Below are 112,630 nucleotides of genomic sequence, written 5' to 3'. Positions count from 1 at the left end.
GCAGGGCCTCGTGGCTGGAGTAGAACTCCACCCCGTGGAACTCGTCGGGGTTGGCTCCGCACGCCTTCATGAACGTCAGCGCCCGGTCGATCTCGCCCGCCAGCTGCTCGTAGCGGCGGCCCGCAGGGCTCTGCGCCACGAAGTCCTGGTTCCAGGCGTGCACCTGGCGCAGGTCGGCGTAGCCGCCCTTGGTGAACGCCCGGCACAGGTTCAGGGTCACCGCCGAGCAGTGGTAGGCCTTCAGCAGGCGGTGCGGGTCGTTGCGCCGCGAGGCGGCGTCGAAGTCGAACCCGTTCACCGCGTCGCCCCGGTAGGCGGGGAGCTCCAGGCCGCCGCGGACCTCCACGGGCTTGGAGCGCGGCTTGGCGTACTGGCCCGCCATCCGGCCGATCTTCACGACGGGAACGCTCGCCGCGTAGGTGAGGACGACCGCCATCTGCAGCAGCGTCTTCAGCTTGTTCTTCACCGCGTCGGCGGTCGACCCCTCGAACGTCTCGGCGCAGTCTCCGCCCTGAAGGACGAAGGCCTCACCGCGGGCCACATCGGCGAGTTGAGCCTTCAACTGGTCGCATTCGCCGGCGAAGACGAGCGGCGGCTGCGTCGCCAGCTCGGCGGCGACCGCGCGCACCTCGGCCGGGTCGTCCCAATCGGGCTGCTGGAGAGCGGGGAGGGCGCGCCACGCGTCGAGGTCCCCGATGACGGCGGAATTGCTCACCCTGAAAGGCTATGGCACCGCCCGCCCTCCGTGAACGGGAAGCCCGGGACGCCCGGGGTTCATAGCCCCGGAGACACTGCCGGGCGGCCCCTTTGCGGGGCCGCCCGGCAGTGTCGGTGCGTGGGGGAGAGGGCTCCGGACGCCCTCAGGCCGCCCGGCTCCCGGCGGCGGCAGGTTCCCGCGCCGTGTCGGAGTCGCCGGCCGGCGCCCTGCGGCCGCTCAGGTCGGTCTCGGTCGCCAGCTGCCGCAGCCGCCGCAGCGAGCGGTCGGTGATCTGGCGGACCCGGTTGTGGCTGAGCCCGTACCGTGCGCCGATCTGCGCGTACGACAGCGGCTGCCCGTTGTCCATCCCGAACCGGGCCCGCAGGATCGCGGACTCGCGCTCGGGAAGCCGGTCGAGCAGCCGCGCGAGGCCCTCGATGTCGTCCAGCGCGAGGATCTCGGTCTCCGGGGTGACGGCGTCCGGGTCCTCCAGCAGGTCGCCCATCGGCGTCTCGCCGGCGTCGTCGACGGTCGCGTCCAGGCTCGCCGGGTCGCGGCGCCATCGCAGCAGCTCGTCGACGTGCTCGGCGTCGGAGCCGAGGGTGCCCGCGAGCTCCTCGCGGGTCGGCTCCCTGCCGAGCTCGCGACCGAGCTGGCGCTCCGCGCGCCGCAGCCGCGACAGCTCCTCCTCCACGTGGACGGGCAGCCTGATCGTGCGGGCGGTGTGGCTGAGCCCGCGGCCGATGGCCTGCCGGATCCACCAGGTCGCGTATGTGGAGAACTTGAAGCCGCGGCGGTAGTCGAACTTCTCCACCGCGCGCATCAGCCCCAGGTTCCCCTCCTGGATGAGGTCTATGAGAGGCAACGAGTCGGTCGGGTACTTCCGGGCGATCGAGACCACCAGCCGCAGGTTGGCCTCGACGAAGCGCTGCTTCGCGCGCAGCCCCGCCGCGGCCAGCTCCTCCAGCTCCTCGCGGGACGCGCCCTCGGGCGCCCTGTCCTCTTCGAGCAGCTGTTCGGCGTACAGGCCCCCTTCGATCGCCTTGGCCAGATCGACCTCCTCCTGCGCGTCGAGCAGAGGGGTACGGCCGATCCGGTCGAGGTACGCCCCGACTAGATCCTTGTCGGGGACTTCGACCCTGTCGCCCTTGGTACGGGTTCCAGCCATCCTGACCCTTCTCCGGTGCGATCTCCCTACGAGGAGAACGCTAATTACCGCTCTGTGATTCCCGGGTGGGGAATACTGCGAGGCTGTAAGCCGCTCTACGTCGTGATACCCCGACTGAGGAGAAACCGACATGGCGACGGTCACACTGACCGCTGAGAACTTCGACGAGGTCGCTCAGGCCGACGGCATCGTGCTGGTCGACTTCTGGGCCGAGTGGTGCGGGCCGTGCAAGAGGTTCGCACCCGTGTTCGAGCGGTCGGCGGGCAAGCACGAGGACATCGTCTTCGGCAAGGTGGACACCGACGCCGAGGCCGAGCTGTCGGAGCGCTTCGGGATCAGGTCGATTCCCACGCTGATGGCGATCCGCGACGGCATGATCGTGTTCGCGGAGCCGGGAGCGCTGCCCGAGTCGGTGCTGGAGAACGTGATCGAGCAGGTCCGCGGCCTGGACATGGAGGACGTCCGCAAGCGGGCGGAGGCCTGACCCGCCGCCCGCCAGGTTGCGCCCACGAGGCGCGCAGCGGGCGCCCGGACGGCGCGAGGGCAAAGAAGCGGACGGCGCCGCCCCTTGGCCGGCGCGCATGGTCGATGATGGACGGATGCTCGCCGATGTCGTCCGATACCTGGTGTGCCCCGTGTGCGGAGCCGACCTCGAACTGGTCGGCCGCGGACTGCGCTGCCCGGACGGGCATGCCTTCGACATCGCGCGACAGGGATATGCCAACCTCCTTCCGGGCAACGCCCGCCCGGGAACGGCGGACACGCCCGAGATGGTCCGCGCGAGGGACGAGTTCCTCTCGGCCGGCCACTTCGCGGTCGTCTCGGAGCGGCTCGCTTGGAACGTTTCGTCTTCCCGACCGGGCTTCGTCCTGGACGCGGGCGCTGGGACAGGGCACTACCTGAGCCGCGTCCTCGACCGGACGCCCGAGGCCGTCGGCCTCGCATTGGACATCTCCAAGCACGCGGCCCGGCGCGCCGCGAAGGCGCACCCGCGCTGCGGGGCCGTCGTCGCGGACCTCTGGCGCCCGTTCCCGCTCCGCGACGGCGCCGTCGACACCGTGATGAACGTCTTCGCCCCGCGCAACGCCGCCGAGTTCCACCGGGTGCTCCGCGACGACGGGCTGCTGTTCACGGTGACGCCGTCACCCCGCCACCTCGGCACCCTCGTGGAACCTCTCGGCCTCCTCTCGATCGACAAGCGCAAGACCGAGCGGATGGACGCCGCACTCGCCGGCTACTTCAAGCTGGACTCGCGCCAGGAGATCGAGACCGAGGCCGTCCTGACGCGCGACGAGGTCATCACACTCGTCGGCATGGGACCGAGCGCGCACCATGTTCCGGCAGAGCGGCTCAGAGAACGACTGGAGCGGCTGCCGGACCCGCTCCCCGCGCCCCTCTCGTTCGTCCTGTCCGGCTACCGGCGGCTCGAGTAGACGCGGTCCCGGCCTGTGCGATCTCCAGCAGCACCTGCGGGGTCTCGCCCGGCTCGGTCACCTCCTCCACCCCCGGCGCGTCGAGGGCCTCGTAGACGAACGACGTGCGGAGCGAGCGAGCGGTGGCGCTCAGAAGGAGACGCTGCAGAGCCTGGCCCGCGCGGAGCCACTCGGCGGGGGAGTCCCCGCGGGTGGTGAGCACGGCCCGCTGCCGCGCCCGATCGACGACGGGGGTAAGCCGATGGAGCATCGCCCCCTCGAGCCTCGCCTCCCCGGCCAGATCATCGATGACGTGGCGAGGCGGGCAGCCGCCCGAGACGGAGCGGCTGGTGCGGGACGGCCGGAGCGTGGCCGCATACAGGAGCCGCTCCTCCCGCGAGACGCGGTGGCGGCCGGCCAGGCGCACGGAGGCGAGGACGGTCGGACGTCCGGGGTCCGGGAGCAACCGAACGACGGCCTCGTGACCGAGCTGGGCGGCGGCCAGGCGCAGATTCACCAGCGCGGCGCCGCTGCTGAGGTGCAGGCTCCGTCCCGCCGGATCGTGCCTAGGCCGGAGCCTCTCCGGATCGGCGTGCACCTCGATCAGGCCGGAGACGACCTTGAACCGCCAGGCGTGCACGTCGTGGACCGTGGGCCCCATCGTCGCGGCGACCACCAGACGCTCGGCCGACGTGCGGGCGGTGACGGACGCATTCACCAGATCTCCTCCTGGCCTCGGGCGAGCGGGGCGCGCCGGGAGCCACCGCCCGTCCCACGGCCGGAACGCCACGGGTAGGCGGTCAGGGCACGGTACCCCACTGTGACCGGAAGCACGTAGTGCCTGAAAGACGAGGTCAGCGCCTTTCGTAGTGCGCTCGTATGACAAGGGGCGCGGGTTCGTGCGCCTCTTGGTTTGACGGTCCCCGCGGGGCGCCTTAATGTTTCTCTCGCCCCAAGGGGACGCGGACGCCGAGAGGCGGTCGGCCCTGGGGAGCCAAGCCACCGAAAATGGTTCGAGCGCCGCTCGGACTGTTGTAGGATGGCTGGACAGCCCACAACGGGATGCAGGACGCCGCGAGGTGGCCGGCCCGCAGGGCGCCTCCTACGAAACGATCTTTTCCAGGTCTTCGGCCTGGGGCTGTGTCGTCGCGTGGGGGACGGGCACACCTCCGACTCGTCGAAAAGATCTTCCGAGATCCGCTTGACAACAGAGATGCGCCTGGTAAGTTAAGAGGGTTGCCCCGGAGCCGGGGCCCGCGGGAGCGGGGTTCGGCGCGGTGGGTGTCCGTTTCTTGAGAACTCAACAGCGTGTTAAAAGCCAGTGCCTTTATCGGCTCGGCCAGTTTTCTGGTCGGGTCGCCCCGTGCCGCTCCATCTGATGGAGTGGTGGGGATTTCTTTGAGGCAATGTCATCCTTTCGAGGATGGCGATGCCGGGATTGTTTCCGAGGTTTGGCGGGTCGGGGTTCGCCCCCTGGTCTGTCGTTTGGACCTTAATGGAGAGTTTGATCCTGGCTCAGGACGAACGCTGGCGGCGTGCTTAACACATGCAAGTCGAGCGGAAAGGCCCCTTCGGGGGTACTCGAGCGGCGAACGGGTGAGTAACACGTGAGCAACCTGCCCCTGACTCTGGGATAAGCCCGGGAAACTGGGTCTAATACCGGATATGACCACTGGTCGCATGGCGTGGTGGTGGAAAGTTTTTCGGTTGGGGATGGGCTCGCGGCCTATCAGCTTGTTGGTGGGGTGATGGCCTACCAAGGCGACGACGGGTAACCGGCCTGAGAGGGCGACCGGTCACACTGGGACTGAGACACGGCCCAGACTCCTACGGGAGGCAGCAGTGGGGAATATTGCGCAATGGGCGGAAGCCTGACGCAGCGACGCCGCGTGAGGGATGACGGCCTTCGGGTTGTAAACCTCTTTCAGCAGGGACGAAGCTAACGTGACGGTACCTGCAGAAGAAGCGCCGGCTAACTACGTGCCAGCAGCCGCGGTAATACGTAGGGCGCAAGCGTTGTCCGGAATTATTGGGCGTAAAGAGCTCGTAGGCGGTTTGTCGCGTCTGTCGTGAAAGCCCACGGCTTAACCGTGGGTCTGCGGTGGATACGGGCAGACTAGAGGCAGGTAGGGGAGAATGGAATTCCCGGTGTAGCGGTGAAATGCGCAGATATCGGGAGGAACACCGGTGGCGAAGGCGGTTCTCTGGGCCTGTACTGACGCTGAGGAGCGAAAGCGTGGGGAGCGAACAGGATTAGATACCCTGGTAGTCCACGCCGTAAACGTTGGGCGCTAGGTGTGGGGTCCTTCCACGGATTCCGCGCCGCAGCTAACGCATTAAGCGCCCCGCCTGGGGAGTACGGCCGCAAGGCTAAAACTCAAAGGAATTGACGGGGGCCCGCACAAGCGGCGGAGCATGTTGCTTAATTCGACGCAACGCGAAGAACCTTACCAAGGCTTGACATCGCCGGAAAACCATCAGAGATGGTGGGTCCTTTTTGGGCCGGTGACAGGTGGTGCATGGCTGTCGTCAGCTCGTGTCGTGAGATGTTGGGTTAAGTCCCGCAACGAGCGCAACCCTCGTTCCATGTTGCCAGCACTTCGGGTGGGGACTCATGGGAGACCGCCGGGGTCAACTCGGAGGAAGGTGGGGATGACGTCAAGTCATCATGCCCCTTATGTCTTGGGCTGCAAACATGCTACAATGGCCGGTACAGAGGGCTGCGATACCGTGAGGTGGAGCGAATCCCTTAAAGCCGGTCTCAGTTCGGATCGAAGTCTGCAACTCGACTTCGTGAAGTCGGAGTCGCTAGTAATCGCAGATCAGCAACGCTGCGGTGAATACGTTCCCGGGCCTTGTACACACCGCCCGTCACGTCACGAAAGTCGGCAACACCCGAAGCCCGTGGCCCAACCACCTTGTGTGGGGGGAGCGGTCGAAGGTGGGGCCGGCGATTGGGACGAAGTCGTAACAAGGTAGCCGTACCGGAAGGTGCGGCTGGATCACCTCCTTTCTAAGGAGCACCAACTGGCCAGGTCGCCTCTCCGTGAGGGATCTGGTCGGTGGCCACCGTTGGCAGCGAATGTCTGTCAGGTGGCTGCTCATAGATGTGGAGCACTGGTTACTCAGCTCACCGCTCGTGTGAGCCGGCAAGTACCGCCCCGGGGCAACCCAGGGGAGTGGGAACGGCGGTTTCAGGCGGGTGGTGGGTTGGACACGCTGTTGAGTCCTGAGGGAACGGGCGCAAGCCCAGGTGACCTCGGACTGCGGGACCGTTGGCCACACTTCTCCGTTATGGGTCGTGTGGCCTCGGTGGGCCCGGTTGTTTTTTGAGAACTGCACAGTGGACGCGAGCATCTCTGGTGAACGATGAGAGCCGCCTGGTGGGGAGTCTTTCGGGGTTTCCTGTCGGGTTGTTTTTGTTGTTTATCTGCGATTTGTTTTGATCGTTTTGTGTGTTCAAGTTTTTAAGGGCATACGGTGGATGCCTTGGCATCAGGAGCCGATGAAGGACGTGGGAGCCTGCGATATGCCTCGGGGAGTCGGCAACCAGACTTTGATCCGGGGATTTCCGAATGGGGAAACCTGGCACTCGTCATGGGGTGTCGCCGCCTGCTGAATGTATAGGCAGGTTGGTGGGAACGCGGGGAAGTGAAACATCTCAGTACCCGCAGGAAGAGAAAACAATAGTGATTCCGTGAGTAGTGGTGAGCGAAAGCGGAGGAGCCTAAACCGTGCGCGTGTGATAGCCGGCAGGCGTTGCGTGTGCGGGGTTGTGGGACCACCCTGGTTCAGCTGCCGTTGGACCGAGGAGTTATAAACCGCTGGGATAGTCGAATGGTTTGGGATGGCCGACCGTAGACGGTGAGAGTCCGGTAGACGAAATTTCAGTGGCTTCTGGGTGTGTTCCCGAGTAGCACGGGGCCCGTGAAATCCCGTGTGAATCTGCCACGACCACGTGGTAAGGCTGAATACTTCCTGATGACCGATAGCGGACCAGTACCGTGAGGGAAAGGTGAAAAGTGCCCCGGTGAGGGGTCGTGAAATAGTACCTGAAACCGTGTGCCTACAAGCCGTCAGAGCCTCCTCAGCGAAGGACTTGTTCTTTGTTGTTGGTGATGGCGTGCCTTTTGAAGAATGAGCCTGCGAGTTATGGTGTGTGGCGAGGTTAACCGGTGGCGGGTAGCCGTAGCGAAAGCGAGTCTGAATAGGGCGTTTTTAGTCGCATGCTGTAGACCCGAAGCGGAGTGATCTAGCCATGGGCAGGGTGAAGCGCCGGTAAGACGGTGTGGAGGCCCGAACCCACCAGGGTTGAAAACCTGGGGGATGACCTGTGGTTAGGGGTGAAAGGCCAATCAAACTCCGTGATAGCTGGTTCTCCCCGAAATGCATTTAGGTGCAGCGTCGCGTGTTTCTTGCCGGAGGTAGAGCTACTGGATGGCTGATGGGCCCTACCAGGTTACTGACGTCAGCCAAACTCCGAATGCCGGTAAGTGAGAGCGTGGCAGTGAGACTGCGGGGGATAAGCTTCGTAGTCGAGAGGGAAACAGCCCAGATCATCGGCTAAGGCCCCTAAGCGTGTGCTAAGTGGGAAAGGATGTGGAGTTGCTGTGACAACCAGGAGGTTGGCTTAGAAGCAGCCACCCTTGAAAGAGTGCGTAATAGCTCACTGGTCAAGTGATTCCGCGCCGACAATGTAGCGGGGCTCAAGCACACCGCCGAAGCCGTGGCATTGACATCCTTTCGGGGGTGTTGATGGGTAGGGGAGCGTCCTGTAACCGGTGAAGCCTTCGAGTGATCGTGGGGTGGAGGTTGCGGGAGTGAGAATGCAGGCATGAGTAGCGAATCACACGTGAGAAACGTGTGCGCCGGATGACCAAGGGTTCCTGGGGCAGGCTAATCCGCCCAGGGTAAGTCGGGACCTAAGGCGAGGCCGACAGGCGTAGTCGATGGACAACGGGTTGATATTCCCGTACCCGCTGGTATGCGCCAACGCTGAACCCTCTGATGCTAACCACCCGAACCGTGGTTCGGGCCTTCGGGCCTGTTTCACGGGGAGCGTGGGGCCCGAGGGGGTAGTAGGTGAGTGATGGGGTGACGCAGGAGGGTAGCTCAGCCCGGGCGGTGGTTGTCCCGGGGTAAGGCTGTAGGGAGAGAGATAGGTAAATCCGTCTCTCACGTATCCTGAGAGCTGATGCCGAGCCGTTTTAGGTGAAGTGAGTGATCCCATGCTGCCGAGAAAAGCCTCTAGCGAGTGTACCGGCGGCCCGTACCCCAAACCGACTCAGGTGGTCAGGTAGAGAATACCAAGGCGATCGGGTGAACTGTGGTTAAGGAACTCGGCAAATTGCCCCCGTAACTTTGGGAGAAGGGGGACCTTGCCTGGTGATGGCATTTTCTGTCTGAGCTGGGTGGGGTCGCAGAGGCCAGGGGGAAGCGACTGTTTACTAAAAACACAGGTCCGTGCGAAGTCGTAAGACGCTGTATACGGACTGACGCCTGCCCGGTGCCGGAACGTTAAGAGGACCGGTTAGAGGGACTTGTTCCTTCGAAGCTGAGAATCTAAGCGCCGGTAAACGGCGGTGGTAACTATAACCATCCTAAGGTAGCGAAATTCCTTGTCGGGTAAGTTCCGACCTGCACGAATGGCGTAACGACTTCCCCGCTGTCTCAACCACAGGCCCGGCGAAATTGCAGTACGAGTAAAGATGCTCGTTTCGCGCAGCAGGACGGAAAGACCCCGGGACCTTCACTACAGCTTGGCATTGGCGCTTGGAGCGTCTTGTGTAGGATAGGTGGGAGACTGTGAAGCCCAGACGCCAGTTTGGGTGGAGTCATTGGTGAAATACCACTCTGGTCGTTTTGAGCGTCTAACCCGCACCCGTGTATCCGGGTGGGGGACAGTGCCTGGTGGGTAGTTTAACTGGGGCGGTTGCCTCCCAAAATGTAACGGAGGCGCCCAAAGGTTCCCTCAGCCTGGTTGGCAATCAGGTGGCGAGTGCAAGGGCACAAGGGAGCTTGACTGTGAGACGGACGTGTCGAGCAGGTGCGAAAGCAGGGCCTAGTGATCCGGCACCTACGTGTGGAAGTGGTGTCGCTCAACGGCTAAAAGGTACCCCGGGGATAACAGGCTGATCTTCCCCAAGAGTCCATATCGACGGGATGGTTTGGCACCTCGATGTCGGCTCGTCGCATCCTGGGGCTGGAGTAGGTCCCAAGGGTTGGGCTGTTCGCCCATTAAAGCGGCACGCGAGCTGGGTTTAGAACGTCGCGAGACAGTTCGGTCCCTATCCGCTGTGCGCGTAGGAGAATTGTGAGGGTCTGTCCCTAGTACGAGAGGACCGGGACGGACGAACCTCTGGTGTGCCAGTTGTCCCGCCAGGGGCACGGCTGGTTGGCTACGTTCGGTCGGGATAACCGCTGAAAGCATCTAAGCGGGAAGCCTTCCTCGAGATGAGTTCTCCCACCCCTTTGTGGGTGTAAGGCTCCCGGTAGACGACCGGGTTGATAGGCCGGAGATGGAAGCGCGGTAACGTGTGGAGTCGACCGGTACTAATAGGCCGAGTGGCTTGAACACACTGAACGTTCAAAGCATGTCGCTGCGAGAGATGGTTCGCGTCCCTGTGTGGTTCCCAGAAAACAACCTGGGCACCGCAGTCACTTGATAAGTGGATACCGAGTCGAAGGCTCGGACGTTGATTTGCCCGCCCCGTCGGGGTGGTGCGTTGAGGCGTTCGGTGGTTTTGGCGAAGGGGAAACACCCGGTCCCATCCCGAACCCGGAAGTTAAGCCCTTCAGCGCCGATGGTACTGCATGGGGGACCGTGTGGGAGAGTAGGACGCCGCCGGACACATATTGGGAAAGGCCCCGCCGTAACCGGCGGGGCCTTTTTCGTTTCATCAGGATTGAACTGCGGTCGTCGTGTCCTGGATCGGTTCTCAGAATCAGTGGGTTGGACGAACGAGTCCGTGCGGCCTGTGGCCGGCCAGACCTCGGCATCCTGCTTCCTCATAGTGACCTCGCCTGAATGTCGGTGCTCGATCACCCACGCGGCCGAGCCGGGGGACCGCGCGAGGACGATGCCCAGGTGCACTCCTGAAGGGTTCTCTGAATCTCAGGGGATGGAGAACGCGAGTGCCGGGTCGGGCTGGCCTCCCGCACACCCAGGTGGACGTCTCAGTTAACCCGGCCGGTGACTAGTAACTGCTGACCGGTGACCGTGCCGCGTCGGACATGACGTGATGACTGACCCCTGGAGCGGCCGGCTCGCTGGTGGTGTCAGGTCGTGTGGCCGGGGCCGGGGCCGGTGGCCGTGGCGCGTGGGGCACGACGTGATCACCCCTGTGGAGGCGGCCCCGCTGGTGGTGTCAGGTCGCGTGGCTGTGACCGGTGGCCGCGGCGCGTTGTGTGTGACTTTCGACCCCTGTGGAGGCGGGCTCGCTGGTGGTGTCAGGTCGCGTGGCTGTGACCGGTGGCCGCGGCGCGTTGTGTGTGACTTTCGACCCCTGTGGAGGCGGGCTCGCTGGTGGTGTCAGGTCGCGTGGCCGGTGGCCGTGGCGTGTGGGGCACGACGTGATCACCCCTGTGGAGGCGGCCCCGCTGGTGGTGTCAGGTCGCGTGGCTGTGACCGGTGGCCGCGGCGCGTTGTGTGTGACTTTCGACCCCTGTGGAGGCGGGCTCGCTGGGGGGATAGCTCGGCGTGACCGGTGGGCGGCGCCATGGCGCGTTGGGCGTGACGTGATGACCCCTGGAGAGGTGGCCTCGTTGGTGGTTCAGCTCCGGCGACCGGCGACCGGGGGGTGGCACCGGGGCGGTTGGATTTGTTAGTGGTCGGTGGCGGCGGGACGCATATGCCGTAGCGAGTTTGCTGATGCCTGGCGAGTGGGGCCTTGACGGCCAGGGCGTCTGTGGGGAGTTCGCACTCATGCGCCCCTGCGGTACTGTCGCGCCGCTTCAAGGGAGGGCTCGGCGGCGGTCGTTCGGTTGTGGTTCAGGCTCGGGTGGCTTCCGTCTCTATCGCGCGGATGCGCGCGACCTCGGGGGTGCGGGCGTCCAAGCGGATCTTCGCCAGGGCGTGGCGGCCGAGGTCGGCCGTCCCGGTGTGCTTGGTCTCTTCCTGGTCCAGATAGGCGGTCAGGTCCGGGAAAGTGATGAGCCACCCGCCACCGTCGCCCGCGGGGGCGGCCCGGAAGTCGCGGGGGTCGCGCGGGGCCGCCAGCCTCTCCTTGGCGAATGCCGCCGCCGAGTCCGGCTCGCGGGTCCCGGCAGGGACGAAGGTGCCGTTGCGGAAGTAGACCGTGGTCTGGGCCCGATCACCGGCGGCCAGAGCTGCCTCGGAAACGACGGCCGGGGGCTCCGGCGGTCGATGGGTGAGCGTGGCTCGTGAGCTCCGCCGCCGGATCCGCGACAGCTTGATCAACGCCCAGATGAGGAGCAGCGGCCAGGCGATCAGCAGGAGCACGAGCAGGCCGGTTCCGGGCGCGTCCACTTTGATGCGCAGCGCGTCGGTCGACCGGTCGCAGGTGATCGCGACGTAGTCGGTGGCGGGGGCGCGGAACGCGCCGACCCACCGGTATCCCTTGACCTCCGCGGAGTCGCCGGCGTGCCGGGCGCGGTCCAGGTTCAGCGGATAGTTGCGGCCCTGACCGATCAGCGTGCAGGAGCTCGGATCCTCAGCGGCCTCGAGAACGTGGACGCGGTACCGCAGATCCTCGTCCACCCAGAGCACAGGGCGGTTGTCGTTACGGACGTTTCCGGATCGGACGGCCTCACCCGTGCTCGCGTGGAGGAGCGGGTAGTGCGTCCTCCAGAAGAGCGTGGTGAGCAGGGCGAGCACGACCACGGGCCAGGCCGGAATCAGGTACGCGCGCCAGGACGGGGCGAACGGTACCCGATACCGATATGAAACCTTTTTCGGCACCCGTGAATTGTACGATCTTGCCCCCTGAAGGGGGAGATCATTTGGACGTTACACGTATCGACATCGACGGCGTGCCGGTGTTCTGGAGTGAGGGCGCGCCGGGCGACGACGGCCTCCGAGCGGCACTGGTGTTCCGCGTGGGGCGGGCCGACGAGACCCTGGCACGGGGCGGGGTCACCCACCTGGTGGAGCATCTGGCGCTGCATGCGATCGGCGATGCCGATTATCACCACAACGGCTCCGTGGACGCGGTCACCACCATGTTCCTCACCCATGGCGAGCCCGCTGAGGTCGCCGAATTCCTGACGACGGTCTGCGAGTCCCTGCGCGCGCTTCCCATGGGCCGTATCGAGGCCGAGAAGAACATCCTGCGAACCGAGGCCGAGGGCCGCGACGTGGGGGCGCCCGGCCAGTTGCTGCTGTGGCGTTACGGAGCGGCCACCTATGGGTTGCCCGCCTACGAGGAGCACGGGCTCGCCGCCTTAACCCCGGAGGACGTCAAGGACTGGTCTGCGCGGTGGTTCACCAGGAACAACGCGGCCCTGGCGATCGTCGGGGGCCCACCGCCCGCGGGACTCGCGCTGCCGCTTCCCGAGGGCGAGCGGCGGCCCGTCCCGGATCCGACGAACGGGCTGCCCAGGACGCCCGCCTACGTCAACCTCGAAATCAACGGCGTCGCGCTCTCCGGCATCGTGCCGCGCTCCTCCGCCGCCCGGATCTACGCCGACCTCCTCGGTCGGCGCCTTCACCGCGTGCTGCGGCGGGACAACGCGCTGAGCTACACGACGAGCGTCGGCTTCTCATCGACCACCGGGGACGGCGTCGAGATCCTCGCGTTCGCGGACGGGCTGGCCGAGGTGCGTCCGGAACTCGCGGAGCGGTTCCGCGGGGAGATCGAGCGAATCGCGGCGGAGCCGGTGGAAGCGGCCGAACTCGCGGAGGCCGTGGCGGCGCGGCGCACCCGCAGGGCGTCCGACGAGGGCCGCGCCTCGCAGGCGATCAGATGCTGCATGGCCGAACTGATGGGACCTCCGGCGCTGACGACGGAAGAGGCCCTGGCCGATCTGGACGCCGTGCGGCCGGAGGACGTCCAGGACGTCGGCCGCGCCGTCCTGGACACCGCGCTCCTGATGCTTCCCCGCGGCCAGGAGCCGCAGGGGGCGCGTTTCTCCAGGGTGCCGCTCGCCTCCACGGTCGCGGTCGAAGGCCGTGTCCACACCCGGGCGGACGACGTCCAGCAAGGGCTGATCGTCGGCCGGGAGGGGGCCACCTCGCTGAGGGGACCGATCATGGCCACCGTCCGCTTCGATCAGTGCGCCGCGGTGCTCGCATGGCAGGACGGGGCACGCCTGCTGATCGGCCTGGACGGCGTGACGGTCGGTGTCGAGCCGAACCTCTGGCATGCCGGCACGGCCGCCGTGGCGGAGATCGACCGGTACGCCCCCGCCGAGGTGGTCGTGCGCAAGGCGGCGCGGCCCGACGACCGCGTCCCGCCCCGGAACAACGCCTCCTCCGCCGATGCGGATTCGGGGGAGGACGGCTCGGCGTCTCCCGGCCGGGTGGCCGCCCTCGTCGCGCTGCTCGGCAGGATCAGGTCGCGGAGGCGGCGGCCCGCCTGGCAGGACGCGGCGCTTGCGGCGGCGCTGCCGAAGGTGCGCGGCGGTGACCTGCGCGCCGGGCTGGACCTGCTGGCCCGCACCCGGGACGACGCGGAGACCCGGAGCCTCTATTTGGAGAACCTCACCGACGCCGCGCTCGGGCAGGCCGGGCGGCTCACGCGCCTGTCCGCTGAGGATCCCAACGACCCGGACCTGTGCCTGTGGCTTGGCGCGACCCGCGTCGCCGAAGCGTGGGAGGCGCGCAGCGCCGAGCGCGCGGAGAACGTCGACGCCGAGCGGTTCGGCCGGTTCTGGCGGTTGCTCGCCCTCGCGGGACCGCCGCTCTACCGCGCCGCCGAACTGCTTCCCGCAGACCCCGTCCCTTGGGACCGGCTCCAGTGGTACGGCATCGGCATGCAGCTCGAACGGGACGAGCTGGACCGGACATGGCGAGAGCTGACGGCACGCGAGCCCTTCCTCTTCGAGGGCCACATCTCCCGTTCCCAAGCGCTCTGCAAGAAGTGGTGGGGGTCGGAGGCCGAGCTGCTGGACTTCGCCGAGGCGGCGGTCGCCGCGGCCGGGCCGGGCGACCCGGTCACCGCGGTGCTGGCGCTGGCGCACCTGGAGATCGGCGGTGAGATCGGCACCTGGGACGACCTGAACCGCTACCTGGCGCGGCCCTCGGTGCACGCCGCGCTCGTGGGCGCCGCCGACCGGTTGCTGGCCGCGGAGCGGCGGCACCCGAGGAACCTGGAGGCGCACCACTACTTCGGTGCGGTCTTCTACCGGGCCGGCGACCACGACCGGGCCCGGCGCCATCTCGAAAGGGCCGGCCGCACCAGCCCGCCCGACCGCGCATGGGGCTATGCGCCCGCTCCCGACCGGCTGCTGTCGCGGGCCCGGCGGGACGTCCGCGCGAAACGCGGCGGACCGCCCGAGGGAGGGAGCTAGACGGCCGGGTGGTCCTGCGTCAGGGCCTTCGCGTAGTTGGAGAGGGAGCGGTTGTAGCGTGGGAGGTGGCGGGACAGGGCGCCCAGGGCGAGTCCGGCCGCCTCCCGCTCGCGCCCGACATCGGTGAGCGCGAGCGCGAGGAACGCGGTGACGGCGTCGTCGAGTTCGTCCGAGGCGGCCTCGCGCTCCGCGGTCAGCAGCGCGACGCTCTCGTCGGCGCGGCCGAGGTTGCGGAGCGTGCTGGCGTACTGGATCACGGCCTGCCTCCGCCGCGCCTCGGGGAGCCCGGCGGCGAAGGCCCGCCGGTAGTGGTCGGCGGCCTCCGCCTCGTTGCCGATGGAGTCGTGCGCGGAGGCCAGCTCGTACTCGCCGACGGCGTCGCCGGGCGGCAGCTCGGCCACCAGGGCTTCGACCTTCCCGAGGAGGTCCTCGGGCTCGTGGTCGTCGAAGGCGTCCCAGAGCGCGGCCATGCGTTTCTCCCATTCGGGAGAGGGGGTGATCATGGTGTCAGGATACGGTCACCCGTCCCGTTCCAGCGGATCGAGGTCGAGCCAGAGCGCGGCCGGGTGGCGGATCAGGGTGACGGTGTTCCAGACGACGTCGTGCGGCGCGTGGTGCAGCCGGGCATCGGGGAACCGGCGGGTCAGCTCGCGCAGGACGATGTTCAACTCCAGCCGCGCCAGCGGGGCGCCCAGGCAGACATGGGGCCCGGCTCCGAAGGCGAGGTGGGGGTTCCGGGCGCGCTGGAGATCGAGGTGTCCGGGGCCGTCGAACACGCCCGGGTCGCGGTTGGCGCGGTCGATCGCCGGGATCACCAGGTCGCCCTCGCGCAGCCGGACGCCTCCGAGTTCCACCTCGCGCACGGCCCGCCGCGGCTGCGCGGATTCGAACACGGTTCCGGGGGTGGTGCGCAGCAGTTCCTCGACCGCGCCGGGAACGCGGTCGGGCCGGGCCGCGAGGAGGCGGTAGAGGGTCTCGCCGTCCTGCCGGGTGGTGAGCAGCCGGAACAGGAAGCCCGCGATCGCGGCGGCCGTGGTCTCCCATCCCGCGATGACGATGCTCGCCGCCAGCAGCGCCGCCTCCTCCAGGCCGGTCCGCCGGCGGACGGCGTTGGCGGCGATCGCGGAGAGGAGGCCGCCCTCCTCGGAGCCGGGCCGCGCGTCCGCCATGAGGCCGCCGAGGCGCTCGGCCATGTAGCCGCTCATCTCCAGCACCGCGCGCTCGTTCTCGGCGGCGCGGTCGGGACCCGTGGACAGGAACATGTCACCCCATGTCCTGAACAGCGGCAAGTCGTCCTCCGGTAGGTGCATCACGCTGCCGATCACGCCGAGGGTGAGGGGCAGGGCGAGCCGCTCGTTGACCTCGACCGGATCGCCCGCCCGGACGAGCGAGTCGAGCAGCCGGGAGGTGAGGCGGTCGACGGTCGGCCGGTACCGGTCGATCCGGGCGGGCGCGAAAGCGTTGCCGACCAGGTCGCGGTGCACGCGGTGCTCCCGGTCGTCACGCGCCAGCATCGTCGGGGAGGTGCGGGGCCAGGGCGGGATCGCGTCCGCTCCCGCGCGGCGGAACGTGTCCTGCTCGCGCAGGACGCGCAGGCACTCCCCGTGCCCGGTGACGAGGTACGCCTCTTGTCCTTCCGGGAGGCGGACCCGGGCGACGGGTGCGAGCCCGTCGTAGAGAGGGGACAGTCCCATCGGGTCGTCGGGGCGACGTCCGTCGACCGGGACGTCCTGGCAGGGGAACGGGTAGCGCGGGGGATCGGTCGCCGTCACGTCGCTCCTCGCGGATGTCGCGGAGTCGTCGCCTGTCCGCCTCGAGACTCCGCGAGACGCCCATGGCCGTCAACCCTCGGGTGATGTTCATGTGGCGTCGGCGACATATGGGGCCGGTGTTGCCCGTGTGCGACGTGGGGCGCGGCAGAATCGAACCGCTCGACCACGGTCGGGACCATGGTTGCGCCGGTGCCTACCCACACCTCGCACCGGCGCGGCCGCCCGCCGGCGGGCCGGCGGGCACCTCCGGGTCTTCGGCGGCGCGCCGTCCGCTCCTCGTGATGATCCCGCGCGCCGCGCTCGGCGAGCCGGAACCGGCCTTACTCCGGTCAGCGGTGCGGGCACCAGCACAAACCTCGCCAGTGTTCCGGGCCGCGAACAGGCGATGTCGGCCGGACTTGGACCCGGCGCGGATTGGACCTGTCCCCCCGCGGGACCTGGTCGTACCGTCCGCCCATGCGCAACACACGACGCCTCGCCCTTGCGGCCGCGGCCGCGTTCCCCCTCATCGCCGCGCTGCCGGCGGCGTCCGCCGCGGACTCCGGCGCGACCGCCGCCGGGACCGTCTTCTACCCCAACCCCGTCCAGCAGCTCGGGGACCAGTCCCTCACCGACGCGAAGGACGCCGACTACGCGGCCCTCGCGCCCGCCTACCGGCAGGTCACCCTCACCGACCTCGACGGGTCGGGGTCGCTCACCGGACGGTACGCGCGGGTCAAGAGCGAGACCGGCAAGGCCGCCCGGATCGAGGGCGGCGCGCTGCCCGCCTACCACCGCGACTCCGACCAGTTCGAGCAGGTGATGGGCTACTACTGGGTGACGACCGCGCAGCGGTACCTGCAGCACCTCGGGTTCGGGTCCGGGCTCCGGCCCGTGAACCAGCGGCAGATCGAGGTGCGGATCAACCAGTACGGCGGCGACAACTCCTTCTTCCGCCCCGACAAGGCGAACATCACGCTCGGCAAGGGCGGGATCGACGACGCCGAGGACGCCGAGGTCGTCATCCACGAGTACGGCCACTCCGTGCAGGACGGCCAGGTCACCGGTTTCGGCACGAACCTGGAGTCGGGCTCGATCGGGGAGGCGTTCGGCGACTACCTGGCGGTGGCGGTCACCAGCTGGGCGACCGGCGCACCGACCAGGACCCCGGAGCCGTGCGTCGCCGACTGGGACTCGGTGGCCTACACATCCGGACCCACGCACTGCCTGCGCAGGCTGGACGGGACGAAGCACTATCCCGAGGACGTCCGCGGTGAGGTCCACGCCGACGGCGAGATCTGGTCGCGGGCCCTCTGGGACATCCGGCAGTCGCTCGGCGACACCCAGGCGAGCACCCTGATCGTCGAGGCGCAGTTCGCGTTCGCGCCGGACACCTCGTTCAAGGCCGCCGCCGAGGCGACCGTCGCCGCCGCCCAGCGCCTCTACGGAGCGAAGGCGGCGAAGGCCGCACAGGCGGCGTTCGCCGCGCGGGGCATCCTGTGACCGCGTGATCGTCAAGGGCGTGGTGCGGCCGTAAGGAGCGATATAGCATTCGCTCATGATCACGGCCGCCCTCGCCTTCGCCGTCGCCGCGCTGATCGTCAACGTGGTGCCGGGGCTCGACACTTTCCTTGTGCTCAGAACCTCCGTGGCGCGGGGGCGGAGCCATGGCCTGGCGGCGGCGCTCGGCATCATGGCCGGATGCGCGGTGTGGGGGCTCGCCACGGCGGTCGGGCTGACCGCGCTGCTGACCGCCTCGCACGTCGCTTACAACGTGGTGCGCGTCTGCGGCGCCGCCTACCTGGTGTGGCTCGGAGCGACGGCGCTCCGGAGCGCCAGGAGGATGGGTGAGGTCGAGCATCCCGAGCCCGTCTTGGCCGCCGGACGTCGTGCGGCGTTCCGCGCGGGGGTCGGGACCAACCTGCTGAACCCCAAGGCGGGCGTCTTCTACATGAGCCTCGTCCCGCAGTTCATGCCGCACGGTGCGCCGGTGTTCGGCACGACGGTCCTGTTCACCGCGATCGACGTGGCGGAGCTCGCGCTCTGGTTCTGGATCGTTTCGGGCGCGGCCGCCGCCCTGGGGGAGCGGCTGCGCCGCCCGTCGTTCCGGCGGAAGACGGAGCGGCTCAGCGGGGTGGCCTTCCTCGGGTTCGCCGCGAGCCTGCTCGCCGACCGGCCCTGACCGCGGCGGTCGCGGACCGGGCCGGAGCGCCGGGGTTGCGGCGAAAACGGCCGGCCGCCGCCGTGGACGCCGTAGGCTGCTCGGGTGACTGAGAAGCTTTGGCAGATCGAGCCGTCGGGGCCGCTTCGCGGGGACGTCACCGTGCGGGGGGCGAAGAACGCGGTCAGCAAGCACATGGTCGCCGCGATGCTGGGGGACGGGCCGAGCACGATCGGCAACGCCCCGGACGTCGGCGAGGTCGGCATCACGGCGGGCATGCTGGAGCACGTCGGGATGACCGTGGAGCGGTCCGGCGGCGATGTGACCGTCGTGCCGGGCCCGGTGTCGGACCCGAGCGTCGGCAAGGCGTTCACCGGGCTGAACCGCATCCCGATCCTGATGCTGGGGCCGCTGCTGCACCAGGCGGGCGAGGCGTTCGTGCCGCTGGTCGGGGGCGACCCGATCGGGCGGCGGCCGGTCGACTTCCACGTCGAGGCGCTGCGCGCGTTCGGGGCCGAGGTGTCGCTCGCGTCCGACGGGATCCACGCGCACGCCACGCGGCTCGTGGGCACGCGCATCGAACTGCCGTACCCGAGCGTCGGCGCCACCGAGACGGTGCTTCTGGCGGCGGTGCGGGCCGAGGGCAAGACCGTCATCCGCAACGCGGCGACCGAGCCGGAGATCACCGAGCTGGCGCTGTTCCTGCAGCGGATGGGCGCGCGGATCTCCTTCGCCCCCGACCGGCGCATCGTCGTGGAGGGCGTGGAGCGGCTGAGCGGCGCGCAGACGCGGCTGGGCGGCGACCGGATCGAGGCGTTCTCCTACCTGGTCGCGGGCCTGGTGACGGGCGGCGAGGTGCGGGTGCACGGCTGCCCGCAGGACCGGCTCGTCACCGCCATCACGACCCTGACCAGGATGGGCGCCGAGTTCGAGATCACCGACGAGTGGATCATGGCGTCGGCGCCCGGCGGCCTGCGTCCCGCGGCGGTGCAGACCGACACCCACCCCGGGTTCGCGACGGACTGGCAGACGCCCCTGATGGTGCTGTTCACGCAGGCGGACGGCATGTCGGTGCTGCACGAGACCGTGTACGAGAACCGGCTCGCCTACGTGCCGGCGCTGCAGAGCATGGGCGCCGAGATCGAGGTCTACGACACGTGCCTGGGCGGTCCGGCCTGCCGGTACCACGACACGGCGGCGCTGCACTCGGCGGTCGTGCGCGGGGTGTCCAAGCTTCGCGGCGGGGACGTGACCATGCCCGACATCCGGGCCGGGTTCTCGGCCGTCCTGGCGGCGGCGGTCGCGGAAGGGCCGTCCACGCTCAGGGGCGTGCACCACATCGAGCGGGGCTACCACCGCCCGGTCGAGCAGTTCAGGACGCTGGGCCTGTCTCTGCGCGCGGGGTAGCCGGGTTCGGGGCCGCCCGAGGCCAGGTGAAGGTGAGCGACCCGCCGACGGGCAGGGCGTGCCAGAGCGGCGCCAGTTCGTCGAGCCGGGCGAGGACGCGGTCGACCGCGGGCCCGTCCTCGGGCGGAATCGGCCGGTGCTCGCTCCACGCGGGCCTCCGCGCGCCGGCGCGGCGGCGCCAGGCGAGGTCGCACAGCCCCGCCAGATGCTCGGACCTCGCCATCTCGCCGTGGTCGGACCGGCTGAGGAACGCCTCCCGCTTCTTCAGCCGGCGCTGCTCCCTGGCACGCCGCCGCGGATCGCCGGGCGTCTCGCCCGTCTGGTTGAAGTCGCCGCCGCCCGCCGCGGCCCGCCCGAACACGCCGAACGTGAGCCCCAGCTCAGCCTCGACCAGGTAGTGGACGAGGTCGTGCGGGATGTGGTCGTCGTAGCCGGGGGCCGGATCCATCCGGCGGGGGTTCCGGCCCGGGAGCCTGACGACGGTCGCGTACCGGCGCTCACCGGTCCGTTCGAAACTCACGTCCATCCGGCCAGGCTAGGCCGGAGCCTTCCCGGCCCGCATTCCCATTTCCTACCGTGGATGATCAGTCGTCTGGAAGGGGCGCCGTGGAGTTCGACCGGACCGATCCCTATCCGTTCTACGCCCGGGCGCGCGAGGCCGAAGGGCTGACGTTCGTCCCGGAGCTGGACGCATGGCTCGTCGCCCGGCACGCCGACGTCCGGGCGGTGCTGCGCGACCCGGAGGCGTTCTCCTCGGCGAACGCGCTGCGGCCGGACGTGGTGCCGGGCCCCGAGGCGCTCGCGGTGCTGCGGGCGCTGCCGCAGGGCCGCCCGGTCGTGGTCACGGCGGACGGTGACGACCACCGGTGGCTGCGCGAGCCGCTGACGCGCGGGCTCTCGCCGAACCGGGTCGCCGCAGCCGTCCCGTTCATCGCCCGGCGGGCGCGCGAGCTGGTGGACTCCTTCGCCGCGGACCGCCGCGTCGAGCTGATGGGACGGTACGCGCGCGTCCTGCCCGGCGAGGTGATCGGGCACATGCTCGGCATCGACGAGGGCGAGGTGCCCGCCCTCATCGAGGGAAGCCGCCGGGCGGAGGACCTGGTCTTCCGTCCGATGGGCCCGGCCGAGCAGGTCGCCGCCGCCCGGCACGTCGCGGGCATGAAGCGGGTGCTGGACGCGCACGTGACGGGCCGGGAGCCGGGGGACGACCTGTGCGGCCATATGGCGCGCGCGATCGGGCCCCACGGCACGCTCATCTCCAACCTGCAGAACATCCTGCTCGCCGGGCATCTGACGACGACGGCGCTCATCGGCACGGCGGTGCTGCACCTGCTGCGGAACCGGGAGCAGTGGGAACTGCTGTGCGATCGTCCGGAGCTGGTCCCGGCGGCCGTCGAGGAGGCCGCGCGCCACGACGCGCCGATCCAGGGGTTCCGGCGTGTCACCACCCGGCCGGTGCGGGTGGCGGGCACCGAGCTGCCCGCCGGCGCGGAGGTCTTCGTCGCCTTCGCCTCGGCCGGACGCGACCCGCTGGCCCACGACCGCCCCGACGAGTTCGACATCACCCGCGAGCCGGCGCGGCACCTGTCGTTCGGGCACGGTGTGCACGCCTGTCCGGGATCGCAGCTCGCCCGCGAGCAGGTCCGCCTCACGCTGGAGGAGCTGACCGCGCGACTGCCGGGCCTGCGCGTCGAGGAACCGGTGGAGACGCTGCCGAGCCTGATCCACCGATCGCCCAGGGAGCTGTTCCTTACCTGGTGAAGACCGGAACCTACAAGACGGGCGCGCCCTCGGCGGCCACGCTGGAGGCATGGACCTCACCAAGGCGACCGACTTCATGGCCATGCACGCGCGTCCCCTGGACCGCCGCCGCTTCGAGCTGCTGACCGGAGAGGGCGACCGGGAGGCGCTGCTCGCCGCCCTGAACGCCTACCGGAACCCGGACGGCGGGTACGGCAACGGCCTGGAACCCGACCTGCGGTCGCGGACGAGCCAGCCGGGCCCCGCGCTGCACGCGTTCGAGGTCTTGGAGGAGCTCGCGCCGGTGACGGCCCCGGAGGCCGCCGCCCTCTGCGACTGGCTGGACTCGGTGACGCTGCCGGACGGCGGCCTGCCGTTCGCCCTGCACGTCCCCGACCCCGCCGGCTGCGCGCCGTTCTGGACCGGCGCCGATCCCGGGGCGTCCTCGCTGCAGATCACCGCGGTGGTCGCGGCCATGGCGCAGCGCGTCGCCGTCCACGACAAGGCCGTCGCCGGGCATCCCTGGCTCGACCGCGCCACCCGCTACTGCCTCGACGCCATGCGCGACAAGGACACGATGCACGCCCTGGAGGTGGAGTTCGCCCTGTGGCTGGCCGACGCCGTCGACGACACCGAGGCCGTCGCCCTGCTCGGCGAGCACATCCCGGACGACGGCGTCCTCCGCGTCCAGGGCGGCCTGGAGGACGAGGCGCTGCGCCCGCTCGACTTCGCGCCCTTCCCGGAGCGTCCCTCCCGGTCCCTCTTCGAATCCGACGTCGTGGCCGCCGAGCTGCGGCGGCTCGACGGCATGCAGCAGGACGACGGCGGTTGGCGCGTCGACTTCGCCTCCTACTCGCCCGCCGCCGAACTGGAGTGGCGGGGCTACGCCACCGTCAGGGCCGTCTCCGTCCTGACGCGCAACGGCGGCCGCTAGCTGTACTGCCCACGGAGGTTGGGAACACGGCGGCGCGGTTGGATGATCTTGATATGAGGGAGGGCCTCCGGGTTCGGTGTGGATTGCGACATCTGCACCGGCACCACAGGAGGCCCTCATGCCCCACCGTAATGCCCCGCTGACCGAGACCGGACGCCTGCGCCTGGCCCGCTGCGTGGTCGATGGCCGCTGGCCGCTGCGGCGGGCCGCCGAACGGTTCCAGGTCTCGGTCGGCACCGCCCGGAGATGGGCCGCGCGGTATCGGGAGCTGGGCGAGGCCGGGATGGCCGACCGGTCCTCGCGCCCGCACCGCAGTCCGCGCCGTACCCCCACCCGGACCGAGCGGCGGATCATCAAGGTGCGGGTACTGCGCCGGTGGGGACCGGCCCGCATCGCCTACCTGCTCGGCCTCAACCCCGCCACCGTCCACCGTGTCCTGACCCGCTACGGCCTGCCCCACCTACGGCACCTGGACCGCGCCACCGGCCGCACCGTCCGCCGCTACGAGCATCCCGCGCCCGGCGACCTGGTCCACGTCGACATCAAGAAACTCGGCAACATCCCCGACGGCGGCGGCCACCGCGTGCACGGCCGCGCCACCGGCGGCCGCAACTCCTCGGCCCACCGCGACCCCCACCGGTCCCGCACCGTGCACGGCCGCCCCAACCTGGGCTACGGCTACCTGCACAACGCCGTAGACGACCACTCCCGCCTGGCCTACACCGAGATCCTGCCCGACGAGACCAAAGAGACCGCCGCCGCGTTCTGGCAGCGGGCCCAGGCATTCTTCACCGACGCCGGCATCACGGTGCAGCGCGTGCTGACCGACAACGGCTCGTGCTACCGCTCACGGCTATGGCACGACACCCTCACCGCCGCCGGCATCGCCCACAAACGCACCCGCCCCTACCGGCCCCAGACCAACGGCAAGGTCGAACGGTTCAACCGCACCCTTCTCGACGAATGGGCCTACAACCAGCCCTACCCCTCAGAGACCCAACGCCGCCAGGCACTCCCGCACTGGCTGCACACCTACAATCACCACCGCGGACACACCGCACTCGGCGGCCACCCACCCGCCAGCCGCGTCCCCAACCTCACGGGACAGAACAGCTAGCCGGGCCCCGGGGCGCGGGGCGGGTGCGCGTGGGATCCTGGAGGCGCAGGCCACATCCGACGCCACCGGAGGCTCCCGATGGACAACGGCCCGGGCCACACGGCGCTCACCCCGCTCGCGTTCCTCGACCGGTCGGCGCGGGTGTTCCCCGGCAAGACCGCCTACGCCCACGGGGACCGGCGCGCCTCCTACGCCGAGTTCGCCGCCGAGGCGACCCGGCTGGCGAACGCGCTGCGGGCCTGCGGCGTCGAGCCCGGAGACCGTGTCGCCTACCTGGCGCCGAACATCCCGGAGCTCCTCGTCGCGCATTTCGGGGTGCCGCTCGCCGGCGGCGTCCTGGTCGCGATCAACACGCGGCTGGCCCCCGAGGAGATCCGCTACATCCTCGACCATTCGGGCGCCAGGGTCCTGGTCGTGGACGCGGGACTGCATCCGTCCGTGGCACCGCTCGCCGGCGACCTGCCCCTGGTGGCCACCGTCCCCGCCGGCGGCGCCGAACCCGACCCGGCGGTCGGCGGCCTCACCTACGGGGAGCTGATGGCGCGCGGCTCGGACGACCCGCTGCCCTGGGCCGTCCAGGACGAGAACGCCGCCATCTCGATCAACTACACGTCCGGTACCACGGGACGTCCGAAGGGCGTGGTCTACACCCACCGGGGCGCCTACCTCAACGCGCTCGGCGAGGTCGTGCACTCGCGGCACACGCCCGAGAGCGTCTACCTGTGGACGCTGCCGATGTTCCACTGCAACGGCTGGTGCACGCCGTGGGCGCTCGCCGCGATCGGCGGGACGCAGGTGTGCCTGCGCGCCGTCGCCGCCCCGGAGATCTGGCGGCTCATCGACACCGAGGGCGTCACCCACCTCAACGGCGCCCCGACCGTCCTCGTGACGATCGCGAACGCGGCGGAGGCGCACCCGCTGGAGCGGCCGCTGACCGTCACCACGGCGGGAGCGCCGCCGAGCCCGACGATCATCGGGCAGATGGAGGCCCTCGGCGCCGGCATCGTGCACGTGTACGGGCTGACCGAGACCTACGGGCCGTACTCGGTGTGCGAGCCGCAGCCGGGCTGGGCGGAGCTGCCCGCGGGCGACCGGGCCCGGCTGCTGGCCCGGCAGGGCGTCGGCATGCTCCAGACCGACGGGCTGCGGGTCGTCGACGGCGACATGAACGACGTCCCGGCCGACGGGACGACGCTCGGCGAGATCGTCATGCGCGGCAACAACGTCATGAAGGGCTACCACCGGGACGAGGAGGCCACCGCGCATGCGTTCCGCGGCGGCTGGTTCCACTCCGGCGACCTCGGCGTCCGCCATCCCGACGGCTACGTCGAGCTGCGCGACCGCTCCAAGGACATCATCGTCTCCGGCGGCGAGAACATCTCGACGGTCGAGGTCGAGCGGGCGATCGACTCGCATCCGGCCGTCCTGGAGGTCGCCGTCGTCGCGGTGCCCGACGACCGGTGGGGGGAGCGCCCCAAGGCCTTCGTGGTGCTGCGCGACGGGCACACGGCCACCGAGGCCGAGCTGGTCGGGCACGTCCGGGCGGGCCTGGCCGGGTACAAGGCGCCCGACGCGGTCGAGTTCGTCGCCGAGCTTCCCAAGACCTCCACCGGGAAGATCCAGAAGTTCCAGCTCCGCGAGAAGGAGTGGGCGGGGCGCGACCGCCGTGTCCAGGGCTGAGGACACCCGCAGCGCCGGGGCCTCCGGCCGTGTGAGGCACGGCGGTTCGTGGGAAGTGTTCCTGCGCGGGCGCCCGAGCCGCCGGCCAACGAGCGAGAGGGGAGCGCGATGCCGCCCACCGACAGGCCGACCGGGAACGTGCTGATCGTCGGGGCCGGCCCGACCGGCCTCCTCCTGGCAGGGGACCTCGCCGCGGCCGGGATCGGCTGCACGGTGCTGGAACGCCGTCCCGAGGAGACGACCGGCCTGACGCGGGCCTTCGCCGTGCACGCCCGCACCCTGGAGATGCTGGACGCGCGCGGCGTCGCCGGCGAGCTGGTCGCGACCGGGACGCGGGTCGGCGCGGTGCGGCTGCTCGGCTCCGCCGCCCTCGACCTCTCGCGGCTGCCGGGGCGGTTCCCGTACGTCCTCGTCACGCCGCAGTACGAGACCGAACGTGTCCTGAGGGAGCGGGCCCTGGCAGTAGGCGCGCAGATCGTGCACGGCGCGGAGGTCGTCGGGCTCCGCCAGGACGCGGCGGGCGTGGACGTCGACGTGCGGACCGCCGGCGGCGAGGCGCGCACGCTCCGGGCGTCCTACCTCGTCGGCGCCGACGGGGTCCGCAGCACCGTCCGGCAGGCGCTCGGGCTGCCGTTCCCCGGCCGCGCGGCGGTGCGGTCGGTGATGCTGGCCGACGTCCGGCTCGCCGAGGCGCCCGCCGACGTGCTCAGCGCGGGCGCCGCCGGCGACGCCTTCGCGTTCGTCGCCCCGTTCGGCGACGGCTGGTACCGGGTGATCGCGTGGAACCGGCGCCACCAGGCGCCCGACTCCGAGCCCGTCGATTTCGAGGAGCTGCGCGAGGTGGTCCGCCGCGCCCTCGGCTCCGACCTCGGCATGGGGGACCCGCGCTGGACGTCCCGGTTCCACAGCGACGAGCGGCAGGTCCCGCGCTACCGGGTGGGCCGGGTCTTCCTCGCCGGAGACGCCGCGCACGTCCACTCCCCGGCGGGCGGGCAGGGCATGAACACCGGGATTCAGGACGCGGCGAACCTCGGCTGGAAACTGGCCGCCGAGCTGCGCGGCTGGGCGCCGTCATGGCTGCTCGACAGCTACCACGAGGAGCGGTATCCCGTCGGCAGGCTCGTCCTACGGGGGAGCGGCGCGCTGCTGCGGTTCGTCCTCACCGAGTCGCACTGGCTGCGGACGGCCGGAGCCGCGGCGGCGTACGCGGCGACTCACGTCCCGCCCGTCGCCCGGCGGATGGCGGGCGCCGCCTCCGGCATCGACATCGCCTACCCGGCGCCGCGGGGGTCGCATCCCCTGGCCGGGCGACGGGCCCCTGACGTGCCGCTGGCCGGCGGCCCCGGGCGTCTCTACGAGCTGCTGTCCGACGGGCGGTTCGTCCTGGTGGCCGCGGCGAACGACCCCGCGATCACCTATCTGGCGACCAGGCGGTGGGCCGGGCGCGTCCGCTGCGCGCTCGCCGGCCGCGCCACCCGCACGACCGCGCTGGTGCGACCCGACGGCTACATCGCCTGGGCGACCGACGAGACGGCGCCGGACCTTCGCGCGGCGGCGATCCGGGACGCGCTGGGCCGGTGGTGCGGGCGCCCCGCCGACCATCCCGCCCGCGAGCGGCGGCCGAGCGGGACCGGTCAGTAGCGCCGCTCCTCGCGGCCGTAGCCGAGCTCCTCGGCGACGTCGGCGACGTTCTCGTACTCGCGTCTCGGCAGCGTCCGGAGCCGGTCGACCGCCTGGTCGGGCGCGCCGCCCTCGGCCGCGTGCCGGACCAGCTCGTTCGGGCGGGCCGGGTACCGGACGCCGCTGAGCATCCGGGCGAGGGCGCTGCGGACCTCCACGTCCCGCGCGCTCATCCCCGGCGGTGAGCCCTCCCGGTCCCCGGCGGCGGCCGCCGCCGGGTCGGCGGGGTAGTCGTTGGAGAACGGTTCGGTCTCCTTGAACTCCTCGGCGTGCGTGGAATGACCGCCGCTGACCATGCCCCGGGTCTCGCGGCCGATCTCGTCGTCCATCTTCGCACCGTGCTTGTCGCTCTTGTCCGGCATCCTTCCTCCTCCCTGAGCACGTATCCGACAGAGCGTTCCCGGGCGGGCGCGCTCAAACATGCGGCGGGCCGCGGACGAGCACGCGGAATCCACCGCGGCGCGGGCGCGGTACGGTGTGGCGCATGCTGCCGGAAGAGGGCGTGAACGCGGTCCGGGTCGTGGTCGGGCTGCTGGTCCGCGGCGAGTACGAGGAGCTCGAGACGCTGACCGAGGGACGGCGGCTGAGCGCGCCGGAGATGGCCGCCGCGGTGACCGCGTCCGGGCGCGACCTGATCAGCCCGCCCGACGACGCCTTCGCCGCCCTGGAGGCGAGCGGGGTCGAGCAGGTCTCCGACGCCGAGCGCGCCTTCCATGTCGGCGTCCCGCTGTGGACCGCTCAGGACGGGCGTTCCGGGCTGGTCCTGCGGCTCGCCCTGTCGGAGCTGGCGGGCGGCGTGTGGACCGTGGAGGTCGAGGGCATCGAGGGAGCCGGCGCCGGGTGACGCCGCGGCGCCCGGTCAGGACTGCGAGAGCCGCATCATCCGCAGGACGCGCCGCACCAGCGAATCCTGCCCGCCCTCGGCCGGGTCCTCCTGCTCCGCCGCCTCCTCCACCGCGGCGGCGGGGGAGGGCTGCGGCTCCGGCGGGTCCCCGGCCAGCTCGTAGGTGACCGGCAGCGACCGCAGCCCGCGCATCAGCGGGGACGAGCGCCACGGGAGCTGGTCGGCGGGCAGCGCGAGCCGCAGTTCCGAGAACCGGTCGAACAGCCGCTCCACCGCGATCGCGGTGATGGTGGTGGCGAGGTCGCGGCCGAGGCAGGCGTGCGGCCCGGCGCTCCACGCCAGATGGGCGCGCGAGCTGTAGATCGAGTCGGGCCCGCCGCCCGCCGCGAACGCCGGGTCCAGGTGCGCGGCCGCGGGCGAGACCATCACCGGGTCGCCCGCCGCGATCTGGAACCGGCCGAGGCGCACGTCGGCCCTGGCCCACCGGAACGCCAGGTTCGCCATCGGCGGGTTGGCGGCCGCGGCCCGGTTGATCGCCTCCTGGAGCATCCCGGCCGACAGGCTGTCGCGGGCACCGGTCTCCCCGATGAGCACCTCGGTGATGGTGTTGCAGATCAGCGTCCCGGTCACGTCGCCGACGAGGCCGGTCATCATGGCCATCTCGCCGGTCAGCTCCTCGGGTGTGAGGTCCGGCACGGCGGCCAGCATGTAGGACGGCAGGTCCTCGCCGGGGGCCGCCGCCCGCGCCGCGCACAGGTCCGCGACCCGCGCGATCAGCCGTGCGGACGCCTCCTGGGCGTCCGGGCCGGCGTCCATCACCCGCCACAGGTCGATGATCAGCTCGTCGCCGCCGTCGGTCCCGGAGCCGAGCAGCCGCCCGATCACCATCAGCGGCAGCGGCCGCGCGTACTGCGCCGACAGGTCCGCCCACCCGGACCGGCCGCCGCTCTCCGCCAGCACCGTGAGCAGCTCGTCGGCGTAGCGCCGCACGGCCTGCTCGAGCGCCTTCGCCTCCGGCCTGCCGCGGTCCTGGAAGGGCCGCAGCCCCTCGCTCCAGGCGCCGCGCAGCCGGGTGGAGTCGGCGCCGTCGCGGAAACCGCAGTTGTCCGACTCGACCACGGGAAGCATCGGCCAGTCCGCCGGGACCGCGCCCTCGCGGTACGCGCGCCAGGAGCCGACCCGCCGGCTCCAGTTGCCGCGGGCGTCGCGCAGGATGTCGAGCGTCTGGCCGTAGCCGATGACGAGCCAGGCCGGCACCCCGAGGACGTCCACCGGCGCGACCGGGCCGTACTCCGCCCGCAGCCGCTCGTAGAACGCCGCGGGGCGGGACTCGTAGTCGCGGTTGAGCAGCGGCTGGAGGGCGAGCGCCTCCAGCGGCGGATGGGCGGGGGCGGGCTCGGCCTGCGGCGTCTGGGGCTCCACGTGCACAGACCCTAGGAGAGATCGTTCGCCTATAGCCGGTTTATGCTGGAATCTCCCACGGCGATCTTTCGGCGTGCACGAGCCCGCGTCCATCGCGGGGTATGTGACGCTAGGGGTGCCCACACTAGAGCTGGAGGTCCGCATGACCGACTCGGCAGGAGCGCCCGAAGACGGCGAGGACGAGGTGAAGCGCAGGTTCCGGGAGGCCCTGGACCGCAAGCGCGGTGCGGCGGCCAAGAACGCCGGCGCGGGCGGCAGGAGCGGCTCCAAGGTGCGCGGCACCCACGAGCGCGCCGACCACCAGCGGCAGTTCCGCCGCAAGAGCGGCTGACCCGGCCGACCCGATCTGCCGACCCCCGCGCCGACGCGCGGGGGTCGTCGCGTCCCCGGGCCGGACCGCGAGAGCGCGGGCCCGGCCGCCGGGCGGGTCAACCCCGGTAGAGCTTCCTGCTGTAGTTCGCCTCGCTGTAGTACTCCCGGAGCTCCTCGACGCTCTCCTCGGTGTACTGGACGTCCTTGACGATCCGGGCGTGCGGCGGCAGCGACTCCGGCTCCCACGTCTCGGGCTTCCACAGCTTGGAGCGCATCAGCGCCTTCGCGCAGTGGAAGAAGATCTGCTCGATCTCCACGACGAGCGCGAGGGCCGGCCGGTGGCCCTTGACGACCATCTCGTCGAAGAACGGCGCGTCCCGCACGAGCGTGGCCCGGCCGTTGATCCGCAGCGTCTCGCCGCGGCCAGGCACGAGGAAGACCAGGCCGACGTGCGGGTTGCTCAGCACGTTCATGAACCCGTCCACCCGCCGGTTGCCGGGGCGGTCCGGGACGGCGATCGTCGTTTCGTCGATGACGTGCACGAACCCGGGCGGATCGCCCTTGGGGGAGACGTCGCAGTCACCGGCGGCGTCGCTGGTGGCGATCAGGCAGAACGGGGACCGGGCGAGCCACTCCCGATCCCAGGCGTGCAGCGCGACGCGCTCCTTGTCGATCGCGCGCCGCATCGGCGCGCCGAGAAGCTCGCGCAGCTCCGCCGCCGAGGTGATCGCGGTGAACTCCGGGGCGACCGTCATCGCCGCTCCTTCCGCCGGGAGGGATACGAAGATCAGCGTAACCCGGCGGGTTCCGGCCGCCCCGCGCCAGGGCGCCCCGGGGACCCCGGCGGCCGTGTCGCGGCCTCCCGCGAGACCGCGACACGGCCGGCCGCCGCTCCGGGCGCCGGTGCCGAAGCCCCCGGGCGCCCGTGGGAAGGGGCGGCGGTTCTCAGAGGGAGTACTCGTCGTCGTACTCGTCGGGATAGGGCAGCCTGCTCCCCGCCTGCATCCCGCCCGACGCGCGGCCCTTCGGCTCCTCCCACTCCTCCTGTCGGCCGAGCGCCGTCATGTCGAGGAAGTAGTACGAGCCGCCGACCTGCTCCACGCCCCGCGCGTACATCGAGTACGTGTGGTAGACGGTGTCGCCGTCACGCAGGAAGCAGCTCGCGCCGGGCAGCTCCATCGGCCGGTCGTCCTCCGGCGGCACCGGCCGGTAGTTGTACTCCTCCGGCGCCACCGAAGCGTCGAGGGTGACGTGGTAGTCGTAGTTGAAGTCGCTGCCGAGCGAGGAGTACCAGGGGAACACCCAGCCCATCTCCGCCTTGAACGGCCCGATCCTCGACTGCGGGGCGCGCGAGACCGCCGCGTAGGTCGTGTCCCGGTCGTGCAGGTGGCGCAGAAGCCCGACCGAGATCTCCGCGAGACCCGACGAGCAGCTCCGGCAGGCGCGCTCCCACTCCGGGTCCCACATCACGTGGACCAGGTAGAGCTGGCGGCGCCCCTCGAACAGGTCGAGCAGGGAGGCCTCGCCTTCCGGCCCCTCGAAGGCGTACTGCTTGTCCACCCGCACCATCGGCAGCCGCCGCCGCGCGCTGTTCAGCGCGTCGCGGGCGCGGGTGAGCTCCTTCTCCTTGACGAGCAGTTCCTTGCGGGCCGCCAGCCACTCTTCGCGGGAGGCGACGTCTGGGAGCGCCATATCCGATCCTCCGATCTGCACGGTTTCGCATGCAGACTCGGCGGCGCGCCGGAACTCATCGCCCGCGGCGGACCCGGTCGTCCGGGCGCGTCAGCTCCGCGCGGCGTAGCGGCGGACGCCGCCCTCCTCGTGGGCGTCCAGCACGCCCCGGTCGGTGAGGACGTCCAGATGCGCCTCGATCTCCAGGACGGCCAGCATCCGGCTGAACGCGTCCAGATCGTCGAGGCTGCGCCTGCGGCGCGTCCACGGCATCGCGGCCGCGACCTCGAACGCGGTGCCGCGCCCGGCGCGGACCTGCGCGGCCGCGGCGTCGAGCCGCTCGGCGTGGTGCTCCAGCAGCTCGTCGATCCGGGTGTGCACGCTCGGCCTCACCGGACCGTGCGCGGGCAGCAGCACGGTGTCCGGCATGCCGCGGACCAGCCGCAGCGACTCGAGGTAGCTGCGCAGCGGCTTGGGCTCCGGCTCGGTCTCCAGCCCGATCGACGGCGTGATGTGGGGCAGGATGTGGTCGCCCGCGAACAGCAGCCCGGCGGACGCGTCCCGCAGGACGATGTGGCCGCGCGTGTGCCCCGGCGTGGCGAACACGTCGAGGCCGCGGTCCGTCAGGACGACGCGCTCCCCGTCGTCCAGCCACGCGTCCGGCGTCGTGTGCGGGACGTCCCGCTCGGAACGCTCCACCCGCTGGCCCGCGATCTCGTCCGCGATCCCGTCCGCGCCGCACCGGCGCAGCATCTCGACCTGCCGGGGGTGCAGCCCCCGCCGGACGTCGAACGCCTCGATCGAGGCCCGCTCGCCCCGCCCGATCCGCACCCGCGTCCCGAACGACTCGCGCAGCGCCAGGGCCTGCGAGTAGTGGTCCCAGTGGGCGTGGGTGACGAGGAACTGCGCCACGTCCTCCAGCCGGTGCCCGAGGGTGGCGAGCGCGGCTTCGAGCGAGGCCCGCGAGTCGGGCATGGCCCAGCCCGAGTCCACGACCACGAGGCCCTCGGCGTCCTCGACGACGTACACGTTCACGGCGTGCAGCGACGGGATCGGCAGCGCCAGCGGGATCCGGTGCACCCCCGGCGCGACCGGGTGGGCACCCGGTTCGGTCCAGTCAGTCGGCTGTTCCACGACCGGTGCCGTCACCGCGCGCCCCCCTGAATGTCGAACCACGTTCGGAACGAACCTACTTCATCCCTGTCGTCCCGTTCACCGCCGCCCCGCCTCCGGCCGGGGCTACCCGGGGTGGGGGTCTCGTGCGGCGGCGCGGCGGGCCTCGGTGGCGGCCCTGCGGGCCTCCCTCGCGGCCTCCTCCGCGCGGGCGCGGTTCTGCTCGGCGCGCTCCGCCCTCCTGGAGGCGGCGTCGCGCTCGGCGATCGCCCGGTCCAGTTCGCGACGCAGGTGCCCGACCCTGGCCGAGGCCTCCTCGGCCTCGCCTCTGGCCGCCTCCGCGCGCTCCTCGCGTTCGGCCAGCTTGTCCTCGGCCTGCTCCGCGCGCTTGCGCAGCGCCTCCGCGCGCTTGGCGCGGGCCGCGCTGGTGCGCGACACGTTCGACTTCGCCGGTTCCTTCCTCTTCTCGGGCTGCGGCTCCTTCTCGGCAGCCTCCTTCTCGGCGGGCTCCTTTTCGGCGGGCGCCCGCCTGGCGGGCTTCGCCTTCGGTCTCGCGCGTTCCCCGCGGTCCGAGGGCGCCGCCGGGAAGCCGGCGGGGACGAAGCCGGAGTGGCTGCGCGGCTGCGGCAGCCGTCCCCGCCGGACCTCCTCGGCGACGTCGGCGTCCACCGTGGCGGCCTGGAGGGTGTCCTCCACCTCGCGGACGGCCTGCTCCCGCAGGGAGTTGCCCGCGTCCGCGGCGAGCTCGCCCGCGGTGCGCACCAGCGACCCGACGAGCCTGGCGCGGCGCTGCTCCAGGTCCCCGAGGCCGCGGCCGGAGCCCCAGGCCGCCCGCATGCGCTCGCCGACGTCCAGCAGGTCGGCGAGGTCGCCGGCGGCCGAGCGCGCCAGCAGGTTCACCGCCCACGCCGAGAGCGTGGGGCGCCGCAGCGCCCCGATCCGCTTCGCGAGCGCGGCGTCGCCCTCCGCCTTCGCCTCGCGGGCCAGGCGCTTGCGGGTCTCCACGAAGTCGGCGGGCGGGACGCCGTACAGGTCGTCGGCCGCGCTGGAGAAGTCCACGTCCGATCTCTACCCGCGCCGGATCCGCGCGCATCGGGGTGGACGGGGCGGGTTCCGGCTGCCATACTCGGCCACGAGTATTCGCCTGCGAGGAGGGGTGTGATGGCCAAGCGGCGCAAGGTGGGCAACCTGCTGGGGCTCGCCGTGCTGTCGACGGTCTCCGCCAAACCGATGCACCCGTACGAGATGGCCTGCCTGATGCGCGCCCGTGGGAAGGACCGCGACATGCCCATCAAGTGGGGGTCGCTCTATACCGTGGTCGGCAATCTGGAGAAGCACGGATTCCTGGCCGTCGAGGGGAGCTCCCGGCAGGGGGCGCGGCCCGAGCGCACCGTCTACCGCATCACCGACGCGGGCCGGGAGGAGCTGGCCGACTGGGTCCGGGAACTGGTCGGGGTCCCCGAGCGGGAGCGGCCCCGGTTCGAGGCGGGGCTGTCGGTGCTCAGCGTGCTCGGCCCGGACGAGGCGGAGCGCCTGCTGCGCGCCCGCCTCGCCGCGACGGAGCGGGAGATCGCCGAGGACCTGGCCGGCCTGGAGGCGGTGAGCGAGGTGCCCCGCCTCTTCCTGCTCGAGGCCGAGTACGACCTCGCGATGCGGCGCGCCGAGGCGGAGTGGGTGCGCGGCCTCCTCGCCGAGATCGAGCAGGGCACGCTGCCGGACCTCGGGACATGGCGGGCCTTCCACGAGACCGGCGAGTTGCCGCCCGAGATCGCGGAGCTGGCTGAGAGGGGAGCCCCGAAGGACTAGCGAGCGAGAAGGCCCGGCGGCGGTGCTGCAACACCGCCGCCGGGCCGCACCACCGAGAACCCGCGCGGAGCGGGCCCTGGCGGCGTCACGCGACACCAGCCTATCCGGGGCCCTTCGTGCGGCACGTTTCCTGGCACGGAGGAGAACATGGCGCATGCCGTCGAGGCCGAGGGCCTCGTGAAGAACTATCCCGGCGACGTCCGGGCCCTGGACGGGCTGTCCGTCACGGTCGGGCGGGGCGAGATCCTCGGGCTGCTCGGCCCCAACGGGGCGGGCAAGTCCACCACCGTCAAGATCCTCACCACGCTGGTCAGGCCGGACGCGGGCGCCGCGTCCGTGGCCGGGCACGACGTGCTGCGCCGGCCCGACCGGGTCCGGCGCGTCATCGGCGTGGTGTCGCAGCGGTCCGGCGCCGACCCCGAGGCGAGCGGCCGCGACAACCTCGTCCTGCAGGGCCGCCTCTACGGGATGGGCGGCGCGCAGGTGCGGCGGCGCGCGGCCGAGCTGCTCGCCCGGTTCGGGCTGGAGGACGCGGCGGGCAGGCCGGTGAAGACCTACTCGGGCGGGATGCGGCGGCGGCTCGACGTCGCGCTCGGCCTCGTCCACCGGCCGCAGGTGCTGTTCCTGGACGAGCCCACCACCGGCCTCGACCCGGAGGCCCGCGCGTCGATGTGGGCGGAGATCGCACGGCTCGCGGGCGACGACGCGCTCGCGATCCTGCTGACCACCCACTACCTGGACGAGGCCGACCGGCTCGCGGGCCGCCTCGCCATCGTCGACCGGGGCCGCGTCGTGGTCGAGGGCACCCCCGACTCGCTCAAGGGGGAGCTGCGGGGCGACGCCGTCCACGTGGAGTGGGGGGAGCCCCCGCCCGAGCCGCTGGTGCGGGAGGCGCTGGACCGCCTGCCCGGCGTGCGCGAGGTGGTCCTGGACGGGTCGCGCCTCAGCGCCCGCGCGGGCGACGGCGCGGCGGCCGTGCCGGCGGTCCTCGCCGCCCTCGACCAGGCGGGCGTCCCCGCCGCGGCGGCGACGGTCGCGCGCCCCTCGCTGGACGACGTCTACCTGCGCTACGCCGGCCGCCGGTTCGCCCAGGCGCACGGCGCCGACCACGCCGAGGCCCTCACCGCCGGAAGTGTCCGATGACCGCCCTGGTGACCGGGACCTGGTGGATGACGCACCGGCGGCTGTCCGCGCTCGTGCGCAACCCGGCCGTCGTCGTCCTGACGCTGGCGCAGCCGATGATCTGGCTGTTCCTGTTCGGCCAGCTCTTCAAGCGGGTGGTCGAGCTGCCCGGCTTCGGCGCGCAGTCCTACCTGGACTACATCGTGCCCGGCGTGGTGGTCATGAACGCGGTGTCGCTGAACTCCTTCGCCGGGATGGCGACCATGGACGAGATCGAGCGGGGCACCCTCAACCGGTTCCTGGTCACGCCGGTCCGGCGCGGCGCCATCGCCAACGCCGGAGTCGTCGAGCAGGCCCTCAGCACGGCGTTCCAGTCCATCGTGATCATCGCGCTGGGACGATTGGCGGGCGCGCACTACCCCGGCGGCCTCGCGGGCCTGGCGGTGCTGGTCGCGGCGTCGGTGCTGATCGGCGTCGTCCTCGCCGCGCTGTCCAACACGCTCGCGCTGCTCCTGCGCGACCGCAACACGATCATCGGCCTGAACGTGATGCTGCTGCTGCCGCTGACGTTCCTGTCGTCGGCGTTCATGGCCGAGGGCCTGATGCCGTCCTGGATGCGGCACGTCGCGGCCGGCAACCCGGTGAGCTGGGCCCTGGAGGCGGGGCGCGGCGCGCTCGCCGAGGATCCCGCCTGGGGGAGCGTCGCCGCGCACGGCGGCTGGCTGCTCGCGCTGACGGCGGCCTCGGTCGGGCTCGCCGTCCACTCGCTGCGGAGCTACCAGAAGTCCCAGTGACCGGAGCCTGGCGGGCGCCCCGGCGCGCGGACGCGCCGGGACGCCCGCCGGGCCTACCGGGTGTCGAGGAAGCGGTCCAGGACGCGGGTCCCGAAGGCGAGACCGTCCAGCGGGACCCGCTCGTCCACGCCGTGGAACATCCCGAAGTAGTCGAGCTCGGGGCCGAGCAGCAGCGGCGCGAAGCCGAAGCTGGTGATCCCGATGCGGTGGAACGACTTCGCGTCGGTCCCCCCGGCCATCACGTAGGGGACGGGACGGGCGAGCGGGTCCTCGGCGCGGAGCGCGCCCGAGAGCGCGGCGAACGTCGGGCCCGCCGGGTCGGCGGCCGGGGCCTCCTCGTGGTTGATGAACTCGCGGGTCACCTTCGGGCCGAGCAGCCGGTCGACCGTGGCGAGGAACTCCTCACCCGTCCCGGGCAGGTAGCGGCCGTCGACCTGCGCGGTCGCCACGCCCGGCACGACGTTGACCTTGTAGCCCGCGTCGAGCCGGGTCGGGTTGGCCGAGTTGCGGATCGTCCCGGCGAACAGGTGCCCGGCGCGGCCGAGCCGGGCCGCCTCCTCGTCGAGGCGGTCGTGGTCGATGGTGGTGCCGAGGGCGCCCGCCAGGCCGTCGAGCAGCGCACGGACGCCCGGCGTCAGCCGGGCGGGCCACGCGTGGGCGGCGAGCCGCGACACGGCGTGCGCGATCTCGGCGACCGCGTTGTCGGGCGCGGGCTTGGAGCCGTGCCCGGCGGTGCCGCGCGCCGTCAGCCGCATCCAGGCCGTGCCCCGCTCGCCCGTCGCGATCGGGTAGATCCGCGTCCCGCCGGCGTCCACGCTGAACCCGCCGGACTCGCTGATCGCCTCCGTGCAGCCCTCGAAGTACCCGCGGTGCTCGCGCGCCACGTGGCGGGAGCCGTACTCGCCGGTGCACTCCTCGTCGGCCAGGAAGGCGAGGACCAGGTCGCCGCGCGTGCGCCGCCCCTCGCGCAGCCGCGCCCGCACGGTCGCGAGCGTCATCGCGAGGCTGCCCTTCATGTCGACGGCGCCGCGCCCCCACACGCACCCGTCCCGCACCTCGCCGGAGAACGGCGGAACGGTCCAGTCCGCCGGATCGGCGGGGACCACGTCCAGGTGCCCGTGGACGAGGAACGCCGGATGGGACGGGTCGGTGCCGGGGATCCGGGCGAGCACGCTCGCGCGCCCGGGCGCCGACTCGACGATCGTCGCCTCGACGCCGACCTCGTCCAGCAGGGCGGCGACGTGCTCGGCCGCCGGCCGTTCCGGCTCGGCCACGCCCTCGCCCCGGTTCACGGTGGCGAACCTGATCAGGTCCGCGCAGATCGCCGCGGCCTCGGCGCCGGCCGCGCCGGCGCCGGTCCCCTCCACCGTCCCGCCGGCCGTCCCGCCCGCCTGATCGAAGTCCACCACGGCCTCAGTATCCCCTTTTGCAACGAAGCTTCGTTTTGTTCTCTCGCTGACCAGTGTCAACTGATGATCAAGAAAGTCTCGATCCGGTTTCGACTCCGTCAGCGCCGTACCCAAGCCGTCAGAGTGAGTACGACGCTGCGATCCAGGCACGGCGGGCGGCCAAGCGTCCGCGCGACGAAAGACAGCGCCGAGGAGGAGCATGACCATCCTGAGGGGTGCCGGAAGAGGTCTCCGCCTGAACGCCGCGGGTCTCGCGGCGGTGGCGCTGGCCGCCTCGCTCGGCCTTTCGGCCTGCGGCGGCGGCGACGCCGAGGCGGGCGACGGCACGTTCACCGTGGGCCACTCCGAGCCGGACCACCTGCTTCCCGCCAACACGACCGGCAGCTACGCCTTCGACGTGATCACCGAGATGTTCGACAACCTGATGGACCTGACCAAGGACGGCAAGGCCGTCCCGCTGGCGGCCGAGTCGGTGACCTCGGACGACCAGAAGGTCTGGACGATCAAGGTCAGGGCGGGGCAGAAGTTCCACAACGGGGAGCCGGTGACGGCGCAGAGCTTCGCCGACGCGTGGAACAACGCCGCGTACGGGCCGAACGCGATGGGCGCCAACGACTACTTCTCGTACATCAAGGGGTACGAGGACATGAACCCCGAGGACGAGAAGGCCAAGCCGAAGGCCGACACGCTCTCCGGGGTCGAGGTCGTCGACCAGAACACGCTCAAGGTCACGCTCAACGACCCGTTCAGCCAGTTCCCGCTTCTGCTGACCTACCCGGCGTACGCTCCGATGCCGAAGGCCGGGCTCAAGGACGCCAAGGCCTTCGACGACCACCCGATCGGCAACGGCCCCTACATGATGGACGGGAACTGGAAGCGCAACGGCCCCATCAAGCTCGTCGCGTTCCCCGGCTACACCGGGGCGCGCAAGCCGAAGAACAAGGGCGTGACCTGGAAGAGCTACTCCAGCGCGGAGACCGCCTACACCGACCTGCGGGCGGGCCGGATCGACGTGCTGCAGACCATCCCGTCCGCCAAGGTGCCCGAGGCCAAGCGGCTCCTGGGCGACCGGTTCCTCGCCCGCAAGATGAGCACGACCGACTACCTGGGCTTCCCGGTGTTCGACAAGCGGTTCGCCAACCCCGACCTCCGCAAGGCCATCTCGATGGCCATCGACCGCCAGGGCGTCAACAAGGCCGTCTACAACGGCAGCTACTTCCCCGCCGACTCGCTGGTGCCGTCCATCATCCCCGGCCACCGCGCGAACGCCTGCGGTGAGCTGTGCACCTACGACCCCGCCAAGGCCAAGCAGCTGTTCGACAAGGCCGGCGGGTTCTCCGGGACGCTGGAGCTGTACTTCTCCAACGCGCAGCCGACCTACGCCCAGTGGATGCGGATCGTCGCCAACTCGCTGCGCGACAACCTCGGCATCAAGGACATCCAGTTCCGGCAGGTCCCGGCCTCCGACTACTTCTCCCTGCTGGGCGACCGCAAGGAGAAGGGCCCGTACCGGCAGAACTGGGAGGCCGACTACCCGAGCCCGCAGAACTACCTGGAGAACATGTGGGGTTCGGCGGGCAACCGCATGGGATGGGAGAACAAGGAGTTCGACGACCTCATCTCCAAGGCCAACAAGGCGTCCGACCAGCAGCAGGCCTTCGCGCTCTACAACCAGGCCGAGGACATCGCCATCCGTGAGATGCCGATGATCCCGCTCTGGACGTGGGCCGGCGAGGGCGGCCGCTCCAAGAGGGTCGACAACGTGACGATCACCCCGTTCTCCTCGGGCCTGGTCGCCACCGAAGTGACGGTGAAGTAGCCGGCTATGTGGCGCTACGTCCTCCGGCGGCTCCTGCAGGCGGTCCCCGTCTTCATCGGCACCACGCTGCTCATCTACGCGATGGTGTTCGCGCTGCCGGGCGACCCGATCCAGGCGCTCGCCGGGGACAAGCCGGTCCCGGACAACGTCCTCGCGACGCTCCGCGACCGCTACAACCTGGACGACCCCCTGCTGGTGCAGTACGCCAAGTACATGTGGGGCCTCCTGCAGGGGGACCTCGGCGAGAACTACACCGGCCAGAGCGTGTCGGAGATGCTCAGCGGCCGCTGGGTGGTGACGGCGCAGCTCGCCCTCACCGCCTGGATCTTCGAGCTGGCGGTCGGGATCCTGCTCGGCGTCTGGGCGGGCCTGCGCCGCGGCAGGCTCGCCGACACCCTGGTCCTCAGCGGGACCACGCTGGTCATCGCGGTGCCGGTGTTCGTGCTCGGGTACGCGGCGCAGCTCCTGTTCGGGCTGCACTGGCAGATCTTCCCCACGGCCGGGACGGACGACGGCTGGCCGATGAGCTACCTGCTGCCCGGGATGGTGCTCGGCTCGCTCGGCCTGTCGTACGTGGCGCGGCTGACCCGGACGAGCCTGTCGGAGAACCTGCGGGCCGACTACGTGCGCACCGCGAACGCCAAGGGGCTCTCGCGGGCGCGGGTGGTCGGCCGGCACGCCCTGCGCAACTCGCTGATCCCGGTGGTGACCTATCTCGGCGTCGACTTCGGGAACATGATGGCCGGCGCGGTCGTGACCGAGGGCATCTTCAACCTGCCGGGCATCGGGGGGCAGGTGTTCGAGTCGATCCAGCTGAAGGAGGGCCCCGTCGTGGTCGGCGCGGTCACCCTGCTGGTGCTGATCTTCCTGCTGGTCAACCTGGTCGTGGACCTGCTGTACGGGGTGCTCGACCCGCGGATCAGGTACGAGTGAGGAGCGCATGACCATCAAGCAGCCGGACGCCGGGGCGCCGGGCGCCGAGCCGGAGCCGCCGCCCGGCGCCGGCGCCCCGGGGACGAGCGCCGCCGCGGTCGCCGTCGCCGGCGGGGAGATCGGCCGGGCGTCGCTGTGGGACGACGCGTGGCACGAGCTGCGGCGGCGCTGGCTCTTCTGGTGCTCGGTGGCGGTGCTCGCGCTCGTGACGGTCATGGCCGCGGCGCCGCGGCTGTTCACCGCCACGGGGGTCAACGAGGGCTGCGATCCCAACCGGGCCAAGCTCGGGCCGTCCGGCGAGCACTGGTTCGGCACCGACCTCGCGGGCTGCGACTACTACGCGCACGTCGTGCACGGCGCCCGCCCGACGCTGCTGATCGGCGTCGCCGTCACCGTGTTCGCGCTGCTGATCGCCCTGCTGTTCGGGCTGCTCGCCGGGTACTACGGCGGCCTCGTCGACGCGCTGATCGCCCGGCTGACCGACATCTTCTTCGGGCTGCCGTTCGTGCTCGGCGCCACCGTGATCCTGGTCGCCTTCCCCTCGCACGGGGTGTGGGCGATGACGCTGGTGCTGGTCCTGCTCGGCTGGACGACGATGATCCGCATCATGCGGGGGCAGGTCATCTCCGTCCGCGACGCCGACTACGTGCAGGCGGCGCGGCTGCTCGGCGCGTCCGACCGGCGGATCATGGTCCGGCACATCCTGCCGAACGCGATCGCCCCGGTGATCGTGGTGGCCACCCTCAACGTCGGCCACGTGATCGTGGGCGAGGCGACGCTGGACTTCCTCGGCGTCGGCCTGCAGTACCCGGAGGTCTCCTGGGGGCTCCAGCTCAACCAGGCGAAGGACGCCTTCGTCGACCACCCCCATCTGCTGATCTTCCCCGCGGTGTTCCTGTCGGCGACGGTGCTGAGCTTCCTGCTGCTCGGCGACGCCGTCCGCGACGCCCTCGACCCGAAGCTGCGGTGAGCCGAGACATGACCACGGACCTGAAGGACGACCCGGCCCCCGCCCGCGAGCCCGAGGCGCCGCTCCTGAGTGTCGAGGACCTGCACGTCCGGTTCCGCGTCCGGGACCAGGACGTGCACGCCGTGAACGGGCTCTCCTACACCCTCGCCGAGGGGGAGACGCTCGCCATCCTCGGCGAGTCGGGGTCGGGCAAGAGCGTCGCGGCGCAGGCCGTCATGGGCATCCTCGACGTCCCGCCCGCGCGCGTCGAGCGCGGGTCGGTGCGGCTGCGCGGCGAGGAGCTGCTCGGCATGCCCGAGCGGCGCCGCCGCGCCTACCGCGGCGACCGCATCTCCATGATCTTCCAGGACGCGCTGACCGCGCTGAACCCCGTCTTCACGGTCGGCGACCAGCTCCGCGAGATGTTCCGGGTGCACCGCGGGCTCGGCCGCGGGGAGTCCAGGGCGAAGGCCGTGGAGCTGATGGAGCGGGTGCGGATCCCCTCGGCCGCCGAGCGGCTCGGCGACTACCCGCACCAGTTCTCCGGCGGCATGCGGCAGCGCATCATGATCGCGATGGCGCTGGCGCTGGAACCGGACGTCCTCATCGCCGACGAGCCGACCACCGCGCTCGACGTGACCGTGCAGGCGCAGATCATGCGCCTGCTGGCCGGGCTGCAGGACGAGCTGCGCATGGGCATGGTGCTGATCACCCACGATCTCGGCGTCGTCGCCGGCGTCGCCGACCGGATCGTCGTCATGTACGCCGGGTCGGTCGCCGAGCAGGCGCCCGCGAGGGAGCTGTACGCGCGGCCCGCCCACCCCTACACCCGGGGCCTGCTGGCGTCGGTGCCGCGCCTCGACCGGCGCGGCGCCCCGCTCGTCCCGATCAAGGGCTCGCCGCCGAACCCGGCCGCGCTCCCGCCGGGCTGCCCGTTCCAGCCGCGCTGCCCCCGCGCCGAGGCGCTGTGCGCGGCGGAGCGGCCGCCGCTCGTCACCGTCGCGCCGGGCCACGAGGCCGCCTGCCACTTCGCCGAGGAGGTGCACCGTGCCGGAGCCGAGTGAGGATCCGATCCTGCGGGTGGAGGGGCTCGTCAAGCACTACCCCGTGACCCGCGGCGTCGTCGTCAAGCGCGCGGTCGGGCAGGTCAGGGCCGTCGACGGGGTCGACCTGGAGCTGCGCCGAGGCGAGACCCTCGGGGTCGTGGGCGAGTCCGGTTGCGGGAAGTCGACGCTGGCCAAGCTCCTGCTCGCGGCCGAGCGCCCCACCGCCGGGACGGTCCGCTTCGACGGCCGCGACATCTTCGCGCTGCCGAAGCCGGAACTGCGCGCGCTGCGCCGCCGCGTCCAGATGGTGATGCAGGACCCCTACTCCTCGCTCAATCCGCGGATGACGGTCGGCGACATCGTGGGGGAGCCGTTCGCCGTCCACACCGAGGTGGCGCCGAAGGGCGATCGGCGCAGGCGCGTCCAGGAACTGCTGGAGCTCGTCGGCCTGGACCCCGCCCACGTCAGCCGCTACCCGCACCAGTTCTCCGGCGGGCAGCGCCAGCGCGTCGGCATCGCCCGCGCCCTGGCGCTGCGGCCCGACGTCATCGTGTGCGACGAGCCGGTCTCGGCGCTGGACGTGTCCGTCCAGGCGCAGGTGATGAACCTGCTCGCCGAACTGCAGCGCGAACTCGGCCTGGCGTACGTGTTCATCGCGCACGACCTGGCGGCCGTCCGCCACATCTCCGACCGGATCGCCGTCATGTACCTGGGCAAGGTCGTGGAGACCGGCGACGAGGCCCAGATCTACGAGCATCCGACCCACCCGTACACGCAGGCGCTGCTGTCGGCCGTCCCGGTGCCCGACCCGGACGCGCCCGGCTGGACCGAGCAGATCCGGCTGGAGGGGGAGCCGCCGTCGCCGCTGGACCCGCCGTCCGGCTGCCGCTTCCGCACCCGCTGCTGGAAGGCGCGGGACGTCTGCGCCGAGCGGGAGCCCGCCCTGGAGGAGCGGGACGGCTCCGCCCACCCGAGCGCCTGCCACTTCGCGGCGGAGGCCGCCCTGACGGACCTGACGGAGCAGGCCTGAGGTGCCGGGGGCGTCGCGGGCGCTGATCCGTAGGCTGGGGGCCATGGCACGCAAGGGCAGGCACGGTCCCTCTCCGCGAACCTACGAGATCGCCGGCGGGGAGGCCGAGCTGCTGCGCGACGCCGACCGCGACGGCGGCTGGATGCTGCTCGTCGACGGCGTCCCCCAGTCGTACGTGGACCTGTCCGACCCCACCTACCTCGACTTCGAGTACATGCGGCTGATGGGCGACGTGGTCGACTCGCTCGGCCTGGCAGGGGAGGCGTTCGACGCGGTCCACATCGGCGGCGCCGGGTGCACGCTGCCCCGCTACATCGCCGCGACCCGGCCGGGCTCGCGGCAGGTCGTCCTGGAGCCGGACGCGGAGCTGGTGCAGGTAGTCCGGGAGCGGCTGCCGGTGAAGGGCATCCCCGGCCTGCGGATCCGGATCACCGACGGGCGGTCGGGGATCGCGGCGCTCGCGGACGAGGCCGACGACCTGGTCGTGATGGACGCCTTCGCCGGGGCCTCGATGCCCCCCGACCTCGCGACCCGCGAGTTCGTCCTGGACGCCGCGCGGGTGCTGCGGCCCGGAGGCGTCTACCTGGCCAACGTCGCCGACGGGTTCCGGCTGCCGTTCGCCCGCCGGGTGGCCGCGACGGTCCGGTCGGTGTTCCGGCACGCGCTGCTGATGGGCGACCCGGGCGTGCTGCGGGGCCGCCGCTTCGGGAACCTGATCGTCGCCGCGTCCCGGGAGCCGCTGCCGGTGGCCGAGCTGACGCGCCGCGCCGCGGGCGGCGCCGTGCGCGCCCGGGTCCTGGAGGGCGGCGACCTCGCCGCGTTCTGCGCCGGAGCCGCGCCGCTGCGCGACGGCGAGGAGATCGTCGCGCCCGTCCCGCCGCCGCAGGTCTTCGGGAAGTCCTGACCCCCCGTCCGCGGCTCTCCCGCATCGCATGACCGACCAAGGAGGAAGACCATGATCCTCGTGACCGGGGCGAGCGGCACGCTCGGCCGGCCCGTCACCCGCAGACTGGCCGAGGCGGGCGCTGACGTGCACGCCCTCAGCCGCCGCGCGAGGGAACCGGAGTCCGGGGTCATCTGGCACCGGGGCGACCTCGTGACCGGTGAGGGCATCGAGGACGCCATCGCCGGAGTCGAGACGATCGTGCACTGCGCCAGCGACCCGCTGCGCGCCAAGCGGGACCTGACGGCCGCGCGGAGGCTGATCGGCGCCGCGCGCGGACAGGGCGCGCCGCACCTGGTCTATATCTCGATCGTCGGCGTGGACAAGATCCCTTACCGGTATTACCGGATCAAGCACGCCGTGGAGCGGATGATCGAGGATTCCGGCCTGCCGTACACGATCCTGCGCGCGACCCAGTTCCACACGCTGCCGGACGCGGTCTTCAACGCGCTCACCAAGGTCCCCGGGCTGATGCTGCTGCCGGGCGGGCTGCGGGACCAGCCCGTCGACGCCGGCGAGGTCGCCGAGCGGCTCGCCGACCTGGCGCTGGGCGCCGGGCCCGAGCGGAGGGTCGGCGACATGGGCGGTCCGGAGGTGCTCACGGTCGAGGAGATGATGCGCGACTACCTGGAGGCGCGGGGGCTGCGGCGCCCCGTCCGGGTGCCGGTCCCGTTCCCCGGTCGCGCCGGCCGGGGCTTCCGGGAGGGCCATCACCTGGCGCCGGACCGCGCGGTGGGGAAGCGGACGTGGCGCCAGTTCCTGGACGAGACCCATACGCATCGGTAAGGGACGGATTCCCCTCCCGTATCGGTCTCATCGGGCCGCGCCATGTCCCATAATCGAGCGATGGAGTCGTCCACCCGAATTCTCATTCTCGGCATGGATTCGTCGGGGAGAATTCTCCAGTTCGACCGCAATGCCGCTGCGGTTCTGCACCCGAAAGCGAACGGCCTGCTGGGCGCCCTGCTGGACGAGGTGATCCCCGGTGCGCACAGGCCGCTGCTGGAGGCGCTGAAGGCCGGACGGGAGCGCACCGCCATGCTCGCCGTCGAGACGCCGGTCGGCGGCACGCTCGACGCGGTCGTGACCGTCCATCCGATGAACGGCGGCGTGCCGGAGATCGCCGCGCTCGCCGTCGTGCGGGTGCCGGTGCCGCTGGCGGACCGGTTCGTCGACCCGGCCGTCATCCGGCGCGCGCTGCTGGACGACGCGCTCCCGCGGATCGGCTCCACGCTCGACCTGGAAATGCTGGCGCGCGGGCTGATGGACGTGCTCGTCCCGCACTTCTGCAATTCCGGCGCACTACTGCTGCTGGAGACCCACATCGACTCCGACGAGGGGCCGGAGGGGCCGGGCGGCCCCCAGCTGCGCCGGATGGCGATCGGGTTCGACGACGAGGACCCGGCCTGGGACGCGACGTTCCCGACCGGTGAGACCCTCGGCTACCCGCAGGGCACCCCGCACGCGCTGTGCCTGGAGTCCGGCGAACCGGTGCTGCGCGCCCTCGGCGGCGAGGGGGCGGCGGGGCTGGCCTCCTCGTGGCGCCGCCCGCCGGTCGCCGAGATGCTCAAGGGCGCGTCGATGCTGCTCCTTCCGATCACCTCGCCGGTGGGCGTCCTCGGCTTCTTCGTCTGCACCCGCAACGTCGCGCACCGCCCGTTCGACGCCTACGACATCGAGATCGGGATGGAGTTCGCCGGCCGGGCGGCCATCTTCATCGAGAGCGCCCGGCAGTACTCGCGCGAGCGGGCGACCGCGCTGACCCTGCAGCGCAGCCTGCTGCCGACCGGGCTCTCGGCGCCGTCGCCGGTGGAGGTGCACCACCGGTACCTGCCGGGCAGCAGGCTCATCGAGGTCGGCGGCGACTGGTACGAGTCGATCGCGCTGCCGGGCGCACGGGTCGCGCTGGTGGTCGGGGACGTGGCCGGGCACGGCGTGAAGGCCGCCGTCACCATGGGGCGCCTCCGCACCGCCATCCACACGCTCGCCGGGCTGGAGCTGCCGCCCGCCGAGGCGCTGGAGCGGCTCGACTCCCTGATGCGCACGCTCGGCGAGCGCGAGCCCCACTTCGCCACCTGCGCCTACGTGGTCTACGACGCGGTGATCGGCCGGTGCGAGGTCGCCAGCGCCGGGCACCTCCCGCCGCTGCTGGCCCCGCCCGGCACGGCCTCGGAGTACCTTCCGGTCCCGCCGGCACCGCCGCTCGGCGTCGGCGGCGAGGGCCCCATCGTCAGCCGCGAGTTCACCGTCGAGGACGGGACGCTGCTGTTCCTCTACACCGACGGCCTGGTGGAGAACCGGGCCCGCGACATCGACGACGGCCTGGCCCGGCTGCGCACCACCTTCGGGCCGGGCGCGGCCGCCCGCCCCCTGGAGGAACTGTGCCAGGCGGCCCTGGACGGCGTCTACGACGACCAGCACCGCGACGACATCGCCATGCTCGTGGCGCGGCTGGCGCGGATCCCGGCCGACCGGCACGCCTCGTGGGAGCTGCCCGCCGAGCCCGCCGCCGTCCGCCGGGCGCGCGGCCTGATCTGCGACCGGCTCACCCGCTGGGGCCTGGAGGACATGGCCTACACCACCACCCTGCTGGCCTCCGAACTCGTCACCAACGCCGTCCGGCACGCCGGAGGCCGCATCGGCCTGCGGCTCGTGCGGGAGGGCGGGCTGGTCTGCGAGGTGTTCGACTCCTCCGACGGGCGCCCCCGCGTCCGCCACCACGAGGACGAGGACGACGCGAGCGAGTCGGGCCGGGGCCTCCAGGTGGTGGGGCGGCTGGCGCAGCGCTGGGGGGTCCGCCGCACCAAGAGCGGCAAGGTCGTGTGGTGCGAGCAGCCGCTGCCGTGAAGGGCGGCTAGCGCCGCACCGAGATGTGGACGTGGTCGTAGTGGTTCTGGGTGATGCTTCCCCGGTCCTCCATCGGCCGCCATCCGCCGCCCCGGACGTTCCAGATGTGCTGCCTCCAGATGACGTAGGAGATCCCGAGGCGCCGCGCGTTCGCGACGGCGTACCGGGCGACCTGGTCGCCGTGCCGCTGGGCGCCGGCGCTCGGCGTCCGGCCGCCGGTGCTCTCCATGAAGTCGCAGGCGCGGCCGTCGCCGTGGTCCTGCGGGTCGCCGGTGGAGCGGTAGCAGCCGATCACCGGGAAGGGGCCGAACATCCGGGCGATCTCCAGCAGGGCGGTCCGCATCGTGGGCGTCATCATGTTGCCGGTGATGGGGGAGCGGTCGCCGGCCGCCCCGTCCGGCCGCCCGGTCACCCGCGGCAGGCTCCGCGGCCGGGCGCCGCGGGTGCTCTCGCGCGCCGCCAGCGTCGCCACCCTCGTGCCGCGCGGGAGGATCCGCTTGAGCCGCTTCGCCAGCGCCGCGGCGTCGGCCTTCGGAGCGCTGATGACCAGGCCGTTCCCGTCCGGCAGTCCGAGGGCGCGGGCCTGCCCGCGCGACACGATCGCGTCGACGTCGCCGATGCCCATCGAGGCGTAGGCGCCGACGCGGACCCGCCCCGGCCGCGTGCTGCGCCCCGCCGGGACCACGGCGCCGAGCGGCAGCGCGCCGTCCCGGCCCTGCTCGAACGACACCGCCAGGCCGCCGGACGCGACGGTCTGCCAGAGCTGGTCGGACCGGGCCGTCGGCTCGGGCGCGAACGCGCGGAACCCCGAGGGGTCGACCCCGAGGACGCCCATGCGGCGGTCCCCGACCCTCGCCTGCGCGGCGTCCACGACGGCGACGCCGGCGACTCCCTTGAGGCGCCTCGCCCGCTCGACGGTCCGGGGCGGCAGCGACGACGTCCCGGCGACCAGCAGGTGGGGGGTGTAGCGGCGGGTCAGCGGCGCGACGGCCGGCGCACGCGGCGCGTCGGCCACCGACACGAGGTTCCCGGCTCGGCGGGGCCTGCCGTCGGCCCGGCCCCGGACGAGCACGGTGACGTCGGCGGCCAGGGTGAGGCCGATGCCGGCCGCGATGACCGCCGAGAGCGCCCTGCCGCTGCGTCGCATCCGTCGCCGTCCCTGTTCCCGTCCTCGCCGCCCGGTCAGTCCCACCAGAACGACCAGTTGGTCTTGCCGCGGATCTCCTCGGCGTACCCGGCGAGGGTGCCGGGCCCCTGGAACAGGATGTCGGGGCAGAACGCCCAGTGCTCGGCCGCCACGTGGACGGCGTGCCGGGTGCTCACGGGCGGCGCGGCGACGCTGAGCTCCAGCGTGTTGAAGCCGAGCGCGACGACGCGGGCGCCGAAGCGGTCCTCCCAGCCGCGCAGGACGGCCGCGAGCGGCGCCGTCCACTCGTTGTGGTTCAGGGCGCCCTGCCAGCCTACGGCGGCGAGCGCGTCGGCGCCGCGGTCCACCGCGACCAGGCCGAGCGACAGGCCGCGGGCGGCGAGGGCGCGGGCGTGCCGGTCGGCCACGGCGCCCGGGTCGTCGACGGGGACGCCGGCGGGCGCCGGGCCGGGGCAGTGCCGCCCGTAGGGGGCGAGGTCGTCGTGGTCGGCGTCGGCCGCCTGCTCGGTCCAGTCCGCCCAGACCTCGTACATGAACGCGTGGGGGTGGTAGTTGCCGATCTCGGCGACCGGCTCGGGTGCGATCTGGCCCGCCGCCCAGGGCTGGTCGGACTCGTCCATGAGCAGGGGCCACAGGCCCGACCGGGCATGCTCGGCGCGGACCCGGGCCCACAGCTCGCCGCGGACGGGCTCGTCGCTCAGCCAGAACGCGGGCCGAAGGAGGTGCTGCCGCTGCGGGTAGCCGGGGTCCGGCCAGACCAGGTCCCCCTCGGGCAGCGGAACCGACAGCGTCCGGCCGGCCGCGCCGTCCCCGGCGCCGCCCTCGAACAGCTGCGGCAGGTCGCCCGGCAGGTGCCGGACCTCCACATCATCCATTTCACGCCGTTCCGGTACAGAGCATGCCAGTGGCGATCGTAACGGCGGCGGGGGCCGCCCGTGGGACGAGCCGTGCGGTTCGGTCGTCCCGGTCGGGCGGCCCGGTCGGGCTCAGGGTTCGCGGCGGCGGCGGACCAGCAGGTCGATCACGACGGCGGCCGCGGCGAGGCCGGTGACGGCGCTGACGGCGATCTGGATCCAGCCGTCGCCGAGGACCGCGTTCGACAGGACGTTGACCGCGACGAGGATGACGATCAGGGTCCAGCGGGTGGAGTTGCTCATGGGAGCGCCTTTCGGGAGGAGGTGGCCTTCAGGAGAGCGAGGGAGGAGTGCGCCGGCGCAGCACCGCGCGCGCCGTGAGCAGGATCGCGGCGGTGCCGGATCCGGCCACGCCGAGGAGGACAGCCGCGCAGGCGAGCGGCGGGACGCTGGGCAGCGGCAGGCCGGTGACGCGGGCCGCGAAGGCCGTCAGCGTCACCGCCGCGATCAGCGTCCCGGCCGCGATGCCGGTGCCGAGGACGATCGCGGCCTCCAGCCGCAGCATCCGCAGGACCTGGCGGCGGGTCGCGCCCACCAGCCGCAGCAGGGCGAACTCGCGGCGGCGCGCCGCCGTCGCCAGTGCCAGCGTCGTGACGAGGCCGATGAGGACGAAGCCGCTGATCGCGGCGACCACCAGCAGGCTGACGAGCCCCTGGAGCCTGACCTCCTGGGAGAGGCCCGCCTGGAACTCGCCGGGCGTGAGGACCCGGGTCCCGGCGTAGGCGGCGGTGACCGGTCCGAGGTCCGCCCGTCCGCGGACGAGGACGTGGTCGTCGAGCGGTGAGGAGGAGTGCGCGGCCACGAGGTCGCGGGGGAGGAGAACGTCGCCGAAGCCGAGGCCCCGGTCGTAGATGGCCACGACGCGGGCGCGGATCCGCGTCCCGTCGCCGAGCCACAGCGGCGCCGTGGAGCCGACGCCCAGACCCCCGGCGACGTCCCGGCTGAGCGCGACGGCGTCGCCGCGCAGGTCGCCGAGCCTGCCGGCGGACACGCCCGGGTCCAGCGTCTCCGCGGCGCCCGCGCCGACGCCGCTGCCGTTCAGCGAGCGCAGGTTCTTCTCGCCCAGCTCCTTGACCGCCATGACGACGGTCGTGCGCTTGACCGGCGTCGCGGCCGTCACACCGGGGAGGCGGCGCACCGCCTCCGCGACGCCGCCCGGCAGGCCGGGGCCCGCCGCCGCGACGATCCGGTCGGCGCGGTTCCCCTCCCGCGCCTGCGTCCGCGCCGCGTGGGCGACGGTGGACTGCGCGAAGAGCTGGACGCCCGCGAACGCGACCGCCAGGGCCACCGGGGTGATCAGCGATCCGGCGCGCAGGGCGGCGGAGCCGGCGGCGTGCTGGGCCATCCGCCCCGCCACCGGCGAGACGGCCCGGGCCGCCCGGCCCAGCACCCGGTTCCCGAGCCGCGCCACCAGGGGCCCGAGGAAGGCGGTGGCGACGATCAGCGAGATGACCAGGCCGCCGATCGAGACGCTCGCGGCGGGGCCGGTGGCGCCGGCGGAGAACCCGAGCGCGTTCAGCCCGACGACGAGGAAGGCGGCGCCGGTGACGACGCGCCAGCGGGGCAGGCGCGGGTTCTCGGCGGCGGCCTCGCCGAGCGCCTCCACGGGCCGGATCCGCGACACGCGCAGCGAGGCGAGGAGGGCGGTCGCGGTCGCGGCGAGGAGCGTGGCCGCGACCGCCGCGAGCACGGGCAGCGGGCCGAGCGACAGCCCGAAGCCCTTTGGCAGGACGCCCTCGCGGACCATCGCGGCGTGCAGCGCGGCGCCCGCCCCGAGAGACGCCGCGCCACCGGCCAGCGCCGCCGGGGCGCCCACCCGCAGCGTCTCGCGCAGCAGGCGCCCCCGCACCTGGCCCGGCGTCGCGCCGACCGCCCGCAGGAGGGCGAACTCGCGCGCCCGCTCCCGCACCGACAGCACGACGAGACCGCCGACGACCACGAGCGCGGTCATCGCCGCGACGCCGCCGAAGGAGGCGGACAGCTCCACGACGTCGGGCCGGGCGGCGGCGACGGCCGGGTCCTCGGCGTCGCCGCGCGCCGCTCCGGCGGAGACGGCGAGTCCGGGCACCGCCGCGCGGAGGGCGTCCTCGTCGGGGTCGCCGAGCACCGCGAGGGCGTCGGCGAGGCCCGGGCGGCCGTCCAGGGCCGCGGCCGTCGCCGTGGTGAAGAACGCCGCCGGGGGGCCCTCGGCGACGAGGCCGGACACCCGGTAGGCGCGGGGCGGGCCGTCGGCCTGGATCCGCACCACGGCCCCGGGCGCGATGCCCGGCGCCCGGCTCAGCACGACCTCGTCCGGCGCCTGCGGGGCGCGGCCCGCGCTCAGCCTGTAGGGCCGCAGCGCCGCCGACTCCCATCCGTGCCCCGTCACCGGCGCTCCCGAGGGGAGCAGCGCGGGGAACGCCACGTCCGCGACGACGTCCCGCACGCCCGGGACGGCCCGCAGCCTCTCGGCCGCCGCGATCGGGACGGGGGCGCGATCGGTCAGCGGGCGGCTCTGCTCCTCCGGCTCGTCAGCGAACCTGCCCATCCTGTCGGTGACGGTCCGGGGCCCGGTCACGACCGGGCCCCGGCGCCGAACCGGTCGACCGGCGCGTGCGCCCGGAGCGCCGACTCGAGCAGCACACCGCACGCTCCGAGGAGAACCGCCGCGAAGGCCAGCGCGACGAAGATCCCCGCGGACACCCCCCGGGGCGCGCCCGTCTCCCGGCTCCTCACAGCGACTCCCAGCGGGACGTGACGGCGGACGCGGTCGGGGCCGCCAGCTCGTCGACGATGCGGCCGCGGCTGAGGAACAGCACCGAGTCGGCCCAGGCCGCGGCCGTCGGGTCGTGGGTGACCAGGACGACCGTCTGGCCGGTCAGGTCGGCGGCCTCGCGCAGCATCCGCAGGACGTCGCGGGCGGTGCGCGGGTCGAGGGCCCCGGTCGGCTCGTCGGCGAAGACGACCTCCGGGCGGGTGATCAGCGCGCGGGCGAGGGCGGCGCGCTGCTGCTGCCCGCCCGACAGCTCCGACGGGCGGTGCCGGAGCCGGTCCGCGAGGCCCGTCCGCCGGACGATCTCCTCCAGCCGGGCCGCATCGGGCTCGGCGCCGCCGAGCCGCAGCGGGAGCGTGATGTTCTGCTCGACGTCCATGGACGGGATCAGGTTGAACGCCTGGAACACGAACCCGATCCGCTCGCGGCGCAGCCGCGTCCGCTCCGCCTCGCCGAGCCGGCCGAGGTCCACGCCCCCGATCCGGACCGTGCCGCCGCTCGGGCGGTCGAGTCCGGACGCGCAGTGCAGGAACGTGCTCTTGCCCGACCCCGACGGCCCCATCACCGCGGTGAACCCGCCGCGGCGGAACGTCCAGGTGATGCCGTCCAGGGCCCGCACGGCCCCGTAGGTCTTGGTGACCGCGTCCAGGCCCACCGCCTCGGCGGTCGCCTCGGCCGTCATCGTGGTCATGGTTCCCCTCCGTGGGATAGCGCCTCTCACCTGGAAGAACCTAGGTTCCGCGGGGGTCCGGGCACATGGGCGCGGACCCCCGAAACGGTGGTGTAGCGGGCTACACCACCGGCCTGGGTGCGGGCCCTGATGCGGGGGGCGCGGGCGTCGCTTACGGTGTGCGGCGAGGCGGCATCGAGGTGACATGAACAGAGCCCTGAGACGAAGCGCGGAGGCGACCGGCGAGCTGGTCGGAGCCCTGCGCACCGGCCTGCCCGCGATGGCCGGCATCGTCCCGCTCGTGGCGGCGCTGGCCCTGTCCCCCGTCCTGCTGCCGTGGCTGCCGTCGGCCGTGAAACCCCTGCGGGCGCTCGCGAACGCCGAACGGCGCCGCGCCGGGCGCGTGCTCGGCCGCGAGATCCCCGAGCCGTACCGGCCGCCGTCGGGCGAGGGGCTCGGCGAGGCGCGCCGCCTGCTGCGCTCGCCCTCCACCTGGAGGGACGCGGCCTGGATGGCGGCGCACGGGCTCACCGCCCTGGTCGCGGCGGCGGTGGCGGTCTCGGTGTGGCCGGCCATCCCGTTCACGCTCTCGCTGCCGCTGTGGTGGTGGGCGGCGCCCGAGGGCTCCCAGGCGGCGTTCATCACCCTGGACAGCTGGCCCAAGGCCCTGACGATGCCGTTCCTGCAGGGGGCCTTCGACCTGGGCGTCCTGCTGTGGCTGGTGCCGAGGCTCCTTCGGTGGCAGGCCGGGCTCGCCGAGGCCCTGCTCGGGCCCACCCGGCGCACCAGCCTCGCCGAGCGGGTCGAGGAGCTGACCGAGACCCGCGCCGAGGCCCTGGAGGCCCACGGCGCCGAGCTGCGCCGCATCGAGCGCGACCTGCACGACGGGACCCAGGCCCAGCTCGTCTCCGCCGCCCTGCGGCTCGGGCTCGCCGACCGCCGCTTCGAGACCGACCCGGACGCGGCGCGCACGCTGTTCCTGGAGGCCAGGGAGGGCGTCGAGGAGGCCCTCACGCAGCTGCGGACGGTGATCCGCGGCATCTACCCGCCGATCCTGTCCGACCGCGGCCTGGCGGGGGCGCTGCGGGCGCTCGCCGCCGGGCATCCGATCCCCGTCGAGCTGCGCGTCGAGGACGGCCGGGCCCCCGCCGCCGTCGAGGCCGCCGCCTACTTCGTCGTGGCCGAGGCCCTCACCAACGTCGCCAAGCACAGCGGCGCCCGGCACGCCGAGGTCGCGCTGCGCCGCGAACCCGCCCGCCTCGTGATCATCGTGCGGGATGATGGCAGGGGCGGGGCCGATCCGGACCGGGGCAGCGGCCTCGCGGGCATCCGCCGCCGGGTGGCGGCGCTCGACGGGACGACCCGCCTGGACAGCCCCGAAGGGGAAGGGACGACGCTTCAGGTGGAGCTGCCGTGCGGATCGTGATCGCGGAGGACAGCGTCCTGCTCCGCGAGGGCCTCGCCATGCTGCTGGACGCGGGCGGCCACGAGGTGGTCGCCGCCGCGGGCACCGGCCCGGACGTGCTGCCCGCCCTGCTGGAGCACCGCCCCGACGCCGCCGTCCTCGACGTCCGGCTGCCGCCCGGGTTCCGCGACGAGGGGCTGCGCGCGGCGATCGAGGCCCGCAGGCGGCTGCCGGGCCTGCCGGTGCTGGTCCTGTCGCAGTACGTCGAGCAGACCTACGCCGCCGAGCTGCTCGCGGGCGGCGCCGGCGGCGTCGGCTACCTGCTCAAGGACCGGGTCGGCCGCGTCGACGAGTTCCTGGACGCGCTGGCCCGCGTCGCCGCCGGGGGCACCGCCCTCGACCCCGAGGTGGTCTCCCAGCTGATGGCCTCCCGGCAGGACCCGCTCCAGGCCCTCACGCCCCGCGAGTGCGAGGTGCTCGGGCTGATGGCGCAGGGCCTGGACAACGCCACTATCGCCGAGACCCTCGTCATCACCGAGCGGTCGGTGAGCAAGCACATCGGCGCGGTGTTCGCCAAGCTCGGCCTCCCGCCCACCGACAGCGGGCACCGCCGCGTGCTCGCCGTCCTGGCCTACCTGAACGCGTGAGGGTCCGCCGGGGCGCCCGGGCGCTCCTTCTGGACGGCGGCTCGCTGGTCCTCCTGCGCCGCACCGTCCCCGGCCGCCCCCTCTACTGGACGACTCCTGGCGGCAAGATCGAGCCGACCGACGCCTCACCGGAGGCCGCGCTGCGCCGCGAGCTGGACGAGGAGCTGGGTGCGACCGCCGGGCCCGTCCGGCAGGTCTTCGCCTGCGCCGAGCAGAGCCCCGAGGCGCACCGCCTCAACACCTTCTACGTCTGCCGCCTGGTGGCGATGGACCTCTCGCGCCGGCACGGCCCCGAGTTCGACGATCCCGCGAACGGTCGCTACGACGTCGACCGCGTCCCCTGCGCCCCGGCCGCCCTCGGGCGGCTCCGCCTCGTCCCCGAGATGCTGGCCGCCTACCTGCGTGACCACGCCGCCGACCTCCCGGACCTCGTCCCCTAGCGGGGTCGGGCCACCGGCGCGATGAGGTCGGCCGGCTCCGGAGTGGGAACGGCGCGTCGTCCAGGCGGCTCCGACCGCCCGGCCGGGGGCGGACCGGCCGGGTATGGCGGGGGCGTGATAGCGGCGGGCGGGGAAGGTATTTGATCGCGCCCCGGGCGGACGGGAGGCTGGTCCCGGAGGGTGGAGGTGCGACGGTGAGCGATCTGGACGACTGGCCGGGCAGCGGGCTGAGCGACGAGGAACTGGACGTCGCCTACAACGTGCGCGGGAAGGCCGGGCCCGAGCTGTTCGACCGGCACATGGCCCGGTACCGGGCCATGTCGGAGGCGGCCGTCGAGGACCTGCCCGGGCGGCCGGGAATCGTCTACGACGAGGCGAGCGGGGAGCGGCTCGACGTCTGGGGCACCGGCGGGGAGCCGAGACCGGTGTTCGTCTTCCTGCACGGCGGCTACTGGATGGCGCTCTCGCGGGACGTGTCGTCGTTCATGGCGAGGGCGCTGCACGAGCAGGGCATCGCGACCGTGGTGCCCGACTACACGCTCGCGCCGCAGGCGACGCTGGAGGAGATCGTCCGGCAGGTGCGGACGGCCGTGGCCTGGGTGTACCGGCACGGTCGCGAGCACGGCCTCGACCCGGACCGCATCGTGGTCGGGGGCAGCTCGGCGGGCGGGCACCTGACCGGGATGACGATGGTCGGCGGATGGCAGGAGCCGCTCGGGCTGCCCGCCGACGTCGTCAAGGCGGCGATGCCGGTCAGCGGGCTGTTCGACATCCGGCCGATCACCCGCACCTACGTCAACGAGACCGTCCGGCTGGACCTGGAGCGGGCGGCGGCGCTAAGCCCGGCGCTGCTGCCGGCGCCGTACCGCTGCCCCGCGGTCCTCGTCGTCGCCGAGCAGGACGGGGAGGGGTTCCTCGCGCAGTCCCGGATGTTCCATCCGCGCTGGGACGCCGGGGACCTGATGATCGTCCCGGACCGCGACCACTTCGACGTGGTCCTCGACCTCGCGGATCCGGACTCCGCGATCGGCCGGGCCCTGGTCGACCTGGTCCGCGCGGTGTGATCAGCCGGCCGTGATCTCGGCGGCCGCACCGCGGAGATGGTCGAGCATCAGCCGGGCCGACGGCGTCGGGGCGCGGTGCGCGGGGAGCGTGACGCCCACCTGGCGGCGGACGGTCTCCAGCGGCACCGGGAGCGGCGCGATGTCGGCGTCGGTCCGCGCGACCAGCTCGGGGAGGGCGGCGATCATGTCGGTGTCCCGGACGAGGGTGCGGACGGTCAGCACCGACGTGCACTCGACCAGGTTGCCGGGCGGTTCCAGGCCCTCGGCGCGGAAGACCTGCTCCAGCTCCGACCGCAGTGCCGTCCGTTCCAACGGCAGCACCCAGGGGTAGGCGAGCAGGTCGGCGAGGCCGAGGCTCGGAACGGAGCGCGCGGGATGGCCGCGGCGGGCGACGAGCCGGACGGGTTCGCCGTAGAGGGTGATCTGGCGCAGGCCGCGCAGGTCGACGATCGGGTTGAGGCGGCCGAGGATCAGATCGATCTCACCGTCGAGCAGGCGGGGGACCTGCGCGTCGAAGGTGGCCTCCTGGACGATCACGGTGATTCCGGGACGGTCGCGCTTCAGCGCCGCGATCGCGCGGGGGAGCAGAACGTTGGAGCCGGCGAGCAGGGTGCCGATCGTGACCGTGCCGACCGCCCCGTCGGCCAGGCCGCTGATGCGCTCGCCCGCGCGGCGGAGCTCGGCCAGGACGGCGCGGGCGTGCTCGACGAACACCTCGCCGAACATCGTCGGGGTCATGCCGCGCGGGCCGCGGGTGAACAGCTCGACGCCGAGGACGCCCTCCACCTCGCGCAGGCTGCGCGTCACCGCGGGCTGCGCGAGCCGCAGGTGCTCGGCGGCCCGCAGGACGCTGCCGTGGTCGGCGACGGCGACCACGAGCACCAGGTGCCGCAGTTTCAGCCTTCCGTTGAGCAGGTCGATCGCGCGCATGCCGCTTTGGTATCACAGCTCGGACATAATTAGTGGCCCGCGGGTCACCGTTCAGCTATGTCCGACGAGGTGAGCTCTGCCCCGCCCCGTGGCCGTTGACATACCCGTTCAGTCATACCGGGCGGGGGGTTTGGTATTTGTCAGGCATAGCTTCGCTGGCAGATGATCGAGGGTGTCGAGGCATGCGGGAGGAGACGGATGAAGGCTGAGCACTACGTCGATGGGGTGTTCCGTTCGGACGGCCCGGTCTTCCCCCTCGTCGCGCCGGTGGACGGTACCGAGATCGGCGCCGTCCCCGAGGCCACGCGGGAGGTCGTCGACGACGCCGTGGCGGCGGCCCGCTCCGCGCTGGAGGGCCCCTGGGGCGCGATGGCCGCCGAGGATCGGGCCGCCGCGCTGCGGCGCGTCGCCGACGGCGTCGAGGCGCGGTTCGAGGAGTTCGTCGAAGCCGAGGTCGCCGACACCGGCAGGCCCCGCGCGTTCGCCGAGACCGTCGACGTGCCGCGCGCGGTCGGCAACTTCCGCGCCTACGCCGACCTGCTGTACGGGCGGCCGGAGCGGGCCTACACCACGCGGATACCGGGGTGGAGCTCCGGGACGGGCGAGGCGCTCAACTACACGGTCCGCCGCCCGCTCGGGGTGGTGGCGATCGTCTCGCCGTGGAACCTCCCGCTGCTGCTGTCGACCTGGAAGATCGCGCCCGCTCTCGCCTGCGGGAACGCCGTGGTGGCCAAGCCGTCGGAGGAGACGCCCTCCACCGCGACGCTGCTCGCCCAAGTGATCGACGACGCGGGCCTTCCGGCCGGCGCGTTCAACCTGGTGCACGGGCACGGCCCCGGCGCCGCAGGCGAGTTCCTCACCGGTCACCCGGGGGTCGACGCGATCGCGTTCACCGGGGAGTCGGCCACGGGCGCCGCGATCATGCGCAACGCCGCCGACCACGTCACCCCCGTCTCGTTCGAGCTGGGCGGCAAGAACCCCGCGCTCGTCTTCGCCGACGCCGATCTGGACGCCGCCCTCGACGGCACGGTCCGCTCCTGCTTCACCCACTCAGGGCAGATCTGCCTGTGCACCGAGCGCGTCTACGTGGAGCGCCCCGTCTTCGACGAGTTCGTCACGAGGCTCGGTGAGCGGGCCAGGGCGCTGGAGGACTACGGGCCGATGATCTCGGCCGCGCACCGCGACAAGGTCCTGTCGTACTACCGGCTCGCCCGCGAGGAGGGCGCCACGGTCGTCGCGGGAGGCGGAGCCCCGGAGTTCGGGGACGCGCGGGACGGCGGCTTCCACGTCGAGCCGACCGTCCTCACCGGCCTGCCGGAGACCGCCCGGAGCGTGCGGGAGGAGATCTTCGGACCGGTCTGCCACGTCGCGCCGTTCGACACCGAGGACGAGGCCCTCGCCCTCGCCAACGACAGCCCCTACGGGCTCGCCTCCGCGGTGTGGACGCGGGACCTGTCGCGGGCGCACCGGGTGGCGCCGCGCGTCGAGACCGGGATCGTCTGGGTGAACTGCTGGAACCTGCGCGACCTCCGCACCCCGTTCGGCGGTGTGAAGGCGTCCGGAATCGGGCGGGAGGGGGGAGAGTACTCCTTGGACTTCTTCTCCGAACCCGTCAACGTCTGCATCCAGATCTGAGAGCGAGCCCAGTGACCACGAACATCGAGGCCGCCGCCGAGCGGCTCCTCGGCGCCCACGCCGCCGGGGCGCCGTGCGCGCCCGTCCGCGACCTGATCACGACCGCCGGCGACGCCTACGCCGTCCAGGACCGGCTGACCGAGCGCTGGCTCGGCGAGGGGCGCCGCCTCGCCGGCCGCAAGATCGGGCTGACGTCGCGCGCCGTCCAGGCGCAGATCGGGGTGGACAGCCCCGACTTCGGGATGCTGTTCGCCGACATGGCCGTCCCGGACGGGGAGGAGATCCCCGCCGGCGCCGTCCTGCAGCCGCGCGCCGAGGCCGAGGTGGCGCTCGTGCTGGAGCACGACCTGACCCACGAGCGGCACACCGCCGCCGACGTGATCCGCGCGACCGCGTTCGCGCTGCCCGCGATCGAGGTGGTCGGCAGCCGCGTCCGCGACTGGGACATCACGCTCGCCGACACCGTCGCCGACAACGCCTCCGCCGGCATGTACGTGCTGGGCAACCGCCCGGTCCCGCTCGCGGACGTCGACCTGCGCCTGTGCGGGATGGTGATGGAGCGGCGCGGCGAGCAGGTCTCGACCGGCAACGGCGCCGCCTGCCTCGGGCACCCGCTGAACGCCGCGCTGTGGCTCGCCGACACCCTCGTCCGGGTGGGCCGCCCGCTGCGCGCCGGCGACACCGTGCTGACCGGCGCGCTCGGCCCGGTGGTGCCCGCCGGGCCCGGCGAGGTGTTCGAGGCGCGCATCGACGGCCTCGGCGACGTCCGCGTCGCCTTCGGCAAGGAGGAGTCCTGATGGCGGACGTGCACGCGCTCGCGGCGGCGCTCGACGAGGCGGCCCGCGACGTCCGGCCGGTCCCGAGGCTGACCGCCCGGACGCCGCTGGACGTGGCGACGGCGTACGCGGTGCAGCGCGCCGGGATCGAGCGGCGGCGCCGCAGGGGCGAGCGGCTCGCCGGGGTGAAGATGGGGTTCACCAGCCGCGCCAAGATGGTCCAGATGGGCGTCGACGACGTCATCTGGGGCCTGCTGACCGACGGCATGGCCGCCGAGGCGTCGGTCGACGTGTCCCGCCTCATCCACCCCCGGATCGAGCCGGAGATCGCGTACCTGATCGGGCGCGAGGTCCGCTCCGCCGCCGAGGTCGAGTCCGCCGTGGCCGGTGTCGCCGTCGGGTACGAGGTGCTCGACTCCCGCTACGAGAACTTCGACTTCACCCTCCCGGACGTCATCGCCGACAACGCCTCGGCGGCCCGGTTCGGCGTCGGCGCCTGGCACGCCCCCCGCGACCTGTCGAACGCCGGGCTGCTGCTGGAGATCGACGGCCGCCCGGTGCAGACGGGCTCGTCCGCCGCGATCCTCGGCGACCCGGTGCGGTCGCTGCGCGCTGCGGCACGGCTCGCCCTCGCCGCCGGGACGGCGCTGGAGCCGGGGTGGATCGTCCTCGCGGGCGCCGCGACGGCGGCCGTCCCGCTGCCGAAGGACGCCCACGTCCGGGTCACCGGCGCGGGGCTGGGCGCCGTGGAGGTGACGACGTGATGACCCGCGGCGACGACCTCGCGCCCGGAGGCGATGACCTCGCGCCCGGAGGCGATGACCTCGCGCCCGGAGGCGATGACCTCGCGCCCGGAGGCGACGACCTGGCGCCCCGAGGCGGCGGCCGGACCGGCGAGGCGATCCTCGTCGAGGGCAAGGCGCGGCCGCGCGGGCGGTTCCCGCACCTGCGGCGCGCCGGCGACCTGGTCTTCGTGTCAGGGACGAGCTCGCGCCGCCCGGACGGGACGTTCGCGGGGGCGGGCGCCGACGCGATGGGCGTCACCGACCTCGACATCCGGGAGCAGACCCGCGCCGTCATCGAGAACATCAGCGACCTGCTGGAGGCGGCCGGGGGCGGGCTGGCCGACGTCGTCAACGTGACCGCCTACCTGGTGAGCATGAACGACTTCGGCGGCTACAACGAGGTCTACGGGGAGTACTTCGACGAGACCGGCCCCGCCCGCACGACCGTCGCCGTCCACCAGCTCCCGCACCCGCACCTGCTCATCGAGATCTCGTGCGTCGCGCACATCCCGCAGCCGACGCGGACCGGAAAGGAGGCCGGAGCATGACCCTGCCCCAGCTGTCGTTCGGACGGCCGTTCAACTTCGACGCCTGGATCGAGGAGCACCGGGACCTGCTGAAGCCGCCGGTCGGCAACGTCCAGGTGTTCGACGAGGCCGGGCTGATCATCATGGTGGTCGGCGGGCCCAACCAGCGCACCGACTTCCACGACGATCCGACCGAGGAGTTCTTCTACCAGCTCAAGGGCAACATGGTGCTCCGCGTCATGGAGGAGGAGGGCCGCCCGCCCACCGACCTGCAGATCAACGAGGGCGACGTCTTCCTGCTGCCGCCGCACGTCCGGCACTCGCCGCAGCGGCCCGAGCCCGGGTCGATCGGCCTGGTCGTGGAGATCCCGCGCCCGGAGGGGCTCACGGAGGCGTTCGAGTGGTACTGCACCGAGTGCCACCACCTCGTCCACCGCGCCGAGCTCCAGGTCCGCTCGATCGTCGACGACCTGCCGCCCGCCTTCGAGGGCTTCTACGGCGGCGACCGCACGTGCCCGAACTGCGGCGCGGTCCACCCGGGCCGGCAGTGGCCGCGGTCGATGACCCCGACGACGGCGCCCCGTGTCTGACGGGGGCCTCATGTCCGGGGAGGGACCGGTGCCCGGCGGCGCCCTCGCGACGGTCTTCGACGTCCACACGCACGTCTTCCCGAGGATCGGCCGCGCCGAGGGCCGGATCCTCGCCGGCGAGGGCGAGCCGTGGCTGCGCGTGGACGGCGGCGGCGCCGGGATGATGATGTGCGGCGACCAGGAGTACCGGCCCGTCGGAGAGGCGCTCTGGGACGCCGCCCGCCGCGTGGCCGACATGGACGCCGGGGGCGTCGACCGGCAGGCCGTCTCGTCCACGCCGCTGATGTTCGGGTACGCGGCCGAGCCGACCCGCGCCGCCGACTGGTGCGACCTCGTGAACGACCGCATCCTGGCGTTCTGCGCGGACGCCCCCGACCGGCTCGTGCCGCTCTGCCAGGTGCCGCTCCAGGACCCGGAGCTCGCCTGCGAGGTCGCGGCGCGGGCGGCGGCCGCGGGGCACCGCGGCGTCCACATCGGCAACCACGTCGGCGACCGCAACCTCGACGACGAGGGCATCACGGCGTTCCTCGCGCACTGCGCGGAGCTCGGCCTGCCCGTCCTCGCGCACCCGTGGGACATGCTCGGCGCCGACCGGATGCGCGGCCACATGCTGCCGTGGCTGTCGGGGATGCCCGCAGAGACGCAGCTGAGCATCCTCGGGCTGATGCTGTCGGGAGCCTTCGAGCGGCTCCCGGAGTCCCTGCGGCTGTGCTTCTGCCACGGCGGCGGCAGCTTCGCGTTCCTGCTGGGGCGGGCCGACAACGCCTGGCACCGCCGCGACATCGTCCGCGCCGACTCGCCGCGCCCGCCGTCGGAGTACGTCGGCCGCTTCCACGTCGACTCGGCCGTGTTCGACCCGCGCGCGCTCCGGCTGCTCGTCGACGTGATGGGCCCCGAGCGGGTCATGCTCGGCACCGACTACCCGTTCCCGCTCGGCGAGAAGGTCCCGGGCGAGACGATCCGGGCGTGCCCCGGCCTGGACGACGCCGAACGCGCCCTGCTGCTCGGCGGCAACGCGGAGGAGTTCTTCGCGCCCGCCCACGACCTGGTGACCACCGAAGGAATGACGCAGTGAGCCTGGAGGACGAGGCCCGCCGCCTCGACGCGACCGACCCGCTGCCCGCGCTGCGGGGGGAGTTCCTCGTCCCGCCCGCGCCCGGCGGCCGCTACGAGGAGGCCGCCTACTTCGCCGGCAACTCGCTCGGGCTCCAGCCGAGGCGCACGGCGGCGCTGGTCGGCGAGGAGCTGGACGACTGGGCGCGGCTCGCCGTGGAGGCCCACACGCGGGGCCGCCGCCCCTGGGTCGACTACCACGAGCTGGCGCGCGGCCCCGCCGCCCGCCTGGTGGGGGCGCGGCCGCACGAGGTCGTCGCGATGAACTCGCTGACGGTCAACCTGCACCTGATGATGGCGAGCTTCTACCGGCCCGCCGGGGCCCGCACCCGCATCGTCATCGAGGACTCGGCGTTCCCGTCCGACTCCTACGCGGTGGCGAGCCAGGCCGTCCACCACGGGCTCGATCCGGCCGAGGCGGTCGTGCGGCTCAGGCCCCGCGACGGCGAGCACCACCTGCGCACCGAGGACGTCCTCGGGTTCCTCGAACGCGAGGGCGGCACGGTCGCGCTCGTCCTGCTCGGCGGGGTCAACTACCTGACCGGCCAGCTCATGGACATGGCGACGATCACCAAGGCGGGCCGGGCGGCAGGCGCCGTCGTCGGGTGGGACCTCGCCCACGCCGCCGGGAACGTTCCCCTGCGCCTGCACGACTGGGACGTGGACTTCGCCGCCTGGTGCACCTACAAGTACCTCAACAGCGGCCCGGGCGCGGTCGCGGGCTGCTTCGTCCACGAGCGGCACGTCCGGGACGCCTCCGTGCCGAAGCTGTCGGGCTGGTGGGGCACCGACCCGGCCGTACGCTTCCGGATGGACCCCGACATCGCGCCGCCCGCCTCCGCCGACGCCTGGCAGCTGTCCAACCCGCCGATCATGGCGCTCGCGCCGGTGCTGGCCGCCCTGGAGATCTTCGACCGGGTCGGCATGGAGGCGCTGCGCGCCAGGAGCGGGCGGCTCACCGGCTACCTGGCGGCCCGGCTCGCCGAGATCGGCGCCGACGTCCTCACCCCGTCCGACCCGGCGGCCCGCGGCGCCCAGCTGTCGCTGCGGGTGGCGGACGCGGGCGGGCTCGTGCGGCGGCTCGCCGCGGCGCACGGCGTGGTCGCCGACGCCCGGGAACCCGATGTCGTCCGATTCGCGCCGGCCCCGCTGTACTGCACCTTCCACGACTGCCACCGCGCCGCCGAGGCACTCGCCGATCTTCTTTAGGTGTGTCGGTGCATGGGGCCGCCCGGCATCGGGTAAGTTCGTCTGCGTTGCACGATGGCGCCCGGCCCGGCCGGCCGGCGCCAAGCAGTCTCGAAGCGTTTTCTCCGGGTGACCGGCGGGCGTGAGTGAGTCCGCTTGCAGCCCGGACCGCCGACCGGCGGACCGGAGACGTTCCACCCGGAAGGGAAAGACCATGGCCGAAGGCACCGTGAAGTGGTTCAACGCTGAGAAGGGCTTCGGGTTCATCGCGCCTGACGGCGGCGGCCCCGACGTGTTCGTCCACTACTCGGCGATCACCACCAACGGCTACCGCAGCCTCGACGAGAACCAGCGCGTCGGGTTCGAGATCACCCAGGGCCAGAAGGGCCCGCAGGCCGAGGGCGTCTACCCGCTCTAAGGTCCTGCCGGATCTCAGTTGAGGCCGGGGACGCATCCGTGTCCCCGGCCTTTCGCATGCCCGCGGGCCGCGCGCCGCCGGTCTCCGCCCTAGGGCAGCGCCGACCCGGCGTGCTCGGCGTGCTCGGCGGGCTCGGCAGAGGGGCGCGCGGCGGCGCCGCGGCGCGGGCCGAGCGCGCCGGCCGCCGCGGTCATCACCGCGACCATGCACGTGATCAGCGCGAACGCGGCCGGGTAGGACAGCGCCCCGGCCGTCCAGCCGGTGACGGCGGGTGCGGTCAGCCCGGCCAGGTAGGTGATCGTCGCGACGCCCGCCACGCCCTCGCCCGGGGTGGCGCCCATGCCGCCCGCCGCCGTGAAGACCAGTGGCACGACCGTCGCCACACCGATGCCGAGCAGCGCGAACCCCCCGACGGCGGGCCACGGCGCGCGGGACACCGCGATCACCGCGCCGCCGAGGACCGCCACCGCCCCGCAGCAGCGGACCACCCGGACGGGGCCGAACCGCCGCACCAGCCGGTCGCCGAGGAGCCGGGTCCCCGCCATGCACGAGACGAAGACCGTGTAGCCGGCGGCGGCCAGCCCGGGGCCCGCGCCCGCCACCTCGGTCAGGTAGACCGCCGTCCAGTCGGTGCTCGCGCCCTCGGCGAACATGGCGCAGAAGCCGACGAGGCCGACGGCGAGGACGGCCCGGGTCGGCAGCGCGAACCGCCGCGGCGCCGGGGCTCCGGGGTCGGGGCGGACCTCCATCAGCCCGCGCCCCGCGGGCACGCCCGCCGCCACCAGCACGGCGGCGACCAGCCCGAGGTGCAGCCGGGCGTCGACCCCCGCGTGCGCGGCCAGGATGCCCGCGCCGCCCGCGACGAGGCTGCCCACGCACCACAGGCCGTGCAGCCCGGACATGATCGGCCGCCCGAGGTGCCGCTCCACCGACACCGCGTGCGCGTTCATCACCACGTCGGACATGCCCGCGGCGGCGCCGAACAGCAGCAGCGCCGCGAAAAGCCAGGCGGGGGCGGGGGCGAGCGCGGGCAGCGCCACGGCGGCGCACCAGGCGGCGATCAGCAGGCGGGTGGCCCGCCGCTCGCCGAGCCGGTGCGCGACGCGGCTCGCGGTGGGCATGCCGAGGAACGCGCCGATGGACGGGCACAGCAGCGCGAGGCCGAGGACGGCGGGGGACAGGTGGAGCCGGTCCTGGATCCAGGGGATGCGGGTGGCGAGGGTGCCGGCGACGGCCCCGTGCAGGACGAAGACGGCCGCGATGGCGCGGTGGGGAGACCTCATGCTCCCCAAAACTAACAGGCAGGCTTCCTGATGAAAAGGGGGAACCGGCAGGATCCCTGCCTACTACCATGGGGGCGTGAAGACCGCCGACCCGACGATGGCCCGCGCGATCAACGACCGGCTGGCGCTCGACCTGCTGCTGGAGCGCGGGCCGCTGACCGCGCCGCAGCTGCGGACGCTGACCGGCCTGTCGCGACCCACGGTCTCCGATCTGATCGAGCGGCTGCGGGCCGGAGGCCTGATCGAGGCGGCGGGGGAGACCGGGGCCGACCGGCGGGGCCCGAACGCCCGCCTCTACGGGCTGGTCGCCGACCGCGCGCACATCGCCGGGGTCGACCTGCGCCGCGGCGCGGTGCACGTGAGCGTCGCCGACATCGCGGGGAACCCGGTGGGGGAGGCGTCCCGGCCGCTGCCCCCGTCCCCCGACCTCACGGCCGTCGTCGCCGGGGCGGTGGCCGAGGCGGCGGGCGGCCGCGCCCTGCACACGGTGGTGCTCGGCACCCCCGGGCTGATCCACCCCCGCACCGGGCGCGCCGCCGCCAGCGACGTCCCGGGCGCCAGGCCCGACCTCGGGGAGGCGCTCGGCGACCGGCTCGGCGCCCCGGTGCGGGTGGAGAACGAGGTCAACCTGGGCGCCATCGCCGAGCACCGGGAGGGCGCCGCGGCGGACCGCGACGACTTCGCGCTCCTGTGGCTGGACGACGGTATCGGCGGGGCACTGGTCCTGGACGGCCGGCTGCGGCGGGGCGCGTCCGGCGGCGCCGGCGAGGTGGGCTGGCTGAGGATCGGCGGCACGGACTTCTGCAGCCTGCTCGACCCGGCGGCCGTGGCGGGCCTCGGCGAGGAGGCGGTCGCCGCGCTCATCGCCGAGGCGGTGTTCGTGCTCGTCGCCGTCCTCGACCCGGGGCTCGTCGTGCTCGGCGGGGGGGTCGGCCGCGCGGGCGGTGACCGGCTCGCGGGGCTGGTCGCCGGCCACCTGGGCGTCCTCAGCCCGGCCTCCACCGAGGTGCGGGCGAGCCGCGTCGAGGGCGACGCCGTGCTGCGGGGCGCGGTGCTGACCGCTCTCGACCTGGTCCGCGACGACGTCTTCGGCCGGCACCGCATGCCCGGGTGAGAGCGCCTCAGGCCTTCGGCAGGCGCTCGCCCGTCCGGAGCCGGTCGAGGCCGAGCCAGATGAACTCCACGGCCATCTGCTCGGCGCGCTCGCGCGGGGTGTCGGGGTGCTCCAGCCACCACGACACCATCGACAGCATCGATCCGTACATCAGCGGCACGAGCAGCCGCGCCCGCCGCTCGTTCACCGCCAGCGCGGCCGGCGACAGCGCCGGGTCGGCGCGGCGCCGGCGCAGCAGCAGGTCGGCGAACGCGGTGCCGAGCCGGTCGCGCAGCTCCCGCAGCTCCAGCCCGACCTCGGGCTTGTCGAGGTGCCGGACCACGAGGACCCACGCGTCGGGCTCCTCGGTGGCGTAGTCGAACAGCACCCGGATCATCGCCCGGATGCCGTCCGCCGAGCCGTGCGCCGCGCGCACGGCCCGGTTCAGCCGGCCGGTGAGCTCGGCCACGATCGCCTCGGTGATCTCGGCGAACAGCTCCTCCTTGGAGGCGAAGTGCTGGTACAGCAGCGCCTTGGACACCTGCGCCGCGGCGGCCACGTGCTCCATCTGGGTCAGGTGGTAGCCGCGCCGGCCGAACTCCGCGAGCGCGGCCCGCAGCAGCTGCTCGCGGCGCCGGGCGTGCGGCATGCGCCGCCGCGCGCCCGGCGCCGCCTCCCCCGTGCCGTTCGTCATCCGCCGAGGTACCTGCCGAGTTCGGCGCGGGCCACGGACCGCACGTGGACCTCGTCCGGGCCGTCCGCTAGCCGCAGCGTGCGCAGCCCTGCCCACATGGCCGCGAGCGGGGTGTCGTCGCTGACGCCGGCGCCGCCGTGCACCTGGATCGCCCTGTCGACCACCTCCAGGGCGACGCGCGGGGCGATCACCTTGATCGCCGCGACCTCGGACCGGGCGGCCTGCACGCCGCGCTCGTCGATCAGCCAGGCGGCCTTGAGCGTCAGCAGCCGGGCCTGCTCGATCGCCATCCGCGACTCGGCGATCTGCTGGCGCACCACGCCCTGCTTGGCCAGCGGCCCGCCGAAGGCCACGCGCGACACCGCGCGCTCGCACATCAGCTCCAGCGCCCGCTCGGCCATCCCGATCGCGCGCATGCAGTGGTGGATGCGGCCGGGGCCGAGGCGGGCCTGCGCGATGGCGAAGCCGCCGCCCTCCTCGCCGACCAGGTTCTCCACCGGGACGCGGACGTCGGTGAAGGTGATCTCGCAGTGGCCGTGCTGGTCCTGGTAGCCGAACACCGGCAGCGGCCGGACGACCTCCACGCCGGGGGTGTCGAGCGGCACGAGCACCATCGACTGCTGCCGGTAGGGGTGCCCCTCCGGGTCCGTCTTGCCCATCACGATCATGATCTTGCAGCGCGGGTCGGCGGAACCGCTGATCCACCACTTGCGGCCGTTGAGGACGTAGTGGTCGCCGTCCCGCTCGATGCGGGTGGAGATGTTGGTGGCGTCCGAGCTCGCCACGTCCGGCTCGGTCATCGCGAACGCGCTGCGGATCTCGCCGTTCAGCAGCGGAGCGAGCCAGCGCTCCTTCTGCTCGGGCGTCCCGAACAGGTGCAGGACCTCCATGTTGCCGGTGTCGGGGGCGGCGCAGTTGGTGGCCTCGGGCGCGAGGGCGGGGGAGCGGCCCGTCACCTCGGCGAGCGAGGCGTAGTCGGTGACCGTCAGGCCGTGCGCGGGGTCCTCGCTGCCGGGCAGGAAGAGGTTCCAGAGCCCGCGCTCGCGCGCCTGCACCTTGAGGTCCTCGACCACCTGGGGAACGTGGTGCTCGCGGCCCGCCGCGCGCAGCTCGGCCCTCTGGGCGGCGTAGACCGGCTCGGCCGGGTAGACGTGGGAGTCCATGAAGTCCTGGAGGCGGCCGAGGTGGTCCCGGGCCCGCTCGCTCAAACCGAAGTCCATTCCGCTAGAGTAACTGACGAGTCAGTTACTTCGGGAGGAGTCCCCCATGGCACCCTTCGACGGCACCGGCAAGGTCGCGCTGATCACGGGCGGGTCCAACGGCATCGGCGCCGCGGTGGCGCGCCGCCTCGCCCGCGAGGGCGCGCGCGTGGTGCTCGCCGACGTCGACGCGGAGTCCGGCGACGCCCTCGCGAAGGATCTGGACGGCGCGTTCGTCCGCTGCGACGTGCGCGAGCCGGCCGACAGCGAGGCCGCCGTCGCGGCCGCCGTCGACCGCTTCGGGGGCCTGGACGTGGCGTTCCTCAACGCCGGGGTCGCGGGCGGCGGGGGCGTCGGCGACGACTTCGACCTCGCCGCGTACCGGCGGGCCATGGGCATCAACCTCGACGGCGTGGTGTTCGGCGCGCACGCCGCGCTGCCCGCGCTGCGCGCCCGGGGCGGCGGCGACATCGTCGCCACCGCGAGCATGGCGGCGCTCACCGCGACGCCGTTCGACCCGGTCTACGGCGCGAACAAGGCGGCCGTGGTCGGGCTCGTCCGCGCGCTCGGCCCGACGTTCGCCGAAGAGGGCATCCGTGTGAACGCGCTGTGCCCGTCCTTCGCCGACACCGACATTCTGGCCCCGATGAAGGGGCGGCTCCAGGAGACCGGCTTCCCGATCCTGGACGTGGAGGACGTCGTCGAGGCGTTCATGCGGATCCTGGAGGCGGGCGGCGCCGGCGAGGCCTGGTACGTGGTGCCGGGCCGCCCGTCCGAGCCGTTCCGGTTCCGCGGCGTCCCCGGCCCCCGCTGAGCATCCGAGAGCTTCCGAGAGGACAGTCATGCGCGCTATACAGATCACCGAGTTCGGCGGACCCGAGGTCCTGACCGTCACCGACCTCCCCGAGCCGTCCGCCGGGCCGGGGCACCTGCTCATCGACGTGTCCCGGGCCGGCGTCAACTACGCCGACACCCACCAGGCGGAGAACAGCTACCTGTCGGAGTCCACGCTGCCGATGGTGCCGGGCGGCGAGGTCGTCGGGACGACCCCGGACGGCCGCCGCGTCGTCGCGCTCGTCGGCACCGGGGGCTACGCCGAGAAGGCCGTCGCGCCGGAAGCGCTGGCCTGGGACGTCCCGGACGCGATCGACGACGTCACCGCCCTCGGCATGATCATCCAGGGCGCCTCGGCGTGGGTGCTGCTGCGCCGCAGCGTCCATCTGGAGCCCGGCGAGTCCGTCGTCGTGCACGCCGCCGCCGGCGGGGTCGGCACGATCGCCGTGCAGCTCGCCAAGGCCTGGGGCGCCGGGCGGGTCATCGCCACCGCCTCCTCCAAGGAGAAGCGCGACCTCGCCCTCGACCTCGGGGCCGACGTCGCGATCGACCCGAACGTGCCCGACCTCACCCGGGCGCTGATCGACGCCAACGAGGGCAGGCGCGTCGACACCGTCCTGGAGATGACCGGCGGGACGGTGACCGACCAGAGCCTGCGCGCCCTGGCCCCGTTCGGCCGCCTCGCCTTCTACGGCATGGCCTCGCGCACGGAGCCCTCGCCCGTCCGGCCCGCCACGCTCATGTCGCACTCCACCACGATCTCCGGCATGTGGCTGGCGCACGTCTTCCAGCTCCCGGGCAACGTGATGCGCCGGGCGCTGGACGAGCTGTTCGGCCTCGCCGCCGAGGGCGGGCTCCGCGTCGTCGCCGGCGGCGAGTACGCGCTCACCGAGGCGCGGCGGGCCCACGAGGACATGCGCGCCCGCCGCACCACCGGCAAGCTCGTCCTCGACCCGTCGCGCTGAGCCCGCTAGCCGACGAGCCCGTTCTCGTAGGCGTAGACGACGGCCTGGGTGCGGTCGCGCAGCCCGAGCTTGGTCAGCACGTGCCCGACGTGCGTCTTGACCGTCTGCTCGGCGAGCACCAGCTCGGCGGCGATCTCGGCGTTGGACAGGCCGCGCGCCATGAGCCGCAGCACGTCCAGCTCGCGCGGCGTCAGCCCGGCGGTGGCCTTCGGGCTCGGCCGCTGGTGCCGGCGCCGGCGGGCGAAGTCGCCGATCAGCCGGCGGGTGATGGACGGGGCGAGCAGCGCGTCGCCCGCCGCCACGACCCGCACGCCGTTCACCAGGTCCGCCGCCGAGGCGTCCTTCAGCAGGAACCCGCTCGCCCCCGCGCCGAGCGCCTCGTAGACGTACTCGTCCAGGTCGAACGTGGTGAGCATGAGGACCTTGGGCCGCGCGCCGGCCGGGTCGGCGTCCGGGTCGGGGGCGCCGGCCAGCTCCGCGGTGGCGGCCAGGCCGTCCATCTCCGGCATCCGGATGTCCATGACGACGACGTCCGGGTCCAGGCGGCGGGCCATCTCCACCGCCTCGCGGCCGTTGCCGGCCTGGCCGATCACCTCGATCCCCGGATCGGAGGACAGCAGCGCCGCGAGCCCGTCGCGGATCATCACCTGGTCGTCGGCGATCAGCACCCGAATCGTCACGGCACAACCCTACGGGCCCGGTGATCGGCCCGCCCCGGACTAGTCCGGATCGCCGTAGGGCAGTTCGGCGACGACGGCCCAGCCGCGGTCCTCGCGCGGGCCGGCGTCGATGCGGCCGCCGAGCATCGCGACGCGCTCGCGCATGCCGACCAGGCCGTGGCCGCCCCCCTGCGACTCCTCCGGCGCGGTGCGGGCGCCGTCATCGCTGATCGACACCACCAGCGTGTCCGTCCCGTAACGCACCTCGACGTGGACCCGGGAGCCCGGCGCGTACCGGCAGGCGTTGCTCAGCGACTCCTGCACGATCCGGTACGCCGATAGGTCGACCCCGGCGTCCAGGGGGCGCGGCATCCCCACGACGGTGCTCGCGACCGCCAGCCCGGAGCGGCGGGCCGCGCCGACCAGGTCGTCCAGCCGCTCCAGGCCTGGCTGCGGGGCGCGCTCGGCGCCCTCGTCGTCGGCGCGCAGCAGCCCGACGACCCGGCGCGTCTCGGTGAGGGCCTCGCGCGCCGCGTCCCGGACGACCCCGAACGTCTGCCGCGCCGCGTCCGGCAGTTCGGGGATCTTGAAGGGCGCGGCCTCCGCCTGCATCGCGATGACCGACATGTGGTGGGCGACGACGTCGTGCAGCTCGCGGGCGATGCGGGCCCGCTCCTCCAGCACCGCCTGCCGGGCGAGGTCGCGCCGGTGCTGCTCCTCGCGCAGGCGCAGCTCCTCCACGGCCGAGTGCCGCCCGCCGACCGCGTCGCCGAACGTCAGCGTGACCGCGACGATCCCGGCGAGGATCATGCCGAACCAGCCGGGCGTCCCGAACAGCACGGCGGGCGCCAGCACGCCGACGATGGTCACCGCGCCCACCCCGACGGTGGTCTGCCGCGCGGCGCCGACGCCGACGAAGAACAGGATGACGACGAGGGCGAGGATCGCCGTCACCGGCCACGGCATGAACCCCTCGCCGTGGCGGACGAAGACCGTCAGCAGCATGCCGCCCGTCGCCGCCCGCCAGGCGGCGAGCGGCCATCGGGCCGCGAACACCAGGGGCGCCGCCTGGAGCACGCCGAGGGGCCAGGCGAGCTCCGCGTTGACGTGGTACTGCGTGATGGCGATGGCGATGGAACCGGCGGTGAAGCCGATGGTCAGCGCGAGCAGGATGAGCAGGATCGGGATGCGCAGCGCCGGGTGCGCCGGCAGCAGGACGACGGCCGGCTCGTCCTGGCCGGGCACCAGGGCGGCGCGGACGCCGGCGGCGAGCCGGGTGCGGCCGGGGGCGGGGCGGTCTGCATCGTTCATTTGGTGCGAGCCTAGAACGCGCGCGCCCCCGGTGGCCTGCCCCCGGGGAGGGAGATGCGATCCGGCCCCTGGGTATCAGCCCTGGCAGTGCTCTCGCGCGGTTCGGGAGCGAGTCAAACAGCTATTTCCGATTGACTTTATAGGGATTCTGCGCCACGCTGGTCCCCGTGTCGATCTCCGGACTCCGCTACGAACGCCTGCACGTCGACCTGCGCCGCCAGGCCAGCGCACTGTGTCGCCGCCCGTCCCGCTGAACGCGACGAAGAACGGCAGCACACCGCTAGGAGAAACGACCCACATGACCGTCACCACGACCGGCCTCACCGTGCCCGCGGCGTCCGGAGCCGCCTCCTTCACGCCGCCCCGCCTCGCCGAGCGGGCGCGCGGGCTCGCGACCGACCCGTCCGAGTGGCTGCACCGGGTGCGGCTCGATCCCCGGGGGCGCTGGTACGAGCGCGTCCACCAGGACGCCGACCACGAGATATGGCTGATCAGCTGGCTGCCCGGCCAGTCCACCGGGTTCCACGACCACGGCGACTCGGCGGGAGCGTTCGCCGTCGCCCTCGGGACCCTGGAGGAGCAGCGCGTCAGCGCCGCGCGCCCGGTGGGGGCGGCCCGCGGCGTCGGAGTCGGGCAGGCCCGATCCTTCGGCCCCGGCTACGTCCACGACGTGCGCAACGCCTCGGACGCCCCCGCCGTGAGCGTCCACGTCTACTCGCCGCCGCTCAGCACCATGCGCCGGTACGACGTGGACGCGGGCGGCGCCCTCGTCCGGCTGGCCGACGAGTCCGCCGGCGACTGGTGAGGCCCGCCCGGCCCACCGCCACGATCTTGCGGTGATCGCCGGGGCGGCGGAGACTGCGGGAATGACCGACCTGAGTCATCCCATTTTCGCCCGCCTCTACCCGCGGCTGGACGCCGGCTGCGCCAAGGCGGGCGGCGACGCGCTCCGCGCCGAGCTCCTCGCCGGGGCGTCCGGCCGCGTGGTGGAGGTGGGCGCCGGGTACGGGGCCAACTTCCCCCACTACCCGCCCGAGGTCACCGAGGTCGTGGCCATCGAGCCCGAGCCGCGGCTGCGCGCGAAGGCCGCCCACGCCGCGGACCGCGCGCCGGTCCGGGTCACGGTGCGCCCCGGCGTCGCCGAGGACCTCGACCTCGACGACGCGTCGTTCGACGTCGCGGTGGCCTCGCTCGTGCTGTGCTCGGTCCGTGACCCCGTCCGCGCGCTGGCCGAGCTGCGGCGCGTCCTCAGACCGGGCGGCGAGCTGCGCTACTACGAGCACGTGCGGGGCGCCACCCCCGGGATGGTGCGCTTCCAGCGCTACGCCGACGTGCTGTGGCCGTTCTTCGCCGCCGGATGCCACGTCTCCCGCCCGACGGGAGAGTGGATCGCCCGCAGCGGGTTCACCGTGCGGGAGGAGCGCCGGTTCGAGTTCCCGGAGCAGGGCAGGGCCAACCCGGCCGCACCGCACGTGCTCGGGGTCGCCGTTCGGGACTGACCGGACATCACCCGCATAAGGTCCGGCTCCCGGGAAGATCGGGCTCCATGACAGCGGGCAGCGGGCAGGTGGAAGAGCGGCGGGAGGAGGGGCCGTCCCACTCCGCGGCGGTGGCGGCGCTGCTGGCGGGGGCCGCGGCCCTCGGCGGATTCCTCTTCGGCTACGACTCCTCGGTGATCAACGGGACGGTCGACGCGCTCAAGGAGCAGTTCGGCCTCGGCGGCTTCGCGGTCGGCTTCGTCGTGTCCGCCGCGCTGCTCGGCTGCGCGGCCGGCGCCTGGTTCGCGGGGCCGCTGAGCGACCGGATCGGCCGGGTGCGGGTGATGCTCATCGCCGCCGCGCTGTTCGTGGTCAGCTCGCTCGGCTCCGCGCTGGCCTTCAGCGCCGTCGACCTCACCGCCTGGCGGCTGGTCGGCGGCCTCGCCATCGGCGCCGCCTCGGTGATCGCGCCCGCCTACATCGCCGAGATCGCCCCGGCCGAACTGCGCGGGCGGCTCGGCTCGCTGCAGCAGATGGCCATCGTCCTCGGCATCTTCGCCGCCCTCGTCGTCGACTTCGTCATCGCGCAGGTGTCGGACGGCGGCGCGACCGGCGCGTTCCCGTGGGGCGGGGCGGCGTGGCGGTGGATGTTCGCCAGCGCCGTCGTCCCGGCCGTGCTGTACGGCGTGATCGCCACCATGATCCCCGAGTCGCCCCGCTACCTGGTCAAGAAGCGCGAGACGGCCCGCGCGCGGCAGGTGCTGCGGCGCGTGATGGGGGGCGCCGACGCGGACGTGGACGTGAAGATCGACGGGATCGCGCGGTCCATCGCCGAGGACCGGCCGGTGCGGCTGAAGGACCTGCGCGGGAACCGGTTCGGGCTGCTGCCGATCGTGTGGGCCGGGATCCTGCTGTCGGTGTTCCAGCAGTTCGTCGGCATCAACGTGATCTTCTACTACTCCTCCTCCCTGTGGCAGGCGGTCGGGTTCTCCGAGAGCGACGCGATGCTCACCTCGGTGATCAACTCGATCGTCAACGTGGTGTTCACGCTGGTCGCCATCGCCCTGGTCGACCGGGTCGGGCGGCGCCCGCTGCTGCTGGCCGGCGCCGCCGGCATGGCGGTCTCCCTCGGCACCCTGACGGCCTGCTTCGCGACCGCCCCCGTGGTGGACGGCGAGCCGAGCCTCGGCGCCGTCGCCGGTCCCGTGGCGCTCGTGGCGGCCAACGTGTTCGTCGCCTCCTTCGCCGCGACGTGGGGGCCGGTGGTGTGGGTCATGCTCGGCGAGATGTTCAACAACTTCATCCGCGCGTCCGCCCTGGCCGTCGCCGCCGCCGCGCAGTGGATCGCCAACTGGGTGATCACCACGACGTTCCCCGGCATCTCGGGGTTCTCCCTCGGCCTGGCCTACGGCCTCTACACGCTGTTCTCGGTCCTGGCGTTCCTGTTCGTCTTCCGGGCCGTCCCGGAGACCAAGGGCCGCGAGCTCGAGGACATGGACGATCTCGGCGCCCCGAGGGCCCGGGCGTGAAAGGCCGGGCCCGGCGCCCGCCCGTCGGTTACAGTGGACACATGCCGCACGCGCTCGTACAGACGACGACGCCGGGTCACTCCCGGCGCGACGGCGGCATGTCCTGACATTGCACGCGGAAGGGCCCCGGGAGCGATCCCCGGGGCCCTTCCGCCGTCCGGGGACGCCGCGGGCCCTCCGCCGACCGAGAGGAGCGGCCGATGGAGCCGGACGCGTCCGGGGCACACCCCGAGTCGATAGCATCGAAGCCCGCTGATCCCGAACCACCATCGCGAGGAGTACCCGTGTCCACCGTGTCTGAGCTGCGCATCACCCTCGACGGGAGCGAGCGGGCGGTGCCGGCGGGCACCACCGCGGGGCAGGCACTGGAGGCCGACGGCCGGACCGTGGTCGCGGCCCGCGTCAACGGCGAGCTGCGCGACCTCGCCGGCGAGCTGCGCGACGGCGACGCCGTGGAGCCGGTCGAGATCGGTTCCGACGACGGCCGGGCGATCATGCGGCACTCGGCCGCGCACGTGATGGCGCAGGCCGTCCAGGAGCTGTTCCCGGAGGCCAGGCTCGGCATCGGGCCGCCGGTGGAGAACGGCTTCTACTACGACTTCGACGTCCCCGAGCCGTTCACCCCCGACGACCTCAAGCGCATTGAGAAGCGGATGCGCGAGATCGTCAAGCAGGGGCAGCGGTTCTCCCGCCGGCCCGTCTCGGACGAGGACGCGCGCGCCGAGCTGGCCGGGGAGCCCTACAAGCTGGAGCTGATCGGCCTGAAGGGCTCCGGCCCGGTGGACGAGGCCGCCGACGGCGCCGAGGTCGAGGTGGGCGGCGGCGAGCTGACCATCTACGACAACCTCGACGCCAAGTCCGGCGAGCTCCGCTGGAAGGACCTGTGCCGCGGCCCGCACCTGCCGTCCACCCGGGTCATCCCCGCGTTCAAGCTGATGCGCTCGGGCGGCGCCTACTGGCGCGGCAGCGAGAAGAACCCGCAGCTCCAGCGGATCTACGGCACCGCCTGGGAGTCCCGCGAGAAGCAGGACGAGTACCTCAGGTTCCTGGAGGAGGCCGAGAAGCGCGACCACCGCAGGCTCGGCGCCGAGCTCGACCTGTTCTCGTTCCCGAACGAGATCGGCAGCGGCCTCGCCGTCTTCCACCCGAAGGGCGGCGCCGTCCGCAAGGTGATGGAGGACTACTCCCGCCGCAGGCACGAGGAGGAGGGGTACGAGTTCGTCAACACCCCCCACATCACCAAGGGCCACCTGTTCGAGACCTCCGGGCACCTCGGCTGGTACAAGGACGACATGTTCCCGGCCATGGAGGTCGACGGCGGCGACTACTACCTCAAGCCGATGAACTGCCCGATGCACAACCTGATCTACCGGGCGCGCGGCCGGTCCTACCGCGAGCTGCCGCTCCGGCTGTTCGAGTTCGGGTCGGTGTACCGGTACGAGAAGTCGGGCGTCGTGCACGGCCTCACCCGCGTGCGCGGCATGACCCAGGACGACGCCCACATCTACTGCACCGAGGACCAGATGGGCGAGGAGATCAAGCGGCTCCTCGACTTCGTCCTCGGCCTGCTGCGCGACTACGGCCTGGACGAGTTCTACCTGGAGCTGTCGACCCGCGACGAGTCCGACAAGTTCATCGGCTCGGACGAGATGTGGGAGAAGGCCACCGCCGCGCTCCGCGACGCCGCCGAGTCCACCGGGCTCGACCTCGTCCCCGACCCGGGCGGCGCGGCGTTCTACGGCCCCAAGATCTCCGTGCAGGCCAAGGACGCGATCGGGCGCACCTGGCAGCTGTCCACCATCCAGGTCGACCCCAACCAGCCCGAGCGGTTCGGCCTGGAGTACCAGGCCGCCGACGGCACCCGCCGGCGGCCCATGATGCTGCACCGGGCGCTGTTCGGGTCGATCGAGCGGTTCTTCGGCGTGCTGCTCGAGCACTACGCGGGCGCGATGCCGCCGTGGCTGGCGCCGGTCCAGGCGGTCGGCATCCCGATCGGCGACGCCCACGTCCCGCACCTGGAGAAGGTCGCGGCGCGGCTGCGCGAGCACGGCATCCGCGTGGAGGTGGACGCCTCCTCCGACCGGATGCAGAAGAAGATCCGCAACGCGCAGAAGCAGAAGGTCCCGTACATGCTCCTCGCGGGCGACGACGACGTGGCCAAGGACGCGGTGTCGTTCCGCTACCGCGGCGGCGAGCAGAAGAACGGGGTCCCGATCGACGAGGCGGTCGAGGAGATCGTCGAGGCCGTGCGGTCCCGCGCGCAGGTCTGAGCCGCCCCGGGTCGCGCCCGCCGCCCGCGAGCGCGACCCGCGGGTGGCCGGCGCCCGGAGTTGGTAGCCTCATCGATCACGTTCGACGACCGGGGGGACAGCGCGGATGAAGTCCAGGAGGCCGGCGCGGCGGGGACGCTCGCTGTGGCTCCGGATCGCCGGCTACACCGGCACCCTGGCGCTCGTCGCGGCCGCCGTCGTCGTGCTCCTGATCCCGCTGACAGGCGACCGCGGGAAGGGCGCCGCCGGCGCCGGAGGGACGGCGGGGCCGTCCGCGCCCGGCGGATGGACGGGCGCTCCCGGGGACGGCGGCGTCCCCGCGACGCCGACCAATCCCGTGCCGCAGCAGAACGGGAGCGGCCAGCCGTACCCGAGCGGCGGGTCCGGGGGCCAAGGCGGCGGGCAGGGCGGCGGGCCGCAGATCCCGCCCCAGAACGGCTCCGGCGGCGGCGTCGGCAACTGCCCCAAGGGGACCGCGTACTACCGGGCCACCCCCACGGGGGTGGACGTCGTCATCGCGGTCTCCTCCGGCGGCGCCATCCGGGCGGAGGTGTCGCTGCGGGGGCAGGAGCCGAAGACCCAGCAGACCACCACGCGCGGCGGCGGGTCGCAGACGTTCCACTTCAAGGGCGTCGCGCCGCAACTGGTTGAGCGCGTCAAGATGACCACGATCTCGGTGGGCGGCGGCATGCAGACGTGCTACGCCCGCGCCGCCTGACGGACGTCCTCGACCGACACGTTCACGGCGGCGACCCGCGTGCCCAGCATCATGGCCGCCACCCGCGCCACGTTCGCCTTCACCATGGTCGCCACGTCCCGGATCACGGTGCCGTACTCGACGGCGATGGCGACGTCGAGAGTGACCTCGTCGTCGTTCTGGACGACGCGCACCCCCGTCGCGGCGGGCTCGTCCCGGAGGGTGAGGCCGGCGACGCCGTCCACCTCCAGCGCCGCGAACGCGGCGATCTTCCCGATCACCGCGTTCCCGATCGTGATGCGGCCCTCCACCGGCGCGCTGAGGTCGCCGGGCGAGCCGTGCAGCGTCATCGGCACCGCGTTCGGACCCGAGGACCGCACGTCCCGCGGGGGAGGGACCGTCTGCCGCGCGGCGGCCGGCGGAGGAGCGGAAAGCGGCGTCCCCTGCGCGGAGAGCCCCTGGGACGGCATGTTCTGGGAGGGCATGGTCTGGGAGGGCATGGTCTGCGACGGCATGCTGTGGGCGGGCGCTCCGGGCGGCGGCGGTGCGGAGGACGGGTCGGTCTCCGGGCGGCCGCCGGGCGCCCCCGGGAACCGCGGCCCGGCGCCCTCCTGCCCCTGCTCGGCGTTCCCGGTGTGGCGCTTGTCGAGCCCGGTCATGATCGCTCCCTGGGGGTCCGGTCGGGTGACCATGGTGTCGGAGCGACGCGCGGGACGTCACGCTGGCACCGGATCGCGGGCGCGTGCGAAGGCGCGCCGACGGGCCATGCTAGGGGATCCCGGCTGCGGCCCCCGGGTCCGCTCTCTCTATGCTGCTGGTCAGGCCGTGAACAAAAGGAGACCGCCGCCTTGAGCGCAGAGCCGGAGGAGTCCGTGGTGCAGCAGGGGCGCGAGGACGCGCCCGGGGCCGGCGCCGGGAACGAGCGCACGCCCCGCTTCGAGGAGCAGAGGGGCGGCGCGGGCACGCCCGACAACTTCCAGCGGCTCTGGACCCCGCACCGGATGGCCTACATCAAGGGCGAGAACAAGCCCACGGGCGGCGGGGCGGGCGACGGCTGCCCGTTCTGCGAGATCCCGAAGATGACCGACGAGGAGGGGCTCGTCGTGGCCCGCGGGGAGTCGGTGTTCGCGGTGCTGAACCTCTACCCCTACAACTCCGGGCACCTGATGGTCGTCCCGTACCGGCACGTCGCCGACTACGCCGACCTGGAGGAGCCGGAGTACCTGGAGCTGGCCGCGTTCACCCAGCGCTCCCTGACGGCGCTGCGCAAGGCGAGCGGCGCGCAGGGGTTCAACGTCGGCATGAACCTGGGTCTGGTCGCGGGCGCCGGAATCGCCGCCCACCTGCACCAGCACGTCGTCCCGCGGTGGGGAGGCGACACCAACTTCATGCCGGTCGTCGGGCACACGAAGGTGCTGCCGCAGCTGCTGCGCGACACCCGCCAGATGCTCGCCGACGCCTGGCCGCACGACGCCTGAACGGCCGGCGTCCCGGCGCCGGGCGGTGCCGGCCTAGGCGGGCGGCGCGGCCCGCCGCAGGCCCTTGTCGTCTCCCGGGCGGGGCGGCGGCTGCGAGACGCTCATCAGCTCCGAGACCGTGACGAACTCGTAGCCCTTGGCGCGCAGGCCCCGGATCATCGGGACGAGGTTGCGGAGGGCGACGAGGCGGTCCTGCTGGCCGGTGTCGTGGGCGAGCAGGATCGCGCCGGGGCCGGTGTTGCCGACGATGTAGTCCACCAGCGCGGGCGGATCGTCCTCGTAGGTCTTCTCCAGCATCTTGATCGACCACAGTGCGATGTCGTAGTCGAACCGGCACGCGGCGCTCAGCGTGGTGCCGCCCAGACGGCCGAACGGCGGCCGCAGGAACCGGGGCTCCCTGCCGACGATCCGGGTGATGGCGTTGTGGCCGTGCCGCAGCTGCTCCAGGGCCCGCTCGTCGGACAGGCGCGACAGGTCCTTGTGCTGCCAGGTGTGGTTGCCCGCCTCGTGCCGGTCCATGCGCCCGTGCACGAGCCGCGCGTGGCGGACGAGCCGCTCCCCGACGAGGAAGAACGTGGCCTTGACCCGCTCGGCGTCCAGGATGTCGTGCACCATGGGCGTCCAGTCGGGCATCGGCCCGTCGTCGAAGGTGAGGGCGACGAGCTTCTGGGCGGTGTCGACGCCCCAGACCACGTCCACGTGCGCGTTGCCGGGTCGCCACGGACCGGCGATGGGGACCGCCATCGACGACGACGGCGGTCCGGAACCGGCGACGGCGCGGGCCGCCTCCGCCCCGGCGCCCAGCGTGACCGCTCCGGCGGCCGCCAGCCCGAACCCCTTGATGAACGACCGGCGTCCGGGGGCGGCCGGTTCCCGGGGGGCGTCCACGTTTTTCATTGTGACTCAACGATGGCACCGGCGACCCTGCCTGATCATCGGCCGTCCGGCCGAATCGCGGGTCACCCTGCGGGATGAGTCGGGCTCCCCCCGCAGGGCGAGTCGGCGGCGCCGCGGGTCGCCGCCGAAGGCGGGACGGGGCCCGGCGCGCCGGGCCCCGTCCCCGAGCGGTGCGGTCAGCCGTCCCTGGACTCGGCGGCCACCTTGTCGGCGAGGTGGGAGGGGAGCGGTTCGTAGCGCAGGAAGCCGCGGCTGAACGTGCCCGTCCCCTGCGACATCGAGCGCAGGTCGATCGCGTACCGGATGATCTCCAGCTGCGGCACCTCCGCCTTGATCATCGTGCGCCCGCCGGGGACCGCCTGGGAGCCGAGCACCCGCCCGCGCCGGGAGGTGAGGTCGGACATGATCTGCCCGACGTACTCGTCGGCGACCAGGACGTCCACCTCGTCGACCGGCTCCAGCAGCAGGACCGGCACCCGGCCCGCCGCGTCCTTCAGCGCGAGCGCGCCGGCGGCCTGGAACGCCATGTCGGAGGAGTCGACCGAGTGCGCCTTCCCGTCGTGCAGGGTGACCTTGATGTCGACCATCGGGTACCCGGCGGAGACGCCGCGCTCCATCTGCTGCCGCACGCCCTTCTCGACCGAGGGGATGAACTGGCGCGGCACGACACCGCCGACGATCTTGTCCACGAACTCGAAGCCCTCGCCGGAGGGCAGCGGCTCGACGTCGATGTGGCAGATGCCGTACTGCCCGTGCCCGCCGCTCTGCTTGACGTGCCGGCCGAGGCCCTTCGCCGCCCCGCCGAACGTCTCGCGCAGCGGGACGCGCAGCTCCACCCGCTCGACCTCGACGCCGTAGCGGGCGCTCAGCCGGTCGATCAGCACGTCGGCGTGGGCCTCGCCCATGCACCACAGCACCAGCTGCCGGGTCTCGGCGTTGTTCTCCAGCCGCAGCGTCGGGTCCTCGGCGACGAGCCGGCCGAGCGCCTGGCTCAGCTTGTCCTCGTCGGCCTTGGACTTGGCGCGGATGGCGACCGGCAGCAGGGGGTCGGGCATGGACCAGGGCGCCATCACCATGGGCGCCCCCGGATCGGACAGCGTGTCGCCCGTCTCGGCGCGGCTGAGCTTGGCCACCGCGCAGATGTCGCCGGCGCCGCACGAGGACATGGTGCGCTGGGTCTTGCCCAGGGGCGAGGTGAGCGCGCCGACCCGCTCGTCGACGTCGTGGTCCTCGTGGCCGCGGTCCTCCATGCCGTGCCCGGAGACGTGCACGGTGGTGTCGGGGCGCAGCGTCCCGGAGAAGACGCGGACCAGCGAGATCCGCCCGACATAGGGGTCGGACGTGGTCTTGACGACCTCGGCGACCAGCGGCCCCTCCGGGTCGCAGGAGATCTCCTTCGGGGGGCCGCCCGCCACGGGCGCCACGGGCGGGATGCCGTGCTCGAGGGGGGACGGGAACGCCTGGGTGATGACCTCCAGCAGCTCCAGCATGCCGACGACCGGGCCGGGGTGGTCGCCGTGCGGGACCGACGTCGCGAGGACGGGGTAGAAGCTCCCGCGCGCCACCGCGGTCTCCAGGTCCTCGATGAGCGCCTTGACGTCGATCTCCTCACCGGACAGGTAGCGGTCCATGAGGGTCTCGTCCTCGCTCTCCTGGATGATCCCCTCGATGAGCGAGGCGCGCTGCTCGGAGATCTGGTCCAGGTACCGGGGGTCGGGGTCGCACTCGGTGCGCCGCCCGGTGGAGTAGTCGAGGCAGCGCTGCGACAGCAGCCCGATCAGGCCCTTCAGGCCGTCGTCGCCCTGGGCGGGGAAGTACAGCGGCGCGACGCCCTCGCCGAAGGCGTCCTGGCAGGTCATGACCACGTCGTCGTAGTCGCCGCGCTGCTGGTCGACCTTGGTGATGACGACCGCGCGGGGCATCCGCACCGCCGCGCACTCGTCCCAGATCATCCGGGTCAGCCCGTCGATGCCGTCCACCGCGGAGATCACGAAGAGTGCCGCGTCGGCGGCGCGCAGCCCGGCCCGCAGGTCGCCGACGAAGTCGGCGTAGCCGGGCGTGTCGATGAGATTGACCTTGACGTCGCCGTGCTTCAGCGGCGCGAGCGCGAGGTTGACCGAGCGCTGCTGGCGCATCTCGATCTCGTCGAAGTCGCTGACGGTGGTGCCGTCCTCGACCTTCCCCGCCCGCTGCAGCGTGCCCGTGGCGGCGAGCAGCGCCTCGACGAGCGTGGTCTTCCCCGCTCCTGAATGGCCGACCAGCGCGACATTGCGCACCTTCTCGCACCCGTCGGCCTCCGGTGCCCTGCCGGGGGCTCCCGGGTGGCCTCCCTTGTCCGCCATGACTACCTCCTCGGACGGGCCTCTCGCGGAGGCCCGCGTGCGGCTGGGGCCCGGCCCGGCGGGCCCGGCCCTGACGTCCGAGTGCGGCGTCCGACCTCGTCCATCGCGCGTGACCGACGTCACACCCGTGCCAACAGCCTTTCCCGTGAGGGCCGGGATCACAAGGGGTGAACGGCAAACAACCGCGATCCGTCCGGGCCGCGCCGCCTGCGCGCCCGCGCCCGGCCGCGCGCCCGCGGCGTCCGCACTACGATGGGCGCGCCGCGCGGGCGCCGGTCGCCCGCGGCGGCGCCGCTCCCGGTGACGACGACTCCCGGCGGCGACGACTCCACGCGACCACGAGAACGGACGGCGATGCTCAACAAGATCAGGCCCGCGCTGGGGCGCGTCCTCACCCCCGTCGGACAGGCGGTCGCGCGGACCGGGGTCTCGCCCAACGCCATCACCGTCATCGGGACGGTCGGCGTCGCCGCCGGAGCGCTCGTGCTGTTCCCGCGCGGGGAGTTCTTCTGGGGGACGATGGTCATCACCGCGTTCGTCCTGTTCGACATGCTCGACGGCGCGGTCGCCCGGGTCACGGGGAAGATCTCCTCGTTCGGCGCGTTCCTGGACTCCACCATGGACCGCGTCGCCGATGCCGCGATCTTCGCGGGGCTCATGATCGGGCTCTACCGGGGAGGTCAGGAGCAGCTCGCCGGGGTCGCCCTGTACTGCCTGGTCGCCGGGGTCGTGGTGTCCTACGCCAAGGCGCGCGCCGAAGGGCTCGGCTACACCTGCAACGTCGGCATCGCCGAGCGCGCCGAGCGGCTCATCGTCGTCCTGGTCGCCGCCGGGTTCGACGGGCTCGGCGTCCCCTACATCCTGGCCGTCGCGCTGTGGGCCCTCGCCGTGCTCAGCACCGTCACGGTGGGGCAGCGGTTCGCCACCGTCTACGCCCAGGCGAAGCCCGGGGCGGCCCCCCGGGCCGGGAACGGCGCGCAGAACGGGGCCGAGAAGACGCCGGAGCCGCGTCCATGACCACGTCCCGCCGCGAGGAGGCGGCGCCGTCGCTTCGCGACGAGGTGACCGACGCCGTCTACGCCCTGGGCTGGACGGTCGTCCGCAAGATGCCCGAGAGCGCGGCGCGCCTGGTGTTCGCCGCGCTCGCCGACCGCACCTGGCACCGCCACGGCGGCGGGGTGCGGCAACTGGAGAAGAACCTCTGCCGCGTCCTCGGCAAGGACGCCGTCGACGACGAGGTCCGCATCCTCAGCAAGAAGGTGCTGCGCTCCTACTTCCGCTACTGGCTGGAGGTCTTCCGGCTGCCCGAGTACGACCGGGCGCGGATCCTCGGCCGGATGAGGGTCACCGGCGAGAAGAAGATCTTCACCAACCTCGACTCCGGCCGCGGCGTCATCCTGGCGCTGCCCCACATGGGCAACTACGAGCACGCCGGCGCGTGGCTGGTGCACTCCGGCCACCCCTTCACCACCGTCGCCGAGCGGCTCGAGCCCGCGTCGCTGTTCGACCGGTTCGTCGAGTTCCGCGAGAGCCTCGGCATGGAGGTCCTCGCGCACAAGGGCGCCTCCGCCTACGGGAGGCTGGCGCAGCGGCTGCGCGCCGGGCGGCCGGTGTGCCTCGTCGTCGACCGCGACCTGACCGAAAGCGGGATCGACGTCCGGTTCTTCGGCGCCACCGCCCGGATGCCCGCGGTGTCGGCCGCGCTGGCCGTCCAGACGGGCGCCGCCCTCATCCCCGTGACACTCTGGTATGAGGGCGAGTACTGGGCGGCGAGGGTCCACGATGAGATCCCCGTGCCGGACGAGGGCGGCAGACAGGAGAAGATCCAGGCCATGACCCAGGAGCTCGCGCGCGCCTTCGAGGAGGGCATCGCCGCCCACCCGGAGGACTGGCACATGCTGCAGAAGGTCTGGGTGGACGACCTCGCGGACGGCCGGGGATGAGGGCCGCCCGGTGAAGGTGGGGCTCGTCTGCCCGTACACCTGGGACGTGCCGGGCGGCGTCCAGCAGCACATCGGCGACCTCGCCGAGGCGCTGCTCGCGCTCGGCCACGAGGTGTCGGTCATCACGCCCGCCGACGACGACGCCGACCTGCCGCCCTACGTGGTGTCGGCCGGGCGCGCCGTTCCCGTCCCCTACAACGGCTCGGTCGCGCGGCTGGCCTTCGGCTTCCTCTCGGCGGGGCGGGTCCGGCGCTGGATCCGCGACGGCGGGTTCGACGTCCTGCACGTCCACGAGCCGGCCGCGCCCTCGCTCGGGCTGCTGGCCTGCTGGGCCGCCGACGGGCCCATCGTGGGCACGTTCCACGCCTCCTACGAGAGGTCGCGGGCGCTGTCGGTCACCGCCCCGATCCTGCAGAGCGCCCTGGAGAAGATCACCGGCCGGATCGCGGTGTCCGAGGCCGCCCGCACGACCCTCGTCGAGCACCTCGGCGGCGACGCCGTGCTGATCCCGAACGGCGTAGCGACCGAGCGCTACGCGATGGCGGAGCCGCTGCCCGGCTGGCGCGGCCGCGCGGGCCCGCCGCCCGGGGGCGACGGAGGGGCGCTCGGCTTCCTCGGCCGGATGGACGAGCCGCGCAAGGGCCTGCCGGTGCTGCTGCGCGCCTTCGAGATCATCGGGCGGCTGCGGCCCGGGTTGCGGCTGCTGCTCGCCGGCCCCGGCGACGCCGCCGAGGTGCTGGCCCGGGTCCCCTCCGACCTGCGCGACCGCGTCGTCGTGCTCGGCCTGGTGAGCGAGGAGGACAAGGTCCGCGCCTACCACTCGGTGGACGTGTTCGTCGCGCCGAACCTCGGCGGCGAGAGCTTCGGCATCGTCCTCGCCGAGGCCATGGCGGCGGGCGCGCCCATCCTCGCCAGCGACATCGAGGCGTTCGACCGCGTCCTGCGCGGCGGCCGGGCCGGGGCGCTGTTCCCGGTCGGCGACCACGAGGCCCTCGCGGCGGCGGCCGGAGCCCTGCTCGACGACGCGGCCCGCCGCAAGCAGCTGTCGGCGGAGGCCCGCGCGGCCGTCCGCGCCTACGACTGGTCGTCCGTGGCCCGCGACGTGGTGCGGGTCTACGAGACCGTCACCGGCGGCCGCGTCCGGGTCGTCGAGTCCGGCCTCGGCGCGTAGGGGGCGGCGTGTCCTACGACTGGGTCATCGACGTCCTGTTCTGGATCGCCCTCGTCTTCCTCGTCGGCGTGTACGTGTCGTGGCGCGCCACCCGCCTCGACCGGCTGCACGTGCGGGTCGAGACGGCCCGCGCCGCGCTCGACGCCGCGCTCGTCAGGCGGGCCGCGGCCACGCTCGAACTGGCCGCGTCGCGGCTTCTGGACCCCGCCACCAGCCTCGTGCTGGCCACGGCCGCCCACGAGGCCCGCACCGCCGACGCCGACGGGCGCGAGTTCGCCGAGAGCGACCTGTCGCGGGCGCTGCGCGCGGCCGTCGACCAGCCCGGTTTCGTCGACGCCCTCGCCGCCCGGGGCGGCGACGGCCGGGCGGTCCTGGAGGAGCTGTCGTCCGCCGCCGCGAAGGTCGCCTACGCCCGCCGCTTCTACAACGACGCCGTGTCCCAGGCCCGGATCGCGCGCCGCAAGCTGCTCATTCGGGTCCTGCCGCTCGCCGGGCGCGCCCCGCTCCCGGACTTCTTCGAGATCGACGACGACCCGCCCGGGATCTGACCGCTGCCAATCCGCCCGCGGACGCCGCCGGATCCGATTTGATCGGGGAGGCACCGCGCGTCCGTACCACCTGGCGGGCGAGCGCACGGGACCGCGTTCGCTAATCTCTGGCAGATCGTCCAAAGGAGGGGTAGATCGTGCGATCTGTCTGGGACAGCACCGCCCGGAGGCGCGCGGCCGCGGGGGCCGGTGTCCTCGTCCTCGGCGCCGCGCTGCCCGCCTGCTCGGGCTCGGACGGCCCGGAGGCGGCGCCGCCGCCGAAGAGCACGGGCGCGCCCCAGGAGAGCGGGACCCCCGCTCCGGCGACGCACCCGTTCACCGGAGGCGCCAAGGGCCTCGGCAACCCCGTCCTCGCGGTCAAGATCGAGAACACGCGGCCCGCGCTGCCGCAGAGCGGCGTCTCGGCCGCCGACATCGTCTACGTCGAGCAGGTGGAGGGCGGCGAGACCCGTCTGATGGCGGTCTACTCCTCCAAGCTGCCGAAGAAGGTCGGGCCCGTGCGCAGCGCCCGCATCTCCGACCTGCACATCCTGCCGCAGTTCGGCCGCCCCGCCTTCGCGTTCTCCGGCGTCCAGAGCAAGATGAAGAAGTACATCCGCAAGGCTCCGGTGTACGACATCTCCCAGGAGAGCGCGGGCGGCGCGTACTTCCGTGCCAGCGACAGGCGCATCCCCTACAACCTCTACGCCGACCCCAAGAACCTCCTCAAGCGGGCGCCGAAGGCCGCCAAGCCGCGCGACATCGGCTTCCGCTTCGGGGACGCCCCGGACGGCGGCAAGCCCACCAAGGCGTTCACCGCCCGGTGGCCCGCCGCCACCATGGGGTTCACCTGGTCGCCCAAGCAGAAGCGGTGGCTCGCCAGCTGGGGCGGCAGCCCCGACCGCGCCGCGGAGGGCGGGCGCCTCGGCGGCAGGACCGTCGTGGTCCAGTACGCCAAGACGACCCGCTCGAAGTTCCACGACTTCCTCGGCAGCTACACGCCGCTGATCCACACCACCGGCACCGGGCGCGCGGTCGTCCTGCGCGACGGCAAGGCCTACGACGCCAAGTGGTCGCGCCCGTCCGAGAGCAAGGGCACCACCTACGCCACCGCCGACGGCAAGCCGATGAACTTCGCCCCCGGCCAGGTCTGGGTCGTGCTCGTCAACGACGGCAAGCCCTACACGCCCTAGAAGACTGCTGAAGATCTTGTGAGGGGCTGTCCGGCCGTGGGCCGGACAGCCCCTGTGTGGTCATGCTTCGGCCGTGGACAGGTGCCAGGTGCCGTTGGTTCGGGTGAGTCCGAGGTTGATGAGTCGGCGGAGGTTGAGGACGGCGGCTCGGGTGTGGAGCCAGGCGTCGGCTTTGATGGTGCCGCGGTGGCGGAGGCGGCGGTTGCCGTGGTGGACGAGCCAGGCGACGGCGCGTTCGACCGGTGGTCTCCAGCGGCGGTAGTCGGCTTGCCAGGCCGGGTCGTGGGCCGATTGGCGGCGGGCGGCGGCTTGGAGGTCGTGGTGGGGGCGGATGGTCAGGATCCGGCCTGCCTTGGCGTTGGTGCACCGCTCGCGCAGGGGGCATCCGGTGCACCGGTTCCCGAACACGGCTTTGCGCTGGTGGTGGCGTCCGCCGGGGTCCGATAAGGGGGCGGTGTGCCCGGCGGGGCAGGTCACGGTGCCGTTGGTGGTGTCGATGGCGAAGTCGTCGAGGGTGAAGCCGCCGGGGACGGCGGGCCGCAGCGGGGCGGGCTTGATGAACAGCCGGTGCCCGGCGGCGGTGAGGGCGTGGCGGGCCTGGCCGGTGGAGTAGGCGGTGTCGCCGAACACCTGCACCGGGGTGTCCTCGCCGGCGAGCAGGTCCAGGCCGACGAGGGCCTCGTGGTGGGCGGCCCCGGCGCCGGGCCGCAGGGCCACCGCGGTGAACAGGCCGGTTTCGGGCTCGACGGCCAGGTGGGCTTTGAAGCCGTCCTGGCGGTGGCTGCGGGTCTTGTGGACGTGCCGGGCTTGGGGGTCGACGGTCGAGATCACCCGGTCCGGGGCGGTGCCGTCGGTGATGCGCCAGCGCCCGTCGCGGCCGTCGGACCCTTCGGCCGGTTCGACGTCCTGCCCGGCGACCAGGGCCAGCAGGCCCACCGCGTTCGCGGCCCGCTCGCCCAGTTCCTGCTCGGGCAGGTGCCCCAGCAACCTGAGCGCGTCGGTGACCAGGGCGTCCACCAGCTCGGCGCGGGCCTGCTCGTCGTTCCAGGCGATGCGCGGTTTGCCCGGGTCGGTGTAGTCGTGGGCGGTGCACGCCGCCGCGGCCACCTCGGCCGCCCCGGGGACATGGCGGATCACTGAGCGGACGGCGGCGATCAACTGGGTGACGGTGTCCTGGGTGGCGACCGCATCGTCCAGCACCGTGGAGTCCAGCGCACGGCGATGCCTGCCGGTGAGCACCCCGGTCGCCCGCACCACCTCCCGCACGGCCTCGAAGATCCGGTCGGGCCGGGCCGAGCGTGCCAGCCGACGGCGGAAGTAGGCCAGCAGCGACGCATCGAACGCGGTGTCGTGCAGGCCCAGCCCGCACGCGGCCTTCCAGCGCAGGTCACACCGCAACTCCTGCACCGTCTCAGAATCCGACAGCCCGTGCAGGGCCTGCAAAGTGATCGCCGCGGCCAGGATCTGCGGCGGCATCGACGGCCGCCCGTTCGCCGACGGATACATGTCCGCGAACATCACCGCCGGGAACAACGCGCCACGGTGCTCGGCCAGGAACGCGAACACGCTCCCCGCTGGGATCAGCTCCCGGCACGTCTCCCACACATCCGGACCGACCGTCTCCCCGGCCCACTCACCCATCACCACACCACAACACACTGGCCCCGCCGCATCCGCGGCGGGACCAAAACCCCAAGATCTTCAGCAGTCTTCTAGGCGGGCGCACACCGGGCGGGCGGGAGCGGCCGGCGCCCGTGCCGCCCGTCACTTCGTAAGCCCCCGGCCCCGGCCGCTGACACTCTGCCGGGTCGAGAGGGCGCACGAGCACCCAATATCATGGGAAAAGACTTGTCGTCCGTCCACGTGAGGAATGCCCGTGTCCACTTCCACTCCCGCCCCTGACAACGCCGCGCCCGAGACCGGGACCGCCCGCGTCAAGCGCGGCATGGCGGAGATGCTCAAGGGCGGCGTGATCATGGACGTCGTCACGCCCGAGCAGGCGAAGATCGCCGAAGACGCCGGCGCCGTCGCCGTCATGGCCCTGGAGCGGGTCCCCGCCGACATCCGCGCCGAGGGCGGCATCTCCCGGATGAGCGACCCCGACATGATCGACGGGATCATCGGCGCGGTCTCCATCCCGGTCATGGCCAAGGCCCGCATCGGCCACTTCGTCGAGGCGCAGGTGCTGCAGGCCCTCGGCGTCGACTACATCGACGAGTCCGAGGTGCTGACGCCCGCCGACTACGACAACCACATCGACAAGTGGGCGTTCACCGTCCCGTTCGTCTGCGGCGCCACCAGCCTGGGCGAGGCGCTGCGCCGGATCACCGAGGGCGCGGCGATGATCCGCTCCAAGGGCGAGGCCGGCACCGGGGACGTCTCCAACGCCACGACGCACATGCGCAGGATCCGCCAGGAGATCCGCCGGCTGCAGTCCCTGCCGGAGGACGAGCTGTTCGTGGCGGCCAAGGAGCTTCAGGCCCCGTACGAGCTGGTCAAGGAGGTCGCGCGGGCGGGCAAGCTGCCCGTCGTGCTGTTCACCGCGGGCGGCATCGCCACCCCGGCCGACGCCGCGATGATGATGCAGCTCGGCGCCGAGGGCGTCTTCGTCGGCTCCGGGATCTTCAAGTCCGGCAACCCGGCCCAGCGCGCCGAGGCGATCGTGAAGGCCACCACCTTCCACGACGACCCCGACGTGATCGCCAAGGTGTCGCGCGGCCTCGGCGAGGCCATGGTCGGCATCAACGCCGCCTCCCTCGGCGAGGACCAGAAGTTCGCCGGTCGCGGCTGGTAGCGGCAGCCCGTCCGCCCGGCCCCCTGTGGCCGGGCGGATACCCGGTCACCCCCCTGCACAGCGACCGCCGACGGGGTTACGCTGGCGACGCGGCCGGTGAGGCGATCTTGGGGCGGTCCGGCCGCGGGAGGGGAGAGCATGGCTTGGTCGGTCGCGCTGGCGTGCGCGAGCGCGGGTGAGCCCACCGAGGTGTTCCGGCCCGGCATGGTGCCCGACCCGGACGCCGCCGCGAAGATCGCGCGCCGCCTGTACCCGGCGGACGCCCTCACCGAGACCGGTGACACGGTCCTGGACTTCGCGCTCTGGCCCTACGACGACGAGCTGTTCGTGGGCGCCTTCGAGCGGGCGCTGCTGCTGTGCGACCGGCGGCTGTTCTGCCTCGACGACGACGCCCGCCGCATCGCCGACACCGCCGCCGCGGCCCTTCCCGGCTCGCACTGCGGCGTCCTCGTCCTGCACAACGTCATCCGCGGCTGCTGGTTCCGCTGGTACGAGTCGGGCGAGCTGCTCCGCGACGTGTTCGTCACCGCGGAGGACGGGGTGGTCGTCGACCAGGGCGAGCGCCTGCCCGCCGAGCGGCCGTTCTGGCGCGCCGTCGACGCGGGCGCCCCGGACGTGCCGCTCCCGTTCGACCCCGAGGAGTTCGGCCTGGCCCTCGCCGAGGAGTACATGTTCGGCCGCGGCATCGCCGACCGGGGCAAGGACGGCTTCCTGCCGCTGGAACTCCCGGTCCGCCGCTTCCGGCACGCCTGAGCGACGCCCGGAGCGGAGCCTGCGGAGCGGAGGGCGTCGGTCAGGCCTGCTTTTGGGGGTGCGGGGGTTCTCCCCGGAGTGGCGAGGTCCGACGCCTGGAGCGGAGCCTGCGGAGCGGAGGGCGTCGGTCAGGCCTGCTTTTCGGGGGTGCGGGGGTTCTCCCCGGTGGGGACTGACCGGCGCCCGGTGCGGGGGAGGAACCCTGGGGCGCGGGAAGATCAGCCAGGTCGTGCGGCGTTGTAAGGAACGTCTAGGGTTGAGACGACTCCTGTGCCCCGGAAGGTTTCCACGTGACTGCTGTGCCCACGATCGGTGTCCTCGCCCTGCAGGGCGACGTGCGCGAGCACGCGCGCGCCCTGGAGGCGGCCGGGGCGCGCGCCCTGACGGTGCGCCGCCCCGACGAGCTGGAACGGGTCGACGGGCTCGTCCTGCCCGGCGGGGAGTCCACCACCATGTGGCGGCTGGCGCGCTCGTTCGAACTGCTCGAACCGCTGCGCAAGCGGATCGAGGCGGGCATGCCCGCCTACGGCTCCTGCGCCGGCATGATCATGCTGGCCGACCGGATCCGCGGCGGCGTCGCGGGCCAGGAGACCGTGGGCGGGATCGACATGACCGTGCGGCGCAACGCGTTCGGCCGGCAGGTCGACTCGTTCGAGTCCGCCGTCCCGCTGACCGGTATGGGTGACACGCCGTACCACGCCGTTTTCATCCGCGCGCCCTGGGTGGAGTCCGTCGGCGACGCCGTCGAGGTCCTCGGACGCGCGGAGAGCGGCCCGAACGCCGGTAGGATCGTCGCCGTCCGCCAGGGGCGCCTCATGGCGACCGCGTTCCATCCGGAGTTGACGGGCGATTTCCGCGTGCACCACTACTTCGCCGATCTGGTGCGCCGGACGACAGAGGAGGATTGACAGATGTCCGGCCATTCCAAGTGGGCGACGACCAAGCACAAGAAGGCGGCCCTCGACGCCAAGCGCGGCAAGCTCTTCGCCAAGCTGATCAAGAACATCGAGGTGGCGGCCCGCACCGGCGGCGGCGACCCCGACGCCAACCCCACCCTCTACGACGCCATCTACAAGGCGAAGAAGAACTCGGTCCCGAACGACAACATCGAGCGCGCCCGCAAGCGGGGCGCCGGTGAGGAGGCCGGGGGCGCCGACTGGCAGAACATCACCTATGAGGGCTACGCCCCCGGCGGTGTCGCCGTGCTCATCGAGTGCCTGACCGACAACCGCAACCGGGCCGCCTCGGAGGTCCGCGTCGCCCTGACCCGCAACGGGGGCTCCCTCGCCGACCCGGGCTCGGTCTCCTACATGTTCAACCGCAAGGGCGTCGTGATCGTCCCCAAGGCGGGCACCAGCGAGGACGACGTGATGATGGCCGTCCTGGACGCCGGGGCCGAGGAGGTCAACGACCTCGACGAGGAGAACTTCGAGGTCGTGAGCGAGGCCGGCGACCTGGTCGCGGTGCGCACCGCCCTGGTGGAGGCCGGCATCGACTACGAGTCGGCGGAGAGCAAGTTCCTGCCGAGCGTCACCGTCCCGCTCGACGAGGACAACGCCAAGAAGGTGTTCCGGCTCCTCGACGCTCTGGAGGACTCCGACGACGTCCAGGACGTCTACGCCAACTTCGACGTCAGCGACGAGGTCATGGCCTCCATCGACGCCTGACCCGCCGCCCCCCGCGAACGCCGCCGCCGCCCGCCCGGGTGCGGCGGCGTCGCCGTCCGAGCCTTCGCATACGGTCTGGATCATGGAGATACGCGCTCTCGCACCCGACGAGGTGGACGCCGTCCGCGACATCCGCGCCCGCGCGTTCGGTCCCCTTCCCGACGCGGTGTGGGCGCGGCGGTCCCGGCTCGTCCGGCAGGCGGCCGAGGCCGGGCGCCAGTTCGCGGCCTTCGACGGCCGCGAGGTCGTCGCCACGGGGGCCCTGCTCGACCTGGTGCAGTGGTGGCACGGGCGGGCGGTTCCCGCGGCGGGCGTCAGCGCGGTCACGGTGGCGCCCGAGGAGCGCGGGCGCGGGCTCGGCCGTCGCCTGATGACCGACCTGCTGGAGCGGTGCGCCGAGCTCGGCCATCCGCTCGCCATGCTCTACCCCGCCACGACGCGGCTCTACCGGTCGCTCGGCTGGGAGCACGCGGGCGGCTGGCACCACGTCGACCTGTCCACCGAGGCCCTGCGCACGATCGCGGCCGAGCGGGTGCCGGTCCGCAGGGCGGGGCCCGGCGACGCCGCCGAGGTGGCCGCCGTGATCGGCCGCGCGCACCGGGCCGCGCGAGACTGCGGCCCGGTGGGCTGGCCCGAGGCGCGATGGCGCGAGCACCTGGACGCCCCGGACGTCTACCACTACCTGGCCGAGGACGGGTTCCTCTCCTACCGCTGGGCGGACGGCAACGCCGGGCTGGAGGTCCTCCGGCTCGTCGCGGCCTCCGAGCGGACGCTGAGGGCGCTGTGGGCCATCGTCGGCTCCGGCTCGTCCACGGCCGAGTCGGTGCGGGCCTGCGTGTCGCCGATGGACCCGGTGCTGTGGCTGCCGCGCGAGCGCGAGCACGAGGCCGTCGACCGCTCCCAGTGGATGCTGCGGGTCGTCGACGCGCCCGCGGCGGTCGCGGCGCGCGGCTTCCCGGCCGGGGTCGCCGCCGCCGTCCCGCTGGAGATCGACGACCCGCAGCGGCCGGCGAACTCCGGGCACTGGCGGCTGGAGATCAAGGACGGGGAGGGGCGGCTGGAGCGCTCCGCCGCCGGGGAGGGCGCCGTGCGCCTCGGCCCGCGCGGCCTTTCGGCCCTCTACGCCGGGATCCCGGTGCCCACGCTCCGCCGCGCCGGCATGCTCCACGGCGGGGACGCGGAGGCGCTCGGCGCCGCGTTCGCGGCCACGCCGTTCTCGCTGGACTACTTCTGACCGGCGACGCGGATTGGTAGCGTTGGCGGCCGAACAGGTGATCGAAGGAGCGGCCGTGCGGGTGATGGGGGTGGACCCCGGGCTCACCCGGTGCGGGGTCGGGGTCGTCGAGGGCGCCCCCGGCAAGCGGCTGCACCTGGTGCACGTGTCGGTCGTGCGGACCGCCCCCGACGAGGACCACGCCCGCCGCCTGCTGGGCATCGAGACGGGCATCGCGGCCCTCATGGACGAGCTGCGCCCCGAGGCCGTCGCCGTCGAGCGCGTGTTCTCCCAGCACAACGTCCGGACCGTCATGGGGACGGCACAGGCCGCGGGCATCGCCATGCTGCTGGCCGCCCGGCGCGGCCTGCCCGTCGCCCTGCACACTCCCAGCGAGGCCAAGGCCGCCGTCACCGGCAACGGCCGGGCCGACAAGGCGCAGGTGACGAGGATGGTGACCCGGCTGCTGTCCCTGGAGACGGCGCCCAGGCCCGCGGACGCCGCGGACGCGCTCGCCCTTGCCATCTGCCACGTGTGGCGAGGGGGAGCGCACCGGCGGCTCGCGCACGCGCAGCGGTCGCGGATCGAGGAGGCGGCCAGGGCCGAGCGGGAGCGTCTCGCGGCCCGGAGCAGAGGAGGAAGCGTCCAGTGATCGCCTTCGTCAGCGGCCGGGTGGCCGCCGCGGGCCCCGACGGGGCGGTGGTCGACGTGCACGGTGTCGGCCTCTCGGTGCAGTGCACCCCGGCCACGCTGGCCGGCCTGCGGGTCGGGGAGCAGGCGCACGTGCCGACCTCCCTCGTCGTCCGCGAGGACTCGCTCACCCTGTTCGGCTTCGCCGACGAGGACGAGCGCGCCGTCTTCGAGCTGCTCCAGACCGCCAGCGGCGTCGGGCCGCGCCTCGCCCTGGCGATGCTGGCGGTCCACTCGCCGAACGCGCTGCGCCGCGCCGTGTCCACCGAGGACGTGACCGCGCTCACCAAGGTGCCCGGAATCGGCAAGAAGGGCGCCCAGCGCATCGTCCTGGAGCTGCGGGACCGCCTCGGCGGCCCGGTGGGCGACGACGGCGGCGACCTGCGGTCGCCCGCCCGGGCCGAGCCGTGGCGCGAGCAGGTCCAGATGGGCCTGGTCAACCTCGGCTGGTCGGCCAGGGACGCCGACGCCGCCGTCGACGCCGTGGCCGCAGACCTCGACGGCGGCGAGACGCCCCCGGTCGCGGCGCTGCTGAGGTCGGCTCTCAAGAAGCTCAGCAACCAGCAATGAGCGGCGGCGAGGCGGGGCTTGTGGCGGGTCGCCCCCGCGAGGAACGGGCATGAGCGGCAGTGGATCGAGGGAGGTGCGGGGAACCGGGATGAGCGGGGCCGACGAGGGTGAGCGGCTGGTGTCCGCGGAGGCGGGCGGGGTCGACGAGCAGCAGATCGAGGCCGCGCTGCGGCCGAAGAAGCTGGCCGACTTCGTCGGGCAGGAGCGGGTCCGGGAGCAGCTCTCGCTGGTGCTGCACGGAGCGCTGGGGCGCGGCCGGACCCCCGACCACGTGCTGCTGTCCGGCGGGCCCGGCCTCGGCAAGACCACCCTCGCCATGATCATCGCGGCGGAGCTCGGGCAGCCGCTGCGGATCTCCTCGGGGCCCGCGATCGAGCGGGCGGGCGACCTCGCGGCCGTGCTGTCCACGCTCGCCGAGGGCGAGGTGCTGTTCCTCGACGAGATCCACCGGCTGGCGCGGCCGGCCGAGGAGATGCTCTACATGGCGATGGAGGACTTCCGCGTCGACGTGGTCGTGGGCAAGGGCCCGGGCGCGACGGCGATCCCCCTGGACATCGCCCCCTTCACGCTCGTGGGCGCCACCACGCGGGCGGGCATGCTGCCCGGCCCGCTGCGCGACCGGTTCGGCTTCGTCGCGCACATGGACTTCTACGAGCCCGCCGAGCTGGAGGTCATCGTCCGCCGGTCGGCCCGCCTGCTGGACGTGGAGATCTCCGACGACGCGGCCGCCGAGGTCGCCGGCCGCTCGCGCGGCACGCCCCGCATCGCCAACCGGCTGCTGCGCCGCGTACGCGACTACGCCGAGGTCCGCGCCGACGGCGTGGTCACCCGGGAATCGGCCCGCGCCGCCCTCGCGTTGTACGAGGTGGACGAACGGGGCCTCGACCGGCTGGACCGTGCCGTCCTGGAGTCGCTGATGCGCAAGTTCGGCGGCGGACCGGTGGGCCTGTCGACGCTGGCCGTGTCGGTGGGGGAGGAGCCCGAGACCGTCGAGGTCGTCGCGGAGCCGTTCCTCGTCCGGCAGGGCCTGCTCGCCAGGACGCCCCGCGGAAGGGTGGCCACGGCCGCCGCGTGGGCGCACCTGGGGCTCGCCCAGCCGCCGACCGCGCCGATGGCGGGCACCCTGTTCGACCTGGACAGGGACGCCGGCGGAGCGGAATAGTGATCATCTGATAACGGGTTGGGAACTTCCAGGCGACGCCGATCGTCGCCTCGTTGCCGGGGTCTGGCGTACTCTCTAGACTCCGGGACTTGGTTCACCGTCTCCAGCCGGCGGTCCCTTTGCACGTGACCGGTCTGGTCACAGGCTGGGCAATCGACATCGGAAGGATGCCCCAGTAATGGGCAGCGACATGATTCTCGCGGCGAACAACGGCGGTAGCGGTGCCTTCAACCTGCTCCTGCTCCTCGCCGTGCCACTGGTCTTCTACTTCCTGCTCATCCGGCCCCAGAGCAGGCGCCGCAAAGAGCAGACGCAGATGCAGAACGCCATGGAACCGGGCGCCCGCGTCCTGACGACCAGCGGTATCCGCGCGACCGTCGTGTCGGTGGACGACGACGGTGTCGTGCTGGAGATCGCCGACGGCGTCGAGGTGCGGTTCGTCAAGCAGGCGATCATGCAGGTCCTCAAGGACGACGAGCCCGAGGAGCTCGACGACGAGCATGACGAGGACGTCGAGGACGCCGAGGACGAGGACGGCGACCGCGTCGACCTGTCCAAGGACGGCTCCGAGGTCGACCTGTCCAAGGACGGCGAGGCCGAGGCCGCGACAGAGGACGGCGAGCCCGAGTCCAAGCCGAAGGGGAAGGCGAAGGTCGAGGCGGGCGACAAGCCCGCCTGACCCCTCTCACGGCGACGATACGACGGGAAGTACGACGACAAGTGGCTCCGCCCAAGAATGCTCCCAAGCCCGGGCGCACGCTCCTCGCGCTCTTCGCGATCATGGTGGTCATGGCCGGTCTGGCGGTCTGGCAGGGGCAGACGAAGCCCAAGCTGGGCCTGGACCTCGCCGGCGGGACGACCGTGACGCTCACGGCCAAGACCGCGAACGGCAAGAATCCCCCGGCCGACCAGATGAACCAGGCCGTCAAGATCATGACGAAGCGCGTCAACGGTCTCGGGGTCTCCGACGCGGAGGTCGCCAAACAGGGCAGCAACAACATCGTGGTGAACGTCCCCGGTGAGGGGCAGGGCCGCGTCGTCAACCTGATCGGTACGACGGCGAAGCTGCAGTTCCGCCAGGTGTTCGCCACGGCCGACGGGCGGCCGACCAGCGGGGCGGCGCCCGCCCCGTCCACGAGCCCGTCGAAGGGGACGAGCGGCAAGAACGGGAGCCCGTCGCCGTCCGCGTCGGCCTCCCCGTCCGGGAGCGCGTCGCCGTCGACGTCGTCGACCCCGCGCGGCCGGGCCGTGTCGGGAGCGCTGGCCGCCCCGACGCCGAAGCCGTCGGGGTCCGCCTCGGCGTCTCCGGCGCCGTCGTCGCCGCTGGGCCAGCCGTCCGGGCAGCCGGGCGCGCCCGCGCAGGACTACCCGGGCGTCACCGACAAGGCCGTGATCAGCCAGTTCGAGGCGCTCGACTGCTACGGCGACAACCGGCGGGCCCCGGGGTCCAACGACCCGAACCGCAAGTTCGTCGCCGCCTGCGACCAGGACGCGGAGAAGGGCCAGGTCGCCAAGTACATCCTCGGCCCCGTCCAGGTCCTCGGCGAGAACGTCTCGTCGGCGAACCCGATGCCGCCGAACGCCCAGCAGGGCCAGGCCAGCTGGTCGGTCTCGCTGAAGTTCGACGGCAAGGGCGCCCGCGAGTTCGGCGCGGTCACCACCGCGGCGTCGCAGGCCTACCAGCAGAACCCGTCCTCCCCGCAGGCGCAGGTCGCGATCGTCCTGGACGGCCAGGTCGTGTCCGCGCCCAGCATCCGCGAGGGCCCCATCACCGGCGGAACGGCGAGCATCGACGGCCCGCCCGACAGCTTCAACCAGCGGTACGCCACCGACCTGTCCAACGTGCTGAAGTACGGGGCGCTGCCGCTGGAGTTCAAGCAGAGCTCCATCGACGAGGTGTCGTCCACGCTCGGCTCCGACCAGCTGACCGGAGGGCTGATCGCCGGCGCGATCGGGCTCGGCCTGGTGGTCCTGTACTGCCTGTTCTACTACCGGGGCCTCGGCCTGGTGGCGGTGTCCAGCCTGGTCGTGGCGTCGGCCATCACCTACGAGGCGGTGGTGATCCTCGGTGAGGGGATGGGCTTCCGGCTCTCCCTGCCGCACATCATCGGCCTGATCGTGTCCATCGGCATCACCGCCGACTCGTTCATCGTCTACTTCGAGCGGTTGAGGGACGAGCTGCGGGCCGGGCGCCGGCTGCGCTCGTCGGTGGAGAACGCCTGGAAGCGTGCGCGGCGCACCATCCTGGTCGCCGACGCGGTCACCTTCCTCGCGGCGCTGGTGCTCTACTTCCTCGCGGTCGGCGGGGTCGCCGGGTTCGCGTTCGCGATGGGCCTCACGACGCTCATCGACGTCGTCGTGGTGTTCTTCTTCACCAAGCCGATGGTCGCGCTGCTGGCGCGCACCGACTTCTTCGGCCGCGGGCATCCGATGTCCGGCCTCGACCCGAGGCGCCTGCACAAGCAGCCGCAGGACGCCTCCGCCGCAGCCGCCCGCACGACGAGCCAGGAGGCCTGAGCATGGGAACGCGTGCGGCATTCTCCCGGATCTACCGGGGCGAGATCAGCGCCGACATCGTCGGCCGGCCGAAGATCTGGTACACGATCTCCGGGCTGCTGCTGGCGCTGTCGATCGCGGGCCTGCTGGTGCAGGGGCTCAACTTCGGCGTCGAGTTCAAGGGCGGTTCCGTCTTCACCTTCAAGGCGCCGGGTGCCTCGATCGAGCAGGTGCGCGGCGCCGTCACCGACGGCGGCGCCCACCAGGTGATCGTGCAGAAGGCGGGCGGCGACTGGCGGGTCACGACCGAGAGCCTGTCCTCGAACGAGGTCACCGAGGTCAAGACGAGCGTCGCCAAGGAGCTGACCGTCCCCGCCGACAAGGTCAGCACCCAGGTCGTCGGCGCCTCGTGGGGCGGTGAGATCCAGAAGAAGGCCTGGCAGGCGCTGCTCGTCTTCATGATCTTGATCATCGGCTACCTGTCGGTGGCGTTCGAGTGGCGGATGGCCGTGGCCGCGGTGGTCGCGCTCGTCCACGACCTCGTGATCACGGCCGGCATCTACGCCTGGTCCGGGTTCGAGGTGACCCCGGCGACGCTGCTGGGCTTCCTGACGATCCTCGGCTACTCGCTGTACGACGCCGTCGTCGTGTTCGACATGATCAAGGAGGTCACCAAGCCGCTCGGGCCGACCTCCAAGACGACCTACAGCGAGGCCGCGAACCAGGCGCTCAGCAACACCCTGGTGCGCTCGCTGAACACCTCCCTGGTGGCGATCCTGCCCGTCGGCGCGATCCTGTTCATCGGGACGACGCTGTTCGGCGCCGGCACGCTGAAGGACCTGTCGCTCGCCCTGTTCGTCGGGATGATCGTCGGCACCTACTCCTCGATCTGCGTGGCGACGCCGCTGCTGGTCCAGTTCAAGGAGCGCGAGCCGAAGTACCGGCAGCTCCGGGAGAACATCGCCCGGCGCGAGCAGAGCGCCAAGCGGGCGTCCAAGGCCAAGGTCAAGGCGGGCGCCGGGGCCTCCCGGAGCGCGGCGGCGCAGGACGACGACCCGGAAGACGATCCCGAGGGCGAGGGCGCCGACCGTCCCGCCAGTGACGTTCGCAGCACGGTCACCGTGCGGAAGGTCGTGCAGACGGGGTCGCGGCAGCAGCCGAAGCGCGGGTCGCGGCAGCAGCGCCGCGGCGGCAAGTAGGGCGGGGGATCGTCGGAGTGGACCTCGACAAGCTGATCCGGGAGCGGATCCGCGACATTCCCGACTATCCCAAGCAGGGGGTGATGTTCAAGGACATCACCCCGCTGCTGGCCGACCATGTGGCGTTCGCCGGCGTGGTGGACGCCGTGGTCAACCACCACGGCCGCGGCACGGTCGACAAGATCGTCGGTATCGAGGCCCGCGGGTTCATCCTCGCCGCGCCCGTCGCCTACCACTTCGGCGCGGGCTTCGTCCCGGTGCGCAAGAAGGGGAAACTGCCCTCGGCGACGGACGCGGAGACCTATGATCTCGAGTACGGGAGCGAGACGATCGAGATCCATCTCGACGCCTTCGAGCCCGGCGACCGGGTGCTGATCGTCGACGACGTGCTGGCGACCGGCGGGACGGCCAGGGCCGCGACCGAACTCGTCCGGCGCGGCGGCGGCGAGGTCGTCGGGCTGTCGGTCCTCCTCGAGCTGTCGTTCCTACACGGACGCGACAAGCTGGGGAATCTGGACGTTCATTCCCTGGTTACGGTCTAGTACGAAATAGGCGCCGGATACACTGGGCCAATCAGGGTCCGATGGGGACGGGCGCGACCCCGCGGCAAGGGCGCGGCGCCCGGATGGACTAGGGAGGCTGGGTGCCAGGTGAGGTGGTATCGACCGACGCGGTGAACGCCGCCGCCGAGGAACGGCGCGCGCCGCCACCGCCCGACGTCCGGCCGCCCGAGCCCGACGACCCCGCCGCCCGGACCCCCGCGTCCGCCCCGCCCGCCCAGCCATCGAGACCCGATGCCCCCCCAGCCACAGGCCCCGCCGCCGCCCCGGACGCCGATGACGAGTCCGGGTCCGCCGTCCCGTCCAGGCCCACGCCGGCCACGATCCCGCCGTCCGCCGCCCGGGTGCGCCGCAGGCTCGCCAGGTTGGGCGCCCAGCGCGGCCCCGCTATGAACCCGGTACTCGAACCTCTGATCAAGACGGTCCGCAACACGCACCCGAAGGCGGACCTCCGGCTCATCGAGCGCGCCTACGACGTGGCCGCGCACTACCACCGGCACCAGAAGCGCAAGAGCGGCGACCCGTACATCACGCATCCGCTCGCGGTCGCCACGATCCTCGCCGAGCTCGGCATGAACACCGAGACGCTCTGCGCGGCGCTGCTGCACGACACCGTCGAGGACACCCCCTACACCCTCGACCAGCTGAGCGCCGAGTTCGGCGAGGAGATCGCCGCCCTGGTCGACGGCGTCACCAAGCTCGACAAGGTCAAGTACGGGGAGGCCGCGGAGGCCGAGACCGTGCGCAAGATGGTCGTGGCGATGTCCCGCGACATCCGCGTCCTGGTGATCAAGCTCGGCGACCGGCTGCACAACATGCGCACCCTGCGCTACATGCCGCGGCACAAGCAGGAGAAGAAGGCCCGCGAGACCCTGGAGGTGTTCGCGCCGCTCGCGCACCGCCTCGGGATGAACACGCTGAAGTGGGAGCTGGAGGACCTCGCGTTCGCCACGCTGTACCCCAAGCGGTTCGACGAGATCGCCCGCCTGGTGTCCGAGCGCGCCCCGCGCCGCGACGTCTACCTGCAGGAAGTGATCGAGAACGTCTCCACCGACCTGCGCGAGGCCCGGATCAAGGCCACCGTGACGGGCCGGCCGAAGCACTACTACTCGATCTACCAGAAGATGATCGCGCGGGACGTCAGCTTCGACGACATCTACGACCTGGTCGGCATCCGGGTCCTCGTCGACAGCGTCCGCGACTGCTACGCCGCACTCGGCTCGATCCACGCGCGGTGGAACCCGGTCCCCGGCCGGTTCAAGGACTACATCGCGATGCCGAAGTTCAACATGTACCAGTCGCTGCACACGACGGTGATCGGCCCGGAGGGCAAGCCCGTCGAGCTGCAGATCCGCACCTGGGGCATGCACCGCCGCGCCGAGTACGGCGTCGCCGCGCACTGGAAGTACAAGGAGGAGACGGTCGGCGGCCGCAAGGCCGGTGACATGCAGTGGCTCCGCCAGCTCCTCGACTGGCAGAAGGAGACCGCCGACCCGGCCGAGTTCCTGGAGTCGCTCCGCTTCGACCTGTCGGTCTCCGAGGTCTTCGTGTTCACCCCGAAGGGCGACGTGATCGCGCTGCCGCAGGGCGCGACCCCCGTCGACTTCGCGTACGCGATCCACACCGAGGTCGGGCACCGATGTATCGGCGCCCGCGTCAACGGCCGCCTCGTCCCCCTCGAATCGACCCTCGACAACGGCGACACCGTCGAGGTCTTCACCTCCAAGTCGCCCGACGCGGGCCCGAGCCGCGACTGGCTCGGCTTCGTCAAGAGCGCCCGCGCCCGCAACAAGATCAAGCACTGGTTCTCCAAGGAGCGGCGCGACACCGCGATCGAGTCCGGCAAGGACGCCATCGCCCGCGCGATGCGCAAGCAGAACATGCCGCTCCAGCGGATGATGTCGGGCGAGGCCCTGCTCGCCCTCGCCCGCGACATGCGCTACCCGGACGTGTCGTCGCTGTACGCGGCCGTCGGCGAGAGCCAGGTCTCCGCGCAGCACGTCGTCCAGCGCCTGGTCGACGCGCTCGGCGGCGTCGAGAGCGCCGAGGAGGACCTCGCCGAGATCGCGCTGCCGACCCGGCGCAAGCGCACCCGCCCCGCCGGCGACCCGGGCGTCGTCGTCGCCGACGACCCGGACGTGTGGGTCCGGCTGTCGCGCTGCTGCACCCCGGTGCCCGGCGACGACATCGTCGGCTTCGTGACCCGCGGCCACGGCGTCTCGGTCCACCGCGCCGACTGCGCCAACGTCGAGAGCCTGAAGTCGCAGCCGGACCGCCTGATCGACGTCAAGTGGTCCCCGGGCGAGGACTCGGTGTTCCTCGTCGCGATCCAGGTGGAGGCGCTCGACCGTCCGCGCCTGCTGTCGGACGTGACGCGCGTCCTGTCCGACCAGCACGTCAACATCCTGTCGGCGTCGGTCACCACGACCCGCGACCGCGTCGCCGTCAGCCGCTTCACCTTCGAGATGGGCGACCCGAAGCACCTCGGGCACGTCCTGAAGGCCGTCCGCTCCATCGACGGCGTCTACGACGTCTACCGGGTGACCAGCGGCGCCACCAAGTAGGAGCACGCACGCGAAAGGGCGGCCGCGCGCGCGGCCGCCCTTTCGCGTGCGGGTCAGTCGTCGGAGGGCTCGTCCTCGGGGACGAAGTCGACGCCGGCCTCCGCGCGCTGCTCCGGGGTGATGGGGGTCGGCGCGGCGGTCAGGGGGTCGTAGCCGGACGCGGCCTTCGGGAAGGCGATCACGTCGCGGATGGAGTCCTGGCGGGCGAGGAGCATGACCACCCGGTCCCAGCCGAACGCGATGCCGCCGTGCGGGGGAGGCCCGAACTTGAACGCCTCCAGCAGGAAGCCGAACTTGGACTCCGCCTCCTGCTTGGACAGGCCCAGCACGTCGAAGACGCGCTGCTGCATCTCGGCGCGGTGGATACGGATGGAGCCGCCGCCGATCTCGTTGCCGTTGAGGACGAGGTCGTAGGCGTCGGCCAGGGCGGGGCCCGGGTCCTCGTGGAAGGTGTCGGCGAACTCGGGCTTGGGTGCGGTGAACGGGTGGTGCACCGACGTCCAGCCGATCTGCTCGCCCTTGTCGTCCTCGACCGGTTCGAAGATCGGCGCGTCCACGACCCAGACGAACTCCCAGGCGGACTCGTCGATCAGGCCGCGGCGGCGGCCGATCTCCAGGCGCGCGGCGCCGAGGAGCTCCTGGGTGGAGTGCCGCTTGCCGGCCCCGAAGAAGACCGCGTCGCCGGGGGAGGCGCCGGTCCTGGCGGCGAGGCCCTCCTTCTCGGCGTCGGAGAGGTTCTTGGCGACCGGGCCGCCGAGGGTGCCGTCCTCCTGGACGAGCACGTAGGCGAGGCCGCGCGCTCCGCGCGCCTTCGCCCAGTCCTGCCAGCCGTCCAGCTCCTTGCGGGTCTGGGACGCGCCGCCCGGCATGACGACGGCGCCGACGTACGGGGCCTGGAACACGCGGAACGACGTGCCGGCGAAGTACTCGGTCATGTCGGTCAGCTCGTTGCCGAACCGCAGGTCCGGCTTGTCGGAGCCGTAGCGGGCCATCGCGTCGGCGTAGGTGATGTGGGGGATCGGGCGGGGGATCTCGTACCCGGCGATCTCCTTCCACAGGCGGGCCACGAGGTCCTCGCCGACCCTGAGGACGTCGTCCTGCTCGGCGAAGGACATCTCGATGTCGATCTGGGTGAACTCGGGCTGCCGGTCGGCGCGGAAGTCCTCGTCGCGGTAGCAGCGGGCGATCTGGTAGTAGCGCTCGAGGCCGCCGACCATGAGGAGCTGCTTGAACAGCTGCGGCGACTGCGGGAGCGCGTACCAGTGGCCCGGCTGGAGCCGGACGGGGACGAGGAAGTCGCGCGCGCCCTCCGGCGTGGACCGGGTGAGGGTGGGCGTCTCGACGTTCACGAAGCCGTGCTCGCGCATCACCTCGTGCGTCAGGAACGAGGCCTCCGACCGGATCCTCATCGCCCGCGCGACGGCCTCGCGCCGCAGGTCGAGGTAGCGGTACTTGAGGCGGATCTCCTCGTTGACGTTGACGTCGCCCTCGATGGGGAACGGCAGCGGCGCCGCGTCCGACAGCACCTCGATGTCGGCGGCGGCGACCTCGACCTCGCCGGTGGGCAGCTCGGGGTTCTCGTTGCCCTCCGGCCGCACGCGGACCTCGCCGACGACCTTGACGCAGTACTCGGCGCGGAGGTCGTGCGCGGTGTCCTCCTCGCGGAAGACGACCTGCGCGGTGCCGGAGGCGTCGCGCAGGTCGATGAACGTGACGCCGCCGTGGTCGCGGCGGCGGCCGACCCAGCCGGCCAGCGTTACCTGCTGCCCGGCGTGCTCCTTGCGGAGCGTGCCCGCCTCGTGGGTGCGGATCATCTGGAGAGCCTTTCCTTCAACGTCGTGGTGAGGTCGGTCAGCGGGACGGCGGTCTGCTCGCCCTCGGCCATGTCCTTGACCTGGGCGACGCCGTCCGCGATATCTCGCTCCCCGAGGATCACGGCGTACCGGGCGCCCGAGCGGTCCGCGTCCTTCATGGCGCCCTTCAGCCTCTTGCCGCCGAACGCCATGTCGGCGGCGATCCCGGCGCGGCGCAGTTCGGCGACGAGGGCGAACATGCGCCGCTCGGCGGTGTCGCCGAGCGCCACCCCGAACGCCTCGCAGCGGGGCTTCGCGGCGAACGCGGGGCCCTGCCCGTCCGACGACTCGGCCTCCAGCGCGAGGATCGTGCGGTCCAGGCCGAGGCCGAACCCGATGCCGGGCAGGGGCGGGCCGCCGATGTCCTCCGACAGCCCGTCGTAGCGGCCGCCGCCGCCGATGCCGGACTGGGCGCCGAGCAGCGGGTGGTCGAACTCGTAGGTGGTGCGGGTGTAGTAGTCGAGGCCGCGGACGAGGGTGGGGGTGTCCTCCCACGCGATGCCGAGGTCGGCGAGCAGTTCCCGGACGCGGTCGTGGTGCGCCTTGCACGCAGGGCACAGGTGGTCGGCCATGAGCGGGGCGCCCGTGAGCTGCTCGCGGACCTTGGGGCGCTTGTCGTCCAGCACCCGCAGCGGGTTGATCTCGACGCGGGCGCGGGTGTCCTCGTCCAGGTCCAGGCCGCGCAGGAAGTCCTGCAGGAGGGCCCGGTAGGCGGGGCGGCACTCCTTGCAGCCGAGCGAGTTCAGCAGCAGCCGCACCCGGGTCAGGCCCAGGGAGCGGTACCAGTCCCACGCGATCGCGATGGTCTCGGCGTCGACCTGCGGGTCCTCGCTGCCGATCGCCTCCAGGTCGAGCTGGTAGAACTGCCGGTAGCGGCCCTGCTGGGGGCGCTCGGCGCGGAACGCGGCCCCGGTCGTCCACACCTTCACCGGCAGCGGGCCCTTGTGCAGGTTGTTCTCCAGGACGGAGCGCAGCACCGACGCGGTGAACTCGGGGCGCAGCGTCAGCGAACGGCCGCCCCTGTCCTCGAAGGTGTACATCTCCTTGGAGACCACGTCGGTGGACTCGCCGACGCCGCGCCGGAACAGGTTCGTGTCCTCGAACACGGGCAGTTCCAGGTAGCCGTAGCCGGCCAGCCTCGCCTGCTCGGCGAACGCCTCCCGGATGGCGTAGAAGAGGTCCGCCCGCGGCGGCACGTATTCGCTGACCCCCTTGGGGGCCCGGAAGCTCGAACTCATGGTCTTAGGTTCAGAATCCCTTGTCAGGTCCGTCAGCGGGGGCCAACCGATTCCCCAGGGGGGACGACCCCCCTGGACCCCCCGGCAAAACGCCGGTCAGGAACGGATTGGCCGCGCGCTCACGGCCGATTGTGGTCTGGTCGCCGTGGCCGGGCAGGACGGCCGTCTCGTCGGGCATCGTGAGGCACACCCGGGACAGGCTGGCGAGGATCTGCTCGTACGATCCGCCCGGCAGGTCGGTGCGCCCGATGGAGCCGGCGAACAGCAGGTCCCCGGTGAACATCACGTCGGGGATCTGCGGCGTGCTGGGCGTCCGGAACGTCACCGACCCGGGCGTATGGCCCGGTGCGTGGTCGACGGTGAGGCTCAGCCCGGCCAGCTCCAGCACCGCCCCGTCGGCCAGTTCGCGCACGTCGTCGGGCTCGGAGAGCTCCAGGCCGCCGAACAGCTGCTGCCCGGCGCCGAGCGACAGGCCCTTGGCCGGGTCGGTCAGCAGGTCGCGGTCGTCCGGATGGACGTAGGCGGGGACGTCCTTGGCGCCGCAGACCGGGGCCACCGACCAGACGTGGTCGAGGTGGCCGTGCGTCAGCAGCACCGCGACCGGCTTCAGCCGGTGCTCGCGCAGGATCTCCTCGATCCCGGCCTCGGCGTCCTGGCCGGGATCGATGATCACGCACTCCTCGCCCGCGGCGGGCGCCACGACGTAGCAGTTCGCGGCGAACGATCCAGCGGGGAACCCGGCGACGAGCACGGTCGTCCTTCCTTAGAACCATCTCGGTGGGCGTGTTCGAGGGTACCGGCGCGGCCGCGGCCACCGCGAACGGGATAGTGCGGCCGACGTGTCGCGGGCCGGCGCGCCGGGGGCGCCGCCGGGCGGGGAGGCGCTCCCTGAACGCCGAGGCGCTTTTACTCGCGGGTACCGCTACTATGCGCTGCACGTTCACCTGATCACACCGGAGAGGCGAGGCACGTGGCGTCGAAGGACCGCAAGAAGCAGCTCGCGCGGCAGCGCTACGAGCGCCAGCGGCAGCGGCAGGCGCAGGAGGCGGCGCGGGCGCGCAGACTCAAGATCATCACCGTTGCGGCGGTGGTGGCGGTCGTCGTGGTCGGCGGCGGCGCGTTCATGGTGCTCAGCAAGGACGACAAGTCCACCGCCGCCGGGCCCCAGTGCACCTACAAGGCGGCCGAGCAGGACGGCGCGCCCAAGGGCATCGGCACCCCTTCGGGCAAGCCCGCCTACCCGAACATCGTCCAGACGACGATGAAGACCAACCAGGGCGACGTGGAGATGCAGCTGTACGGCGACAAGGCGCCGTGCACGGTCAACTCGTTCACCTACCTGGCGCAGAAGAACTTCTTCGACAAGACCTCGTGCCACCGGCTGACGAGCGGCGGGCTGAACGTCCTGCAGTGCGGCGATCCGACGGCGAAGGGCACCGGCGGGCCGGGCTACCAGTTCGCCAACGAGAACACCGGCGGCGCCACCTACACCGAGGGCACGCTCGCCATGGCGCACAGCAGCCTGCCGGACTCCAACGGCAGCCAGTTCTTCATGGTCTACAAGGACTCGCAGCTCCCGCCGGAGTACACGGTGTTCGGGAAGATCACCAAGGGCCTGGACGTGCTGAAGAAGATCGCCGACGCGGGCTCGGAGCCGAAGGGCGACGGCGCGCCCAAGAAGAAGGTAGAGATCCAGGACGTCGCGATCGCCGGGAAATAGGCGAACGGGATACTAAGGTGTGGAGGGTCCGGTCGCCGTGAGCGCGTCCGGACCCGCGATTCAGGAGGCAAGGGTGTCCAGCGCGACCGATCCCTGGGGCCGGGTGGACGAGGACGGCACCGTCTATGTCAGGACGGCCGACGGCGAGCGGGTCGTCGGTTCCTGGCAGGCCGGCGCGCCCGAAGAGGCCCTGGCCTACTTCAAGCGCAAGTACGACGCGCTCGCCACCGAGATCGGCCTGCTCGAGCAGCGGGTCCGCACCACCGACCTGCAGCCGGCCCAGGCCCAGCAGAGCATCGACCGGCTCCGCGAGGCCGTCGCCGAGGCGCACGCCGTCGGCGACCTCGGCGCCCTCCTGCGCCGTCTGGAAGGCCTGTCCGAGCAGGTCGGGCGGCGCCGCGAGGAGGTCAAGGCCCAGCGCGAGCAGCACCGGCACGAGGCCCGCGAGACCAAGGAGCGGATCGTCGCCGAGGCCGAGCGGATCGCGGTCGAGGAGACGCACTGGAAGAACGGCGGCGAGCGCCTGCGCCAGCTGGTCGAGGAGTGGAAGGCCGCCGACCGCATCGACCGCCCCACCGAGACCGCGCTGTGGAAGCGGCTGTCGGCCGCCCGCAACGCCTTCACCAAGCGCCGCAAGGCCTACTTCGCCACCCTCGACGACCAGCGCGAGGAGGCCCGGCGGGAGAAGGAGCGCCTGGTCGCCGAGGCCGAGGCGATGTCCGGCTCCACCGACTGGGGCGACACGGCCGCCGCCTACCGCGACCTGATGCGCCGCTGGAAGGTGGCCGGGCGCGCCTCCCGGGACGCCGAGGAGGACCTGTGGGTCCGCTTCAAGGGCGCCCAGGACACCTTCTTCCAGGCCCGCAGCGCCGCGTTCGCCGAGCGCGACGCCGAGTTCCGCGGGAACGCCGAGGAGAAGGAGAAGATCCTCGCCGAGGCCGAGCGGCTGCTGCCCGTGCGGGACATCCGGCAGGCCCGCCAGTCCCTGCGTGCGATCCAGGAGCGCTGGGAGGCCGCCGGGATGGTCCCGCGCGACCAGCGCGACCGCCTCGAGGGACGGCTCCGCAAGATCGAGGAGGCCGTCCGCTCCGCCGAGGAGAACGAGTGGCGCCGCACCAACCCCGAGGCCCGCGCCCGCGCCGAGGCCACGGTGGGGCAGCTCCGCAGCTCCATCGAGCAGCTGGAGAAGCGGCTCGGCAAGGCCCGCGAGGCCGGCCGCGCCAAGGACGTCAAGGAGGCCGAGGAGGCCCTCAGCGCCCGCCGTGCCTGGCTGGAAGAGGCCGAGCGCACCCTCGCCGAGTTCTCCTGAGCCCTTGACCATCCTCCCGGCTCCCGGGCCGCTCTCCTGGTCCCTAAGCCGTGCGGCCCAGGAAGGCGAGCATGCGCGTCTGCTCGTCGGCGCCGCGTGGGGCGGGCCGGGGCGGGGCCAGCCGGCCCTCCGCCCGCAGTGAGGCGGCGACCACCTGCGCCGTGGCGAACGCGTGGTGGACGAGGTCGGGGTCCAGCCGGGAGGGCTGGCCCGTCGCACGGGCCAGGTCCCAGGCGTGCACCAGCGGCTCCATGATGTATCCCTCCAGGTAGTCGCCCAGAGGCAACTCGCCCAGCCCCTCGAACGGGATGGGGCGGTCCAGGGCGTCGGGAGTGAGGGCCGCCGCGCACTCCTTGCGGGCCGCTCGCCAGCTCATCAGGACATCGCCCGGGACGAACCGCGCCGGGTCGGAGCCGATGTCCGGCTCGGGCTCTCCCGTGGCCAGCGCCCGGACCAGGAACTGGCCGCCGGCCACGTGGCCGGCGACGTCCCGGGCGGTCCACCCCGCGCAGGGCGACGGCGCGTCCCACCCGTCGCGGGGGACGCCGGCCACCAGGCCCTCGAAGAGGTCGAGGGCCCGGTGGTAGCCGCTGAGGTTGTGAGCCATGGTGGTCAGTGACCCGCGATCCGACGGCGCTGTCAAGCGCTATCGCGAAGCCGACCGGCGCCGGATCACACGGCGGGCGAGCCGCGCCGCCGGAGCATCGCGTTCATCTGCGTGATCTCCGCCTGCTGCCCCTCCACCATGGTGCGGGCGAGGCGCCGGACCCGGTCGTGCCCGGTGCGCTCCAGCGCGGCCCGCGCCATGCCGGCGCCGCCGCGGTGGTGGGCGATCATCAGCTTCAGGAACATCACCTCGGCCGCCCGGCCCGACGCCTTCTCCAGGTCGTCGAGCTGAGCGCGCGTCGCCATGCCGGGCATGGCGGCGGCTGGGCCGCCGTGGCCGCCGCCGTGCCCGGACATCCAGCGCATGCGGCCGGACGGGTCGGTCTTCGGCAGGCCCCACTCGTCCAGCCAGGCCGTCATCATGCCGATCTGGGCGGACTGGGTGTTGATGATGTCGTAGGCCAGCAGCCGGGTCTCGGGGTCGCCGGTGCGGTCCCTGACGACGAACGACATGCGGACCGCCTGGGCGTGGTGCTCGCTCATGTCGCGGGCGAACCCGGCTTCGGGGCCGTCCGCGCCGGGCCGCTCCGAGCGGGAGACGGCGAGCGCGACCAGGGCGGCGCCGGCGAGCAGCACCAGGACCGCGAGGGCGACGGTGACCCGCCGCCCCCGCGGTGCCGCGGAGGCCGCGCTCACGGGGTGTCCTTGCCGCCGGAGCACGGCGCGCCGGGCTCGGGGGTCTGCGGGCCCTTCACGAAGGCCCGCAGGAACCGGTCCACGCGCGGATCGCTCGCCTCCTGGAGCCTGACCTGCCGGCCCCAGGCGGTGAGGACGACCGGCGAGTCCTGGGCCGGGTAGGGGCTGAGCATCGTGTAGTCGGCGGCGGCGACCTTGCCCTTGAGGACGTCGAGCTGGTCCGGGGCCACGCCGGGGCGGTAGGTGATCCACACGGCGCCGTGCTCCAGCGAGTGGACCGCGTGCTCGTTGCGCACCGGCGCGTCGTACACGCGGGCGTCGCAGTTCTGCCAGACGGGGTCGTGGTCGCCGCCCATCGGCGGGTCGGTCTCGTAGTCGACCGTGCCGCCGACGTGGCCGCGGCCGAGGCCGTCCTTCGTCACGAGGCCGGGGAAGGACTCCTCGTCGGCCGACGACCTGGTCTGCATGAGCGCGAAACCGATGGCGAGGACCGCCACCAGGCCGATCACGGTGAAGAACGCGATGCCTCCCCACGGGACCTCGCGCCGGGTCAGCGCGTTCTTCTTGGCGTTCTTCCCGGCGGCGGTGCCGCGCGCGTTCTTGTTGCGGGCGCTCTTGGACATGCGGGCGTCCTCTCAGGGTGCTGTAGATGAGTACGGACAGGGGGCAGCGCCGCATCAGGCGGAGAGGGATGCGGGCGGTGCGAGCGGCCGGAGGGCCGGTCCTTCTACAGCCGGAGAACCTGGAGTGAGGGCTGGGACGCGGGGAGGAGCCGAGCGCCGGGTGGCGGGGAGAGCGCCCAGCCGAGGCGGGCGGGCGTGCGCGAGAGGGGGCGGCGCAAGCCGGCGGCCAAGCCCAGCAGAACGAGGATGAACAGGACGGCCAGGCACAGGCACGCGTGCATGGGAACAGGGTCGGGCGCCTTGATCGGAGAGGCCGCCGACGCGGCCTCTGCGGGGCCGTGAGAGCCCTGGAGAGCGAAAGCAGCGGCGCCCGGCTGTCCGTGGCCCGAGGAGGTCGAGGCGGCGCCGACGGGAACGCTCACGGCGTGCTGGGTGCAGATCCGCTGCGGCGGTACGTGGCCCAGCCCGTAGCTGAACACCAGGCCGCCCACGACGAAGAGCGCCACGAGCAGACCTGCCGGCCCGTGGCGTCGTCGAGGGGCCGTACCGGACACCGTCACGCTCCTGATCGCGCCTTTCGGGCTGTTCCAACGCCGCGGCGGCGTTCCGGGTTCCCGCCCGCCGCGAACGCGCGGGAGGCCGGCGGGACCGCCCGCGGCGGGCGTCCGGGACTGTCCGCGCCGCGAGATAGTGTCGGAGCGTGACCACCAGGGCGGAATCGGGCGAGCCGGAGGGCCTTTTCGACGCTCCGGAGCGGGGCGGGGCGGCCCCGGCGGCCGCGCGTCCGCCGGACCCGGCGCCGCCCGCCGGGGGCGGCGCGGAGCAGCCGCTCGCCGTCCGCATGCGCCCCCGCGCCCTCGACGAGGTCGTCGGGCAGGGCCACCTGCTCGGCCCCGGCACGCCGATCCGGCAGCTCGTCGACCGGGACGTCCCGATGTCGCTCGTGCTGTGGGGCCCGCCCGGCACGGGCAAGACCACCCTCGCCACCGTCGTCAGCCACGTCACCTCCCGCCGCTTCGTGGAGATCTCCGCGGTGAGCGACGGCGTCAAGCGCGTCCGCGCCGAGATCGACCTGGC

104 protein-coding genes and 3 rRNA genes (2 of these 107 cut by a window edge) are annotated in these 112,630 nt (G+C 72.7%); 70 read left to right on the top strand and 37 right to left on the bottom strand.

All coding sequences use genetic code 11. The features are described 5' to 3' along the window. Window positions 1-715 carry the 5' portion of a class II 3-deoxy-7-phosphoheptulonate synthase gene (locus FKD65_RS05505; protein ID WP_205718552.1) on the bottom strand. 635 nt of this gene lie to the left of the window's left edge, so only the first 715 of its 1,350 coding nucleotides appear in the window; the start codon lies at window positions 713-715; the stop codon falls past the left edge of the window. A 145-nt stretch (window positions 716-860) separates the two neighbouring features. Continuing rightward, window positions 861-1,865, bottom strand: a complete 1,005-nt coding sequence (locus FKD65_RS05500) for an RNA polymerase sigma factor RpoD/SigA (RefSeq protein WP_141576448.1) — start codon at window positions 1,863-1,865, stop codon at window positions 861-863. Window positions 1,866-1,995: 130 nt separating this feature from the next. On the opposite strand from FKD65_RS05500, the gene trxA reads away from it, so the two are divergent. Then, on the top strand, window positions 1,996-2,349 hold the full coding sequence (gene trxA / locus FKD65_RS05495; protein ID WP_141576447.1) for a thioredoxin: 354 nt from the start codon (window positions 1,996-1,998) through the stop codon (window positions 2,347-2,349). A gap of 115 nt (window positions 2,350-2,464) precedes the next feature. Continuing rightward, a complete protein-coding gene (locus FKD65_RS05490) occupies window positions 2,465-3,298 on the top strand; it encodes a putative RNA methyltransferase (RefSeq protein WP_141576446.1) in 834 nt (277 codons plus the stop codon). On the opposite strand, the gene FKD65_RS05485 is transcribed toward FKD65_RS05490, so the two are convergent. Next, complete coding sequence (locus tag FKD65_RS05485) at window positions 3,216-3,995, bottom strand: hypothetical protein (protein ID WP_205718551.1); 780 nt, start codon at window positions 3,993-3,995, stop codon at window positions 3,216-3,218. The genes FKD65_RS05490 and FKD65_RS05485 overlap by 83 nt on opposite strands. Window positions 3,996-4,769: 774 nt before the next feature. Here FKD65_RS05485 and FKD65_RS05480 point away from each other — a divergent pair. The 3 genes from FKD65_RS05480 to rrf all read left to right on the top strand — a co-directional run bounded on the left by FKD65_RS05480 (window position 4,770) and on the right by rrf (window position 10,127). Beyond that, a 16S ribosomal RNA gene (locus FKD65_RS05480) occupies window positions 4,770-6,290 on the top strand. 444 nt (window positions 6,291-6,734) lie between these two features. Continuing rightward, window positions 6,735-9,854: ribosomal RNA gene (locus FKD65_RS05475) — 23S ribosomal RNA — on the top strand. A gap of 156 nt (window positions 9,855-10,010) precedes the next feature. Beyond that, window positions 10,011-10,127: ribosomal RNA gene (gene rrf, locus FKD65_RS05470) — 5S ribosomal RNA — on the top strand. Together the 16S, 23S and 5S rRNA genes form the textbook arrangement of a ribosomal RNA operon. 1,140 nt (window positions 10,128-11,267) lie before the next feature. Here the strand turns inward: rrf and FKD65_RS05465 are convergent. Beyond that, complete coding sequence (locus tag FKD65_RS05465) at window positions 11,268-12,197, bottom strand: hypothetical protein (RefSeq protein WP_141576445.1); 930 nt, start codon at window positions 12,195-12,197, stop codon at window positions 11,268-11,270. Window positions 12,198-12,238: 41 nt separating this feature from the next. On the opposite strand from FKD65_RS05465, the gene FKD65_RS05460 reads away from it, so the two are divergent. Then, window positions 12,239-14,746, top strand: a complete 2,508-nt coding sequence (locus FKD65_RS05460) for an insulinase family protein (protein WP_141576444.1) — start codon at window positions 12,239-12,241, stop codon at window positions 14,744-14,746. Here FKD65_RS05460 and FKD65_RS05455 read toward each other — a convergent pair. Both FKD65_RS05455 and FKD65_RS46190 read right to left on the bottom strand, forming a co-directional pair. Next, a complete protein-coding gene (locus FKD65_RS05455) occupies window positions 14,743-15,249 on the bottom strand; it encodes a tetratricopeptide repeat protein (RefSeq protein ID WP_205718550.1) in 507 nt (168 codons plus the stop codon). The genes FKD65_RS05460 and FKD65_RS05455 overlap by 4 nt on opposite strands. Window positions 15,250-15,264: 15 nt before the next feature. Continuing rightward, window positions 15,265-16,518: a cytochrome P450 gene (locus FKD65_RS46190; protein WP_141576443.1), complete on the bottom strand. Its 1,254-nt coding sequence runs from the start codon at window positions 16,516-16,518 to the stop codon at window positions 15,265-15,267. Window positions 16,519-16,974: 456 nt separating this feature from the next. Between FKD65_RS46190 and FKD65_RS05445 the strand changes: the two genes are divergently transcribed. The 3 genes from FKD65_RS05445 (at window position 16,975) to murA (ending at window position 20,065) form a co-directional block, all read left to right on the top strand. Next, a complete protein-coding gene (locus tag FKD65_RS05445; protein ID WP_141576442.1) occupies window positions 16,975-18,000 on the top strand; it encodes a M4 family metallopeptidase in 1,026 nt (341 codons plus the stop codon). A 55-nt stretch (window positions 18,001-18,055) separates the two neighbouring features. Continuing rightward, on the top strand, window positions 18,056-18,679 hold the full coding sequence (locus FKD65_RS05440; protein WP_141576441.1) for a LysE family translocator: 624 nt from the start codon (window positions 18,056-18,058) through the stop codon (window positions 18,677-18,679). Window positions 18,680-18,763: 84 nt separating this feature from the next. Beyond that, on the top strand, window positions 18,764-20,065 hold the full coding sequence (gene murA, locus FKD65_RS05435; RefSeq protein ID WP_141576440.1) for a UDP-N-acetylglucosamine 1-carboxyvinyltransferase: 1,302 nt from the start codon (window positions 18,764-18,766) through the stop codon (window positions 20,063-20,065). Here the strand turns inward: murA and FKD65_RS05430 are convergent. Next, window positions 20,031-20,591, bottom strand: a complete 561-nt coding sequence (locus FKD65_RS05430; RefSeq protein ID WP_141576439.1) for a hypothetical protein — start codon at window positions 20,589-20,591, stop codon at window positions 20,031-20,033. The genes murA and FKD65_RS05430 overlap by 35 nt on opposite strands. Window positions 20,592-20,671: 80 nt before the next feature. On the opposite strand from FKD65_RS05430, the gene FKD65_RS05425 reads away from it, so the two are divergent. The 5 genes from FKD65_RS05425 (at window position 20,672) to FKD65_RS05405 (ending at window position 27,177) form a co-directional block, all read left to right on the top strand. Beyond that, window positions 20,672-21,826, top strand: a complete 1,155-nt coding sequence (locus FKD65_RS05425; protein WP_240809976.1) for a cytochrome P450 — start codon at window positions 20,672-20,674, stop codon at window positions 21,824-21,826. A gap of 49 nt (window positions 21,827-21,875) precedes the next feature. Beyond that, on the top strand, window positions 21,876-22,739 hold the full coding sequence (locus tag FKD65_RS05420; RefSeq protein ID WP_141576437.1) for a hypothetical protein: 864 nt from the start codon (window positions 21,876-21,878) through the stop codon (window positions 22,737-22,739). Window positions 22,740-22,857: 118 nt separating this feature from the next. Continuing rightward, a complete protein-coding gene (locus tag FKD65_RS05415) occupies window positions 22,858-23,856 on the top strand; it encodes an IS481 family transposase (RefSeq protein WP_141575150.1) in 999 nt (332 codons plus the stop codon). Window positions 23,857-23,934: 78 nt separating this feature from the next. Then, on the top strand, window positions 23,935-25,536 hold the full coding sequence (locus FKD65_RS05410; RefSeq protein WP_141576436.1) for an acyl--CoA ligase family protein: 1,602 nt from the start codon (window positions 23,935-23,937) through the stop codon (window positions 25,534-25,536). A 108-nt stretch (window positions 25,537-25,644) separates the two neighbouring features. Then, entirely contained in the window at window positions 25,645-27,177 is a 1,533-nt protein-coding gene (locus FKD65_RS05405) for an FAD-dependent monooxygenase (protein WP_141576435.1), read from the top strand. Here FKD65_RS05405 and FKD65_RS05400 read toward each other — a convergent pair. Beyond that, entirely contained in the window at window positions 27,171-27,578 is a 408-nt protein-coding gene (locus tag FKD65_RS05400; RefSeq protein WP_141576434.1) for a DUF2795 domain-containing protein, read from the bottom strand. The two genes, FKD65_RS05405 and FKD65_RS05400, sit on opposite strands and share 7 nt — an antisense overlap. A 122-nt stretch (window positions 27,579-27,700) precedes the next feature. Here FKD65_RS05400 and FKD65_RS05395 point away from each other — a divergent pair, with 122 nt between their 5' ends. After that, window positions 27,701-28,060 (top strand): hypothetical protein, encoded by a 360-nt coding sequence (locus tag FKD65_RS05395; RefSeq protein WP_141576433.1) that lies wholly within the window; start codon window positions 27,701-27,703, stop codon window positions 28,058-28,060. A 15-nt stretch (window positions 28,061-28,075) separates the two neighbouring features. On the opposite strand, the gene FKD65_RS05390 is transcribed toward FKD65_RS05395, so the two are convergent. After that, window positions 28,076-29,482 carry a cytochrome P450 gene (locus FKD65_RS05390; protein WP_141576432.1) on the bottom strand — a complete coding sequence of 469 codons (1,407 nt, stop codon included), beginning with the start codon at window positions 29,480-29,482 and terminating at the stop codon, window positions 28,076-28,078. A gap of 142 nt (window positions 29,483-29,624) precedes the next feature. Between FKD65_RS05390 and FKD65_RS05385 the strand changes: the two genes are divergently transcribed. Next, entirely contained in the window at window positions 29,625-29,813 is a 189-nt protein-coding gene (locus FKD65_RS05385; RefSeq protein ID WP_141576431.1) for a DUF5302 domain-containing protein, read from the top strand. A gap of 97 nt (window positions 29,814-29,910) precedes the next feature. On the opposite strand, the gene FKD65_RS05380 is transcribed toward FKD65_RS05385, so the two are convergent. From FKD65_RS05380 to FKD65_RS05365, 4 genes are all read right to left on the bottom strand, one after another. After that, entirely contained in the window at window positions 29,911-30,549 is a 639-nt protein-coding gene (locus tag FKD65_RS05380; RefSeq protein WP_141576430.1) for a pyridoxamine 5'-phosphate oxidase family protein, read from the bottom strand. A gap of 190 nt (window positions 30,550-30,739) precedes the next feature. Beyond that, entirely contained in the window at window positions 30,740-31,486 is a 747-nt protein-coding gene (locus FKD65_RS05375) for a DUF899 domain-containing protein (protein WP_141576429.1), read from the bottom strand. A gap of 90 nt (window positions 31,487-31,576) precedes the next feature. Beyond that, complete coding sequence (locus FKD65_RS05370; protein WP_240809975.1) at window positions 31,577-32,599, bottom strand: MBL fold metallo-hydrolase; 1,023 nt, start codon at window positions 32,597-32,599, stop codon at window positions 31,577-31,579. A gap of 105 nt (window positions 32,600-32,704) precedes the next feature. Then, window positions 32,705-33,637, bottom strand: a complete 933-nt coding sequence (locus FKD65_RS05365; RefSeq protein ID WP_141576427.1) for a hypothetical protein — start codon at window positions 33,635-33,637, stop codon at window positions 32,705-32,707. Window positions 33,638-33,739: 102 nt separating this feature from the next. Between FKD65_RS05365 and FKD65_RS05360 the strand changes: the two genes are divergently transcribed. From FKD65_RS05360 to FKD65_RS05350, 3 genes are all read left to right on the top strand, one after another. Next, window positions 33,740-34,384: a PadR family transcriptional regulator gene (locus tag FKD65_RS05360; RefSeq protein ID WP_141576426.1), complete on the top strand. Its 645-nt coding sequence runs from the start codon at window positions 33,740-33,742 to the stop codon at window positions 34,382-34,384. Between the two features lie 147 nt (window positions 34,385-34,531). Then, window positions 34,532-35,527 (top strand): ATP-binding cassette domain-containing protein, encoded by a 996-nt coding sequence (locus tag FKD65_RS05355; RefSeq protein WP_141576425.1) that lies wholly within the window; start codon window positions 34,532-34,534, stop codon window positions 35,525-35,527. Then, window positions 35,524-36,300, top strand: coding sequence for an ABC transporter permease (locus FKD65_RS05350; RefSeq protein ID WP_141576424.1), 777 nt, complete (start codon window positions 35,524-35,526; stop codon window positions 36,298-36,300). The genes FKD65_RS05355 and FKD65_RS05350 overlap by 4 nt, the downstream gene beginning before the upstream one ends. 53 nt (window positions 36,301-36,353) lie before the next feature. Here the strand turns inward: FKD65_RS05350 and FKD65_RS05345 are convergent, their stop codons facing one another. After that, a complete protein-coding gene (locus FKD65_RS05345; protein ID WP_302931614.1) occupies window positions 36,354-37,667 on the bottom strand; it encodes a M20/M25/M40 family metallo-hydrolase in 1,314 nt (437 codons plus the stop codon). Window positions 37,668-37,908: 241 nt separating this feature from the next. Here FKD65_RS05345 and FKD65_RS05340 point away from each other — a divergent pair, with 241 nt between their 5' ends. The 8 genes from FKD65_RS05340 (at window position 37,909) to FKD65_RS05305 (ending at window position 47,276) form a co-directional block, all read left to right on the top strand. Continuing rightward, a complete protein-coding gene (locus FKD65_RS05340) occupies window positions 37,909-39,528 on the top strand; it encodes an ABC transporter substrate-binding protein (RefSeq protein ID WP_141576422.1) in 1,620 nt (539 codons plus the stop codon). Between the two features lie 6 nt (window positions 39,529-39,534). Next, complete coding sequence (locus FKD65_RS05335; RefSeq protein ID WP_141576421.1) at window positions 39,535-40,461, top strand: ABC transporter permease; 927 nt, start codon at window positions 39,535-39,537, stop codon at window positions 40,459-40,461. A gap of 7 nt (window positions 40,462-40,468) precedes the next feature. After that, entirely contained in the window at window positions 40,469-41,431 is a 963-nt protein-coding gene (locus tag FKD65_RS05330; RefSeq protein WP_141576420.1) for an ABC transporter permease, read from the top strand. A gap of 8 nt (window positions 41,432-41,439) precedes the next feature. After that, a complete protein-coding gene (locus FKD65_RS05325) occupies window positions 41,440-42,474 on the top strand; it encodes an ABC transporter ATP-binding protein (RefSeq protein WP_141576419.1) in 1,035 nt (344 codons plus the stop codon). Further along, window positions 42,458-43,486: an ABC transporter ATP-binding protein gene (locus FKD65_RS05320; RefSeq protein WP_141576418.1), complete on the top strand. Its 1,029-nt coding sequence runs from the start codon at window positions 42,458-42,460 to the stop codon at window positions 43,484-43,486. Before FKD65_RS05325 ends, FKD65_RS05320 begins: the two co-directional genes overlap by 17 nt. Before the next feature lie 43 nt (window positions 43,487-43,529). After that, window positions 43,530-44,390, top strand: coding sequence for a spermidine synthase (locus FKD65_RS05315; protein ID WP_141576417.1), 861 nt, complete (start codon window positions 43,530-43,532; stop codon window positions 44,388-44,390). A gap of 51 nt (window positions 44,391-44,441) precedes the next feature. Beyond that, window positions 44,442-45,215, top strand: a complete 774-nt coding sequence (locus FKD65_RS05310) for an SDR family oxidoreductase (protein WP_141576416.1) — start codon at window positions 44,442-44,444, stop codon at window positions 45,213-45,215. Window positions 45,216-45,308: 93 nt separating this feature from the next. Beyond that, on the top strand, window positions 45,309-47,276 hold the full coding sequence (locus tag FKD65_RS05305; protein ID WP_141576415.1) for an ATP-binding SpoIIE family protein phosphatase: 1,968 nt from the start codon (window positions 45,309-45,311) through the stop codon (window positions 47,274-47,276). A 7-nt stretch (window positions 47,277-47,283) separates the two neighbouring features. On the opposite strand, the gene FKD65_RS05300 is transcribed toward FKD65_RS05305, so the two are convergent. The 6 genes from FKD65_RS05300 to FKD65_RS05285 form a co-directional block, all read right to left on the bottom strand. Then, window positions 47,284-48,423, bottom strand: a complete 1,140-nt coding sequence (locus FKD65_RS05300) for a hypothetical protein (protein ID WP_141576414.1) — start codon at window positions 48,421-48,423, stop codon at window positions 47,284-47,286. 35 nt (window positions 48,424-48,458) lie between these two features. Further along, complete coding sequence (locus FKD65_RS05295; protein WP_141576413.1) at window positions 48,459-49,298, bottom strand: DUF4253 domain-containing protein; 840 nt, start codon at window positions 49,296-49,298, stop codon at window positions 48,459-48,461. Between the two features lie 111 nt (window positions 49,299-49,409). Then, window positions 49,410-49,580, bottom strand: coding sequence for a hypothetical protein (locus tag FKD65_RS44045; RefSeq protein WP_168220955.1), 171 nt, complete (start codon window positions 49,578-49,580; stop codon window positions 49,410-49,412). 28 nt (window positions 49,581-49,608) lie between these two features. Then, on the bottom strand, window positions 49,609-51,864 hold the full coding sequence (locus tag FKD65_RS05290) for an ABC transporter permease (protein ID WP_141576412.1): 2,256 nt from the start codon (window positions 51,862-51,864) through the stop codon (window positions 49,609-49,611). Window positions 51,865-51,890: 26 nt separating this feature from the next. Beyond that, window positions 51,891-52,052 carry a hypothetical protein gene (locus FKD65_RS44040; protein WP_168220954.1) on the bottom strand — a complete coding sequence of 54 codons (162 nt, stop codon included), beginning with the start codon at window positions 52,050-52,052 and terminating at the stop codon, window positions 51,891-51,893. Next, window positions 52,049-52,780 carry an ABC transporter ATP-binding protein gene (locus tag FKD65_RS05285; RefSeq protein WP_205718549.1) on the bottom strand — a complete coding sequence of 244 codons (732 nt, stop codon included), beginning with the start codon at window positions 52,778-52,780 and terminating at the stop codon, window positions 52,049-52,051. Before FKD65_RS05285 ends, FKD65_RS44040 begins: the two co-directional genes overlap by 4 nt. A gap of 184 nt (window positions 52,781-52,964) precedes the next feature. Between FKD65_RS05285 and FKD65_RS44770 the strand changes: the two genes are divergently transcribed. The 4 genes from FKD65_RS44770 (at window position 52,965) to FKD65_RS05265 (ending at window position 56,315) form a co-directional block, all read left to right on the top strand. Continuing rightward, window positions 52,965-54,185, top strand: coding sequence for a sensor histidine kinase (locus FKD65_RS44770; protein WP_141576411.1), 1,221 nt, complete (start codon window positions 52,965-52,967; stop codon window positions 54,183-54,185). Next, window positions 54,173-54,811, top strand: a complete 639-nt coding sequence (locus tag FKD65_RS44765) for a response regulator transcription factor (RefSeq protein WP_141576410.1) — start codon at window positions 54,173-54,175, stop codon at window positions 54,809-54,811. Before FKD65_RS44770 ends, FKD65_RS44765 begins: the two co-directional genes overlap by 13 nt. Then, window positions 54,808-55,251, top strand: coding sequence for an NUDIX domain-containing protein (locus FKD65_RS44760; RefSeq protein WP_141576409.1), 444 nt, complete (start codon window positions 54,808-54,810; stop codon window positions 55,249-55,251). Before FKD65_RS44765 ends, FKD65_RS44760 begins: the two co-directional genes overlap by 4 nt. Window positions 55,252-55,445: 194 nt before the next feature. Further along, on the top strand, window positions 55,446-56,315 hold the full coding sequence (locus tag FKD65_RS05265; RefSeq protein WP_240809974.1) for an alpha/beta hydrolase: 870 nt from the start codon (window positions 55,446-55,448) through the stop codon (window positions 56,313-56,315). Here the strand turns inward: FKD65_RS05265 and FKD65_RS05260 are convergent, their stop codons facing one another. Next, on the bottom strand, window positions 56,316-57,245 hold the full coding sequence (locus FKD65_RS05260; RefSeq protein WP_141576408.1) for a LysR substrate-binding domain-containing protein: 930 nt from the start codon (window positions 57,243-57,245) through the stop codon (window positions 56,316-56,318). 198 nt (window positions 57,246-57,443) lie between these two features. On the opposite strand from FKD65_RS05260, the gene FKD65_RS05255 reads away from it, so the two are divergent. From FKD65_RS05255 to FKD65_RS05220, 8 genes are all read left to right on the top strand, one after another. Further along, window positions 57,444-58,880, top strand: a complete 1,437-nt coding sequence (locus tag FKD65_RS05255) for a 2-hydroxymuconic semialdehyde dehydrogenase (RefSeq protein WP_141576407.1) — start codon at window positions 57,444-57,446, stop codon at window positions 58,878-58,880. Window positions 58,881-58,891: 11 nt separating this feature from the next. Then, window positions 58,892-59,677 (top strand): 2-keto-4-pentenoate hydratase, encoded by a 786-nt coding sequence (locus FKD65_RS05250; protein ID WP_302931588.1) that lies wholly within the window; start codon window positions 58,892-58,894, stop codon window positions 59,675-59,677. Next, complete coding sequence (locus tag FKD65_RS05245; protein WP_141576406.1) at window positions 59,677-60,420, top strand: 2-keto-4-pentenoate hydratase; 744 nt, start codon at window positions 59,677-59,679, stop codon at window positions 60,418-60,420. The genes FKD65_RS05250 and FKD65_RS05245 overlap by 1 nt, the downstream gene beginning before the upstream one ends. Next, complete coding sequence (locus FKD65_RS05240; RefSeq protein WP_141576405.1) at window positions 60,420-60,989, top strand: RidA family protein; 570 nt, start codon at window positions 60,420-60,422, stop codon at window positions 60,987-60,989. The genes FKD65_RS05245 and FKD65_RS05240 overlap by 1 nt, the downstream gene beginning before the upstream one ends. Continuing rightward, the gene (locus FKD65_RS05235; protein ID WP_141576404.1) at window positions 60,986-61,558 is read left to right on the top strand and encodes a 3-hydroxyanthranilate 3,4-dioxygenase; all 573 of its coding nucleotides are present in this window, start codon (window positions 60,986-60,988) and stop codon (window positions 61,556-61,558) included. Before FKD65_RS05240 ends, FKD65_RS05235 begins: the two co-directional genes overlap by 4 nt. Window positions 61,559-61,568: 10 nt before the next feature. Continuing rightward, window positions 61,569-62,633: an amidohydrolase family protein gene (locus FKD65_RS05230; RefSeq protein ID WP_141576403.1), complete on the top strand. Its 1,065-nt coding sequence runs from the start codon at window positions 61,569-61,571 to the stop codon at window positions 62,631-62,633. Next, window positions 62,630-63,880 carry a kynureninase gene (gene kynU, locus FKD65_RS05225; protein ID WP_240809973.1) on the top strand — a complete coding sequence of 417 codons (1,251 nt, stop codon included), beginning with the start codon at window positions 62,630-62,632 and terminating at the stop codon, window positions 63,878-63,880. The genes FKD65_RS05230 and kynU overlap by 4 nt, the downstream gene beginning before the upstream one ends. A 193-nt stretch (window positions 63,881-64,073) precedes the next feature. Beyond that, entirely contained in the window at window positions 64,074-64,277 is a 204-nt protein-coding gene (locus FKD65_RS05220; protein WP_067639228.1) for a cold-shock protein, read from the top strand. Window positions 64,278-64,366: 89 nt separating this feature from the next. Here the strand turns inward: FKD65_RS05220 and FKD65_RS05215 are convergent, their stop codons facing one another. After that, complete coding sequence (locus FKD65_RS05215) at window positions 64,367-65,560, bottom strand: MFS transporter (protein WP_141576402.1); 1,194 nt, start codon at window positions 65,558-65,560, stop codon at window positions 64,367-64,369. A gap of 76 nt (window positions 65,561-65,636) precedes the next feature. Between FKD65_RS05215 and FKD65_RS05210 the strand changes: the two genes are divergently transcribed. Further along, window positions 65,637-66,674: an ROK family transcriptional regulator gene (locus FKD65_RS05210; RefSeq protein WP_240809972.1), complete on the top strand. Its 1,038-nt coding sequence runs from the start codon at window positions 65,637-65,639 to the stop codon at window positions 66,672-66,674. Window positions 66,675-66,681: 7 nt separating this feature from the next. Here FKD65_RS05210 and FKD65_RS05205 read toward each other — a convergent pair whose 3' ends face one another. Next, window positions 66,682-67,347, bottom strand: coding sequence for a TetR/AcrR family transcriptional regulator (locus FKD65_RS05205; RefSeq protein ID WP_141576401.1), 666 nt, complete (start codon window positions 67,345-67,347; stop codon window positions 66,682-66,684). Beyond that, window positions 67,344-68,567 (bottom strand): acyl-CoA dehydrogenase family protein, encoded by a 1,224-nt coding sequence (locus tag FKD65_RS05200; RefSeq protein ID WP_141576400.1) that lies wholly within the window; start codon window positions 68,565-68,567, stop codon window positions 67,344-67,346. Before FKD65_RS05200 ends, FKD65_RS05205 begins: the two co-directional genes overlap by 4 nt. Before the next feature lie 46 nt (window positions 68,568-68,613). Between FKD65_RS05200 and FKD65_RS05195 the strand changes: the two genes are divergently transcribed. Together FKD65_RS05195 and FKD65_RS05190 are read left to right on the top strand one after the other, a co-directional pair. Next, entirely contained in the window at window positions 68,614-69,360 is a 747-nt protein-coding gene (locus tag FKD65_RS05195) for an SDR family oxidoreductase (protein WP_141576399.1), read from the top strand. Between the two features lie 28 nt (window positions 69,361-69,388). Continuing rightward, a complete protein-coding gene (locus tag FKD65_RS05190; protein WP_141576398.1) occupies window positions 69,389-70,345 on the top strand; it encodes an NADPH:quinone oxidoreductase family protein in 957 nt (318 codons plus the stop codon). A gap of 5 nt (window positions 70,346-70,350) precedes the next feature. Here FKD65_RS05190 and FKD65_RS05185 read toward each other — a convergent pair whose 3' ends face one another. Together FKD65_RS05185 and FKD65_RS05180 are read right to left on the bottom strand one after the other, a co-directional pair. Next, window positions 70,351-71,025 carry a response regulator transcription factor gene (locus FKD65_RS05185; protein WP_141576397.1) on the bottom strand — a complete coding sequence of 225 codons (675 nt, stop codon included), beginning with the start codon at window positions 71,023-71,025 and terminating at the stop codon, window positions 70,351-70,353. A gap of 39 nt (window positions 71,026-71,064) precedes the next feature. Continuing rightward, the gene (locus FKD65_RS05180; protein ID WP_141576396.1) at window positions 71,065-72,315 is read right to left on the bottom strand and encodes a sensor histidine kinase; all 1,251 of its coding nucleotides are present in this window, start codon (window positions 72,313-72,315) and stop codon (window positions 71,065-71,067) included. Between the two features lie 167 nt (window positions 72,316-72,482). Between FKD65_RS05180 and FKD65_RS46550 the strand changes: the two genes are divergently transcribed. From FKD65_RS46550 to FKD65_RS05150, 6 genes are all read left to right on the top strand, one after another. After that, the gene (locus FKD65_RS46550; protein WP_368367267.1) at window positions 72,483-72,569 is read left to right on the top strand and encodes a putative leader peptide; all 87 of its coding nucleotides are present in this window, start codon (window positions 72,483-72,485) and stop codon (window positions 72,567-72,569) included. 44 nt (window positions 72,570-72,613) lie between these two features. Next, on the top strand, window positions 72,614-73,120 hold the full coding sequence (locus FKD65_RS05170) for a cysteine dioxygenase family protein (RefSeq protein ID WP_141576395.1): 507 nt from the start codon (window positions 72,614-72,616) through the stop codon (window positions 73,118-73,120). A 61-nt stretch (window positions 73,121-73,181) separates the two neighbouring features. After that, the gene (locus FKD65_RS05165; RefSeq protein WP_141576394.1) at window positions 73,182-73,814 is read left to right on the top strand and encodes a class I SAM-dependent methyltransferase; all 633 of its coding nucleotides are present in this window, start codon (window positions 73,182-73,184) and stop codon (window positions 73,812-73,814) included. A gap of 47 nt (window positions 73,815-73,861) precedes the next feature. Then, complete coding sequence (locus FKD65_RS05160) at window positions 73,862-75,322, top strand: sugar porter family MFS transporter (RefSeq protein WP_141576393.1); 1,461 nt, start codon at window positions 73,862-73,864, stop codon at window positions 75,320-75,322. A gap of 284 nt (window positions 75,323-75,606) precedes the next feature. After that, window positions 75,607-77,592, top strand: coding sequence for a threonine--tRNA ligase (thrS, locus tag FKD65_RS05155; protein ID WP_141576392.1), 1,986 nt, complete (start codon window positions 75,607-75,609; stop codon window positions 77,590-77,592). Window positions 77,593-77,698: 106 nt separating this feature from the next. Beyond that, window positions 77,699-78,310, top strand: coding sequence for a hypothetical protein (locus tag FKD65_RS05150; protein WP_141576391.1), 612 nt, complete (start codon window positions 77,699-77,701; stop codon window positions 78,308-78,310). Here FKD65_RS05150 and FKD65_RS05145 read toward each other — a convergent pair. Next, window positions 78,292-78,948, bottom strand: a complete 657-nt coding sequence (locus FKD65_RS05145) for an Asp23/Gls24 family envelope stress response protein (protein ID WP_168220953.1) — start codon at window positions 78,946-78,948, stop codon at window positions 78,292-78,294. The genes FKD65_RS05150 and FKD65_RS05145 overlap by 19 nt on opposite strands. A 189-nt stretch (window positions 78,949-79,137) precedes the next feature. Between FKD65_RS05145 and FKD65_RS05140 the strand changes: the two genes are divergently transcribed. Beyond that, complete coding sequence (locus tag FKD65_RS05140; RefSeq protein WP_240809971.1) at window positions 79,138-79,767, top strand: HIT domain-containing protein; 630 nt, start codon at window positions 79,138-79,140, stop codon at window positions 79,765-79,767. Window positions 79,768-79,800: 33 nt separating this feature from the next. Here the strand turns inward: FKD65_RS05140 and FKD65_RS05135 are convergent, their stop codons facing one another. Both FKD65_RS05135 and FKD65_RS05130 read right to left on the bottom strand, forming a co-directional pair. Continuing rightward, entirely contained in the window at window positions 79,801-80,655 is an 855-nt protein-coding gene (locus tag FKD65_RS05135) for a polysaccharide deacetylase family protein (RefSeq protein ID WP_168220952.1), read from the bottom strand. Window positions 80,656-80,840: 185 nt separating this feature from the next. Next, the gene (locus FKD65_RS05130) at window positions 80,841-83,006 is read right to left on the bottom strand and encodes an elongation factor G-like protein EF-G2 (protein ID WP_141576388.1); all 2,166 of its coding nucleotides are present in this window, start codon (window positions 83,004-83,006) and stop codon (window positions 80,841-80,843) included. A 354-nt stretch (window positions 83,007-83,360) separates the two neighbouring features. Here FKD65_RS05130 and pgsA point away from each other — a divergent pair, with 354 nt between their 5' ends. The 5 genes from pgsA (at window position 83,361) to FKD65_RS05105 (ending at window position 87,840) form a co-directional block, all read left to right on the top strand. Further along, window positions 83,361-84,023, top strand: coding sequence for a phosphatidylinositol phosphate synthase (gene pgsA, locus FKD65_RS05125; protein WP_141586387.1), 663 nt, complete (start codon window positions 83,361-83,363; stop codon window positions 84,021-84,023). Further along, the gene (locus tag FKD65_RS05120; protein ID WP_141576387.1) at window positions 84,020-84,949 is read left to right on the top strand and encodes a phosphatidylinositol mannoside acyltransferase; all 930 of its coding nucleotides are present in this window, start codon (window positions 84,020-84,022) and stop codon (window positions 84,947-84,949) included. The genes pgsA and FKD65_RS05120 overlap by 4 nt, the downstream gene beginning before the upstream one ends. Before the next feature lie 10 nt (window positions 84,950-84,959). Beyond that, the gene (locus tag FKD65_RS05115; RefSeq protein ID WP_141576386.1) at window positions 84,960-86,120 is read left to right on the top strand and encodes a glycosyltransferase family 4 protein; all 1,161 of its coding nucleotides are present in this window, start codon (window positions 84,960-84,962) and stop codon (window positions 86,118-86,120) included. An 8-nt stretch (window positions 86,121-86,128) separates the two neighbouring features. Beyond that, window positions 86,129-86,668, top strand: a complete 540-nt coding sequence (locus FKD65_RS05110) for a LemA family protein (protein WP_141576385.1) — start codon at window positions 86,129-86,131, stop codon at window positions 86,666-86,668. A 137-nt stretch (window positions 86,669-86,805) separates the two neighbouring features. After that, window positions 86,806-87,840, top strand: a complete 1,035-nt coding sequence (locus tag FKD65_RS05105) for a DUF3048 domain-containing protein (RefSeq protein ID WP_141576384.1) — start codon at window positions 86,806-86,808, stop codon at window positions 87,838-87,840. Window positions 87,841-87,900: 60 nt separating this feature from the next. Here the strand turns inward: FKD65_RS05105 and FKD65_RS05100 are convergent, their stop codons facing one another. After that, on the bottom strand, window positions 87,901-89,481 hold the full coding sequence (locus FKD65_RS05100) for an IS1182 family transposase (protein ID WP_141576383.1): 1,581 nt from the start codon (window positions 89,479-89,481) through the stop codon (window positions 87,901-87,903). Between the two features lie 229 nt (window positions 89,482-89,710). Here FKD65_RS05100 and pdxS point away from each other — a divergent pair, with 229 nt between their 5' ends. The 13 genes from pdxS to FKD65_RS05035 all read left to right on the top strand — a co-directional run bounded on the left by pdxS (window position 89,711) and on the right by FKD65_RS05035 (window position 103,508). Then, on the top strand, window positions 89,711-90,634 hold the full coding sequence (pdxS, locus tag FKD65_RS05095; protein WP_141576382.1) for a pyridoxal 5'-phosphate synthase lyase subunit PdxS: 924 nt from the start codon (window positions 89,711-89,713) through the stop codon (window positions 90,632-90,634). A 138-nt stretch (window positions 90,635-90,772) separates the two neighbouring features. Further along, complete coding sequence (locus FKD65_RS05090) at window positions 90,773-91,387, top strand: hypothetical protein (protein ID WP_141576381.1); 615 nt, start codon at window positions 90,773-90,775, stop codon at window positions 91,385-91,387. Window positions 91,388-91,677: 290 nt separating this feature from the next. Then, window positions 91,678-92,295 carry a pyridoxal 5'-phosphate synthase glutaminase subunit PdxT gene (gene pdxT / locus FKD65_RS05085; RefSeq protein WP_141576380.1) on the top strand — a complete coding sequence of 206 codons (618 nt, stop codon included), beginning with the start codon at window positions 91,678-91,680 and terminating at the stop codon, window positions 92,293-92,295. Between the two features lie 3 nt (window positions 92,296-92,298). Continuing rightward, entirely contained in the window at window positions 92,299-93,054 is a 756-nt protein-coding gene (locus FKD65_RS05080) for a YebC/PmpR family DNA-binding transcriptional regulator (RefSeq protein WP_141576379.1), read from the top strand. 82 nt (window positions 93,055-93,136) lie between these two features. After that, window positions 93,137-94,288, top strand: coding sequence for an enhanced intracellular survival protein Eis (locus tag FKD65_RS05075; RefSeq protein ID WP_141576378.1), 1,152 nt, complete (start codon window positions 93,137-93,139; stop codon window positions 94,286-94,288). Between the two features lie 55 nt (window positions 94,289-94,343). Next, window positions 94,344-94,919, top strand: a complete 576-nt coding sequence (gene ruvC, locus FKD65_RS05070) for a crossover junction endodeoxyribonuclease RuvC (RefSeq protein WP_141576377.1) — start codon at window positions 94,344-94,346, stop codon at window positions 94,917-94,919. After that, window positions 94,916-95,527, top strand: a complete 612-nt coding sequence (gene ruvA / locus FKD65_RS05065) for a Holliday junction branch migration protein RuvA (RefSeq protein WP_141576376.1) — start codon at window positions 94,916-94,918, stop codon at window positions 95,525-95,527. The genes ruvC and ruvA overlap by 4 nt, the downstream gene beginning before the upstream one ends. 88 nt (window positions 95,528-95,615) lie before the next feature. Next, the gene (gene ruvB / locus FKD65_RS05060) at window positions 95,616-96,689 is read left to right on the top strand and encodes a Holliday junction branch migration DNA helicase RuvB (protein WP_141586385.1); all 1,074 of its coding nucleotides are present in this window, start codon (window positions 95,616-95,618) and stop codon (window positions 96,687-96,689) included. Window positions 96,690-96,867: 178 nt separating this feature from the next. Next, window positions 96,868-97,368 carry a preprotein translocase subunit YajC gene (gene yajC, locus FKD65_RS05055; RefSeq protein WP_240809970.1) on the top strand — a complete coding sequence of 167 codons (501 nt, stop codon included), beginning with the start codon at window positions 96,868-96,870 and terminating at the stop codon, window positions 97,366-97,368. Window positions 97,369-97,409: 41 nt separating this feature from the next. Continuing rightward, on the top strand, window positions 97,410-99,206 hold the full coding sequence (gene secD, locus FKD65_RS05050; protein ID WP_368367217.1) for a protein translocase subunit SecD: 1,797 nt from the start codon (window positions 97,410-97,412) through the stop codon (window positions 99,204-99,206). A gap of 2 nt (window positions 99,207-99,208) precedes the next feature. Beyond that, window positions 99,209-100,384 carry a protein translocase subunit SecF gene (secF, locus tag FKD65_RS05045; RefSeq protein ID WP_141576375.1) on the top strand — a complete coding sequence of 392 codons (1,176 nt, stop codon included), beginning with the start codon at window positions 99,209-99,211 and terminating at the stop codon, window positions 100,382-100,384. A gap of 17 nt (window positions 100,385-100,401) precedes the next feature. After that, window positions 100,402-100,926: an adenine phosphoribosyltransferase gene (locus tag FKD65_RS05040; protein WP_141576374.1), complete on the top strand. Its 525-nt coding sequence runs from the start codon at window positions 100,402-100,404 to the stop codon at window positions 100,924-100,926. Between the two features lie 407 nt (window positions 100,927-101,333). Beyond that, on the top strand, window positions 101,334-103,508 hold the full coding sequence (locus FKD65_RS05035; protein ID WP_240810289.1) for a bifunctional (p)ppGpp synthetase/guanosine-3',5'-bis(diphosphate) 3'-pyrophosphohydrolase: 2,175 nt from the start codon (window positions 101,334-101,336) through the stop codon (window positions 103,506-103,508). Window positions 103,509-103,561: 53 nt separating this feature from the next. Here FKD65_RS05035 and aspS read toward each other — a convergent pair whose 3' ends face one another. Genes aspS through FKD65_RS05020 form a run of 3 tightly spaced genes read right to left on the bottom strand, consistent with a single transcriptional unit; the run spans window position 103,562 to window position 107,350 of the window. Continuing rightward, window positions 103,562-105,322 carry an aspartate--tRNA ligase gene (gene aspS, locus FKD65_RS05030; RefSeq protein ID WP_141576372.1) on the bottom strand — a complete coding sequence of 587 codons (1,761 nt, stop codon included), beginning with the start codon at window positions 105,320-105,322 and terminating at the stop codon, window positions 103,562-103,564. Then, on the bottom strand, window positions 105,319-106,599 hold the full coding sequence (gene hisS / locus FKD65_RS05025) for a histidine--tRNA ligase (protein ID WP_141576371.1): 1,281 nt from the start codon (window positions 106,597-106,599) through the stop codon (window positions 105,319-105,321). The genes aspS and hisS overlap by 4 nt, the downstream gene beginning before the upstream one ends. Window positions 106,600-106,609: 10 nt before the next feature. Then, entirely contained in the window at window positions 106,610-107,350 is a 741-nt protein-coding gene (locus FKD65_RS05020) for an MBL fold metallo-hydrolase (protein ID WP_141576370.1), read from the bottom strand. Window positions 107,351-107,569: 219 nt separating this feature from the next. Here FKD65_RS05020 and FKD65_RS05015 point away from each other — a divergent pair, with 219 nt between their 5' ends. Continuing rightward, window positions 107,570-108,319, top strand: a complete 750-nt coding sequence (locus FKD65_RS05015) for a peptidylprolyl isomerase (RefSeq protein WP_141576369.1) — start codon at window positions 107,570-107,572, stop codon at window positions 108,317-108,319. A gap of 73 nt (window positions 108,320-108,392) precedes the next feature. Further along, entirely contained in the window at window positions 108,393-109,628 is a 1,236-nt protein-coding gene (locus FKD65_RS05010; RefSeq protein WP_141576368.1) for a DUF349 domain-containing protein, read from the top strand. A gap of 43 nt (window positions 109,629-109,671) precedes the next feature. On the opposite strand, the gene FKD65_RS05005 is transcribed toward FKD65_RS05010, so the two are convergent. The 4 genes from FKD65_RS05005 to FKD65_RS04990 form a co-directional block, all read right to left on the bottom strand. After that, window positions 109,672-110,235 (bottom strand): TIGR03086 family metal-binding protein, encoded by a 564-nt coding sequence (locus tag FKD65_RS05005; protein WP_141576367.1) that lies wholly within the window; start codon window positions 110,233-110,235, stop codon window positions 109,672-109,674. 65 nt (window positions 110,236-110,300) lie between these two features. Beyond that, window positions 110,301-110,930, bottom strand: a complete 630-nt coding sequence (locus FKD65_RS05000) for a DUF305 domain-containing protein (protein ID WP_141576366.1) — start codon at window positions 110,928-110,930, stop codon at window positions 110,301-110,303. Next, entirely contained in the window at window positions 110,927-111,553 is a 627-nt protein-coding gene (locus FKD65_RS04995; protein WP_141576365.1) for a DUF3105 domain-containing protein, read from the bottom strand. Before FKD65_RS04995 ends, FKD65_RS05000 begins: the two co-directional genes overlap by 4 nt. Before the next feature lie 104 nt (window positions 111,554-111,657). Next, window positions 111,658-112,059: a hypothetical protein gene (locus FKD65_RS04990; RefSeq protein WP_141576364.1), complete on the bottom strand. Its 402-nt coding sequence runs from the start codon at window positions 112,057-112,059 to the stop codon at window positions 111,658-111,660. A 335-nt stretch (window positions 112,060-112,394) separates the two neighbouring features. On the opposite strand from FKD65_RS04990, the gene FKD65_RS04985 reads away from it, so the two are divergent. After that, window positions 112,395-112,630 carry the 5' portion of a replication-associated recombination protein A gene (locus tag FKD65_RS04985; protein ID WP_240810288.1) on the top strand. It continues 1,027 nt past the right edge of the window, so 236 of the gene's 1,263 nt are visible here — the first part of the coding sequence; the start codon lies at window positions 112,395-112,397; the stop codon falls past the right edge of the window.

The organism is Actinomadura sp. WMMA1423 (assembly GCF_006547145.1).
Taxonomy (GTDB): domain Bacteria; phylum Actinomycetota; class Actinomycetes; order Streptosporangiales; family Streptosporangiaceae; genus Spirillospora.
This window is presented reverse-complemented; position numbering and strand designations above follow the sequence as displayed.

What these genes read in the sequence shown, in the direction of transcription:
- FKD65_RS05300 (WP_141576414.1), bottom strand. Translation starts at nt 48,423, where the DNA reads ATGCGACGCAGCGGCAGGGCGCTCTCGGCGGTCATCGCGGCCGGCATC.
- ruvB (WP_141586385.1), top strand. Translation starts at nt 95,616, where the DNA reads ATGAGCGGGGCCGACGAGGGTGAGCGGCTGGTGTCCGCGGAGGCGGGC.
- FKD65_RS05360 (WP_141576426.1), top strand. Translation starts at nt 33,740, where the DNA reads ATGGCCAAGCGGCGCAAGGTGGGCAACCTGCTGGGGCTCGCCGTGCTG.
- FKD65_RS05355 (WP_141576425.1), top strand. Translation starts at nt 34,532, where the DNA reads ATGGCGCATGCCGTCGAGGCCGAGGGCCTCGTGAAGAACTATCCCGGC.
- FKD65_RS05335 (WP_141576421.1), top strand. Translation starts at nt 39,535, where the DNA reads ATGTGGCGCTACGTCCTCCGGCGGCTCCTGCAGGCGGTCCCCGTCTTC.
- FKD65_RS05430 (WP_141576439.1), bottom strand. Translation starts at nt 20,591, where the DNA reads ATGGACGTGAGTTTCGAACGGACCGGTGAGCGCCGGTACGCGACCGTC.
- FKD65_RS05165 (WP_141576394.1), top strand. Translation starts at nt 73,182, where the DNA reads ATGACCGACCTGAGTCATCCCATTTTCGCCCGCCTCTACCCGCGGCTG.
- secF (WP_141576375.1), top strand. Translation starts at nt 99,209, where the DNA reads ATGGGAACGCGTGCGGCATTCTCCCGGATCTACCGGGGCGAGATCAGC.
- FKD65_RS05285 (WP_205718549.1), bottom strand. Translation starts at nt 52,780, where the DNA reads ATGACCACGATGACGGCCGAGGCGACCGCCGAGGCGGTGGGCCTGGAC.
- FKD65_RS04995 (WP_141576365.1), bottom strand. Translation starts at nt 111,553, where the DNA reads ATGTCCAAGAGCGCCCGCAACAAGAACGCGCGCGGCACCGCCGCCGGG.
- FKD65_RS44045 (WP_168220955.1), bottom strand. Translation starts at nt 49,580, where the DNA reads ATGAGCAACTCCACCCGCTGGACCCTGATCGTCATCCTCGTCGCGGTC.
- FKD65_RS05230 (WP_141576403.1), top strand. Translation starts at nt 61,569, where the DNA reads ATGTCCGGGGAGGGACCGGTGCCCGGCGGCGCCCTCGCGACGGTCTTC.
- FKD65_RS05420 (WP_141576437.1), top strand. Translation starts at nt 21,876, where the DNA reads ATGGACCTCACCAAGGCGACCGACTTCATGGCCATGCACGCGCGTCCC.
- FKD65_RS05150 (WP_141576391.1), top strand. Translation starts at nt 77,699, where the DNA reads ATGAAGTCCAGGAGGCCGGCGCGGCGGGGACGCTCGCTGTGGCTCCGG.
- FKD65_RS05375 (WP_141576429.1), bottom strand. Translation starts at nt 31,486, where the DNA reads ATGGCGCTCCCAGACGTCGCCTCCCGCGAAGAGTGGCTGGCGGCCCGC.
- FKD65_RS05305 (WP_141576415.1), top strand. Translation starts at nt 45,309, where the DNA reads ATGGATTCGTCGGGGAGAATTCTCCAGTTCGACCGCAATGCCGCTGCG.
- FKD65_RS05415 (WP_141575150.1), top strand. Translation starts at nt 22,858, where the DNA reads ATGCCCCACCGTAATGCCCCGCTGACCGAGACCGGACGCCTGCGCCTG.
- FKD65_RS05490 (WP_141576446.1), top strand. Translation starts at nt 2,465, where the DNA reads ATGCTCGCCGATGTCGTCCGATACCTGGTGTGCCCCGTGTGCGGAGCC.
- FKD65_RS05080 (WP_141576379.1), top strand. Translation starts at nt 92,299, where the DNA reads ATGTCCGGCCATTCCAAGTGGGCGACGACCAAGCACAAGAAGGCGGCC.
- pgsA (WP_141586387.1), top strand. Translation starts at nt 83,361, where the DNA reads ATGCTCAACAAGATCAGGCCCGCGCTGGGGCGCGTCCTCACCCCCGTC.
- FKD65_RS05400 (WP_141576434.1), bottom strand. Translation starts at nt 27,578, where the DNA reads ATGCCGGACAAGAGCGACAAGCACGGTGCGAAGATGGACGACGAGATC.
- hisS (WP_141576371.1), bottom strand. Translation starts at nt 106,599, where the DNA reads ATGAGTTCGAGCTTCCGGGCCCCCAAGGGGGTCAGCGAATACGTGCCG.
- pdxS (WP_141576382.1), top strand. Translation starts at nt 89,711, where the DNA reads ATGCCCGTGTCCACTTCCACTCCCGCCCCTGACAACGCCGCGCCCGAG.
- FKD65_RS05170 (WP_141576395.1), top strand. Translation starts at nt 72,614, where the DNA reads ATGACCGTCACCACGACCGGCCTCACCGTGCCCGCGGCGTCCGGAGCC.
- FKD65_RS05445 (WP_141576442.1), top strand. Translation starts at nt 16,975, where the DNA reads ATGCGCAACACACGACGCCTCGCCCTTGCGGCCGCGGCCGCGTTCCCC.
- FKD65_RS05290 (WP_141576412.1), bottom strand. Translation starts at nt 51,864, where the DNA reads ATGGGCAGGTTCGCTGACGAGCCGGAGGAGCAGAGCCGCCCGCTGACC.
- FKD65_RS05395 (WP_141576433.1), top strand. Translation starts at nt 27,701, where the DNA reads ATGCTGCCGGAAGAGGGCGTGAACGCGGTCCGGGTCGTGGTCGGGCTG.
- FKD65_RS05235 (WP_141576404.1), top strand. Translation starts at nt 60,986, where the DNA reads ATGACCCTGCCCCAGCTGTCGTTCGGACGGCCGTTCAACTTCGACGCC.
- FKD65_RS05035 (WP_240810289.1), top strand. Translation starts at nt 101,334, where the DNA reads ATGAACCCGGTACTCGAACCTCTGATCAAGACGGTCCGCAACACGCAC.
- FKD65_RS05260 (WP_141576408.1), bottom strand. Translation starts at nt 57,245, where the DNA reads ATGCGCGCGATCGACCTGCTCAACGGAAGGCTGAAACTGCGGCACCTG.
- FKD65_RS05340 (WP_141576422.1), top strand. Translation starts at nt 37,909, where the DNA reads ATGACCATCCTGAGGGGTGCCGGAAGAGGTCTCCGCCTGAACGCCGCG.
- FKD65_RS05350 (WP_141576424.1), top strand. Translation starts at nt 35,524, where the DNA reads ATGACCGCCCTGGTGACCGGGACCTGGTGGATGACGCACCGGCGGCTG.
- FKD65_RS05455 (WP_205718550.1), bottom strand. Translation starts at nt 15,249, where the DNA reads ATGATCACCCCCTCTCCCGAATGGGAGAAACGCATGGCCGCGCTCTGG.
- FKD65_RS05255 (WP_141576407.1), top strand. Translation starts at nt 57,444, where the DNA reads ATGAAGGCTGAGCACTACGTCGATGGGGTGTTCCGTTCGGACGGCCCG.
- trxA (WP_141576447.1), top strand. Translation starts at nt 1,996, where the DNA reads ATGGCGACGGTCACACTGACCGCTGAGAACTTCGACGAGGTCGCTCAG.
- FKD65_RS05325 (WP_141576419.1), top strand. Translation starts at nt 41,440, where the DNA reads ATGACCACGGACCTGAAGGACGACCCGGCCCCCGCCCGCGAGCCCGAG.
- FKD65_RS05215 (WP_141576402.1), bottom strand. Translation starts at nt 65,560, where the DNA reads ATGAGGTCTCCCCACCGCGCCATCGCGGCCGTCTTCGTCCTGCACGGG.
- FKD65_RS05220 (WP_067639228.1), top strand. Translation starts at nt 64,074, where the DNA reads ATGGCCGAAGGCACCGTGAAGTGGTTCAACGCTGAGAAGGGCTTCGGG.
- FKD65_RS44770 (WP_141576411.1), top strand. Translation starts at nt 52,965, where the DNA reads ATGAACAGAGCCCTGAGACGAAGCGCGGAGGCGACCGGCGAGCTGGTC.
- FKD65_RS05500 (WP_141576448.1), bottom strand. Translation starts at nt 1,865, where the DNA reads ATGGCTGGAACCCGTACCAAGGGCGACAGGGTCGAAGTCCCCGACAAG.
- FKD65_RS05405 (WP_141576435.1), top strand. Translation starts at nt 25,645, where the DNA reads ATGCCGCCCACCGACAGGCCGACCGGGAACGTGCTGATCGTCGGGGCC.
- FKD65_RS05100 (WP_141576383.1), bottom strand. Translation starts at nt 89,481, where the DNA reads ATGGGTGAGTGGGCCGGGGAGACGGTCGGTCCGGATGTGTGGGAGACG.
- FKD65_RS05315 (WP_141576417.1), top strand. Translation starts at nt 43,530, where the DNA reads ATGGCACGCAAGGGCAGGCACGGTCCCTCTCCGCGAACCTACGAGATC.
- FKD65_RS05005 (WP_141576367.1), bottom strand. Translation starts at nt 110,235, where the DNA reads ATGGCTCACAACCTCAGCGGCTACCACCGGGCCCTCGACCTCTTCGAG.
- FKD65_RS05120 (WP_141576387.1), top strand. Translation starts at nt 84,020, where the DNA reads ATGACCACGTCCCGCCGCGAGGAGGCGGCGCCGTCGCTTCGCGACGAG.
- FKD65_RS05190 (WP_141576398.1), top strand. Translation starts at nt 69,389, where the DNA reads ATGCGCGCTATACAGATCACCGAGTTCGGCGGACCCGAGGTCCTGACC.
- FKD65_RS05130 (WP_141576388.1), bottom strand. Translation starts at nt 83,006, where the DNA reads ATGGCGGACAAGGGAGGCCACCCGGGAGCCCCCGGCAGGGCACCGGAG.
- FKD65_RS05205 (WP_141576401.1), bottom strand. Translation starts at nt 67,347, where the DNA reads ATGACGAACGGCACGGGGGAGGCGGCGCCGGGCGCGCGGCGGCGCATG.
- FKD65_RS05330 (WP_141576420.1), top strand. Translation starts at nt 40,469, where the DNA reads ATGACCATCAAGCAGCCGGACGCCGGGGCGCCGGGCGCCGAGCCGGAG.
- FKD65_RS05160 (WP_141576393.1), top strand. Translation starts at nt 73,862, where the DNA reads ATGACAGCGGGCAGCGGGCAGGTGGAAGAGCGGCGGGAGGAGGGGCCG.
- FKD65_RS05195 (WP_141576399.1), top strand. Translation starts at nt 68,614, where the DNA reads ATGGCACCCTTCGACGGCACCGGCAAGGTCGCGCTGATCACGGGCGGG.
- FKD65_RS05075 (WP_141576378.1), top strand. Translation starts at nt 93,137, where the DNA reads ATGGAGATACGCGCTCTCGCACCCGACGAGGTGGACGCCGTCCGCGAC.
- FKD65_RS05240 (WP_141576405.1), top strand. Translation starts at nt 60,420, where the DNA reads ATGACCCGCGGCGACGACCTCGCGCCCGGAGGCGATGACCTCGCGCCC.
- FKD65_RS05295 (WP_141576413.1), bottom strand. Translation starts at nt 49,298, where the DNA reads ATGGATGATGTGGAGGTCCGGCACCTGCCGGGCGACCTGCCGCAGCTG.
- FKD65_RS05145 (WP_168220953.1), bottom strand. Translation starts at nt 78,948, where the DNA reads ATGACCGGGCTCGACAAGCGCCACACCGGGAACGCCGAGCAGGGGCAG.
- yajC (WP_240809970.1), top strand. Translation starts at nt 96,868, where the DNA reads ATGGGCAGCGACATGATTCTCGCGGCGAACAACGGCGGTAGCGGTGCC.
- FKD65_RS05310 (WP_141576416.1), top strand. Translation starts at nt 44,442, where the DNA reads ATGATCCTCGTGACCGGGGCGAGCGGCACGCTCGGCCGGCCCGTCACC.
- FKD65_RS05440 (WP_141576441.1), top strand. Translation starts at nt 18,056, where the DNA reads ATGATCACGGCCGCCCTCGCCTTCGCCGTCGCCGCGCTGATCGTCAAC.
- FKD65_RS05090 (WP_141576381.1), top strand. Translation starts at nt 90,773, where the DNA reads ATGGCTTGGTCGGTCGCGCTGGCGTGCGCGAGCGCGGGTGAGCCCACC.
- FKD65_RS05245 (WP_141576406.1), top strand. Translation starts at nt 59,677, where the DNA reads ATGGCGGACGTGCACGCGCTCGCGGCGGCGCTCGACGAGGCGGCCCGC.
- FKD65_RS05380 (WP_141576430.1), bottom strand. Translation starts at nt 30,549, where the DNA reads ATGACGGTCGCCCCGGAGTTCACCGCGATCACCTCGGCGGCGGAGCTG.
- aspS (WP_141576372.1), bottom strand. Translation starts at nt 105,322, where the DNA reads ATGATCCGCACCCACGAGGCGGGCACGCTCCGCAAGGAGCACGCCGGG.
- FKD65_RS05200 (WP_141576400.1), bottom strand. Translation starts at nt 68,567, where the DNA reads ATGGACTTCGGTTTGAGCGAGCGGGCCCGGGACCACCTCGGCCGCCTC.
- FKD65_RS05180 (WP_141576396.1), bottom strand. Translation starts at nt 72,315, where the DNA reads ATGAACGATGCAGACCGCCCCGCCCCCGGCCGCACCCGGCTCGCCGCC.
- FKD65_RS05410 (WP_141576436.1), top strand. Translation starts at nt 23,935, where the DNA reads ATGGACAACGGCCCGGGCCACACGGCGCTCACCCCGCTCGCGTTCCTC.
- FKD65_RS05385 (WP_141576431.1), top strand. Translation starts at nt 29,625, where the DNA reads ATGACCGACTCGGCAGGAGCGCCCGAAGACGGCGAGGACGAGGTGAAG.